The 115,343-nt window shown below is 58.7% G+C and carries 97 protein-coding genes and 1 riboswitch (2 of these 98 cut by a window edge); of the genes, 28 read left to right on the forward strand and 69 right to left on the reverse strand.

The window, feature by feature from the left end:
- From nifE to nifB, 5 genes are all read right to left on the reverse strand, one after another.
- On the reverse strand, window positions 1-116 hold the 5' end (the start) of the coding sequence (gene nifE, locus BMW84_RS17775; protein WP_091070731.1) for a nitrogenase iron-molybdenum cofactor biosynthesis protein NifE. 1,246 nt of this gene lie to the left of the window's left edge; 116 of the gene's 1,362 nt are visible here — the first part of the coding sequence; it begins with the start codon at window positions 114-116; its stop codon lies beyond the left edge, outside the window.
- Window positions 117-317: 201 nt separating this feature from the next.
- Entirely contained in the window at window positions 318-1,877 is a 1,560-nt protein-coding gene (gene nifK / locus BMW84_RS17780) for a nitrogenase molybdenum-iron protein subunit beta (RefSeq protein ID WP_091070733.1), read from the reverse strand.
- Window positions 1,874-3,331, reverse strand: a complete 1,458-nt coding sequence (gene nifD / locus BMW84_RS17785) for a nitrogenase molybdenum-iron protein alpha chain (RefSeq protein WP_091070735.1) — start codon at window positions 3,329-3,331, stop codon at window positions 1,874-1,876. The genes nifK and nifD overlap by 4 nt, the downstream gene beginning before the upstream one ends.
- A 13-nt stretch (window positions 3,332-3,344) precedes the next feature.
- On the reverse strand, window positions 3,345-4,211 hold the full coding sequence (gene nifH, locus BMW84_RS17790; RefSeq protein WP_091070736.1) for a nitrogenase iron protein: 867 nt from the start codon (window positions 4,209-4,211) through the stop codon (window positions 3,345-3,347).
- Window positions 4,212-4,217: 6 nt separating this feature from the next.
- Window positions 4,218-5,588 carry a nitrogenase cofactor biosynthesis protein NifB gene (nifB, locus tag BMW84_RS17795; protein ID WP_091070738.1) on the reverse strand — a complete coding sequence of 457 codons (1,371 nt, stop codon included), beginning with the start codon at window positions 5,586-5,588 and terminating at the stop codon, window positions 4,218-4,220.
- Between the two features lie 546 nt (window positions 5,589-6,134).
- On the opposite strand from nifB, the gene BMW84_RS17800 reads away from it, so the two are divergent.
- The gene (locus BMW84_RS17800) at window positions 6,135-6,962 is read left to right on the forward strand and encodes a TerC family protein (protein ID WP_091070739.1); all 828 of its coding nucleotides are present in this window, start codon (window positions 6,135-6,137) and stop codon (window positions 6,960-6,962) included.
- Between the two features lie 222 nt (window positions 6,963-7,184).
- On the forward strand, window positions 7,185-8,033 hold the full coding sequence (locus BMW84_RS17805) for a manganese catalase (RefSeq protein WP_091070741.1): 849 nt from the start codon (window positions 7,185-7,187) through the stop codon (window positions 8,031-8,033).
- Between the two features lie 77 nt (window positions 8,034-8,110).
- Here BMW84_RS17805 and BMW84_RS17810 read toward each other — a convergent pair whose 3' ends face one another.
- The 4 genes from BMW84_RS17810 to BMW84_RS17825 all read right to left on the reverse strand — a co-directional run bounded on the left by BMW84_RS17810 (window position 8,111) and on the right by BMW84_RS17825 (window position 13,169).
- The gene (locus BMW84_RS17810; RefSeq protein WP_175498878.1) at window positions 8,111-10,483 is read right to left on the reverse strand and encodes a YcdB/YcdC domain-containing protein; all 2,373 of its coding nucleotides are present in this window, start codon (window positions 10,481-10,483) and stop codon (window positions 8,111-8,113) included.
- A gap of 163 nt (window positions 10,484-10,646) precedes the next feature.
- A complete protein-coding gene (locus BMW84_RS17815) occupies window positions 10,647-11,396 on the reverse strand; it encodes an ABC transporter permease (protein WP_091070744.1) in 750 nt (249 codons plus the stop codon).
- Window positions 11,390-12,169 carry an ABC transporter ATP-binding protein gene (locus BMW84_RS17820; protein ID WP_091070746.1) on the reverse strand — a complete coding sequence of 260 codons (780 nt, stop codon included), beginning with the start codon at window positions 12,167-12,169 and terminating at the stop codon, window positions 11,390-11,392. Before BMW84_RS17820 ends, BMW84_RS17815 begins: the two co-directional genes overlap by 7 nt.
- Window positions 12,150-13,169 carry an ABC transporter substrate-binding protein gene (locus BMW84_RS17825; RefSeq protein WP_091070747.1) on the reverse strand — a complete coding sequence of 340 codons (1,020 nt, stop codon included), beginning with the start codon at window positions 13,167-13,169 and terminating at the stop codon, window positions 12,150-12,152. The genes BMW84_RS17820 and BMW84_RS17825 overlap by 20 nt, the downstream gene beginning before the upstream one ends.
- 560 nt (window positions 13,170-13,729) lie before the next feature.
- Here BMW84_RS17825 and BMW84_RS17830 point away from each other — a divergent pair.
- A complete protein-coding gene (locus BMW84_RS17830; RefSeq protein ID WP_091070748.1) occupies window positions 13,730-13,909 on the forward strand; it encodes a hypothetical protein in 180 nt (59 codons plus the stop codon).
- Between the two features lie 100 nt (window positions 13,910-14,009).
- On the opposite strand, the gene BMW84_RS17835 is transcribed toward BMW84_RS17830, so the two are convergent.
- The 3 genes from BMW84_RS17835 to BMW84_RS17845 all read right to left on the reverse strand — a co-directional run bounded on the left by BMW84_RS17835 (window position 14,010) and on the right by BMW84_RS17845 (window position 17,303).
- Window positions 14,010-15,779: a hypothetical protein gene (locus BMW84_RS17835; protein WP_091070750.1), complete on the reverse strand. Its 1,770-nt coding sequence runs from the start codon at window positions 15,777-15,779 to the stop codon at window positions 14,010-14,012.
- An 11-nt stretch (window positions 15,780-15,790) separates the two neighbouring features.
- Complete coding sequence (locus BMW84_RS17840; protein ID WP_091070752.1) at window positions 15,791-16,879, reverse strand: hypothetical protein; 1,089 nt, start codon at window positions 16,877-16,879, stop codon at window positions 15,791-15,793.
- Between the two features lie 199 nt (window positions 16,880-17,078).
- On the reverse strand, window positions 17,079-17,303 hold the full coding sequence (locus tag BMW84_RS17845; protein WP_019908812.1) for a helix-turn-helix domain-containing protein: 225 nt from the start codon (window positions 17,301-17,303) through the stop codon (window positions 17,079-17,081).
- Between the two features lie 279 nt (window positions 17,304-17,582).
- On the opposite strand from BMW84_RS17845, the gene efeO reads away from it, so the two are divergent.
- The 3 genes from efeO to BMW84_RS17860 are packed head-to-tail and all read left to right on the forward strand — an operon-like array spanning window position 17,583 to window position 21,707.
- The gene (gene efeO / locus BMW84_RS17850) at window positions 17,583-18,500 is read left to right on the forward strand and encodes an iron uptake system protein EfeO (protein ID WP_175498880.1); all 918 of its coding nucleotides are present in this window, start codon (window positions 17,583-17,585) and stop codon (window positions 18,498-18,500) included.
- 6 nt (window positions 18,501-18,506) lie between these two features.
- The gene (gene efeB, locus BMW84_RS17855) at window positions 18,507-19,817 is read left to right on the forward strand and encodes an iron uptake transporter deferrochelatase/peroxidase subunit (RefSeq protein ID WP_091070754.1); all 1,311 of its coding nucleotides are present in this window, start codon (window positions 18,507-18,509) and stop codon (window positions 19,815-19,817) included.
- A gap of 54 nt (window positions 19,818-19,871) precedes the next feature.
- A complete protein-coding gene (locus BMW84_RS17860; protein WP_254773035.1) occupies window positions 19,872-21,707 on the forward strand; it encodes an FTR1 family iron permease in 1,836 nt (611 codons plus the stop codon).
- Window positions 21,708-22,022: 315 nt separating this feature from the next.
- On the opposite strand, the gene BMW84_RS17865 is transcribed toward BMW84_RS17860, so the two are convergent.
- A complete protein-coding gene (locus BMW84_RS17865) occupies window positions 22,023-22,496 on the reverse strand; it encodes an HIT family protein (RefSeq protein WP_091070756.1) in 474 nt (157 codons plus the stop codon).
- Window positions 22,497-22,539: 43 nt separating this feature from the next.
- Between BMW84_RS17865 and BMW84_RS17870 the strand changes: the two genes are divergently transcribed.
- The 3 genes from BMW84_RS17870 to nagA are packed head-to-tail and all read left to right on the forward strand — an operon-like array spanning window position 22,540 to window position 25,315.
- On the forward strand, window positions 22,540-23,418 hold the full coding sequence (locus BMW84_RS17870; protein WP_091070758.1) for a MurR/RpiR family transcriptional regulator: 879 nt from the start codon (window positions 22,540-22,542) through the stop codon (window positions 23,416-23,418).
- Window positions 23,418-24,146 carry a glucosamine-6-phosphate deaminase gene (gene nagB / locus BMW84_RS17875; protein WP_091071165.1) on the forward strand — a complete coding sequence of 243 codons (729 nt, stop codon included), beginning with the start codon at window positions 23,418-23,420 and terminating at the stop codon, window positions 24,144-24,146. The genes BMW84_RS17870 and nagB overlap by 1 nt, the downstream gene beginning before the upstream one ends.
- Complete coding sequence (nagA, locus tag BMW84_RS17880) at window positions 24,134-25,315, forward strand: N-acetylglucosamine-6-phosphate deacetylase (protein WP_091070760.1); 1,182 nt, start codon at window positions 24,134-24,136, stop codon at window positions 25,313-25,315. Before nagB ends, nagA begins: the two co-directional genes overlap by 13 nt.
- 111 nt (window positions 25,316-25,426) lie before the next feature.
- On the opposite strand, the gene BMW84_RS17885 is transcribed toward nagA, so the two are convergent.
- Window positions 25,427-26,509 carry a YhcN/YlaJ family sporulation lipoprotein gene (locus BMW84_RS17885; protein WP_139209644.1) on the reverse strand — a complete coding sequence of 361 codons (1,083 nt, stop codon included), beginning with the start codon at window positions 26,507-26,509 and terminating at the stop codon, window positions 25,427-25,429.
- Between the two features lie 209 nt (window positions 26,510-26,718).
- Between BMW84_RS17885 and BMW84_RS17890 the strand changes: the two genes are divergently transcribed.
- Entirely contained in the window at window positions 26,719-27,789 is a 1,071-nt protein-coding gene (locus BMW84_RS17890; RefSeq protein WP_091070763.1) for a glycosyltransferase family 4 protein, read from the forward strand.
- 66 nt (window positions 27,790-27,855) lie between these two features.
- Here the strand turns inward: BMW84_RS17890 and BMW84_RS17895 are convergent, their stop codons facing one another.
- From BMW84_RS17895 to BMW84_RS17945, 11 genes are all read right to left on the reverse strand, one after another.
- Window positions 27,856-28,893, reverse strand: a complete 1,038-nt coding sequence (locus BMW84_RS17895; RefSeq protein WP_091070765.1) for a glycosyltransferase family 4 protein — start codon at window positions 28,891-28,893, stop codon at window positions 27,856-27,858.
- A complete protein-coding gene (locus BMW84_RS17900) occupies window positions 28,890-29,612 on the reverse strand; it encodes a glycosyltransferase family 2 protein (RefSeq protein WP_091070767.1) in 723 nt (240 codons plus the stop codon). Before BMW84_RS17900 ends, BMW84_RS17895 begins: the two co-directional genes overlap by 4 nt.
- 29 nt (window positions 29,613-29,641) lie before the next feature.
- A complete protein-coding gene (locus BMW84_RS17905) occupies window positions 29,642-30,217 on the reverse strand; it encodes a class I SAM-dependent methyltransferase (protein ID WP_091070768.1) in 576 nt (191 codons plus the stop codon).
- A gap of 32 nt (window positions 30,218-30,249) precedes the next feature.
- On the reverse strand, window positions 30,250-30,966 hold the full coding sequence (locus BMW84_RS17910; RefSeq protein WP_091070770.1) for a glycosyltransferase family 2 protein: 717 nt from the start codon (window positions 30,964-30,966) through the stop codon (window positions 30,250-30,252).
- The gene (locus BMW84_RS17915) at window positions 30,963-31,946 is read right to left on the reverse strand and encodes an SDR family oxidoreductase (RefSeq protein ID WP_091070771.1); all 984 of its coding nucleotides are present in this window, start codon (window positions 31,944-31,946) and stop codon (window positions 30,963-30,965) included. The genes BMW84_RS17910 and BMW84_RS17915 overlap by 4 nt, the downstream gene beginning before the upstream one ends.
- Window positions 31,928-32,755 carry a dTDP-4-dehydrorhamnose reductase family protein gene (locus BMW84_RS17920; RefSeq protein ID WP_091070773.1) on the reverse strand — a complete coding sequence of 276 codons (828 nt, stop codon included), beginning with the start codon at window positions 32,753-32,755 and terminating at the stop codon, window positions 31,928-31,930. The genes BMW84_RS17915 and BMW84_RS17920 overlap by 19 nt, the downstream gene beginning before the upstream one ends.
- Window positions 32,752-33,738 (reverse strand): polysaccharide biosynthesis protein, encoded by a 987-nt coding sequence (locus BMW84_RS17925; protein ID WP_091070775.1) that lies wholly within the window; start codon window positions 33,736-33,738, stop codon window positions 32,752-32,754. Before BMW84_RS17925 ends, BMW84_RS17920 begins: the two co-directional genes overlap by 4 nt.
- A complete protein-coding gene (gene wecB, locus BMW84_RS17930; protein WP_091070777.1) occupies window positions 33,728-34,822 on the reverse strand; it encodes a non-hydrolyzing UDP-N-acetylglucosamine 2-epimerase in 1,095 nt (364 codons plus the stop codon). Before wecB ends, BMW84_RS17925 begins: the two co-directional genes overlap by 11 nt.
- 40 nt (window positions 34,823-34,862) lie before the next feature.
- On the reverse strand, window positions 34,863-36,338 hold the full coding sequence (locus tag BMW84_RS17935) for a glycosyltransferase family 4 protein (protein WP_175498882.1): 1,476 nt from the start codon (window positions 36,336-36,338) through the stop codon (window positions 34,863-34,865).
- 153 nt (window positions 36,339-36,491) lie between these two features.
- Window positions 36,492-37,625, reverse strand: coding sequence for a CgeB family protein (locus BMW84_RS17940; protein WP_091070780.1), 1,134 nt, complete (start codon window positions 37,623-37,625; stop codon window positions 36,492-36,494).
- Between the two features lie 32 nt (window positions 37,626-37,657).
- Entirely contained in the window at window positions 37,658-38,746 is a 1,089-nt protein-coding gene (locus BMW84_RS17945; RefSeq protein WP_175498884.1) for a CgeB family protein, read from the reverse strand.
- Window positions 38,747-38,999: 253 nt separating this feature from the next.
- Here BMW84_RS17945 and BMW84_RS17950 point away from each other — a divergent pair, with 253 nt between their 5' ends.
- Window positions 39,000-39,734, forward strand: a complete 735-nt coding sequence (locus BMW84_RS17950) for an AAA family ATPase (RefSeq protein WP_254773046.1) — start codon at window positions 39,000-39,002, stop codon at window positions 39,732-39,734.
- 111 nt (window positions 39,735-39,845) lie between these two features.
- Here the strand turns inward: BMW84_RS17950 and BMW84_RS17955 are convergent, their stop codons facing one another.
- The 16 genes from BMW84_RS17955 to BMW84_RS18030 all read right to left on the reverse strand — a co-directional run bounded on the left by BMW84_RS17955 (window position 39,846) and on the right by BMW84_RS18030 (window position 58,426).
- The gene (locus BMW84_RS17955) at window positions 39,846-40,022 is read right to left on the reverse strand and encodes an aspartyl-phosphate phosphatase Spo0E family protein (RefSeq protein WP_091071169.1); all 177 of its coding nucleotides are present in this window, start codon (window positions 40,020-40,022) and stop codon (window positions 39,846-39,848) included.
- A gap of 87 nt (window positions 40,023-40,109) precedes the next feature.
- Window positions 40,110-41,549 carry a glycan biosynthesis hexose transferase WsfD gene (locus BMW84_RS17960; protein ID WP_091070782.1) on the reverse strand — a complete coding sequence of 480 codons (1,440 nt, stop codon included), beginning with the start codon at window positions 41,547-41,549 and terminating at the stop codon, window positions 40,110-40,112.
- Window positions 41,550-41,557: 8 nt separating this feature from the next.
- Window positions 41,558-43,480 carry an LTA synthase family protein gene (locus BMW84_RS17965; protein WP_368086726.1) on the reverse strand — a complete coding sequence of 641 codons (1,923 nt, stop codon included), beginning with the start codon at window positions 43,478-43,480 and terminating at the stop codon, window positions 41,558-41,560.
- A 215-nt stretch (window positions 43,481-43,695) separates the two neighbouring features.
- Window positions 43,696-44,952: a hypothetical protein gene (locus BMW84_RS17970; RefSeq protein WP_139209646.1), complete on the reverse strand. Its 1,257-nt coding sequence runs from the start codon at window positions 44,950-44,952 to the stop codon at window positions 43,696-43,698.
- Window positions 44,949-45,530, reverse strand: a complete 582-nt coding sequence (locus BMW84_RS17975; protein WP_368086727.1) for an RNA polymerase sigma factor — start codon at window positions 45,528-45,530, stop codon at window positions 44,949-44,951. Before BMW84_RS17975 ends, BMW84_RS17970 begins: the two co-directional genes overlap by 4 nt.
- A gap of 335 nt (window positions 45,531-45,865) precedes the next feature.
- Window positions 45,866-47,203 carry a 5'-deoxyadenosine deaminase gene (locus BMW84_RS17980; RefSeq protein ID WP_091070787.1) on the reverse strand — a complete coding sequence of 446 codons (1,338 nt, stop codon included), beginning with the start codon at window positions 47,201-47,203 and terminating at the stop codon, window positions 45,866-45,868.
- A gap of 129 nt (window positions 47,204-47,332) precedes the next feature.
- Window positions 47,333-47,431: riboswitch (purine riboswitch) on the reverse strand.
- Between the two features lie 109 nt (window positions 47,432-47,540).
- Window positions 47,541-48,053 carry a GNAT family N-acetyltransferase gene (locus BMW84_RS17985; RefSeq protein WP_091070789.1) on the reverse strand — a complete coding sequence of 171 codons (513 nt, stop codon included), beginning with the start codon at window positions 48,051-48,053 and terminating at the stop codon, window positions 47,541-47,543.
- Between the two features lie 176 nt (window positions 48,054-48,229).
- Window positions 48,230-48,628 carry a FliH/SctL family protein gene (locus BMW84_RS17990; protein ID WP_091070790.1) on the reverse strand — a complete coding sequence of 133 codons (399 nt, stop codon included), beginning with the start codon at window positions 48,626-48,628 and terminating at the stop codon, window positions 48,230-48,232.
- Window positions 48,625-48,933 carry a hypothetical protein gene (locus tag BMW84_RS17995; protein ID WP_091070792.1) on the reverse strand — a complete coding sequence of 103 codons (309 nt, stop codon included), beginning with the start codon at window positions 48,931-48,933 and terminating at the stop codon, window positions 48,625-48,627. The genes BMW84_RS17990 and BMW84_RS17995 overlap by 4 nt, the downstream gene beginning before the upstream one ends.
- A complete protein-coding gene (locus BMW84_RS18000; RefSeq protein WP_091070794.1) occupies window positions 48,930-49,262 on the reverse strand; it encodes an alpha-helical endospore appendage domain-containing protein in 333 nt (110 codons plus the stop codon). The genes BMW84_RS17995 and BMW84_RS18000 overlap by 4 nt, the downstream gene beginning before the upstream one ends.
- A 24-nt stretch (window positions 49,263-49,286) precedes the next feature.
- Complete coding sequence (locus tag BMW84_RS18005) at window positions 49,287-49,574, reverse strand: nucleoside-diphosphate sugar epimerase (RefSeq protein ID WP_091071171.1); 288 nt, start codon at window positions 49,572-49,574, stop codon at window positions 49,287-49,289.
- Window positions 49,575-49,684: 110 nt separating this feature from the next.
- Window positions 49,685-50,416, reverse strand: coding sequence for a sugar phosphate nucleotidyltransferase (locus BMW84_RS18010; protein ID WP_091070796.1), 732 nt, complete (start codon window positions 50,414-50,416; stop codon window positions 49,685-49,687).
- Between the two features lie 49 nt (window positions 50,417-50,465).
- A complete protein-coding gene (locus BMW84_RS18015; protein ID WP_091070797.1) occupies window positions 50,466-51,200 on the reverse strand; it encodes a glycosyltransferase family 2 protein in 735 nt (244 codons plus the stop codon).
- Window positions 51,197-52,105, reverse strand: coding sequence for a glycosyltransferase family 2 protein (locus BMW84_RS18020; RefSeq protein ID WP_091070799.1), 909 nt, complete (start codon window positions 52,103-52,105; stop codon window positions 51,197-51,199). Before BMW84_RS18020 ends, BMW84_RS18015 begins: the two co-directional genes overlap by 4 nt.
- A complete protein-coding gene (locus tag BMW84_RS18025; protein WP_091070801.1) occupies window positions 52,102-52,944 on the reverse strand; it encodes a glycosyltransferase family 2 protein in 843 nt (280 codons plus the stop codon). The genes BMW84_RS18020 and BMW84_RS18025 overlap by 4 nt, the downstream gene beginning before the upstream one ends.
- A gap of 190 nt (window positions 52,945-53,134) precedes the next feature.
- Window positions 53,135-58,426, reverse strand: a complete 5,292-nt coding sequence (locus BMW84_RS18030) for a WIAG-tail domain (protein WP_091070802.1) — start codon at window positions 58,424-58,426, stop codon at window positions 53,135-53,137.
- A 224-nt stretch (window positions 58,427-58,650) separates the two neighbouring features.
- On the opposite strand from BMW84_RS18030, the gene BMW84_RS18035 reads away from it, so the two are divergent.
- On the forward strand, window positions 58,651-59,748 hold the full coding sequence (locus BMW84_RS18035) for a YheC/YheD family protein (protein WP_091070804.1): 1,098 nt from the start codon (window positions 58,651-58,653) through the stop codon (window positions 59,746-59,748).
- 96 nt (window positions 59,749-59,844) lie between these two features.
- On the forward strand, window positions 59,845-60,636 hold the full coding sequence (asd, locus tag BMW84_RS18040; protein WP_091070806.1) for an archaetidylserine decarboxylase: 792 nt from the start codon (window positions 59,845-59,847) through the stop codon (window positions 60,634-60,636).
- A 941-nt stretch (window positions 60,637-61,577) separates the two neighbouring features.
- On the opposite strand, the gene gpmA is transcribed toward asd, so the two are convergent.
- The 3 genes from gpmA to BMW84_RS18060 form a co-directional block, all read right to left on the reverse strand.
- On the reverse strand, window positions 61,578-62,327 hold the full coding sequence (gene gpmA, locus BMW84_RS18050) for a 2,3-diphosphoglycerate-dependent phosphoglycerate mutase (protein WP_091070809.1): 750 nt from the start codon (window positions 62,325-62,327) through the stop codon (window positions 61,578-61,580).
- 336 nt (window positions 62,328-62,663) lie between these two features.
- On the reverse strand, window positions 62,664-63,449 hold the full coding sequence (locus BMW84_RS18055) for a helix-turn-helix domain-containing protein (RefSeq protein ID WP_091070811.1): 786 nt from the start codon (window positions 63,447-63,449) through the stop codon (window positions 62,664-62,666).
- A gap of 146 nt (window positions 63,450-63,595) precedes the next feature.
- Entirely contained in the window at window positions 63,596-65,332 is a 1,737-nt protein-coding gene (locus BMW84_RS18060; protein WP_091070812.1) for an aminotransferase-like domain-containing protein, read from the reverse strand.
- A 126-nt stretch (window positions 65,333-65,458) separates the two neighbouring features.
- On the opposite strand from BMW84_RS18060, the gene BMW84_RS18065 reads away from it, so the two are divergent.
- The 4 genes from BMW84_RS18065 (at window position 65,459) to BMW84_RS24940 (ending at window position 68,450) form a co-directional block, all read left to right on the forward strand.
- Window positions 65,459-66,085 carry a pyridoxamine 5'-phosphate oxidase family protein gene (locus BMW84_RS18065; RefSeq protein ID WP_091071172.1) on the forward strand — a complete coding sequence of 209 codons (627 nt, stop codon included), beginning with the start codon at window positions 65,459-65,461 and terminating at the stop codon, window positions 66,083-66,085.
- Window positions 66,086-66,097: 12 nt separating this feature from the next.
- A complete protein-coding gene (locus tag BMW84_RS18070) occupies window positions 66,098-66,634 on the forward strand; it encodes a hypothetical protein (RefSeq protein ID WP_091070814.1) in 537 nt (178 codons plus the stop codon).
- 115 nt (window positions 66,635-66,749) lie between these two features.
- Window positions 66,750-68,051, forward strand: coding sequence for an aminotransferase class I/II-fold pyridoxal phosphate-dependent enzyme (locus BMW84_RS18075; protein ID WP_091071174.1), 1,302 nt, complete (start codon window positions 66,750-66,752; stop codon window positions 68,049-68,051).
- A 288-nt stretch (window positions 68,052-68,339) separates the two neighbouring features.
- Window positions 68,340-68,450 carry a YjcZ family sporulation protein gene (locus BMW84_RS24940; RefSeq protein WP_217646142.1) on the forward strand — a complete coding sequence of 37 codons (111 nt, stop codon included), beginning with the start codon at window positions 68,340-68,342 and terminating at the stop codon, window positions 68,448-68,450.
- A 229-nt stretch (window positions 68,451-68,679) separates the two neighbouring features.
- On the opposite strand, the gene BMW84_RS18080 is transcribed toward BMW84_RS24940, so the two are convergent.
- The 5 genes from BMW84_RS18080 to BMW84_RS18100 form a co-directional block, all read right to left on the reverse strand.
- Window positions 68,680-69,903, reverse strand: a complete 1,224-nt coding sequence (locus tag BMW84_RS18080; RefSeq protein WP_091070816.1) for an ABC transporter permease — start codon at window positions 69,901-69,903, stop codon at window positions 68,680-68,682.
- A gap of 1 nt (window position 69,904) precedes the next feature.
- The gene (locus tag BMW84_RS18085) at window positions 69,905-70,651 is read right to left on the reverse strand and encodes an ABC transporter ATP-binding protein (RefSeq protein WP_091070817.1); all 747 of its coding nucleotides are present in this window, start codon (window positions 70,649-70,651) and stop codon (window positions 69,905-69,907) included.
- Window positions 70,648-72,102: a DEAD/DEAH box helicase gene (locus BMW84_RS18090; protein ID WP_091070821.1), complete on the reverse strand. Its 1,455-nt coding sequence runs from the start codon at window positions 72,100-72,102 to the stop codon at window positions 70,648-70,650. Before BMW84_RS18090 ends, BMW84_RS18085 begins: the two co-directional genes overlap by 4 nt.
- A gap of 109 nt (window positions 72,103-72,211) precedes the next feature.
- A complete protein-coding gene (locus BMW84_RS18095) occupies window positions 72,212-72,988 on the reverse strand; it encodes an SDR family NAD(P)-dependent oxidoreductase (protein ID WP_091070823.1) in 777 nt (258 codons plus the stop codon).
- A gap of 28 nt (window positions 72,989-73,016) precedes the next feature.
- Window positions 73,017-73,472, reverse strand: coding sequence for a chemotaxis protein CheX (locus BMW84_RS18100; protein ID WP_091070824.1), 456 nt, complete (start codon window positions 73,470-73,472; stop codon window positions 73,017-73,019).
- A gap of 294 nt (window positions 73,473-73,766) precedes the next feature.
- Between BMW84_RS18100 and BMW84_RS18105 the strand changes: the two genes are divergently transcribed.
- Window positions 73,767-74,669: a LysR family transcriptional regulator gene (locus BMW84_RS18105; protein WP_091070826.1), complete on the forward strand. Its 903-nt coding sequence runs from the start codon at window positions 73,767-73,769 to the stop codon at window positions 74,667-74,669.
- Window positions 74,670-74,724: 55 nt separating this feature from the next.
- Window positions 74,725-75,537 carry a histidinol-phosphatase gene (locus tag BMW84_RS18110; RefSeq protein ID WP_091070827.1) on the forward strand — a complete coding sequence of 271 codons (813 nt, stop codon included), beginning with the start codon at window positions 74,725-74,727 and terminating at the stop codon, window positions 75,535-75,537.
- 112 nt (window positions 75,538-75,649) lie between these two features.
- Here the strand turns inward: BMW84_RS18110 and BMW84_RS18115 are convergent, their stop codons facing one another.
- From BMW84_RS18115 to BMW84_RS18165, 11 genes are all read right to left on the reverse strand, one after another.
- Window positions 75,650-76,393, reverse strand: a complete 744-nt coding sequence (locus BMW84_RS18115; protein ID WP_091070829.1) for a nitroreductase family protein — start codon at window positions 76,391-76,393, stop codon at window positions 75,650-75,652.
- 154 nt (window positions 76,394-76,547) lie between these two features.
- A complete protein-coding gene (locus tag BMW84_RS18120; protein ID WP_091070831.1) occupies window positions 76,548-77,093 on the reverse strand; it encodes a GNAT family N-acetyltransferase in 546 nt (181 codons plus the stop codon).
- A gap of 46 nt (window positions 77,094-77,139) precedes the next feature.
- On the reverse strand, window positions 77,140-78,072 hold the full coding sequence (locus BMW84_RS18125; protein ID WP_091070832.1) for a metallophosphoesterase: 933 nt from the start codon (window positions 78,070-78,072) through the stop codon (window positions 77,140-77,142).
- Window positions 78,073-78,105: 33 nt separating this feature from the next.
- The gene (locus BMW84_RS25170; protein ID WP_302848105.1) at window positions 78,106-78,801 is read right to left on the reverse strand and encodes an ion channel; all 696 of its coding nucleotides are present in this window, start codon (window positions 78,799-78,801) and stop codon (window positions 78,106-78,108) included.
- A 70-nt stretch (window positions 78,802-78,871) separates the two neighbouring features.
- Window positions 78,872-79,669, reverse strand: a complete 798-nt coding sequence (locus tag BMW84_RS18135) for a DUF3891 family protein (protein WP_175498885.1) — start codon at window positions 79,667-79,669, stop codon at window positions 78,872-78,874.
- Window positions 79,670-79,897: 228 nt separating this feature from the next.
- Window positions 79,898-85,837, reverse strand: coding sequence for a glycosyl hydrolase family 28-related protein (locus BMW84_RS18140; RefSeq protein ID WP_091070835.1), 5,940 nt, complete (start codon window positions 85,835-85,837; stop codon window positions 79,898-79,900).
- A gap of 224 nt (window positions 85,838-86,061) precedes the next feature.
- Window positions 86,062-87,630: an ABC transporter substrate-binding protein gene (locus BMW84_RS18145; RefSeq protein ID WP_091070837.1), complete on the reverse strand. Its 1,569-nt coding sequence runs from the start codon at window positions 87,628-87,630 to the stop codon at window positions 86,062-86,064.
- Window positions 87,631-87,756: 126 nt separating this feature from the next.
- The gene (locus tag BMW84_RS18150) at window positions 87,757-88,641 is read right to left on the reverse strand and encodes a carbohydrate ABC transporter permease (protein WP_091070839.1); all 885 of its coding nucleotides are present in this window, start codon (window positions 88,639-88,641) and stop codon (window positions 87,757-87,759) included.
- A gap of 25 nt (window positions 88,642-88,666) precedes the next feature.
- A complete protein-coding gene (locus BMW84_RS18155; protein ID WP_091070840.1) occupies window positions 88,667-89,644 on the reverse strand; it encodes an ABC transporter permease in 978 nt (325 codons plus the stop codon).
- 211 nt (window positions 89,645-89,855) lie between these two features.
- On the reverse strand, window positions 89,856-91,661 hold the full coding sequence (locus tag BMW84_RS18160; RefSeq protein WP_091070842.1) for a cache domain-containing sensor histidine kinase: 1,806 nt from the start codon (window positions 91,659-91,661) through the stop codon (window positions 89,856-89,858).
- The gene (locus BMW84_RS18165) at window positions 91,654-93,288 is read right to left on the reverse strand and encodes a response regulator (RefSeq protein ID WP_091070844.1); all 1,635 of its coding nucleotides are present in this window, start codon (window positions 93,286-93,288) and stop codon (window positions 91,654-91,656) included. The genes BMW84_RS18160 and BMW84_RS18165 overlap by 8 nt, the downstream gene beginning before the upstream one ends.
- A 223-nt stretch (window positions 93,289-93,511) precedes the next feature.
- Between BMW84_RS18165 and BMW84_RS18170 the strand changes: the two genes are divergently transcribed.
- The 3 genes from BMW84_RS18170 to BMW84_RS18180 all read left to right on the forward strand — a co-directional run bounded on the left by BMW84_RS18170 (window position 93,512) and on the right by BMW84_RS18180 (window position 98,470).
- Window positions 93,512-96,295, forward strand: coding sequence for an alpha-mannosidase (locus BMW84_RS18170; protein ID WP_091070845.1), 2,784 nt, complete (start codon window positions 93,512-93,514; stop codon window positions 96,293-96,295).
- 45 nt (window positions 96,296-96,340) lie between these two features.
- Window positions 96,341-97,564 carry an enolase C-terminal domain-like protein gene (locus BMW84_RS18175; protein ID WP_091070846.1) on the forward strand — a complete coding sequence of 408 codons (1,224 nt, stop codon included), beginning with the start codon at window positions 96,341-96,343 and terminating at the stop codon, window positions 97,562-97,564.
- A 66-nt stretch (window positions 97,565-97,630) separates the two neighbouring features.
- The gene (locus tag BMW84_RS18180; RefSeq protein ID WP_091070847.1) at window positions 97,631-98,470 is read left to right on the forward strand and encodes an NAD-dependent epimerase/dehydratase family protein; all 840 of its coding nucleotides are present in this window, start codon (window positions 97,631-97,633) and stop codon (window positions 98,468-98,470) included.
- 185 nt (window positions 98,471-98,655) lie between these two features.
- On the opposite strand, the gene BMW84_RS18185 is transcribed toward BMW84_RS18180, so the two are convergent.
- The 4 genes from BMW84_RS18185 to BMW84_RS18200 all read right to left on the reverse strand — a co-directional run bounded on the left by BMW84_RS18185 (window position 98,656) and on the right by BMW84_RS18200 (window position 103,568).
- Window positions 98,656-99,978, reverse strand: a complete 1,323-nt coding sequence (locus BMW84_RS18185; RefSeq protein WP_091070848.1) for a family 43 glycosylhydrolase — start codon at window positions 99,976-99,978, stop codon at window positions 98,656-98,658.
- A gap of 230 nt (window positions 99,979-100,208) precedes the next feature.
- Window positions 100,209-100,973, reverse strand: a complete 765-nt coding sequence (gene sdhB, locus BMW84_RS18190; protein ID WP_091070849.1) for a succinate dehydrogenase iron-sulfur subunit — start codon at window positions 100,971-100,973, stop codon at window positions 100,209-100,211.
- 28 nt (window positions 100,974-101,001) lie between these two features.
- A complete protein-coding gene (gene sdhA / locus BMW84_RS18195; protein WP_091070850.1) occupies window positions 101,002-102,741 on the reverse strand; it encodes a succinate dehydrogenase flavoprotein subunit in 1,740 nt (579 codons plus the stop codon).
- Window positions 102,742-102,902: 161 nt separating this feature from the next.
- A complete protein-coding gene (locus BMW84_RS18200) occupies window positions 102,903-103,568 on the reverse strand; it encodes a succinate dehydrogenase cytochrome b558 subunit (RefSeq protein ID WP_091070852.1) in 666 nt (221 codons plus the stop codon).
- A gap of 442 nt (window positions 103,569-104,010) precedes the next feature.
- Between BMW84_RS18200 and BMW84_RS18205 the strand changes: the two genes are divergently transcribed.
- Window positions 104,011-104,904: a LysR family transcriptional regulator gene (locus BMW84_RS18205; RefSeq protein WP_091070854.1), complete on the forward strand. Its 894-nt coding sequence runs from the start codon at window positions 104,011-104,013 to the stop codon at window positions 104,902-104,904.
- A gap of 80 nt (window positions 104,905-104,984) precedes the next feature.
- On the opposite strand, the gene BMW84_RS18210 is transcribed toward BMW84_RS18205, so the two are convergent.
- Window positions 104,985-105,653 (reverse strand): potassium channel family protein, encoded by a 669-nt coding sequence (locus BMW84_RS18210; RefSeq protein WP_091070856.1) that lies wholly within the window; start codon window positions 105,651-105,653, stop codon window positions 104,985-104,987.
- Window positions 105,654-105,666: 13 nt separating this feature from the next.
- Window positions 105,667-107,025, reverse strand: a complete 1,359-nt coding sequence (locus tag BMW84_RS18215) for a TrkH family potassium uptake protein (protein WP_254773037.1) — start codon at window positions 107,023-107,025, stop codon at window positions 105,667-105,669.
- Window positions 107,026-107,204: 179 nt separating this feature from the next.
- Between BMW84_RS18215 and BMW84_RS18220 the strand changes: the two genes are divergently transcribed.
- The 4 genes from BMW84_RS18220 (at window position 107,205) to BMW84_RS18235 (ending at window position 111,713) form a co-directional block, all read left to right on the forward strand.
- Window positions 107,205-107,603 carry a GntR family transcriptional regulator gene (locus BMW84_RS18220; protein ID WP_091070859.1) on the forward strand — a complete coding sequence of 133 codons (399 nt, stop codon included), beginning with the start codon at window positions 107,205-107,207 and terminating at the stop codon, window positions 107,601-107,603.
- Window positions 107,587-108,303: an ATP-binding cassette domain-containing protein gene (locus BMW84_RS18225; RefSeq protein WP_091070861.1), complete on the forward strand. Its 717-nt coding sequence runs from the start codon at window positions 107,587-107,589 to the stop codon at window positions 108,301-108,303. Before BMW84_RS18220 ends, BMW84_RS18225 begins: the two co-directional genes overlap by 17 nt.
- The gene (locus BMW84_RS18230; RefSeq protein ID WP_091070863.1) at window positions 108,300-109,856 is read left to right on the forward strand and encodes a hypothetical protein; all 1,557 of its coding nucleotides are present in this window, start codon (window positions 108,300-108,302) and stop codon (window positions 109,854-109,856) included. The genes BMW84_RS18225 and BMW84_RS18230 overlap by 4 nt, the downstream gene beginning before the upstream one ends.
- A gap of 132 nt (window positions 109,857-109,988) precedes the next feature.
- A complete protein-coding gene (locus tag BMW84_RS18235; protein WP_091070864.1) occupies window positions 109,989-111,713 on the forward strand; it encodes a CPBP family intramembrane glutamic endopeptidase in 1,725 nt (574 codons plus the stop codon).
- 100 nt (window positions 111,714-111,813) lie between these two features.
- Here the strand turns inward: BMW84_RS18235 and uvrC are convergent, their stop codons facing one another.
- Entirely contained in the window at window positions 111,814-113,802 is a 1,989-nt protein-coding gene (uvrC, locus tag BMW84_RS18240) for an excinuclease ABC subunit UvrC (protein WP_091071178.1), read from the reverse strand.
- A gap of 174 nt (window positions 113,803-113,976) precedes the next feature.
- A complete protein-coding gene (trxA, locus tag BMW84_RS18245) occupies window positions 113,977-114,294 on the reverse strand; it encodes a thioredoxin (protein ID WP_091070866.1) in 318 nt (105 codons plus the stop codon).
- 305 nt (window positions 114,295-114,599) lie between these two features.
- Here trxA and BMW84_RS18250 point away from each other — a divergent pair, with 305 nt between their 5' ends.
- The gene (locus tag BMW84_RS18250; RefSeq protein WP_091070868.1) at window positions 114,600-114,755 is read left to right on the forward strand and encodes a YqzM family protein; all 156 of its coding nucleotides are present in this window, start codon (window positions 114,600-114,602) and stop codon (window positions 114,753-114,755) included.
- A gap of 115 nt (window positions 114,756-114,870) precedes the next feature.
- On the opposite strand, the gene dnaI is transcribed toward BMW84_RS18250, so the two are convergent.
- Window positions 114,871-115,343, reverse strand: partial view of a primosomal protein DnaI gene (gene dnaI, locus BMW84_RS18255; RefSeq protein ID WP_091070869.1) — the final stretch only. The gene runs 484 nt beyond the window's last position; 473 of the gene's 957 nt are visible here — the last part of the coding sequence; the start codon falls outside the window, past its right edge; the stop codon is at window positions 114,871-114,873.

A 115,343-nucleotide genomic window follows, 5' to 3' on the forward strand; every position in this document is an offset into this window, starting at 1 on the left:
TCGAAGGAGCAGCCTCCGGCCGCTTCTCCCGGTTTCGGACGGGGACATTGCTTGACCTTGGGCGCGAGGCTCCCGCAAGCTTCGGAATCGAATTCGTCTTTTCGAATAGGGTCCATCGGCTTCTCATCTCCTTCGTCTTTACACATGATTGCAAGAATCCCGGCAGGCCCGCTCCGAAATTCGCAAACTGCGAATATTGAGAAGCTGGACATGCCGGGCAGAGGTTTACTTTTACATTAATTCAAATGAATGTATATCAATTTTAATTTCGTTTTGCGTAAATTTTCAGTAATTTTCATCACTTCAATACCTTACATCTACCGCACCAGATCGTAATTAAAGCCGGAATTGTTGTTGTCGAGCTGCTCCAGCACGGTGTTCACCAGCAGCGATATCAGATTCAATGCGCCTTGATAGCCGAGAATCGGATAGCGGTGCATATGATGGCGGTCAAAAATCGGGAATCCTACGCGGACGAGCGGCACATTCGCATCCTTGGCGGCGAATTTCAAATGCGAGCTTCCGATGGCAAGGTCGACCGGGTCGTTCAACAGCAGGGAACGCATATGCCATAAGTCCTTACCAATGTACAGCTTCGCTTCCGAGCCGTACACGCTTCCGGCCAGCAGCGCTTCCGCTTCTTCCTTGAACTTCAATGTGTTAAATTCCACGTCGCCGTTCGAGCACACGATATGCACCGGCTCCATCCCGACTTCAAGGCAGAAGCCGATGAGTCCGATCAGGAGATCCGGGTCGCCGACCAGCGCGACCCGCTTGCCGTGCAGGTAAGGGTGGCTGTCGGCCAGAGCGTCGATGATGCGGCCCCGTTCTTCCGTGAGCGAAGCCGGAACCGGCAGGCCGGTCAGTTCGCTGATCGTGGCCAACAGCGTATCGGTGCCTTTGATGCCGAGCGGCGTGGACAGGGCCGCGATCTGCTGGTTCCAGGTTCCGCCGATATACTCCTGCGTCTTCTTCAGCGTATATTTCTGCAGCGACAGTGTGCCGAGCGCATTCGCGGCCAGCGGCACGTCAGCCAGCTTTGTTCCGCCGTAATAATATTCGTACTCTCCGGTCGCCGGAGAATCATAGTTGCCGCTGTGGTCCCCGAGAATCGTATATTCGGTATCGAAGGCGTTCAGGATTTTACGGATTTCCGCAAAATTTCCGGTGTACGGTTCAAAGCCGAGCATGATGTTCAGCTTCTCGCCGGAGCCTTCGCCGGTCCCCGGCGTGGCCTTAGTGCCGGACCGATCGTACAGATAGCTGAGGATGCCCTTCAGCATGGCGTCGTAGCCCGTAATATGCGAGCCGACGAAGCTTGGCGTATTGCAATAAGCTACCGGAAAATCCTCGCTGATGACCCCTTTTTGCCGGGCATTGCCGATGAACGCCGACAGGTCGTCGCCGATGACCTCGGCCATGCAGGTCGTACAGATCGTCACCATCTCCGGTTTGTACAGCGCCACGCTGTTCTCCAGACCGTCGATCAGGTTGCTCATCCCGCCAAATACGGCGGCATCCTCGGTCATCGAGGAGGATACGGCCGGCGTCGGTTCCTTGAAATGACGGCTCAAATGGCTGCGGAAATAGGAATTGCAGCCCTGGGAGCCATGCACGAACGGCAGGGTTTTCTCGAAACCCAGGGCGGCCATTACCGAACCGAGCGGTTGGCAGGCTTTATGCGGATTGATAACGACCGCTTCGCGGGCAAAGTTTTTCTCCATATATTCTGCGGACTTGGAATACGCCAGGGCTTCGGCCGTTTCCTGTTCGCTGCAAGGGGCCTCGAATTGCTTTTTGTTCTCCCGCTGCTGCACGAAACGCTCTTCCGCAAACAACGTGTTGTAATCCGGAAGCTCCAGTCTGTCCTTGCTCATAGGCTCGCCTCCTCTTTCCGGGCTTTGGTTTTCCGCGGGATCAGTTCCCAAACCGGGCTGTTTACGGTCATATCCATGTCCTTGGCAAAAATCTTGAACCCGTCGAACCCGTGATACGGTCCGCTGTAATCCCAGGAGTGCATCTGGCGGAACGGCACGCCCATCTTGTGGTACACGTATTTCTCCTTGACGCCCGAGCCGACCAGGTCGATATTCAGCTTTTGCGCCAGTTCCTCCAGCTCGTAAGCCGTCGGATCGTCCATAATGATCGTGCCTTCCTTCATCATCGGGAAGGTCCGTTCATAATCGTCCTTGTGGGCGAACTCGTAGCCGGAAGCCACAATGTCCATGCCCAGATCCTCGTAAGCGCCGATGGTGTGGCGGGAACGCAGGCCGCCGATCATCAGCAGCACTTTTTTGCCTTCCAGGCGCGGTCTGAATTTGTTGATGATGGCATCCATCTGCGGTTTGTATTTGGCGATCATCTTCTCGCAATTGGCCTGGATCGTCTCGTCGAAAAGCGCAGCGATGGCGCGCAGGCTTTCATACGTTTTGCTCGGGCCGAAGAAATTGTATTCCATCCACGGAATTCCGTAAGCCTTCTCCATATGATCGACCATGTAATTCATGGAGCGGTGGCAGTGGATCAGATTCAGCTTTGCTTTGTGGGCGATCTGCAACTCGTTGAGCGTACCGTCGCCGGACCATTGGGCAATGACCCGCAGTCCCATCTCCTCCAGCAGAATGCGTGAAGCCCAGGCATCGCCGCCGATATTGTAATCGCCGATGATGTTGACATCGTAAGGCCCCGTCTCGGCCAGCTCCGCGCGTCCCATCACGAAATCGCGGATCGCGTCATTGGCGATATGGTGGCCCAGCGACTGGCTGACGCCGCGGAAGCCTTCGCAGCGGACGGGCACGATCGGCATATCCAGCTCCTTGGCCATCTTCTTGGAGACGGCCTCGATATCGTCGCCGATCAGACCGACCGGGCATTCGGATTGCACGGAGATCCCTTTTGCCAGCGGGAACATCTCCGTAATTTCGCGCATAATCACTTCAAGCTTCTTGTCGCCGCCGAAAACGATGTCCGTCTCCTGAAAATCGCTTGTAATCTGCATGGCGGTAAAATTGTCGATTCCCAGCGTGCCGTTCGCGTAATTGCGGCGGGTGCCCCAGCTGTATTGCCCGCAGCCGATCGGACCGTGGCTGATATGCACCATGTCCTTGATCGGCCCCCAGACCACGCCCTTGGAGCCGGCATATGAGCAGCCGCGCGGCGTCATAACGCCAGGGCGGGACTTTATATTGGATTTCAGGGAGCAGGTGCCGCAGCTGATCGCATCCTCGGTGTTGATCTGATAATGCTTTTGACGGTCCTTTCGCGCTTTTTGGGGATAGGCTTCCAGAACCTCATCCACCAGCTTCTTGTTCGCTTCGATATCCAGACCCATGGGATAACCCTCCTTATTGGCCGGCGGCTTTCATTTTGGCGATGGCGGCTTCCTCGTCTTCGATGACGCCAAATTCCATCAGCAGTTCTTCCAGTTCCTCCATGGAGATCGGAGTCGGAATGGTCAGCATTTTATTGTTGAGAATTTTTTCGGCGAGCATTTCGTATTCTTTGGCCTGCTGATGTTCCGGATTGTATTGCGCGACGGTCATCCGCCGCAGCTCGGCATGCTGCACAACGTTGTTCCGCGGCACAAAATGAATCATTTGGGTATTCAGGCGACGGGCCAATTCCGTGATTAACTCATCCTCGCGGTCCGTATTCCGGCTGTTGCAGATCAGGCCGCCCAGCCGTACGCCGCCGCTGTTGGCATATTTCAGAATCCCGCGGGCAATGTTGTTGGCGGCGTACATCGCCATCATTTCACCCGAACAGACGATGTAAATCTCTTGCGCTTTGTTCTCGCGGATCGGCATGGCGAACCCGCCGCATACCACGTCGCCGAGTACGTCGTAGGATACAAAGTCAAGATCCTGATAGGCGCCTTCCTGCTCCAGGAAGTTGATCGCGGTGATAATCCCGCGGCCGGCGCAGCCTACGCCCGGCTCCGGACCGCCGCATTCCACGTTGATAATGTCCCCGAAGCCGGTTTGCAGCACGTCATCCAGCTCCAAATCTTCAACCGAGCCGAGCTCCGCCGCCATGTGAAGCACCGTTTGCTGGGCTTTGGTATTCAGGATCAGCCGGGTAGAGTCCGCTTTAGGGTCACAGCCGACGATCATTACGCGTTGGCCGAATTTCGTTGCCAGCTGAGCCAGGGTGTTTTGCGAAGTGGTCGATTTGCCGATACCGCCTTTACCGTAGAAAGCGATTTGTCTCATCATTCATCATCCCTTCGAAATAGTAATATTTTCAAAATAAGAGCTGTACTTGACGCTTTCGAGAATCGCTTCCGTAATATCGCCTTTGCGGACCAGGGGAAGAACCCCCGCCTTGTTCAGTGCGGCCCGCGGGCCTTCGCCGATGCCGGAGCAGAGCAGGATGCGGCAGTCGCCGAGAATCGAGAGAATCTCCTGCAGCGTCGCCGCTTTGTCGCCGTTGCAGTCGGCTTTTCCATGGCAGTAGGCCTGGATTTTACGCACCCCGACAAGCTGAACCTCCCGGCCGTCGGTATCGTAGATCAGAAATTCCGTCGCATGGCCGAAATGCTGGTTCACCTTGTCGCCGCCGCGGGTGGCAACGGCAATCCGGGTTTTCGGCGCTTCGGCGAGCAGAACCTTTTGCTTCATCCGTTTTGCATCCATGCGCTCACGGATTTTGTCATCGAGGCCGCTTTGAAACTGTGCTCTGGCTTCGGCGTTGATCGCCGGATCCGCCTCCATCCTCTCCAGCGGAAAATCCTGATTGCGGTCCTGGCCCAGCAGCCCGATCGCATCCGCACGGCATTGCCGGCAGTGGCGCATGACTTTCATGCCCTCGCGTCCAAGCTGCTCCTGCAGGTTGTGCAGCTCCTTTGGACGGGGCGCCTTTCGCCCGTCCTTCTCGTACTGGCTTCCCGGCGCGATAATCAGCGGCGTTACGTTGTGCAGCGTGGCTCCGAGCTCTTTTACTCTTTGGGACACGGCCTGCAAGTGATGATCGTTGACCCCCGGAATCATAATCGAATTGACCTTGACGAGAATGCCTTCCTTTGCCAGCAACTCCAGACCGAGAAGCTGGCGCCTGATCAGCAGCTCCGCCGCCTCCAGCCCTTCGTAACGGATGCCTTCATCGACTACCCAGGGATAAATCTCCTGTCCGATCTCCGGATCGATCGCATTGATGGTGATCGTAACATGCCGGATGCCCAGCTCCACGATCTCTTCAATATGGCGAAACAGCGTGAGGCCGTTTGTGCTGAGGCACAAAGCGACATCGGGCACATGCTCTTTTACCCTGGCGAACGTATCGAAGGTCTGCTCCGGATTGGCGAGCGGATCACCCGGACCGGCAATGCCGACGACCGACAGCTGCATCAGCTGCCCGGCGACACCCTTCACTTTGCGCTCTGCCTGCTCTGGCGTCAGCACCTCGCTGACCACGCCCGGCCTGCTCTCATTGACGCAGTCAAACTTCCGGTTGCAGTAGTTGCACTGGATGTTGCAGGCAGGAGCGACCGGAATATGCATCCGGGCAAAATAACGGTGGGCTTCCTCGCTGTAGCAAGGGTGGCGGCTGATCTCCGCCTCGATGTCACTGGATATACACGACGGCTGCATCGTTCCCACCTCCTAAACTGGGGTACCTGATAATCGCAGATCGGCAAGTTTGTGTTATATTTTCTTCCACCAACCTCGCTTGACCTCTTGGATTAGTCTCATCATATTTTCAAAACAGGGGAGCGTCAATGAAGCAGAGCCGTATAAATCGCCTAATTCCTTCAAGTTTGCATTTCCGTCAAATCATATGTGACTTTACCTAACTCGTATGTATCATGTTTCCGTTTCCATTTTCATGTTTTCATTGAGATTTATTCTCATGATAGTTGACAACCGCCTGAAAGTCGGCTAAGATACTTACAAGTTCAATGCTTCTAAAAATTGCATATCCCGTAAAGGGGAGTAGCTGTTAAATAAAGTCGTCAATACGAGAATATGAGAATGTTCTCCGGCTTTATTGGCAATTAACCATTGTTAGCGAGACCTTTACCAACCAGATTAGTCCTTTATCCAAAGGCTGATCTGTTTGGTAAAGGTCTTTTTTGTATACTTTTGGCCAAAATAATGGGGGCAGAGGTAAAAAATACTTTTTAGGAGGAAACGGAAATGGATTGGGGATTATTGCTGGAATACGGGTGGGTGCTCGTCGTGCTGGTTGCGCTGGAAGGATTGCTCGCTGCGGACAATGCGCTCGTGCTGGCCATTATGGTCAAGCATCTGCCGGATGAAGAGCGCAAGAAGGCGCTATTCTATGGCCTTGCAGGGGCATTTATTTTCCGCTTTGGGTCGTTGTTCGTGATCTCGTATCTCGTGGACATTTGGCAGGTACAAGCCATCGGCGCCATCTATCTGCTGTTTATTGCCGGGAATCATATCTTCCGCAAGCTGCTGTTTAAGAAGCCCGTCACAGACGAAGCCGCAGAGAGCGGCAGCGCGGAAGCCGTCGAGAAAAAGAAGTCCAGCTTTTGGCTTACCGTGCTTAAAGTCGAGGTGGCAGACATCGCGTTTGCCGTGGATTCGATTCTCGCCGCGGTAGCACTGGCTGTAGCGCTTCCGGCGAGCGGCATCCCGAACATCGGAGGTCTGGACGGCGGACAATTCCTCGTCATCTTTGCCGGCGGCTTCATCGGACTGGTCATTATGCGTTTTGCCGCTTCCTTTTTCGTCAAGCTGCTGCATTCCCGTCCCGGTCTTGAGATCGCAGCCTTCTTTATCGTCGGCTGGGTCGGCGTGAAGCTGGCGGTCATTACCCTGGCACATCCTTCGCTCGGCGTGCTTTCCGAGCATTTCGCCCACAGCACCTGGTGGAAAGCAACGTTCTACATCGTTCTCGTCATTATCGCCGCAACCGGCTGGTTTATGAGCAGCCATAAGACCGAAGCGCATGAGGGAGAGAATCCGGTGCGGGAAGTCGACAAGCAGCTTGGAAAATAACTGCGGAAGTTGACCTTCACAGCGGATGGCCTTTTATGCCAGAACTTTCTCAGAAAAAGCCTGTTCCCGTTTTTTATGGCGGGGCCAGGCTTTTTTGTCTATGATTCCGCTTGGGTGAAAATCGGTTTTTCAGGCCATGTCCGCCTCCGGAGTGATTGACGAAAAAGCCTCAGGGGTAAGACATAGTGGTAAAATAACCCACGATTTGAGGAGGAGACCTGCATGTTCTTTCACATCAAGGAGCTTCAATTTCGTGCAAAGCCGGAAAAACCCGACCCGGTCTACGCGAGAAAACTTCAAGAGGTGCTCGGCGGGCAATTCGGCGAAATGTCGGTTATGATGCAATACCTATTTCAGGGCTTTAACTGCCGTGCAGAGCAAAAATACCGGGATATGCTGCTCGACATCGGAACCGAGGAAATCGGCCATGTCGAAATGCTATGCACCATGATCGCCCAGCTGCTGGACGGTGCTCCCGCAGACCAGGTTGACGAAGCGGCCAAGGATCCGCTGATCGCCTCTGTGCTTGGAGGTATGAATCCGCAGCATGCGATCGTATCGGGTCTTGGCGCTACGCCTTCCGACAGCAATGGCTTTCCTTGGAGCGGCCGCTACATTGCTTCCAGCGGAAATCTGCTTGCCGACTTCCGGGCCAATCTGAACGCGGAATCCCAAGGGCTGGTTCAGGTAGTCCGGCTCTACGAACAAACGACCGATCCGGGAATTCGCGATATGCTGCACTTTATGATCGCCCGCGATATCATGCACCAGAACCAGTGGATGGCGGCCATCGAGGAGATCGAGGCGCTGGACGGCCGGATTGCCCCGGCTTCGTTTCCGCGCGAATTCACGATTCAGGATGCGACGCGCCAATTCCTGAATTTCTCGGCAGGCGAGGAGAGCAGCCTGGGCCGCTGGGCGGACGGACCGCTTCCTGACGGAACCGGGAATTTTGAATACGTGGCACAGCCTCAGGCCATGGGTGGCATTCCGGTGCTGAACCCTCCGGCCGATCACCAGCATTCAACCCCGGGAACGGGGCCGTACGTTGTGAATAAAGGATTGGATTAATCGCTAAGACCGAATATTCCAGGTGAACTAAAAAGCCTGTATCCGTCCCGAAAGGCGGATACAGGCTTTTGCCTGCATTAATAGCGGTTTGGCGTAAACGACTGATCCGTCTTGCCCTGCAGCTGTACCAGCTTCATCAGCACATCGGCGGCGAGGGCTTTCGTTACCATCTGCTGCGGATTGAATTTTCCGTTATCGGCCTGCAGCAGCCCCAGCTTCACCGCCAGCGCCACGGCGCCTTTGTTGCTGATGGAGGCATTGTCGCTGAAGCCCGCGACCACCGGATCATTCGCAAGCAGCGCGGAGATTTTGCTGTATTTCAGGAAAGCGGCAAGCTGAACGGCAAGGCCTTCGCGGGTCAGCTTCTCTTCCGGCTTGACTACCGCGTCTTTCGCGATCCACCCGTATTCAAGCGCAAAGCTGATGACATTGTAATAGGAACTGTCCGGCTTTACCCCGGCAACCGGCTGCTGGTTGGCGGTTCCGACGCTGCCGCCCGAATAATAAGGAGTGGAAGCTTTGACCAGATAAGAATACCAATCGCCCAGCGTAATCTCCTGTTCCGGGTTGATTTTCCCATCCTTATCCGTAGAGAATACACCGTAGTTCAGCAATTCGTTGAACTGCTGCTCCTGCGGATGGCCTTTGATGTCGACGGCAGGAGGCGAGCTATCCGCCGGGTTGGCGTACCCGGTATACAGGGACACCCACTTGCCGGTAGCGGCATCGAGAACCTGCGTCAAAATCGCTTCCTGCCCATCGGACGGATGAGGACTGTACGCCAGCTTGATTTGCGGCTGGACATATTCGCCGGACGTATAGTAGCCCCCCAGCGAAATGTATTCCAGCGTCAATTTGTATTTATCCAGGTAGCTTTGCTTCGCAGCCGCTTCCGAGATCGCCGGAGCCGGTTTGTCTTTCAACGCATCGAGGCTTCCCAGGGAATAATTCGTATACGTCTTCACCCGACCGTAGCTGTCGATAGTCAGCGCGATGCTGCCGTCCAGCACGGGAATTCCCTGATACTGGCGGACAAATTCGTAGCGGTAACCTTGCCCGCCGGACAATACGCTCCATGTCCCCCCGTGCTCTGCCAGCAGCAAGGAATCCGCAGCTTTATTGTACAGCCGGTTGATCAGCGCAATCGCCTTTTGCTTCGCTTCCGCCTGGGTCAGCTTTTTCCCGCCCGCCGGAGCCGGAAGCACAGGTTTATTCTCTGCGGTCATGTACTGTTCCAGCTGAATTTGCTTGATCTCCCCGGTTGAGGCATCGATTTCGGCGTAGGTGCGGCTTGGCGCGCCGCTGACGAAGCTGTCCTCTGCCTGCCAGGCGAGCTGCCAGGTTTTGCTGTCCTGGTCCGGTTGTCCGCCCAGTGTCTGGTTCAGCAGCTTGCGGCCGGCAGGAATCGTAAAGACCTGCTGCAGCTGCTTGGCGGCTTCCTCCGCGGTCAGCTCCTTGCCGGACGCACGCGGCGTAAAGCGCTCCTTCGTCGATGGTACCTTCTCGTACGTCAGAGAAGTCGCTTCGCGTCCTTCGTAATCGATTAGCTTGCCGGTTTGGGCATCCACCAGATACTGCACGCTGGCTTGCGGCTGCCAGCTCAATACCCAGTGGTCAAAGGTGTTATTGTTATAAACCGGGGCATAATACAGGCCGACTTTAAAGCGGTTATTATAGGTTTTCTCTGCCGCTGCAAGCGAAATGGCCGGTTTGGCCGAAGGATACTCCAGTCCGCTGTAACTTTTCGAGAACTGGGACACCTCTCCGTTGCCGTCAAGCGTGATGTACACGGATTCCGTCGCTGCAGGCAGGCCATTCTTGGAGATTTGGAAAATAAAATTATACTGAACCGGACCAAACAGCACGCTCGTTGCCCTCGCATATGTACTGTTCTGCTCTTTCAGTTCGGAGCCTTTTAGCGAAGGAGCGGCCTTGGCGATGAATGCCTTGGCTTTGGCCAGCGCTTCATCGCGCGTCAGCTTAGGCGGATAATAACCTCCCTCCGTGTTCAGCGGAGACGAGAGATACACACTCAGCACATCGCCGCTGATCGCGTCCACCCGGCTGGAAAAGCCGAAGGACGAACTGCCGATCTGAACATTCCACTGGATATCCCAAACCAGCTGGTTGTTGTTCTGCGGATAACTGCCGTCGTTATTGGTGAGCCGGGTGCCCGAAACATTGGCATCCTTAAGCGTAGGAAACAGTGCCTTCAGCGTCGCCACCGCTTGCTCGGACGTAACCTTGGCTTTCGACGCATCGGGCGCTGCCGCCGCTTTGGCGGAAATGCCCTCTCCTGCGGCGATCTGCATTTGCTGTACGGCAACATCCCCCGCTGCGGCAATGCCTCCCGGCAAAGCCAGGGCGAGTCCGACGGTGCCTGTCAAAACGATCTTGGCCGCGCGCCGGCTCAGGAACGGGCCGCGATTGTTTGTGCTGCGTTTGCTCAATTTGTCCATCCTCCCATTTTTTTCTATATGACTCTCTTATTATAGATACACATACTTATTTTTTCCATATTTTATTTACGACAGGAAATTCCGACGAAAAGTGATCCCACGCAAAAAAACCGCCTTTCCCGAAGGAAAGCGCGGTTTCGATCCCATGCAGCGTCTAGCGCCGCCACTTCATAAACTTGTAGTCCAGCAGATCTACGATCAGGAACAACGCAAAGCCGACCAGGCTGAACAGCAGAATGCCGGCGTACATTTCCGGATAATCGAGCCGCAGCCACGCATCCATGATAAAGTAGCCCATCCCGTGCTCCGTCCCGTAAATCTCCGTGAAAAAGAGCACCGATATCGCCGTTCCGAGCGAAATGCGGATCGTGCTGAGAATGACCGACAGGGCGCCGGGCAGCGTAACGTTCCAGAACTTCTGCGCCGTCGTTGCACCGATGCTGCTCAGCACATCATAGGTGCTGCCGGGAATCGCCTTGACCCCGTCGCGCACCGAGATGATGATCTGAAACAGCAGGATCAGCATGATCATCAGCACCTTGGACGTCTCGCCGAGCCCGAAGAACAGCATAACAACCGGGAGCAAGGCGATTTTCGGCACCGGATAGGTCAAGTAAACCACCGGGTCCAGCACCCGGTTCCAGAACGGCGAGCGTCCCATCAGGAGACCGATCAAGAGGCCGATGAACAGCGCGAGCAGCACGCCTTCCAGTACGCGCATCAGGCTATAACCGACGTTCAGTGCCACATCCCGGGCGCCCAGATGGAACATCGCGTCATAAACCGCGCCGGGGCTGGGCAGAATCGGGTGATTCATCAGCAGATAGCCGATATACCAAAGTACATTCATGATCAGAAAAATAAACAATAACCGCAGTACATGCTTCAGCCGCTCGTTCACCATAACTCCTGCATTACCTTTCTGATCGCCTTGGATTGTTCGAAAAATGCTGCGCTCTCCCGCTTCGCCTCATGCGCCATCGCAAAAACGCCGCCATTGTCCAGCAGCACCGGAGCGCTGTCCTTGTCCGCAGGCATAATGACGATTTGCTGGCCCAGCAAAATTGCTTCCTCCACGTCATGGGTAACGAACAGCGCCGTCGCCGGATGCTCGCGCCAGTTGTCGAGGAACAGCCGCTGCAGCGATTCGCGCGTCATCGCGTCGAGCGCGCTGAACGGCTCGTCCAGCAGCAGGAGCGCCGGCTCGATGGCAAAGGCCCGGGCGATCGCCACCCGCTGCTGCTGGCCGCCGCTGAGCGACAGCGGATAACGGTCCGCCAGCCCGGCGATACCCATGGCTTCCAGCCAGCGGACGATCCGCGCTTCGCGCTCCGCCTTGCCGCCGCCCGGCGCGGTAATCTTCATCGCGATGCGGATATTCTCGCGGACGGTCTTCCATGGCAGAAGGCCGTAGTTCTGCGGCACAAGCCCGACCAGCGTGCCTTTGCCGTGCACGGATTCGCCGTTATAGAGCAGTTCGCCCTCATATCCGGGCAGGAGGCCGGCAATCGCCCGCAGCAGCGTCGACTTGCCGCTGCCCGACGGCCCGATGACCGTATAGATGCCGTGCTCCGGCAGCGTCAGGTTCAAGCGGCTGAACACCGGCAGCCCCTTGGCATATTCAGCTTGAAGCCCGTTTATCGTTAATCCCGTTTGACTAATTCTTAAACTGGACATCGGAGATCACTTCTTCGCCCGATATAGTTTTGGTCAAAAGCCCTTTTTCGCGTGCCCAGGCAAATGCCTGCTCGACTTGCGCCACATCCACTTGCGTCGCATGCTCGTAAGCCGGAACCTTGATTTCGTCCTTCATTTCTTCCGGATAGCCGACTTCCTTGACGATGGTGTCGATGTATTCGGATTGGTCATGCGATTTCATGTAATCCACCGCTTCGTCATACGCCGCGTACATGTCGCGGATAGCTTGTCCCTTGGCGTCGATTGCGCTTTGCGGGAACGCCAGCACGAACGGATTGATGCCCGCCGACGTCGTCGAGCTGAGCACGCGCAGTCCGGAAGCCGCGCCCATGGTTACGAAAGGCTCCGGCAGGACGGCCGCATCGGCTTTTTTATTTTTCAAAAGCTCGAGACGGGTCGGGATCTGCGGCACTTCCGTTACGGTGATGTCGTCTTCCGAGAGGCCGGCCTGCTTCAGCAGTGTCGCCATCGTGTACTGGGTCGAAGTGTTTTTGGACAGGATCACGGTTTTGCCCTTCAGATCCTTCACGTCCTGAACCTCGTCATTGCCGGTCAGAAGATCGAATTCGCCGGTGGTCGTGCTGGTGATTTTCACATCTTGTCCAGCCTCGTTGTAGATCGAAATCGCCACAAGGTCGGCGCTGATGCCGTCCACTTTGCCCGCTTGGAAAGCCACGTCGCGGTCTTTGGCGCTTTTGAACGTCTGGATGTCCAAGTTGACGGCATGCTCCTTATCGAAGCCTTGCTCATGGGCAATAATGAACGGGATCGCGTCGATCGAAGGCAGCAGGCCCAGCGACAGCGTTGTGGTCTCTTTCGGCGCATCCGTCGCTGCGGCGTTCGTGCCGGCGGCCGCATTGCCGGAACCGGCGTTATCCGCCGCATTATTGTTGTTGCTTCCGCAGCCGGCCATCGCCAGACCAAAGGTCAGCGCCAGCGTGAGCAGCAGTATCGGATGTTTGCGTGTTGTTTTCTTCATGAATCGGTAAGCCTCCATCTCCTGAGTCGGTATCATTTCTCTGATTGTCCGGACCTTCACGCATGCGCAATATTTCACAATAGACCGGACGACTATCCCCCCGTTTGATGTGAAGCGCAATGAAAGCCTGGGCCACAGATGCCATTTTACACCTATCATCCTATTTTGTATATTTATAAATTGAAATAATAGGGAGAGAGAACAGGCAGGCGTGCTGCAAGGATGGGAGCGGGGAGCGCGGCGGTTGCATCACTGAACGGCGTGGTGGTGTAATTTAACGGCACTTTTGCCGTTATTGGCGGCAAACGCGGCGCGGAGGCAGTCGGCGAATCCCAATCTCCTCTCAAATAGAAGTGTCACAAAACATAACATCATTTGTCCTTGGTACGCGGACACTTCTCTTTTCAATACGCACAAATCCTTAGTTTACCGCAGATTTTACAAAAATAATGTCTTCCGTTGACGGACTTAGGCTTTTCTTTTTCTGAAGATATGCTATAATGAAAGCGTAAACAAAATAAAGAAAAGAAATGCTTCATCTCCAAAGGAGGATGGAATACATGCTTGCAACACTGAAAGAAATCAAACAATGGGTAAGCGACAAATGGCAGCCTAACATGGGCGAAGAGGATTACCGCAAGATGGAATACAGCGTTGAACGCCATCTGCATACGCCGCCGGCACGCAGCCCGCTCACATATGAAGAAGAGGCACGGATCAAGACCGTCATCTACCACTAATCCACAAAGCAAAGACCGCCCGAAACGGACGCAAGCAGCGCTCCGAACGAACGGTCTTTTTATTTTTGCGCAAAAACAAGACTTCTTCCCTCGGTTCGGACTACAGAGTCTCAACTTTACATTCCGTCATCTGCATCGGCTCGTCCAGCGAGACACGCATGACCGGCGCATCATAACCTTGGCCGCGTTTAAAATACAGCCAGTTGCCGGTTACCTGGAACGGGTGAATGGAATGGTATTTCTCCGGGTCTTTAAAGAGCCGCTTCTTTCCATACCAGGCGTAACCGCAATGATCACCCATTTGCACGCGTTCCTTGCTGTCCAATTCCAGCTTGTACAGGGGATACGGATGGTTTTCTTCCGCATAAAACAGGCTGCCGTTATGAAGAATCCCCTTTCCAGTGACTTTGGCTAATGTTTCACATTCCGGAGCAGATGAATTCAAGTCCATTCGGTCCAACGTACATTGATTCCACGATTGCCGCAGCAGCAGAACCTTGCCATCCTCCAAGACCCACTCAATCTCTCCGCCAAACCCGAACCAGCCTAATGGGCCCCCCATGTACCGGGAATATTCCTCGTCATCGGCAAAATCCTCGCATTCTTTGGTGATCTTGCATACCCTGTTGACAGTTTCATCAGAGAGATCATACCGGTAAAGATAATGCGAAGAATTCACGTCATCCGCAGGCTGGGCATCATAGGCCGGAATGAAAAAGACGGAAGTGCCTGTGAACAGCCATTTCGCGGTTTCAACATCCAGTTGCCTCCGATGCAGGCTTTCCTTCTGGCCCAAGCGGACATAACATAGGGCGGTGCTCTCATTGCTGCGAAGGTCGTACACATTTAAAGCACGGGTTTCATCGGTTTCGTAGCAAATCCAATGACCCTTAACCTGAAAATGACGGATCTTACAGGCAAGCAGCTTCTTCTCTTTATGCGTATCCAAATCCAAAGTGAAAAGAGCTTCCGAGCGGGAATCGTAATAAAACAATTGATCTTTGAGAGCTTGAACATCTCTTTTCAGATTGCTGAAATAGACATCGCTTTTGATCAAGACGTCCTTGCCGTGCGCTTTATGGATTTTGCGCAGCCCGTTATTCTCATAAACGAGGTAATGCCCGGTTTCAATATAAGCGTTCACATTTACGAGATCCGCACAGAGCCCGGAAATTTCCGTCTTCTGCTCCCAAAACGCGGCATCCTTCACGCCCTCAGCCTCTCCTCCGGTTTCAATAAAATCCAGTCCCTCTTCCGCCGCATAACGTCTGTATTTCTCGGCAAGGCCTGAAGGCCCCATCGCCTGGGAGCTCAGCGTGATGTATGCCATGATCTGGTCCAATTCATCCCTGCGGATCGAAAAACATGCCAATTCAGCTTCATAATCTGCGATAAATTCAAAGCTGCTTCGTTCAAGAAATTTATACTCCAGTACGAAATGCAGCGCTTGCTTTTGCAGGGCCCTGCTGTCAATCCGCTCTACGCTTTTCAGAGAGAGCCCGCTGGACGGATAAAGAATTCCAAGATACTGCAGCACACTGGAAAAATAAGCTTGCTGGAGCGCACTCGGCTCTTCCGTAGCCGCCGCGACCGACAATAAAATGCCGGCCAGAAGCTCCTTTTGAATAACATCGCATTTTTCCACTGCCGCATGCATGTCCAATCCGTAGCGTTCCCGGCTTTGTTCAGCCAGCAGCGCTTCATGGGCTTCGGCAATCGTAATCATGTCTTCCTGCAAGCCGGCGATTTGCTCCAAATCCGAACTTAATCGCGCTCCCACGCGATCGATGGCTTCTCCCTGCGTCCGGAACTTCTCTTCGAACATTGCTGCTGCTGCTTTCATGCCATCTTTATGTGAATTTGCGGTCATTGGTACTCCCCCTAAAAATCATATTCATCGCCTTGTACGGTCCTGTTGAATTCATGGTGCAAAAACTCCCGTTTGATGCGCTGGATAAAATGATAGTCGCTGATGATCCGGTACAGCGTCACCAGCAGCCCCCCTGCATCCAAAGCTTTAAGATTCTTGGTCACTGCAACGTAAATCACATTGCTTGTCGTGGCCAAAAGATTGGAGTAGCTCAGAATTTTCCGGGTTCGGACTTCGTATAATTCGGCAGACCCGTGTTTTGTCTCATCATAAAGAAATTTGTGGATCAGTGAAATGATTGTATTGATTAGCGTCGACATGACGGCGCCGCGGGTGATGCTGTAAGCATCAATATTGTATTTCTGGATTAAATCCTTAGCCCAATCATTATGTATGCTGCTGATCAACGGGACGGGCAAGCCCTGCTTTGTAAAATAATCCGCCCCGAAATGAATGGCCTGCTTGGCCACAGCGGCGGGCAGGGTATAAGAATTTGCCTGCGCTTGTTCTATCGCGCCCTGGACCGCTCCTGCCGTTCCGCCCGGATAAAAACCGCTGATCTGCATGTGCGCCACGCTGTATGTAGACACAAAATCGCTTTTCGTCAAGGAGTCGGTCAGGATGTTCACAGGTCCAAAAAACCAGCCCAATACCGGATCATGGCCAAGCGTCCGGAACCGGTGAGTCGAACCGCCAATCCCCGTAGAAACCTCTCTGAAATCCGGAGCCCTCTGTACGGCATCGTAAGGAACACTGCCCATCAGAATGTCATGCCAATGTTTGGGAGTTATTTTTTTGATCGGATCTTTCACCACACGGTCACCTTGCTCAGCTTTAACCCGGAACGAATCATTGGTGAACACGTACTGCCGGATGCACTGGAGCGCGGTTGCCAAAAACAAAAAGGATATATCCGTTTTGCCCAGCCTGGTTTTATCGGCAAACGCTTGATCAATCTCCGAAAGAATACTGCCGGCGTTGCCCGCCACATCGGCTACCCGTTTGGATTCGGCGGAAATGGAACCCAGCCGCTGAATGTTATTTTCCACGGACCGGCGGGATTCGCGGGCTCTTTTTCTCAAATCGTCATACTTGTCCATGTAACCTCCACCCTGGTACCCAGCCGGGTATTTGCGGAACATCCGCATCAGGAATATTGTACCATGAGGTTAGGGCATAGAAATAGAATGTACCACCTGCAAGTTTGGTTCTCTGAGGGCACCAGGCCCGCGCAACAAAAAACCTCCTCTCGCCTGGCGGCTCAAGAAGGTTCACCCATGGTCTTTCAAGACACGGCAGCTATATTTTCAGCTCCCCAAGCTTGATCAGCTCGACAACCGCTTGTGAACGGCCTTTAACATTTAATTTCTGCATAACGTTTGAGATGTGGTTTCTGACCGTTTTTTCACTGATGAACAGCAGGCCGGCGATGTCGCGGGTCGTTTTGTCCTGCACAAGTAGCTCAAAAACTTCGCGCTCACGATGCGTCAACAGAAATTTGCTGTGATGTTCGTTCCCCTTCATATGGTGTCACCCCTCCTTGCTCGGGTTTGTTTGGTATAACAAGGTAAAGGGATACAGTCAAATCATACTATGTATAACAGCTGTCATTGGTGCTGTCGCATTCCCAAAATGGGCGATGGCGGAGGGGCGAGCCGGGAGTGGAACAGCTGCCGGGTTACGAAGGCATTATGAGAAAAATCACACTTTTTAATTGACAGCCCACGGCAGGGGCTTTATGATAATCCCATATATTGATAACGATTATCATTTGCACAAATACATACAAAGGAGTGTTGATGCGTGAAATTCAGTTCTGCCCTTCCTGCCGGCATGCTGGCAGCCACCCTGCTGTTTGCCGGCTGTTCCGCCAACAACGGTAATAACACGGAGAATAACACTTCATCAGCAGCGGCTAACAACGGCGGAATCACGGATTCCGGAGTCGCTTCCGTAAATTCCGCCAACGATGCCGGGGGAGCCGGCTCGCCTGCCGCCGATTTCACCTCCGCCGTGGATGCCTACCGGACTTACGTCATCGAGCAGTGCGACCAGTTCGTCAAACAGACGGAAAGCTTTACCTCCGCGGTTAAAGCCGGCAAGATCGATGAAGCTAAAGCGCTGTATGCCCCGGCCCGCATGTTCTATGAACGGATCGAGCCGATTGCCGAAGCGCTGGGCGATCTGGACCCGAACATCGATGCCCGGGAGAATGACGTCGATCCTGCCGATTGGCGCGGCTTCCACAAGCTGGAGCAGGCGTTATGGGAAAAAGGCAGCACCGACGGCACGGCAGAAACGGCCGACCAGCTGCTGAGTGATGCGCAATTGCTGCGGGCCAAAGTGGAGACGGTCGAAATCGACGCCAGCCTGCTCGTGACCGGCGCGGTTGAACTGCTCAACGAGGTCTCCTCGTCGAAGGTTACCGGGGAAGAAGAACGGTATTCCCACACGGATCTGTATGATTTTGTTGCCAACGTGGAAGGCGCGCAAAAGATCTACGAGCTCCTCCAACCGGAGCTTGCCAAAAAAGATCCGCAGCTTGAGCAAACCATCGGCGAACGGTTCGATGCGCTGCTGGCCGAGCTGGCCCCGTTCAAATCCGGAGACGGTTACGTCTCCTACGAGACGCTGAAGGAAGACGAAGTGCGGAAGCTCAGTCAGAATCTCGACGCGCTCGCCGAGCCGCTGTCTAATATGGGAACGATTCTGGGAGTGTGAGCGAAAATGCAAAAACGCAATAAACCATCGGCTTCCCCTGACGCAGCCGGGAAGCCGGAAGAACTGCTCGACCGCAAACTAAGCCGCCGCGATATGCTGCGGCTTACCGGCGTCGGCGGCCTCGGCCTTCTGCTCGGCGGCACCGGCGCGGGCAGCCTGATTGCCGCCCGTGCTCCCAAGCCGGTTGCCCCCGCAGCCTCCGGGGCATCGGTCGACCGCATCCCTTTTTATGGAGCGCATCAGGCGGGCATTATTACGCCCGCGCAAAATTTCATATGCTTTGCCGCGTTTGATTTGACGGCGGCCGGGTTGCCTGCTGTCCAGAAGCTGATGAAGGATTGGACGGCGGCGGCAGCGGTGATGACATCGGGGCAAATGGTAGGAGAAGTCAACGATAATCCTAACCTCCCGCCTTCCGATACGGGCGAAGCCGACGGGCTTACGCCTTCGCGCTGCACCATCACATTCGGCGCCGGTCCCTCTTTCTTTGACAACCGCTTCGGCCTGGCCGCCAAGCGGCCTGCGGCGTTTGCGGATCTGCCTGTTTTTCCCGGCGACAGCCTGAAGCCGGAATGGTGCGGGGGCGACCTGTGCGTGCAGGCCTGCGCCGATGATATGCAGGTGGCGTTCCACGCCATCCGCAACCTGGCGCGGATTGCCCGCGGCACCGCCGTGCTGCGCTGGACGCAGGAAGGCTTTCAGCGCAGCGGCGCCGCCGATCCGAAAGGCGCGACGCCGCGCAATCTGCTCGGCTTCAAGGACGGCACCGGCAATCCCGACGTCAACGATGCCGCGCTGATGCGGGAGGTCGTCTGGTGCGGCGGCGAAAGCCCGGCCTGGATGAACGGCGGCTCGTATATGGCCGTGCGCCGCGTGCGGATGCGCATCGAAGTCTGGGACCGCTCAACGCTGAGCGATCAGGAGGCAACGTTCGGCCGGCACCGGCAAACCGGCGCTCCGCTTGGCGCCAGGGACGAATTCGCCGATCTGGACCTGAAGGCTACGGATGCCGCCGGCAAGCCGCTCATCCCGCCCGACTCCCATTCGGCCCTCGCCCACGGCGACGGCAGCATTCAAATTCTCCGCCGCTCCTATTCGTACTCCAGCGGCATGGACTTGACGACGGGGCAGCTCGATGCGGGGTTGCTGTTTATCAGCTTTCAGAAGGATATAATGAAGCAATTTGTCAGCATCCAGCGGCGGCTCGCCCAGAACGACCGCCTGAATGAGTATACGGTTCATGTCGGCAGCGCCGTGTTTGCGTGTTTTCCCGGCGTCCGCGAGGGCGGATATATCGGCCAGGATCTGCTGGGGTGACCGGAGGAACGTTCCGCCTTATAGGTGGCGACGCTAAATAAGGGGGAATGAGCTTTGAATTCGCTATTACATAAAATGAAAAACGCCGCGGGCGGCGCGATTCTGGCGGGGGCCCTTCTCGCGGGCGCCCTGCTGCTGCCGCTGCCGGTGCATGCGGCAGCGGGAGGTCCGGCGGCGGAAGACAGCCGGCTGGAGAAGCTGCTGCCGCCCGTCGGCAGCGCGCTCGTCGAAGCCGGCCAGGGCCGCTGGGATGCGGCCGCCGCCGATGTGGAGGCGTTTGCGGCGCTGTGGCATGCCGCAAACGCGGAGCCGGACCCGGCGCTGACGGGTCCGGCCGAAGCCGTGGACGCCGCGCTGACGGACGCGGCGTCGGCTCTTGCGGCGGGCGGCGGCGAGCCCGCCCGCACCGCGCTGTCCACGCTGGCCCGCAGCGTGGACGCGTATGTCACCGCCGCCGAAGACGGCAGCGGTGACGGGGGCGCCGCCGGGCGCGAAGCGGCGGCGGGGCTCTTGCCCGCGGCGCAGGAAGCGCGGGACGCGGCGCAGCGCGGCGATTGGCCGGCGGCAGCGGCGGCGTACCAGACCGTCACCGACGGCTGGAAGCCCGCGGAGCGCGGCATCCGAGGCGACAATCCGGCGGTCTACGGCCGGCTGGAGCTGGAGATGAGCCTGCTGCGGATCGCGCTGCAGGCAGAGCCCCTGCGCGAAGCCGACGCGCAGCAGCACGCGCAGGCGCTGTATACGCTGCTGGCGGATTACAGCAGCGGCAAAGCGGCGGCGGCTGAGGATACCGCCGCCGGAGATGGATCGATCGAGGGCCTGATCGGTTACCTCGATCAGGCTTCCGCCGCCGTGGCCGCCGGCGACAGCGCCGGGGCGGCTACGCTGATCGAACAGTTTATCGCCGCCTGGCCGGCGGCCGAAGGCAAAGTGCAGATCGCCGCGCCGAAGGTCTACGCTAGCATCGAAAACGACAGCGCCGCCGTGGCCGGCGATCTGCTCTCCGACCCGCCAAAGCTGGAGCGGGCATCAGGGACCATCGACCGGATGAGAGCGGACCTGACTCCGCTGGCGGGCGAAACGCGTTATCACGCCTGGGATGCGGCAGCCATTCTGCTGCGCGAAGGGCTGGAAGCGCTGCTCGTACTGGCCGCGCTGCTGGCTTACGTGAAACGCGGAGCATCCGCCCAGGCGGGACGCTGGATCTGGGGCGGGGCGGCCGCGGGCCTGGTAACCAGCCTCGGACTTGCAGCGGTTCTGACTTACGCCATCGCCCGGGCGGCCTCCGGAGGCACGCGCGAGCTGATCGAAGGCATAACGGGACTGTTCGCCGTCGCGATGATGTTGACGATCGGGCGGTGGCTGCACGGTAAATCCAGCGCGGAGGCGTGGAACCGGTATGTCGGCCGTCAGGTGGACGGCGCGCTGGCCCGGGGAAATCTGTGGTCGCTTTCGCTCGTTGCCGGACTCGCCGTCCTGCGCGAAGGCGCGGAGACAACGATCTTCTATGCGGGCATGGCCCCGTCCATCGCGCCGGCTCAGCTTCTGCTGGGCATCGGCGCAGCGTTGGCGCTGCTGGCGCTGCTCGGGTACGCGATGATTGCGCTCAGCGCCAGATTGCCGGTCGCCGCCTTTTTCCGTACGGCCACGCTGCTGATTTATTACCTGGTCTTCCGCTTTCTCGGCGAAAGCATCCATGCGCTGCAAGTGGCGGGCCAACTGCCGGCACATACCGAACCGGGGCTGCCGGCTGTCGGTTGGCTTGGACTTTACCCCACCTGGGAGACTGCACTTCCGCAACTAGTGGTACTGCTGTACATCGGATGGGAGATGCTGTGGCGCAGCAAGCCTTCCCGCAATTCTGTCCCGGCTGCAGGGGAACCGCAATGAACAGGCGAAATCACGCAGGGATGGACGGACGGAGACAAGGCCGGGTGGCATGTGAAAAATATGCGGATGTGCGGTAAACGTCGGCTGCGGTTAGCAGCTCTGTGAAAAGAAGCGTTCCACGCTCCAAGGGAAACTGCGGATGCTTGGAAGAGAATTCACTGCGTCGACAGAAGAAACCCAGAGCCCACAAAAAATAGAGGTAAAACTTCCCTCTATTTCTCTCCAGCATCGGCTCCTAGTCAATTAGTGGGATATTGTCCCACTAATTGACCTTAAATTGCTGAAAATCAGCCCGAGACCGAAAATAGTGGGATGTTATCCCATTATTTTCTTCATATGAGCATTTTCGTTTAAGATAGTGGGATGTTTTCCCACTATCTTTTTTATTTTGGGTGAATATTGTGCTTCCAGACCAGGGACAGACTCGTCCGTCATCCAAAGGCGCCGGATAAGCTTTAGCTCACACGCATACCGCGCCCGCTCCTCCGCATCCGAAAGCGCCTGCTCGCTGGCATATAGATGATCGCCCTCATAACACGGAAAAAGATGCAAATGATAATGCCATACGTCCTGCCCGCCGTTTTTTTCATTGTGCTGGCGGCTGGATACCCCGTCGCAGGCATACGCTTCCTTGGGCGCTTTGGCCAATTCAGTCTCCAGCGCATGAATGCGGTTGGATAATTCGACTGTGGCAGGCAAAATCCTGTTGCAACCGGGCAGCTTTTGTTTTATGCTGAGTATGAAAATAATTATCTTTATATCAATGATTATTTTAAAAATAATTAACAAATTCTATCCTTTGAATTTACATTCCGGAAGGAGCGTGCAAGGGATGTCTCCCATTTTGCATGCGCTGGAGCATGAAAAAGTAAAGTTGTCTCAAATGGAACGCAAGTTGGCCGAGCGGATTCTCGCCTCGCCCGCCGAAGTGGTCCATATGGGCATTACGGAGCTGGCGGAGCAATGCGGCATCAGCCCGGCGACCATTACGCGGTTTTGCAAAGTGCTGCATTTTAAAAGCTTTCCCGATTTCAAGGTCAAGCTTGCGGCCGAGCTCGCGTTAAGCGAAGCGGCGCCGCAGGAAGGCGGCTCTTCTTATCAGGATATTGTCGCCGGCAATCCGCTCTCGGTTATCGTAGAAGCGATGCAGGCCAACCATCTGGCCTCGATCCGTGACACGACGTCGCTGCTGGATCTGGAGAAACTGCAGCAGGCTGTCGAGCTGCTCTGCAATGCCCGCCGGGTCGATCTGTACGGGATGGCGACCTCGTCGATTGTTGCGCAGGATTTTTACCAGAAGCTGATCCGGATCGGCGTCAACTGCACCGCTTTTGCCGACTCCCATATGCAGATTACGTCAGCTTCGACGCTGGGGCCTGGCGACTTGGCGTTTGCCGTCTCCTATTCCGGGGAAACGCCGGAGACAATCGATGCGCTGCGCTGTGCCGGGGCCGGCGGAGCGGCCACCATCTCCCTGACCTCCTACGGCAGCAGCACGCTGGCATCGCTGGCCGGAATTGCCTTGTTCTCCTCCTCGCTGGAGCAGGGCATGCGCCGGGGCGACATGGCGTCGCGAATCGCGCAGCTGCATATCGTGGACATTTTGTTTACCGGGATGGTAAGCACCCGTTTCACCGATTTTATTCCGAAGCTGGAAAAATCCTATCTGAACGTTCGTCAATACCGACATTTACGGGGAGGGCAAGTATAATGAATATTTTGAAATTTCACTCCGACGAGGATCTCGCGCAGGCCGGCGCCAATCTGGTCGTCAGTCTGCTCCAGAGCAAGCCGAAGGCGGTGCTCGGGCTCGCCACCGGCAGTTCGCCGGTTGGCGTCTATGAGAAGCTGGTGGAAATGTACCGCAAAGGGCTCGTGAGCTTCAGCAAAGCTTCATCCTTCAATCTGGATGAATATGTCGGCTTGCCGGCGGATCATCCGCAGAGCTACCGCAGCTTCATGAACCAGCATTTGTTCAGCCACATCGATATCGATATGGCGGCTACGCATGTTCCGGACGGCAACGCCGCCGACTTGGCCGCCGAATGTGCCGCTTACGACCAAATGCTGGAGGACCAGGGTCCGGTCGATCTGCAGATTCTTGGCATCGGCAGCAACGGCCATATCGGCTTCAATGAACCCGATGCCAGCCTCAGCGGCGGCACGCATGTCGTCGACCTGCTCCCGGGAACGCGTGAAGCCAACGCCCGCTTTTTCGACAAGCCGGAGGATGTGCCGAACCAGGCGGTAACGATGGGCATCGGCGGCATTCTCAAAGCAAAGCAGATTCTGCTGCTCGTCCGCGGGGAAGCGAAAGCCGAGGCGGTCCGCCAGGCCATTGAAGGGCCGATTACGACCCAGTGCCCGGCTTCCCTGCTGCAAAGCCATCCCAACGTCGTTGTTCTGCTTGACGAAGGAGCCGCAAAATGGCTGAAATAAACCACTCTTCAGGCATGCTGCTGTACGGGAAAGTGCTGACCCCATCCGGGCTGATCGAGCGCGGCGTCGTCGCCGTCCAGGGTGAAACGATCGCTTATGCCGGAGAAGCCGACTGGCTGCCGGAAGCCTTCTGCGCCTGGCCGGAGAGCACGGCTGAACGGGACGGACTGCTGATTCCCGGTTTTGTCGACGTGCATGTGCACGGCGGGGCGGGTTACGACTTTATGTATGCGGACGGGGCGGGAATTGACGCTGTAACACGGTTCCACGCGCTGAACGGCACGACGACGATGCTGGCGACGTCCATGACCGCGGGCAAAGCGGCCATCGAGCAGGTGTTGGCCGAAGTGCATGCTTACCGTGGAGACGATATGCCCTACGCGCAGCTCGCCGGCGTGCATCTGGAAGGTCCGTTTATCAGCCCGAAATGGTCGGGCGCGCAAAATCCTGAGCACATTGCCCTGCCGAATACCGAATGGCTGAAAGAATGGGAAGCCCGCTATCCCGGCATGATCCGTCAGGTGACGCTGGCCCCCGAACGCGAAGGCGCACTCGAAGCGATAACGTGGCTTCGCAAGCATGGCATCACGGCGGCTCTCGGACATACGGACGCTTCTTTCGAGGAAGTCATCGCTGCGGCGGATGCCGGCTTGAATCAGGCGGTGCATATGTTCAATGCCATGACGCCGCTGCATCACCGCAAGCCTGGCACCGCCGGCGCGGTCATGTATGAACCGCGCATCCGCGCCGAAATCATCGCGGACGGCATTCATGTGCATCCGGCGGCCATCGCCATTGTCGCCCGCTTGAAAGGCGACCAGCTGATGCTGATTACCGATGCCATGTCCGCAACCGGCCTGGACGACGGCGAGTACACGATCGGCGATCTGCCGGTGCTGGTTCAAGGCGGCGTCGCTACCTTGAAAGATCAGCCAGGTGCACTTGCCGGCAGCACGCTGACCATGATCCGCGGCTTCCGCTATCTCGTGCAGGAGGTCGGACTGTCGCTTGCCGAAGCCTCGCATGCGGCAAGTTACACGCCGGCGGTATCGCTCGGCCTGGAGCGGACGATCGGTTCGCTGGAAGCCGGCAAACGGGCGGACCTGCTGCTGCTGGACAACGCCCTGCAGATTCAAGGCGTGTGGGTTCGCGGCAGAAATATTCAATAGAAAAGAACGAGTAAAAACGCCGTCCGGATTGTCCGGACGGCGTGTTCTGATTCAAGGGGGATTGGTGTATAGCCGTTCCTCTTCCTTGGCACCCTAAAAAAGGATTCCGCCTTAGTATCCGCTTCGCGTCGGGAAGATTCGCTCCACCATGACGCGGAATTCATGGGCAAAGCCTCTCAGCGGATGGCCTGCGCGAAACTCATCCGCGTAATAGTTTGCCCGTTCCACGAAATCCGGGTTGGCGGATACGTAGACATTTTCAATCCGCGCGTCTGCCCGTTTTACCTCATCGGCGATTTTATCCTTCAACCCTTGGGTAACATCGCTGGTGTTATTCGTTTGCGTTCCGGTTCCGCTATAAGGCGTCACGCTGCGGATCCCCATGCCGGCGCTGGTGCTTGGGCGGGTTCCGGCATAACGGCCGCTCATTCCGCGGTCTCCGCTATAAATGCTGTTTCCCCCATTCCCCGTAAAAGCGCCCGGATTGGTCAACGCGGTTCCGCCTACGGTTCCCGTACCCGTATAGTTTCCGGGAATGCCTGTCATCGAACCCCCGGTTCCGGTCATTCCCGGCGTTCCGGTCACGGAGCCGCGGTCTCCGATCATGCCCGTCGTGCCGTTTTGGCCGGTCGTTCCTGTCATTCCGGTCGTTCCGGTCGTTCCGGTCGTTCCGGTCGTTCCGGTCGTTCCTGTCGTTCCTGTCATTCCGTTCATGCCCGTCATTCCGTTCATGCCTGTCATTCCGTTCATTCCTGTCATTCCGTTCATTCCGGTTCCATTCATGCCAGTCGCACCCTTCAAGCCGGCCGTTTCGCTTGCAACGTTCAGACGCTCCAGTGCAGGGTTCAGGCTGCCTGGATTGCGATCCGTGAAGCTTTGGGCATGAATTCCCCCGCGCGCATCGTCCAGCGTTACGGCAACATAGGCGCTTTTACCGGCTACCATTACATTTGCCGTCCGCACCTCCGGCATCGCCGCTACACGATCCGCAAGCTTTTGGCTCACCTCCATTTTATTGAATGAGGCGTCCCGGTCGACAGCATTTGCATTCAGCCGGGTTCCGTCCATCCCCCGTACCGAATTGGTTTGAACGTTGCCGCTGGCGGAATTATTATTGTTTCCGCAGCCTGTGATGCTCACCATGCCGAGCAGCAATGCGGCGGATACAGACATGCTTATTTTTGATCGAAGCATCGTTGTCCTCCCTCTCTTAAAAAAAGATAAATGTATGGCTTAACGACCTTAGCATAGCCCTCGGCCGGTCAAGCTATCCTGAAAGGATTTGGAACGGATAGGCTCCGGTATTCACGCCTGGCTGCTTCGCGGCGTATTGTATAGAATAGGCCGCCCCTCCGGGCAGAACGACAGTTTTCACCCGGGGTACAGTCAGGAGGACGAAATCCATGAAGGTTTTGTTTACGTTTTATCTACCGAGCGGCGGAGTGGAAACGCTAAACAGATTGCGCTGTGAAAGCCTTGCTCGCAGCGGCATCGAGGCTCATGTTTTGTATACCATGCCGGGCACTTCCAGCCCGAATGCTACCAGCTTCCCGGTCTTTTATGCCCCCGGCAACAGCGATCTGAAGGCTGTGCTAGATTCCCACCGCTACGATGCCATCATTGTGACCTCGGACTATTTCATGCTTGAACGCATTCGCCAGCTCGGGTACGGCGGCGTGCTGTTATACGAATCGCAGGGGCTTGGCACGTATACCGAAGCGGAAAGCACCATAACCGAAGCCATTCCCTATCTGCGGGCATACTGCAATGCGGTGCTGATTCCGCCAACTACCCATTTACTGGAAATGTTTATATCGATCTGCCCCTGGCTGCATCGCTTTGTCATCCCCAATCTTGTCGATGTCCAGACCTTCCAGTTCGTTCCCGGTGAAGCCCCCCATGACCCGGTCATCGCCTGGGTCGGCCGGCTGGAGAGCAACAAGAACTGGAAAGAATATCTGCGGATTGCCCACCGCATCCGGCAGCACCAACCGGCGCTGCATCTCTGGATGTTCCATGATCCGTCGCTAGCCTCGGAGGACCAGAAACGGCAGTTCGAGCAGGAGCTGGATACACTGGGGCTTCGGGACCGTCTCATTGTGTTTACCAACATCCCCAATACGGCCATGCCGCTGTATTATTCCTCCATTGCGCTTTCCGGAGGTTTTCTGCTGTCGACTTCCATTACCGAGGGGTTCGGATATGCGGTGGCGGAAGCCATCTCCTGCACCTGTCCCGTAGTCAGCTCGGATTCGGACGGCGTCCGCTCCTTTATCGTCCATAACATTAGCGGCAAATTTTATCCGCTCGGCGACGTGGACGCGGCAGTGAGGGAAGCGCTGGAGCTGATGGAGAATCAGGAGATGCGTGCATCGATCCGGCATATGGGCAGGCTGCACATGACAGCCCGTTTCGGCTCCGATCAATATGCCGTGTCGTTTCGCGAAATGATGAACTTTTTTTCGATCTTTTAAGCAAAAACCTCCGGGCCCGTGGCCGCGGAGGTTTTTTGAATCATCGAATGCCAAGGGCACCCGTGATTAGGGATGATGCGATTTGATCTCGTACAGATGATTTTTAAAGATTTGCGCGCTCCGCTCCCAGCTAAAGGCGTAGGAATCGTGTTCGCCCTTGTCGGCCAGGCGCTGGCGGAGTTTTTTGTCGCGGATTAGTGTAATAGCGTCGGCAGCCAAACGGTTTTCATGCCGGTAGGACATCAGGCAGTTATGCCCGTGCTTGCAGTATTCCTGATTGCCCCCGGCATACAGCGTGACCAAAGCGGCTCCGCAGCGCATCGCCTCCAGTCCCGGGAGCGAACCGGAATCGAACAGGCTGGAGCTGACAAAAATATCGGTTTCGTTGTAGTAATAACAGAGCTCGACATCATCGGCCGGCGTGCGGATCTGGAATCGGGTGTCATACAGCAGAGCTTGCAGCGCCGGTGAATCGGCAAGCTCCGAAGGAGGAACAATGAGGCGCAGCTGCGCTTCCGGGCAGACTTCCTTAACCCGTACAAGCTGATCCAACAAATAGTCCTGTTCGCGGTGTTCGGAAAAGCCCCCCTCCGGCTTCCGCATCATCGCCGATACGATCAGGCCCGGTCCCCGCTCGCGCAGGCGTTGATTAGTAAAAAGGGTGTCGACGCCGATCGGAACGATCCTGCCTTTAACCCCATGGTTGAGCCGGATCGTATCCTGCTGCCAATGGGACAACACCATCAGCTGGCAGGGAATATTATAGGAAGCGAAGGATGTGCTGTTATCGGGCAAAAACGTCGGCTCGTAGCAGAGCGACAGCCGGACATGCAGCCCCTTGCCCTGGCTGCTGGCCTGCTGCGAAACCGGAACGGTCGTATAGTAATTGGAGACGATCATATCCCCGTAGGGAAAGTCATCCGCGGTAAGGCTCGGGGCTGCGCTGTAAATGATCGGACAGCGAAGCTCGTACTCCACAGCGCTTTCCGGCGGCATCAGCACCGTGACTTCAAAGCCGTTTCCCTCCAGACGGTTCGCAAGCTCCACCAGCATCCGCTGAGCCCCACCTCGGGACAGTGTCAGAATCGGAAACGTAATCTTCATCGCCTGGCCTCCTTTCTCAGCAGCTGGTTCAGCGTCGCGAAATGTGTGGCCTGTACCATGCGGATTTCCATGGCTTGCGCTTCGCCGTGCTGCAAGGAGCCCATTTCCGGATGAATGCGGTAATCCAGCAGCGGTTCGGGAATGTAGGCCCATTCATAATGCGGCAGCACACGCAGCCACAAGTCGTAATCCTGGGTGTACAGCAGGCTTTCATTGAAAATACCGACCCTGCTGAACACGCTCATCTCCATCAGTACGGTGCTGCCGTTGACCGGACAGCCCGTCATCATCGTCTGAATCTGATGGACTTTCCCGGAAAACGGCGTGCTGACCGGATCCGGATACCGCTGGCCCGCCCCGGTAATATAGCAGTATCCGGTATGGCAGAACTTCGTTCCGGTCTGCTCCAGCAGCGCCATTTGCCGGCTGATTTTATCCGGGTAAAAAAGATCGTCGGCGCTGAGCCAGGCAAAATGCGTCCCGCTTGCCGCACGGATGCCGGCATTCAGCGCCGAAGCGGTGCCGCCGTTGGCCTTGCGGATATACACGATCCGATCCCTGTACGGGTCCAGCTTCTCGGTGTAACGCGTTGATCCGTCATCCACGACGACAATCTCGATTTGGGGATAGGTCTGGGACAGCACGCTTTCCACTGCCAAATCCACATAAACGCAGTTATAAAAAGGGATGACCACGCTCACCTTGGCCTTTCGCTTCATGCCGCCGCCTCCTTTCTTCGAGAGTGTTGCTACACGGTCTTGCAGGCAAGCAGCGCATCCACCGGCTCATGCTCTTCACCGAATGCTTTGCGGAAGGCCGGGTTCTCGGCGTGATGGTAACCCTTCAGCACGGTCACTTCGTAGCCCAGCGCCACCAGCTCTTCCGGTTCCCACCCGCTGTTATGCTTTTGGTAATATTCGCCGTTCAGGCCGAAATGGTCCGTGCCTTCCTGCGGGAAGAACCCGCGCGGCGTAAAGACCGCCACGCGGTTGTTCGAGAGCATTTCCGCCTTTTGCAGCAGATCGAGTCCTTCCGGTTTGGAGAAATGTTCGAGCGAGTCGATCAGCGTCACAGCCGAGAAGGTTTTGGGTAAAAACAGCCGGTCGATATGCATGGCATTGGCGTGTACCGGGATGATATGCGGAGCGGTATATTTGCGCTGAAGCAGATACGGACGGTGAACGTCCAGCCCGAGAACGACATCCGCTTCGTATTGTTCCAGCAGGGTGCCGGTACCGCAGCCGACATCCAGGATGCTCGCGCAGAATTTCAAATGCTTAAGCAGCAAGGGCATAAAGTCGTTTACAGCAATTTCGCGGTACATGCATGTCACCTCCCTATTCGCCGATGTCCTTGTCAGCCGCCCATCGCGGCGATCATGGCACGGAGCGCCGCATGATAGCGGGCTTGGGTTACCGCCACCTCGGCCATGATCGTATCGAAATGCTTGATCGTTCCCATGCCTTCATGCCTGCGGTACGCCGTCAGCGACTGATTGAGCATCACCGGCGGGTAGCCGTTCAGGATGGCCCGGAACCACAAATCATAGTCATGCGTGTAGGGCAGCGATTCGTCGAACAGGCCGATGGCACCGAAGATCTCCCGCTTGAACATCACCGTGCAGCCGTTGATCGGATTGCCCTGCAGGAAGCAGCGGAGATAATCCAGATGATTCGAAAAGACGGCAGACGCGTTCATTTCGGTGACCTGGGAGGCGCTATTGATAAAGTTAAAGTTCGTATAGGAGATCATCAGCCGGTGTTCTTCCATAAAGGACACCTGATTGCGGAGCTTGTCAAAATAGAACATGTCATCCGAGCTGAGCCAGGCGACATAATCGCCGGTGGCATGGCGGATGCCGTGATTCAGCGCGGAGGCGGTGCCGCCGTTGCTTTTGCCCAAATAATGAATGCGGCTCATGTAGGGTACGATCCGCTCGGCATGCATATAGGAGCCGTCGTCGACGACGATGATTTCATAGGGCAGCCAAGACTGGGTTAAGGCGCTGTTCAGCGCCTGTTCAATGTAGGGGCAGTTGTAGAACGGGATGATGATCGATACTTTCGGGGTCATGAACTCCTTCCTTTCCTGCCGGCTCTGTAATACTCCATAATATCCGCCAGCGATTGATCCAGTGTCATCCCGGGCCGCCAGCCCAGGGATTCCGCACTTTCTTCTTCAGGCGAACTCTCGGCCGCCTGCGGCGTTTCGGAGCGGGCCGAAGCGCCGGCATCCCCGCCCCAATCCATCTGCACCTCCGTCTGCGCCAGCGCCAGCATCTTCTCGGCGATGCCGCCCAGCTCGCGCATCGTTCCGGAGTCGATGCGGTAGACTCTGCCGGGTTCGCCGGCACACAGGATGCAGTCGTACGCCCTGACCGCGTCGCGCACATCGAGAAAGTCGCGCCGGGCATACCGGGAAGACAGGCTGAAGATCGGCAAGGCGCCCCCGGAGGCCGCAGCGTCTTCGCTGCGCACGATATGCTGCGCCAGCAGCGAGCAGAAGCCGGTAGAAGGTCCGGGGCCAATCAGATTGCACGGCTCGGCGAGCAGCACCGGCTGCTTGAACAGCATGCCCCAGGCCAGCGAGACGAGCGCTTCCAGCGTTTTGCTTAAGGAGTAGGGATGCGGGGGGCCGGCGTCCACGCCGGGCCGGTATTTCAACCGCGAGCCGGCGACCAGAATCCGCCGGGCCGGCGCGCCGCGCAGCGCCTCCAGCAAATACAGCGTCGCCATCACGTTGGCTTCCATGTAGTGCAGCGGATCTTTCCACGACTCCGGAACCGAATTGCGGCCGGCCAGATGCAACACCTCTTGCGGACGGACTTCTTCGACCATCCGCTGCACCGCCGCACGGTCGGACAGATCGCAGGCGTACTCGCGCACGCCTGCGGGGAAAATGCCGCCGTCCGCCGACGGTTCCCGCACGGCGGCGGTCACCTCGGCTCCAAGCCCGTGAAAATAGCGGACCGCATGTCTTCCGGTAAACCCGGCCGCTCCGGTGACCAAAATGCGTCGGACCGCGGATTCATCCTTCAGGATAACTTCATCCATGCCGCCAGCTCCTTCAGCATTTCCGGATATTCCGGAAGCCGGAAGCGGACATCGCTCCGGGTGTTAACCAGCGTCCGGTCCTGAACATGGTCTTCTTCCGGGACGATCTCGACATCCCGTTTATCGAAGGCCTCCTGCATGTGCATGAGCAGCTCGTATTTGCTGAGCGGCCGGTGATGCGCGAGATGAATCAGCCCGGACACCTCCGGCGTAAGCAGCTCATCCACCGCCTTGGCCAGTTGAAGCGTGGTTACCCCGTTCCACATCACCCGGCGGTAACCGGCCACCTGCCCCTTTTGGGCCAGGAACCATTCCATCAGGCCAATGCCGCCGGAGCGGATTTCCGGGCCGATGATCGAGGTGCGGATCGTGAGATGACCCGGCGCGCGGACTTCCCCGAGACTTTTGGTGACGGCATAGACGGAAGTGCCGTCGGGAATGTCCTCCTCCGTGTACGCTCCCCGCGTACCTTCAAACACGCAGTCCGTGCTGATATGAATCAGCCTGGCCCCGCCCGCATCCGCCGCCCGCCGCAGCCGGTGCGGCAGGAAGCCGTTGACATGGTACGCGCCGATCCGGTCCTGCGCGGCGAACTGGTTGAGCACCCCCATCGCGTTGATGATGACATGGGGCGATACCAGCTCCACCAGCTTCTCTACGCCGGCAATATCGTCGGCATCCACGTACAGCCCGCCCAGATCGCGCTTATCCCGGGTTGTGTGGAACACGTGATGTGTGCCCTGGCGGCGAAAATACGCCGCCAGCATGTGACCCGCCATTCCGTTTCCTCCGAGAATCAGCAGCTTCATTGCAGGAACCCTCCCCGAATCAGAATGTTCTTGATTTCTTCCCGGTTCATGAGATGGTTCTCGGAGCTGAAGCTACCTAGAGCCACATGCGGATATACGCTGTAATGCTCCTTCAGCTCCGGCATGTTCAGGGTCGGCAGAATGACCAGGTACTGCTCGTCGTAGACGACGGTGGTCAGACTTTCAAAGTCGCTCATCAAAATTTCATGGATTTTTTCGCCCGGGCGGATGCCGGCCTCGATGATGCTGACATCCTTTTTGCCGGAAGCCTCGATCAGCACCTGCGCCAGATCCAGGATGCGGCAGGTCGGCATCGTCATGACGAAGATTTCCCCGCCGATACTGACCTCCGACGCCTTGAACAGCAATGTGATCGCATCCCGAAGCGTAAAGAAAAAGCGGGTCATGTTCATATCCGTAATCCGCACCTGTCCCTTCTCGCGGATTTGCTTCATGAACAGGTGCACGACGCTGCCGTTGGTCCCAAGCACATTGCCGCCGCGGACGGTGACAAAGCGGGTGCCTGAGCCTACCAGGTTGGCGTAGACGAACAGCTTTTCGCCGATTGCTTTGGTCATGCCGTAGAAGTTGGACGGGTTGGCGGCTTTGTCGGTGGAGATGTAGATCGCTTTTTCGACATGGTTGGCAATGGCGGCTTCGATGACGTTCTGCGTGCCGACGACATTCGTCTTGAGTGCTTCGTACGGCTGGTCTTCGCAGACCGGCACATGCTTCAGCGCGGCCAGGTGGAAGATGTAATCGATGTCGCGGCAAGCCGTAACCAGCGCGTCCTTATCGCGGATATCGCCGATGACAAAGGTCAGGCGCGGGTCTTCGAATTCGCGGCTCATCGCCACCTGGGCGGACTCGCTGCGGGAGAAAACGATGATTTCCTTTGGATTTTGCGGCAGCAGCTGCCGGATAAGCTCATGCCCCCAGGAACCGGTGCCGCCGGTAACCAGAATCCGTTTATTATTGAACATGCAGGTTCCCTCCAAGCAAAAATTTGACTACCTTTTCCGAAACGTCCGGGGCTGAATAGCCTTCCGGCGCTTCCCATTTGCGGCCGAGCGATGTCATCAGTTTCACGCAGCGGGCGATGGCGCTCCGCTCGACGCCGGATACGACGTTGCTGCCGCAATCCACCGTCTCGGGGCGTTCGGTCGTGCGGCGGATCGTGACCGTCGGCACGCCCATCAGGCAGCACTCCTCCTGAACGGTGCCGCTGTCGGTGATCGCGCACCGCGCATGCCGCTCCAGATGGACGAAGTCGAAAAATCCGAAGGGCTCGTGAAACTCGACCAGCGGATGCATCGCCAGCTGCAGCTCCTCGGTCAGCTTGGAGCGGGTGCGGGGATGCATGCTGACGATAAGGCGAAGCCCCGACTGCTCGGCGACCGTATTGAGGCCGGTCATGATTTCGCGCAGCGATTTCGGATCATCGACATTTTCGGCCCGGTGGGCGGTCACGAGGAAATAGCGGCCGGATACGAGGCCGAGCCGGGCCAGCACATCGCTTGCGCCGATCTTCTCCTCGTACCGGTTCATGACCTCGTAGATCGGATTGCCGGTCAGCACGATGCGCCGGCTTGGAAATCCTTCAGCCACCAGATGGCGTTTGCTCTGCTGGGTATAAGGCATGTTGATGGTTGAAACAGCGTCGATGACGCGCCGGTTTTTCTCTTCGGGCACGCTCAGGTCAAAGCAGCGGTTCCCGGCCTCCATATGCACGACGGGAATACCCATCCGCTCGGCGAGGATTGCGCAAAGCGCGCTGTTCGTGTCCCCGAGCAGCAGAATCCGGTCCGGGCGCTCCTGCAGCAGGATCGGCTCCAGGCCGCCGAACATCGCGGCGAGCTGGCCGCCCAGTCCGGCCTGCCGGTCCTGCAGCACATAGTCCGGCTCGCGCAGCCCCAGCTCGGTAAAAAAGATGCCGCTCAGGCTGGCGGTGAAGTTCTGGCCCGTGTGGACGAGAATATGCTTCTCCGCCAGCTGATCCAGCAGCGGAATGATGACGCTGAGACGGATGATTTCGGGCCGTGTCCCCAAAATCGTCATGATCTTCATGGTTTCACACCCCTGATTCTCAAGATGAGGGCGGCGAGGGTTACGCCGCCCGTTTGCGGCGCTTCGCCGCCCGGCCGGTGCGTCGCCGTCCGCCGCGCACCGCCTTGCGCGCGCGCTTCGCAGCGCGCACCCTGCGTCCCGGGCGCTTCCGGCGGCGCGCCCGGATCTTGCCGCGGCGGCGGCCCCGCCGCGGCCCTTTCGCCCGCCCGGCCCGGCGGGCGGGGATGCCCCGCGGCGCGTTGGCCGCCGCGGGCACAGCATCCGCGCCCGCCTCCGGGCCGGGCGCGGGGTCGGCCGCCGCCGGTTCCGGGGCGGCGGCCGGGAGCCGGCTGGCGTAGCGGTAGGTCCACCGCTCCGCCAGCCCATAGAGCCGCAGCTGGTACGCGCCGGGGCCGTACGCGGCCACGATGCGCTCGCGGGCCATTGCGCCAAGAATGGCGGCTCTGCCCTGATCGGCCAGCAGCGCGTTTACGCTCTCCGCGAGCGCGCCGATGTTCTCCGCCGGCACCAGCTGCGCTTCGCAGCCGGCGTTCGTCAGAATCTCCCGCAGTCCGCCGGAATCATACGCCACCACCGGCTTGCCGAAGGCGAAACCTTCCAGCGCCGTCATGCCGAAGCCTTCGCGGATCAGGCTCGGGACGACCAGGAGATCCATCGCGCAATAAGCGGAAGGCAAAAATTCCTCGTAGTCGGCGAAGCGGAAGCGGGACGACAGCCCCTCCAGCTTCACCTTCTTGACGCAGCGTTCGTAATAGCTCTTGTCTCCTGGCGCGCCGATGGCCATAAACCGCGCTTTCGGATGCTCCGCGGATACAAGCACGGCCATCTTAACAAAGTGCTCCAATCCTTTTTCCTTGTTGATAAAGGAGGAGATGTAACCGACCAACGGTTCGCCCGGAGAAATGCCGAGCTCCCGCCTCCGTTCGGCCCGCAGCGTGCTCCAGCCTTCGATCACCAGATCCTGCTCATTCCACGAAGGCGGGAGCAGCGTGACCTTCGCGTCCCGCATCTCCTGCGGGAAGCAGGCGCCGACCGTATGGGAGATCGTCAGGATTTCGTCGCTGTACCGGTCGATCAGCTCCACGCTGAGGAAGGTATATTCGCTCTCGGTGATCGTCTCGGAAATTTTCCAGATGACCGGGATGCCCAGCGACTTGGCGGCGATGGCCGGCAGCGCATGCACGCAGGTACTGCTGATGATGAACGCCGGGCGATTGGCCGCCAGCCAGCCCGTCAGCTCGGCATATTCCCGGCTCTCCTGAAATTTGGCGATATCCGCCGGCAGTCCGGGATACGGGGTGTACATTCCGTAGACCAGAGGGATCGGCAGCAGTTCGACCCGCAGCCCCCATTTGCGGGCCTGCCGGGTCATCTTGCCTTCCTGGGGAGCAACAAGAATGCAGTTGAAGTAAAGCGACAGCTCACGTGTGAAGAAAAGCAGCAGCTTCTCCGCACCGGTAATGCTGTGTGTGTTCGATACATGGGAAAAAAGGATGATCGTCGCTTTCTCGGCCATGGTGTGTTCGGCGCTCCCGGCAACCCCGAGCCGCCATTCACCTCCTAAAAGTATATTGAGGAGGCACAGCCGCCGGCACGACACCTGTCCCCCGGCATCCGTACAATCCCGAGTGACCCGTCCCGTGCCGTCCATGCGCTCCCGCCCGGCGCATCAGCCGTAAATGATGGTCAGCAGCTGATTCAGCCGTTTGGTGTACGTATGCTCCTTGAGCGTCCGTTCAAAGGCGCGAAGCGCCATGTCGCGCCGCTGCTCCTCGTGCGACAGGTAGTAGCGGATTTTATCCATCAGTTCCTGCGGCGAGGTGAACGTGTCGATCTCTTCGCCGACGGTATAGAACGAACCGAGATCATCGCGGGCATCGCTCAGCTGCAGCGTGCCGCTCGCGGCGATTTCAAAGGTCCGCGGATTCGGAGACGCCGCCGGAATGAACAGCGCGTTGTTATTGGCCACCTCGTCGATATGCGAGCGGTGCAGGTTGATGACGATTTTGGAGCCGCTGTATGCCAGCGCCGTCTCTTGCGGGGACATCCATTTGCCGATTTCGATCCGTTCGCCGTACATCGGCGCTTCCGGCAGCCGGTCCCACCAGATGCCGTTAATGACGGTGTTGTAGCTCATCAGCTCCGGCATGATGCCGCGGAAGAAGTGCACGCGGTTCCAGTACGCCGAGCCGATGAAGCTGACCTGGCGATTGATCTGCGGCCGTGTCGTCGTCGGCCGGTAATGCTCGCGGTGGGCGGCAAACGGCAGATAGTGCACCTCCCGGCAGCCGAGCCCGCGGTAAATTTCGACGCAGTTGCGTTCCAGCGTGAATACATAGTCGTAGAACGAGACGATCTTCATCGTGAAGTCGGTGTAATACGGGTCATCCGTCAGCCAGATTGCTGTTTTGATGCCTTGGCCGCGCAGCGCCATGACCTGCTCCAGCGGCATGTCGAGTCCGTCCAGCACCAGCACCAGGTCCGGAGTGTGAACGGCCGCCAGCTCCACCACGTTTTGCCGGACGTCGGTGATCGTCACCTTGGCCGTCAATTGCTGCAAGGCGCTGAAGACGGCATCGTCCAGCGGCGAATACGGGTAGCCCTTGCCCGAGGCTACGTAGAGCACGTTGATATTGCGTACGGGAATGGGGTCTTCCGGCCGGCCGTCCAATATGGCGAGCCGGCCGCGAAGGTACCCTTCGTCATAACCGGATTTGAATCCGTCGAGCCGGCCGCGAAGTTTCTCGTCCTCCGCAGGAAAACGCGTAACGGGCGGCATGGGCATTACAAAATTATTTTCCATGAGTATTTCGCTCCTTCGGTCCGAATAAAGTTTTAGCCGTTCCCGGTGATCACGTCGAGCAGCTGCGGCAGGCGTGCGGTAAAGGTATGATGGCGGAGCGTCGTCTGCAGCCCCTGCAGCGCCAGCTGCCGGCGCTCTTTTTCATGGCTGAGGTAATATTCGATCTTGCGTTTCAGTTCCTCCACGGAGCCGTACGTATCGAGGTCGCGCCCCGCGCGGTAATAATTGCCGAGATCCTCCCGGATGTCCGTCAGCTGCATCGTGCCGCAGGCGCTGATCTCATAGGTTCTGGGATTGATAGAGCGGGAGGGGATCTGGTAAGAATTCCGGTTATCCTGACCGCCCTCCCAGGGCCGGTGGATGTTGATGACCAGTTTGGCTCCGCTGTAGTAGTTGGCCGTTTCCTCCGGCGGCATGAAGCCGCTTTTGATAAACGGGGACAACTGCTCGAAGCGGGTCAATCGTTCCCAGAAGCCTCCGGCAATGACCACCTTTTTCCCTTTGAGAAAAGGCGCCAGTTCATCAAACAGCTGCGTCCGGTTATGGAAGGCGTTGCCGATAAACACGATGTCGTTTTGATGCTCCGGGCCGGTGCGGCGCGGATAAAACATTTCCGGATTGACGCAAAGCGGAAGATAGTGTACGGATTTCGCTCCGAGAAGGTAATAAAACTCCACGCAGCCCAGCTCATGCGTAAACACATGATCGTAATGCCCGCAAATGACCGACGTATCCTCGGTAAAATAGGGGTCATCCGCAAACCAGATGGCGGTGGGAATCCCCATCGCACGGATTTCGTCGATCTGGTCGAGATGGTCTTCGGGGAACACATGCAGCCCGTTCATGACAAGCACCGCATCCGGTTTCTCGCCGGCCGCAAGCTCCAGCATCGAGTTCGGGCTGCCGACCACCACCTCGGTGACCAGCTGCCGCAGCGCCTCGGTAATACCCGTGTCGATCGCCTGGAACCCCTGTGGAACATACATCAGCTTCATCGGGCGGCATTCTCCGGGCGTCGGAGCATTGAGGCGTCGGACCGCTTCGCACAAGCCAAGGCGGTATCCGTCCCGGTATCCGCTTAGATAGTCTTGCGGGCGCTTTTTGCTCTGTTTTACTTTCACGGCTTTCACCCTGCCCTGTCATATTCTCAAGACTGTATAACTATATGCTCCGGCGGCATCCGCCTCATGGACACCTGTCTGTATCCGCGCGAAATTGGCTGATGCCCGCTGTCTTTCGCCTGATTCGCCCGCACCTTTGCACATTTTTTCCACTCACGGTACACTTGTCCTGTATGCTTATCTATTAGAAGGAACCACGCTGGATAGAAGGGAGGAATCGCCTGTGGGACTGACCGGGAATCACCCGTTATACTTGCTTCACGCGGAGCTGCTGCGCCAGCACATTCCGGATTTTCAGGCTTATCCGTTTGCTTTGCCGGCGGTGCGCGGGCTGGAGCGGCTGGAGTTCCGCCGGCCGGTGACCTTCCTGGTCGGGGAGAACGGAACGGGGAAATCGACGCTGCTGGAGGGGATCGCGGCGGCGTGGGGCTTTAATCCGGAGGGCGGAACGCTGAATTTCACCTTCAACACCCGGGCCTCCCATTCCAGCCTGTATCAATATCTGCGGATTGCGCGGGGGGTGCGGCGGCCGAAGGACGGCTTTTTCCTTCGGGCGGAAAGTTATTATAATGTCGCTACCTATATCGACGAGCTGGACGAGCAGCCGGGCTTCTCGCCGCCCGTAAAGAATTCCTACGGCGGACAATCGCTGCACGAGATGTCGCACGGCGAGTCGTTCTTCGCCACCTTTGTCCACCGGTTCGGCGGCAGAGGCCTCTACATTCTGGACGAACCGGAAGCCGCGCTGTCTCCGCTCCGGCAGATGTCGCTGCTGGTGCGGATGCATGAGCTGGTGCAGCAGCAGTCGCAGTTCATCGTCGCCACGCATTCGCCGATCGTCATGTCCTATCCGGGCGCGGATATTTTGCTGCTGGAGGAAGGCGGTCTCCGCCGGGTGGATCTGGAGGAGACGGAACACTACGCCATTACCCGCTCGTTCCTGAACGACAGGGAAGGCATGCTGCGGGAGCTGCTCGGGGAGGACTGATGGATAGGAACGCTGCAAGCCGGAGTTTGTAACGCCTGCCCGCGTCAAAAAGGGGCGCCCCCCGCCGTAATTCGGCTGAGAGGGCGCCCCTTCGTTGTTCCGTAAGATGATCTATGGATGTCGGGCGGAATTCTGCTTATCCACCCGTTCTTTATATTCATTGAGGAGTGCGTCCAGCTTAACGGACTGGTTAAGCACCCGCATATCTTGCATGCCGTATTTCAGCGCGAGCCGGTTCAGCTCCCGCCGGGCTTGCTCGATTTTCTCCCGCTGGTTGTCGTTCTCCATGCCGGCCCCCTTCTGGATCGAGGCTGTTTCCAAGCCATCCCAAACTTCAAAGATATTGTATGTCATTTTCCTGCGGGCGGTCAATCGCTAATCCTTGGAGAAACTTGAAAACCGCTGCCCGAGCATCCGCTGGGCCAAATGGACGACCGCAACGAGCATCGCCACCGCCATCATGTCAAAGCTGACGTTGAAGAGGAATAAATGCTTCCCGATATCCGCCCGGCCGTCGCCGAGAATCGGAATGAGGAACGAGAACAGGCCGATCAGGCCGACCAGCATCAACAGCTCGCAGGCCAGTCTGGCGCGCAGCGTCTTTTCGCGGAAATAATAGAGCAGAATAACGGCATAATAGATCAGGTAAAACCCGGCAAGAAACCCGAGCGTATGCGGAAGATGCTTGTTCTTAAACTCGCTCCACCCGCTGTAGGCATAAGCTACCGCACCGGCGGTATGGCCCGCCGCTTTTTCATAGCTTCCGAGATAATAGGGCCGGATCGACAGGCTGTTCCCCGCCGCGTACTCCATATTGCTTACCAGGCGAGCCGGATGTTTTAAATAGAAGAAAAGAATGTCCTTATGCGATACCCGGTCGTAAAAATCCGCCTTCAGCGTTGGATCATCCTGTTTGATCGCTGTCCCCGCCTGAAAATAATTCGTGCCGGCCAGCACCTCCAGGCGCTCAGGCAGCCCCAGCTCGCGCAAATCGCCGCGCACATCCGGCGACTCGTTCAGCACGCCGTAGAAAACGGTCTGGTACAGGTTGATATGCTTTAGCTCTTTGGGCGCGGCAACGTATATCAGCACGGACATGATCAGCACCGCTGCCGCATAACTCCGGCACCGCTTGATCCAGCCCTGGTCCTTGCGCAGCCCCGCAAGACGCAGAAAGATCAGGGCAAACGCAAGCCCAAGCGGCGCGTTCTGGATTTTGGAGCCGATCAAGAGCAGCACCGCGGTAAAAAAACAGGCCAACATCCCGTTTTTCGGCGCCTCCCGGGCCGCCAGCATCAGGCCGAACGCAAATGTAAGCAGCATCGCGGTCATGGACACCGGTTCTCCGAAGAAGGAATTAAAGTAGGCGACATACCCGATATCGTAAAAAACGAACAATAACGCCGCACCCAGCAGGACCGCCGCCGCCGCCGACAGGGTCCGTCCCGCCCGGACCAGCAGCCAGGTGGCCGCGAGCAGCAGCAGCGCGTACACCGCCGCAAGCAGCCGGATATCGAAATAACTGCCGTGCAGCAGGCCGCCGATCAGCCGCGGAACCAGCACCAGTACAATTTGCGATGAGGGATAAAAGCCGCGGAACAACGGCTCATAGGCGAACCGGCTGTGGCTGAAGGCAAAAAAACGGTCGGCGTAGCTCTCCGCCGCATCATAGTACCCTAACCCGATCGTATTCATCATGCGCAGGAAATCGCCGTTGTCGGCAACCCCGATAAATGGCTTTGTAAACAATAACACCACAATGAGCAGGGCGCCGGCCAGCGCAAACGCCCCTTCGATGCGAAACCGCCTTTTCATGGGTCCTCCTACCGCTGCGGCAGCAGCTTCACGTATTGATCAGACAAACGCTCCAGCTCCAGAATATAGTCATAATCGCTCTCGTACCGGCTGAAATCCTCTACCGGCTGCAGCGTCTTCAGCGACACCGCTTTGCCGTCGGCAAACCCTTTGCCCGGCACAAACATGATGTCGTCGTTAAAGAACGAGCCGGTCGGCAAATAATAGCGCATCCCCTGTACGTTCCGCCCGATATTGAGCAGGTCATGCCCGAACGCCGTGAAGCCTTCCGTCTTCAGCGAGATGCCCAGCAGATTGGCGATCGTCGGCAAAATATCGAGCTGTCCGCCGGTCTGCTCCACCGCCTTACCCTGCGCCATTCCCGGCGTATGCACGATCAGCGGAATATTGAAACGGCTGACCTGCGAGTCATAAGGAATGCCCAGCGCCGCGGTGACCTGTTCCGGATCGACATTTTGCGGCTGCAGCCCGAAATGGTCGCCGTAGAATACGAGCACGGTGTTCTCCCATAAACCGTCCTGCTTCAGGCCTTCCACGAGTTTGCCGATGGCATAGTCGGTGTAGTTGATGGCCGTCAAATAATCGCCGAGCATCGTTCCCTGCAGCTCTTCCGGCACGGCGATCTTCTTGAAGGAATCGGGAATCTGGAACGGATGATGGCTGGATGCGGTGACCAGTTGGGCATAAAACGGCGTGCCTTTGCGCTGAAGCGCCGACAGCTTCTCCAAAGCGGTAATATAAAGCTGTTCATCGGACGCGCCGAAGGCATTGAAATGATCGTTATAAAAATATTTTTTGTCGTAGTAACCGGTGAAGCCGAGCGCCGGATACAGCTGGTTGCGGTTCCAGAAGCCCACGCTGTTTACATGGAACGTATATGCTTCATACCCTTTGTCCCGCAGAAGCCGCGGCAGGCTCGGCAGCTCACGGTCGCCAAAACCGCTGGACATCGGAATTGCCCCGAGCGGATAGATCGACGTATTGCTCATGAACTCGGCATCGGACGTATTGCCCGAACCGATCTGCTGGTAGACCTGCGGAAAATAAAAGCCTTCGTCGGCCAGCTTGTTCAGGTTCGGCGTCAGCTCCTGTCCGGCGAGCGTCTGGTGGATCGGGAAGTTCTGGAAGGCTTCCATTTGGACCACAATTACATTTTTACCCTTTTGGGAAGCGAAGTAATCCGGCTGCGCCGCGCCGCTTTTGCCGCCGTACGGATAGGTTGCCTGCAGCGCGGCAATTTGGGCTATCGTATCGTTGATGTCGCCTTTGAGATGCAGCCCGTTGTCTTCATGGGCCGAGATCGCCGCAGCGACCTGATAATTGATGAAGCCGGCGCTTTCCGCATGAACCAGCTCATTCGTAAGCTCTTTCGTCTCGCGGATGTAATACGCCGACAGCAGCCCGCCCGCAATCACCGCCAGCAGCGCGGCGGCCAACATGGCCCTCCGGCTTCCCGGCCGCGAATCACGCCATTCGTACCCTCCGCCCAAGGACGGATAAACCGTGCGGCGCGAGCGGCGCCATTTGCGGAGGATGGCGAACGCCGCCAGCAGGATAAAATCGGCGAAATACAGATAATCAACGGCCTGAACCGTCGACTCCACGCTGTCCTTCACCTGGAATACCTGATGGAGCTCCTGCAGCGCCACATACGTCGGCACCGAGCCGAAATGGTTGAAATACACGGTGGCGGCAAACAGCACCAGCGACACCAGAACATCAAAAGCGAGGTACGCGCCTCGCCGGAACCGCACCGGCACGACGATAGCCAGAAGTCCCATCACCAGCACCACCGGCGCAAGGTCGGCGGCAATCCAGGCCCAGTCGATCCGGCCGTAAAATAAAATCCGTAAAAGCAGCAGCTTCGCCCAGATCAAACCCGCCACGAGGGCGAAATTGCGCAGCAGATCGCGTTTGTTCATTGTATTCATCTCATACCCTCTTTTAGCTTTGAATGAAATTAATTTGTAAAATCCATTCGTGTTTTCTGTAAAAGTTCAGATTCTTTTAGTATAGCAAACTTTAAAATCAGAAAAAACTGTTCCGGCAATCCTAATGGAAACCCGCTGGAAGTGAGTAGATTGGAGAATGTAAAAAAAAAGGACGCGGCCCGTTCGGGCTGCGTCCTGCACGTGCAAAGCGAAAGCTACGGCTGAACCGGAACAGGGTCAACATACATGTCCGGATCGACGAGCCGCGCAAAGCTGTAAAATTTCCCGTCCAGATTATAGGCGGCCTGAATATCCGGCGCGTCTTCGTTGCTGCGCTCGAAGCTGATGATTCCAGGTGTAGGTTCATTTTTCACCAGGATGTAATCCTTCAGCGAAATGCCGAACAGGTCATCCGCGATTTCCGCCGCCGCGCTTTGCAGCTTGGCGGGATCCATCTTCAGCAGCGCCTTGTCCTGCTCGGCCCGTTTGGCGGGATCATTTGCTTTGACGCCCTGCGAAGCATCCGAAACGGCGATCAGCTTGCCCGACGCATCATCAAAAACTACCGAAGCCAGCGTATACTCCGTCTCCCCGTATTTCAGCACAAGCTGGCCCCGGCCATCACGCGCCGTCTTGCTCGCCCCGATGAGCTGTTTCCCCGCTGCTCCACCCACACGCTCCAGCGCCGTTTGTCCGCGCTGCAGAAGCTCGGGACTGATTTCGGCAGGAGCGATCTCGAAGCCGAGCTGCACGTATTCATTATCAGCGTAAGTCACATATGCATTTTGGGCCGTTACGACATCCTGAACATGCACCTTGCGGTCGGAGGTCCGGCCGTAGCTGGCAGTGCGCCGCATATTTTTCAACGAAAAATCCCCGTGATAGCCGAATTCTTTCAATTTATTACGGGCTGCGCCGACCAAGGGGCTTTCTGCGGCTTTCTGCGCCGGAAGCGCCGCGTCGATGATGAACATGGCGAGTTCGCCCGACTCTTCGCTGATCCAGAATGAAGCAGTATCCTCCGCTTCCTGATAATCCAGCCGGATCATCCCCCCGTATCCCGCCCGATCCAGTTTGCTAAAGGGAAGCTTTTTGCCGATTTGCGCCAGCATCGCCTGTTCCGCCGTCTGCTTCATCATTTCTTCCGTCACTGCACTTTGGACAACAGCCGTCGGCGAAGGTCCGGCATTCCCCTGCACGCCCGCATCCTTGTCTCTCAGCTTCAGAAGTCCGGCCCCGGCGACCAGCAGAATGGCGATGACTGCAACTGCAATCACTCCCATTCGGTGCCGGCGCCGATGGCTGGACGGAACCCGCCCGAAATCGGCCTGCCGCCAGGACGAAACATCCCCTTCGGGCATCGTTTGAATCCGCCTCATCACCTGCTGCGCCTGCTCTGGAGTGAACCCGCTTTGCCTCCGCGGCCCTCTGCGGGCCAGATCATACCATTCCGGCTTACGCTCTTCCATCATTCCAGCCCCCTTAACTCGTTCTGAACTTTACGCCGGGCACGGTGCAGCCGCGATTTGACCGTTCCTGCAGGCAAGCGGGTCAGCTCGGCGATTTCGTTTACCGACAGCTCCGCTTTGAGATCCAGCACCAGCACCTCGCGCAGCTTGAGCGGCAGCTTCATGATCGTATCCCAGATTTCTTCGATTTGCCGGTTGCCCAGATATTCCATTTCCGCCGAAGGGGCCGTTCCCACCGACATCAGCGGCTGTTCCTGCGATCCGTCCCCGGCATGGTGCAGCGACTCGGTCCCGCCCCATAATCCCAGCCTGAAAAATCTCGACTTCCGGTAGGAAAAAACCGTATTCCGCGCAATGGTCAGCAGCCATGCCTTGAAGGTGGACATCCCCCGGTATGTCCCGATCCGGTAATAACATTTGATGAACACTTCCTGCGCTAAATCATCTGCAGTCTCTCCGTTTCCGGTCAAATAATAAATGTAGTTCCATACCTCGTTTCCGTACAGCTCCATAATCCGCCTCAACTGGGCTTCATCCATCGAATGCGCCTGCTTCAGGTCCTCAAGTTCCAATGACTTCACCTCACTATATCCGACCCCGGAACCGTCCAGTTGGTTCCGTTTTTTGTTCATTTCATCTCAGGTGCTGCCGATATTGCCGGTCATTGCAGCGCCGGCCCTCCCTCCCAAAGGATGGGAGGGGAAAATCCTATTCATTATACAAGGGTTTGCAAAAAAGGGAAGTCCCGCAAGCCCTATCCTATAAGGCTTGCGGGACTTCCCAATATTTTTCACGATGTCCGGAGGCCTTTCTGCCAATCCGCACTCACTTTTCCTCCAGTACCTTCAGCTATCCGCGTTCAGTCGCCGAATCCATAACCCGATCTCCTGCGGCACACCCCCTGCCTGCTCCTCCACTACGCCAGCGAGGTTGCCGCCAGCAAACGCTTGATCGAGCGGTCCGCCTCGCGCAGCACGATGTCTTTGTCCATCGTTTTCACGATGCCGCGTTCCACGACAATTTCGCCGTCGACGATCGTCGTCTCCACGTCCGCGCGGGTCGCGGAGTACACGATCCGGGAGATCGGATCGACATCGTAGGACGGGAAAGTGTGGAACTGGTTGAGGTTGAGGATCGCGAGATCGGCTTTTTTGCCGACTTCGATGCTGCCGATCTGATCCTCCATGCCGACCGCCCGGGCGCCGCCGATCGTTGCCATGCGGAAGACGCTCCGCGCATCCATCGTTGTCGGGCCGTGCAGCGGCTTCTGGATTATGGCGGCCAGCCGCATCTCGTTAAACATATCCAGGTTGTTGTTGCACGGCGCGCCGTCCGCGCCGAGGCTGAGATGCACATGCTCATGGAGCATGCCCGGCGTGTCGGCGATTCCCGACGCCAGCTTCAGGTTCGATCCCGGACAATGGCTGACATGCACGCCGCGGTCCCGCAGGATCCGCTTTTCTTCCTCGTCCAGCCAGACGCAGTGGGCCAGAATCAGCCGCTCGTTGGCCAGCCCCAGATGATCCAGGTAGACGACATTGCGCATGCCGGTCATGGCCTGCACGATTTCAATTTCGCCCAAATTTTCGGAAGCATGGGTGTGCACCTTTACCTGATAACGCGCGGACAGATCGCGCACTTCCTTCAGCAGCGGCTCCGTGCAGGAAATGACAAACCGCGGAGAGAATGCGTAGCGGATACGGCCGCCGCCGTAGCCATTCCATTTTTCGAGCAAATCGACGCTCTCCTGCAGCGAATCTGCCGTATTCTCCTGAAGTGCCGCCGGGGCGTCTTCATTCTTCTGATCCATCATCACCTTGCCGGAAAGGGCACGGATGCCGCTGGCCGCAATGGCTTGAAACGCATAATCCGTATGCCGCACCGTCTCCATGTCTACAATTGTGGTCGTGCCGCTGGAGAGCAGCTCGCCGATGCCGAGCAGGGCCGAATAATAGAGCGAATCCTCGTCATGCGCCGCTTCCAGCGGCCAGATCCGCTTGCGCAGCCAATCCATCAGCTCCAGATCATCGGCTTTGCCGCGGAACAGCGTCTGGCACAAATGGATATGCGTTTGCACGAAGCCGGGGATCACCGTCCGTCCCGAGGCATCGATCACTTTTTCGCCCGCCCGGGGCTGTAGTCCGGTTCCGATCTCCGCAATAAGGCTGTCCTTGATGCGGATATCGCCGTGTACGATCTCCTCCGTCTTGTTCATCGTAATCATTTGCGCGTGTTTGATCAGAATGTCCGCCATTCTAAGAACCCCCTTCAGGAAGCGGCCTCCGCCGCCGAATCATTGCGGTTGGAACATGAAAAAGGCCACAAAAACAGGCCCGCGTTCCCGGAAGCTGCAGCCCGCATATGTGCCGGACTCGCTCCCGTGTTCGTCAAAGCCTATCTTCGTAGCCGGAAATTTACGGTTCCCAGTAGAGACCCTTAACCCGATTATTAAGGATATACGAAAAACAGGACTATTCAATTAAGAATAATCCCATCTTACGCTCAAGACATGTTTTATGTCAATATTCTTTACATAACTTCCAATTATCATTCTACAAAACGGGTTTTGAGTTATGTTATCTAACATTAACTTATCTTATGATCTTCTCGAAGACCGGAAAAGGGGTCTCCCGGTGAGGAAAATAAACTTCGCCCCGGGGTTCATACCCCAGCGACGGATATAGCTGAAGCGCCCGCGTATTCTTCGCATACGTATCCAGCCGGATGCTGGCATAGCCGCCCTCCGCTGCATGCCGCTCCGCAAAAGCGATCAGCTGCCGGGCGACGCCCCGGCCCTGCGCCTGCGGATGAACCGCCAGCCGGTGCATGATCAGCTGCGGACCCTGCCGCTCCGACCAGTCGATGGCGTCATATTCCTCGGCTTGATTCTCGTCCAGCACGATGATGCCGCTGACAGCCCCGCCATCGTCCAGTACAAACAACGTTCCTGCGGCAATATCGCCGCCGATGACCTCCGCATTCGGATAATGCTCGTCCCACTGATCGCTGCCGCCTTCGCGCATGACTTGTATGCAGCGGGCGATCAGCTCCATAATCTCCGCGATTTCACTTTCATGCCCTTTGCGAATGATGTGATCTCCCATGTGCAGCACCTCTCCATAGAATCTTTATCTGTAAACCTTCAATCAGGTTTCATGTTAAGGATTCTATCATACTCCGGAGCATTGTGAAATGCATCGGACGGGAAGGCCGCTCCCAAAGCCGCACTCGGCACTAAGCTTGCGCGGCTTTGGGAGACCGTTCCGGACGACGCCGCAGTTTAAGGCATCTCCAGCTTATGCCCGTCCTCGAAACCCTTGGCGAAACCGGCGTCGAACCCCACGTTGTATGCTTCGGTGTAGCCCTGCTGATAGGCGTCGGCCGGGGGCGTTTCCGGGGCGACGCCCAGGTCCGGGGGGAGCGGAACCACCTGGACGCTCGGTGGCGCAACCGGTGCCGGAATAACCTGGACCGGCGGGCGGTGTATGACACGGATCCGGCGCTGCGGGCGCCGGCCGCGTCTTCTTCGTTTGCGCAATACCACTCTGCGGTTTCCTTTGCCGAGGCGCAGCTTGCGCATCCGGCGTCCGGAAATTTTGCGGACCTTCGTTCTTCTGGAGAGCAGCGGCTTGCGTGCGCCGACGCCTTTGGCGCGTACTCTCACCCGTTTATTTTTCATCTCCGATTCCTCCTGTGCTCCCTCTGCCCCGAGGCTTCCGTCCGCAGGTCCCGGTGAAGCCACGGCGCGGCCGGAATACCTTCCTTGGGCTGATGCAGCGAAATGCCGGTGAGCTTCCGGCACATGCTGCTCTGGTACTGACTGAGTATTCTGATGTTATCGCTCAGCTTCCGGGCGGTTTGCTCCGATTGCCCCGTAATTTCGGCGATGCTCTCCAAAATGGCGGCCAGGGCAGCCTGACTGCGGGCAATCGAGCGAATCAGATCCAGCTTGACGGCATGTTCGGAGAGCAGTCCCTCACTCATTTGTCTTCACCGAAATCAAAGCCGCCGGACTCGTTCTCAAACCCTCCGCCTTCCTCCTCGCCGCTGCCGAGCACGGCCTTCAGATTGCTGTAAAGGCCGTTCTCCAGTTTGGTGAGGCCTTCTACCATCTCCACGATGACATCATGAATGGCCATGGATTCCTTGAGCTGGTCTTCATGGGTTTCGAATGCCCGGGCGTGGATATGATGATGCGTCCACTGCTTTACCTTTTCCGCTTCCACCGCCTTGGCTTCCAGAATCATCGCGATGTTCCACTGGATTGCAGCGGACGACTCCAGCATTTGCAGAAAAGCTTTTTCTCTGCTCATCTTCCGCCTCCTGATTGTTCTGGGCTACTCTTCCTCCTGGCCATCCAATTCCTTGATGACCCGTCCGACACCTTCGGCCATCGCTTCCTCCAGATCGGCAATCGCGTTCAGGTAAGCGATGATGTTCTTGTTTACTTGCCCTGCACTTTCAACAAGTCCGGGGAACCCGTCGAAGTTAGGCTCCGTATCCGGCAGGTCGTGCACAATTTGCGACATACGGACGGCTACGTGACGTTCGGCGTCGAGAATCCGCGCCATCTGTTCGTGCGTATGGGCCATGTGCTGCAGGATTTTGGTTATTTTCGTCTGCACCTTCATGTCTCCTTTGCTCAAACGCCCTGCTACAGCATATGCGGCGAAAGCCCGCTCGGTTCCGCCGCCGCCCTGCCTTGTTCGCCCGGATGCAAAAAAAACACGCCGCCCTAAGGCAGCGTGTCTTTTAATTTCTCGCCCGCTTCGCGCAGGGACTGGAAGGTTCCGGCATCGCTCCACCAGTCCGTGAGCACATCGTAGCTCAGCTTGCGCTCTTTGGCGTAGAGATTGTTGACATCCGTAATTTCCAGCTCGCCCCGTCCCGAGCGCGATACATGCCCGATCATCTCGAACACCGCGTCGTCGTACATGTAAATCCCGGTTACGCAGTAATTCGTCTTCGGGTGCTCGGGCTTTTCTTCGATATACGAGATCAAAGAGGGATCCTGCGCATCGAATACCGGAACTCCGTATCTTCGGGCGTCCTCGACCGGCTTCAGCAGCACCTTTGCCGTACCTCGTGGCTGCTTCTTATACTTCTCCACATAAGGGGTCAAATCTTCTGCAAAAAGATTGTCGCCGAGCAGCACGACGAACCGTTCTCCCGGGGAAACAAAGCCCTTGGCCAGCTCCAGCGCTTCCGCAATGCCGCCGGCGTCTTCCTGGATTTTGTAGGTCAGGGAGACGCCGAACTCCGCGCCGCTGCCCAGAAAATCCGTATAATGACCCGCCGACTGCTTGCTGATGACCAGGAGAATATCGGTTATCCCGCTTCGGCGGAGCCGTTCGATGCCGTAGCATACCATAGGATATTTGCCGACCGGAAGCAAATGTTTGTTCATAAGGCGGGTCAGCGGATAGAGCCTTGTGCCTTTTCCGCCTGCCAGTATGACTCCTTTCACTTACTTTCCTCCTTTTTATCTGTGTCCTTAGCCTTTGGGCCAACACATATCAGATGAACTGAACCGGATCGACCTGCCATTTATCAATAAATTTGCGGCGGTTGCGCGATACCAGCGCTTGAAGTTCGGCGGGATACACCGCCTTGAAGCTTGCGCTGCCCTCATGATGCACGAGGCAATCCCCGGCAATGAGCAGGCGGTATCCGAGCAGCCTGGCACGGTAGCAATAATCGTCATCTTCATAATGGCCGGGGGAAAAGCGCTCGTCGAGCAGCCCCACCCGTTCCAGCACTTCGCGTCGGAACAGCAGGCACAGCCCGACCAGGCGCCGGACCTCCTGCCATTTGGCCGGGTCGGGCCGGTTGGCGAGGCGGGCCTCCAGGTGAAACCCAATTAAGTCGCCGTACCGCTGCTCCACCTGCTGTCTTCCGCTGGCATAATTGGTTACCGGGCCGACGATGCCGATATCCTCCGCGCTGTAGAGCGCGGCCCTCAGGTTGGTCAGCCAGCCCTGCGAGACGATGACATCGTTGTTGAGCAGCAGAAGCTCGTCGCCGGCGGCCAGCTTCAGCCCGGCATTGCAGGCTTCGGGGAACCCCCGGTTCTCAGGCAGCGAGACGAAAAAAATCTCCTTCTGCCGGCAATACCGGTCGGTTCCGTCGGTTGACGCATTGTCGACCACGATGATTTCATAAGGCTCCGTCGTATAGTGCCGGATCGCTTCCACGCATGCCTTCAGGAGCGGCAGACCATTGAACGTCGGAATGATGATGCTTGTCGTCATAGGCCATTCCTCCAGGCGGCAAGCTCGCGCCGCCGCTCCAGCAGCGCGATTTCAGGCGTCCAGCCGGCGGCTTCCCGGCGGCGCACCTGCACAACCTCAAGCGCCTCCGCATGATCCCCGGCGATCAGCCGCTCCATCGCGTTGCCGGTCCCGCGGTTTCCCGCACGTTGCCGGTTGCACTTGATGACGTCCACCGTTCCCGCGGTCCGCACATCGAGATTGGCCATGACGGCGATGGCCTGCGCCTTTGGCGGAACCATCAGCTCGCGGCAGCCGATCACCTCCGCGGCACGGCGGGATAACGCATGCGGCACGGCCGTCATCGAGGCGCTGCCAAGATCTTCCCGACCAAGCACTTGGTTCAGATACAGCTTGCAGCGGGTAACCGGATCCGTCTGGTGGAACAGCGGAACCAAAGGGTCCAGATCGTTCAGCGCGACATCCGCGCCGTCCGCGATGGACTGCACGAACACGGCCATCTGCTCGGCGGGCAGCTCCATGTCCCCGTCCAGAAAAAGCAGAATTTCGCCCCGGCTCAGCTTGGCGCCGAGCGCGCGGCCGACGTCGTGGCCGGCCGGCTGCGGGCAGTGCACGATGACCGCCTCGCGGAAGCGCCGGGTCAACTCGTAGCTCCGGTCGGTGCACCCGTTCAGCACGACAATCAGCTCGGCCGGCTGCAGGCGCAGCGCCTGCCTGAGCAGCTTCGGCAGCGTCTCCGCTTCATTCATTGCCGTGACGATGACCGAGAGCGGCTTCGGAAACGGCGGAAGCGGCTGAAGCTTCATGCCAGGCGCCGCTCGCTTCCGGCGTTCCGGCGCTTTCGCCCGTGCCGTACGCCGGCGTTTGGCGGCGCCGGCAGCGGAACGTCTTTTGCCGGAAATCTGTTTTGGGCGTTTTGCCTTCATCTGACCATCCCCCTCTGCCGTCCCCCGTCGCCGAAGCCGGCCCGCGGTCCCCGGCGCTCAAGAATGAGTCCGACGGCGTCCTGATGGTCCCGGAGGATGCTCTCCTGCAGCGGATCCGTGCCGTCCGCTTTGCGGCGGACGGCATTCAGCCGGCCGACGGGAATCTGCCGGACCGCTTTAACCGCGAGGCCGTCCAGGACGGCGCGCGCATGCGCCAGCGGCGGACGGGACAACAGGCCGGCTCCCAGCGCCGCAAGTCCCTTTCGGCTTATAGCATGGGGCACCGCCGTCAGGGAGAATCCCTGCAGATCCGGTCTGCCGAGCAGCAGATTCAGCGCGTGTTTGGCCAGCACGACCGGATGGGGAACCTTGCGGCGGACTGGGCCGGAGTAGCCGTTCAGCACAACATCCGCCCCCCGGGCCGCCGCTGTAACGAAAGGGCGCAGTCCGGTTGCCGGAATGACGAGATCGCCGTCGGTAAACAGGAGAATCTCGCCCCGGGCCGCCTCCGCCCCGACACTTCTTCCCACATCATGTCCGAGCGGTTGCTCAAATACAATCACCTGCGCGCCCATGCTGCGCGCAATCTCCGCCGTGTTGTCCGCGGAGCCGTTGACCACGACGATAACCTCGCAGCGCGGGTGAACCTGCCGGGCTTCGGATATGACGGCAGCGATCGTCCGCGCTTCGTTCATCGCCGGAATAATGACCGACACATACGGCGCGGACGGCCCAGCGGTCGGCTGCGCTGCCGCAGGCCGGGACCGCCGGGAGGAACGCGCCTTCTGAGCCCGCCGCCCCGTGCGGCGGGTAAAGGGTTGTGCATGCTTCAAGCTCATCCACCTTCCTTGCAGGGCATACCCGCCGGGCTGAGGGTTACATCACAGTCTATGTGATCCGCGTCCGCGGGTAACGGCCAATGCCTTGCCCCGGCCGCAGAATTGGACATCAACCCACCCGGGGCAAGAAAGCGCACAAAGGGCGCAGCTCCCGGCTGCGCCCTTTGAATCCATCGATATATTGAAAGGATTAATCGAAAATCCGGTTATCGGCAGCCGGTCTGTGCAGCGGCGCGCCTAACGCGATCCAGGAAAGAACGCCGTAGAAATGCTGCGTCTCCCGCAGGCGCGTGACCTGAATCACCGCATCTGCATTGGCTCTGCTCTTCAAGGAAGCATGAAAGAACGGCTGGTTCGTCATGGCTACAAGCACGTAACCGGAATGGCCGAAGCTCTCATCGAAGGTGATCGTCAGCTCGATGCTTTCCGCATTCCCGTTGAACATAAATGCGGTCATCCCGAACTGCTGCAGCACTTCGCGGTTACCGGGGCTTTGTACCGGGCTGAAGGACAGATGCTCCGGCCCGATGATGCCCGGGCTCAGATGTTCCGCCTCAATCGCGCCATGCGCGAGATGCCGGCCCTCCACGCCGCCTTCCTCCAGGTGGCGGGACTGTACCGCGGCGTCTGCCAGCTTCGCGGCAGTCACAGCGCCGTCCTCCAGGGCGCGCGTACCCACCGCGCCGTCCGTCAACTGTTCCTCCCCGACCGCGTTTGCCGCCAGCTTCTCCCGGGTCAGCGATCCGTCCGGCAGCAGCTCGGCGCTGCGCACCTCATCGGCCAGATGGCCCAGCGTCACCGCGCCGCCGCGCAGATGGCGCTGATCGATTGCGCCGGCCATCAAATGGCCGCCGCTGATGCTTTCCGGCTGCACATGCACCGCGCTGACCGCACCTGGGGCCAGCTTGATTCCCGGTATACTGCCGTCTGCAAGCAGATCGGCGCTCACCGTACCGGCGGCCAGATGCCCCTTGGCGATGCTTCCCGGCGCGATATGCTGGCCGCTTATCGCTTCATCGGTGAGATGTCCGCCATAGATGCTGGCCGGCGCAAGCCCATGGGAACCGACCGCGCCCTCGGCCAGCTTGCCGGAGGTAATGCTGCCGTCCGGCAGCAGATCGGCGATCCGCAGGTCTTCCGCCAGATGGACCGGAGCGATGCTGCCGGGGCGGATATGGCGGCTGCTGACGGCTTCGGCGGCAAGATGTCCGCCGTAGACGCTGCCCGGCGCCAAATGGAATGATCCGACCGAAGCCTGCGCCAGCTTGGTGCCTGTGATGGCGCCGTCCGGCAGCAATTCTCCGGTGCGCACCTCGTCAGCCAGATGGGCCAGCTTTACTTCTCCCTCACCGATATGGCGGCTTTCTACCGCTCTATCCGTCAGGTGAATGCTGTCTACGCTGCCTGTGGCCAGATGCTGACCCGTTACCACCGCTTCGGCAAGTTTGGCTCCTGTAATCGCACCGTCCGGCAGCAACTCTCCGCTGCGTACCTCGTCTGCCAGGTGAGCCAGCTTTACTTCTCCCTGGCCGATATGGCGGCTTTCTACCGCTGCATCGCCCAGATGAATGCTCTCCACGCTGCCTGTGGCCAGATGTTGACCCGTTACCGCCGCTTCGGCAAGTTTGGCGCCTGTAATCGCGCCGTCCGGCAGCCATTCTCCGCTGCGTACCTCGTCTGCCAGGTGAGCCAGCTTTACTTCTCCCTGGCCGATATGGCGGCTTTCTACCGCTGCATCGCCCAGATGAATGCTCTCCACGCTGCCTGTGGCCAGATGTTGACCCGTTACCGCCGCTTCGGCAAGTTTGGCGCCTGTAATCGCGCCGTCCGGCAGCCATTCTCCGCTGCGTACCTCGTCTGCCAGGTGAGCCAGCTTTACTTCTCCCTGGCCGATATGGCGGCCTTCTACCGCTGCATCGCCCAGATGAATGCTCTCCACGCTGCCTGTGGCTAGATGTTGACCCGTTATCGCTGCGTCGGCAAGTTTGGCTCCTGTAATCGCGCCGTCCGGCAGCAACTCTCCGCTGCGCACCTCGTCTGCCAGATGAGCCAGCTTTACTTCTCCCTGGCCGATATGGCGGCCTTCTACCGCTTCATCGATCAGATGAATGCTCTCCACGCTGCCCGTGGCCAGATGTTGACCCGTTATCGCTGCGTCGGCAATTTTGGCGCCTGTAATTGCACCGTCCGGCAGCAACTCTCCGCTGCGTACTTCGTTCGCCAGGTGGGCCAGCTTTATCGCTCCCTGACCGATATGGCGGGTGTGCACCGCTTCATCCGTCAGGTGAATGCTGCGCACGCTGCCTTCGGCGAGATGAAGTTCGCTCACCGTATTGACGGCCAGCTTGGCGCCCGTGATGGCGCCGTCCGGCAGCAGGTTTCCGCTGCGCACTTCGTTCGCCAGGTGGGCCAGCTTTATCGCTCCCTGACCGATATGGCGGGTGTGCACCGCTTCATCCGTCAGATGACTGCTCCGCACGCTGCCTTCGGCGAGATGAAGTTCGCTTACCGCATTGACGGCCAGCTTCGTGCCCGTAACGGAGCCGTCCGGCAGCAGGTCTCCGCTGCGTACTTCGTCCGCCAAGTGGCCCAGCTTTATTGCCCCCTGACCGATATGGCGGGCTTGCACCGCTTCATCCGTCAGATGAATGCGCTGCACGCTGCCTTCGGCGAGATGGAGCGCGCTCACCGAATCGGCGGCCAGATGGGCGCCCGTGATGGCGCCGTCCGGCAGCAGGTCCCCGCTGCGCACTTCGTCCGCCAGATGGGCCAGCTTTACTTCTCCCTGCCCGATATGGCGGGCGTGCACCGCTTCTGCACTCAGATGAATGCCCTTCACGCTGCCTTCGGTGAGATGATGTGCGCCCACTGTATCGGCGGCCAGCTTGGCGCCCGTGATGGCGCCGTCCGGCAGCAGGTCCGTGCTGCGCACTTCGTCGGCCAGATGTGACAGCTTTACCGCCCCTTGACCGATATGGCGGGCCTGCACCGCGATATCGCTCAGATGAACGCCCTCCACGCTGCCTTCGGTGAGGTGATACGCACTTACCGCATCGGCGGCCAGCTTGGCGCCCGTAATGGCGCCGTCCGGCAGCAGGTCCCCGCTGCGCACCTCGTCAGCCAGATGGGCCAGCTTTATCGCTCCCTGACGGACGTGCCGGGTTTCCACCGATTCAGCACTCAGATGAATGCTCCCCACGCTATCCTCGGCGAGATGGCCGGATACGACTGCTCCCTCCGCCAGCTTTGCGGAGGTCACCGCGCCGTTCTGCAGCTGCTGGCCGGTGATGGCGCCGGGCATGATATGCCCCGTGCCGACGGAAAGCGGACGGATATGCCCGCCGCCGACGCTGCCGTGGGCCAGATGGCGGCCGCTCACGGCTTCATCGCTGATCGCCTCGGGAAAAATCGCCTGGTCCGCCAGATGAAACGCCGTTACCGCCGCCGCCGCCAGCTTCGCCGAATCGACGCTGCCGTCCGCCAGCTTCGCGGAAGTCACAGACAGGTCCCCAAGCTTATCGGTCGAAATGCTTTCCGGCGATATCTTCAGCGCGGTGACCGCGTAATCCGCCAAGTGATGCGGCTGGATGGCCCCGTTTGCCAGATGAATCTCTTTGACTGCACCCGCGGCCAGTTTATCGCCGAGCACCGCTCCGGGCTGCAGCGCCGAGGCACCGACGCTGTGTTCGCTTAAGTGCCGGTGTTCAACGGAGCCGCTGGCCAGATGATCGGATGCGACGGCTTCGTTCTGCAGCACGCGGCCGCTGATGCTGCCGTCAGCGAGATGCTGTTCTTCCACCGCACAGTAGGCGATATGTTCGCCGGTGACCGCCTCTTTGGCGATAGCGGGGCCGGTGACGGCGGCTGCCGCCAGCTTGGGTGCGCTCACGCTGCCTTCGGCCAGCTTCGCGCCGGTGACGCTTTGCGGCTGGAGATGCACCGCCGCTACCGATTCGGCCCCGAGCTGCTTGCTGGTGACCGCGCCGCTGGCCAGATGCGCCGTCTGTACCGCTTCGGTCTGAAGATGGATGGCCCCAACGGCCCCCGAGGCCAAATGCGCTGCATCGACGGCTTCGCGCTGCAGATGCGCCGAGGTTACGGCTTGCATGGCGAGCTGCGGTCCGCGAACCGCCGATTTGGCGATATGCCGCGTCGTTACGGCCTCATCGGCGAGCTTTTGCGGCAAAATGCTTTGATCGGCGATTTTGGAGGCGGTGATGGAATGCTCTACCAGATGCGCCGTTCCGACCGCGCCTTCGGCCAGCTTAACAAACGAAATGCTGCGATCCGCCAGATGACGGCTTGTAATTTCGCTTTCGGCAATATGGTCGCCGGTGATGCTCTCGGCACCCAAATGTCGGCCGCGAACCGCGCCGTCCGCAAGCTGCCGGGCATCGACTGCGCCGTCGGCCAGATGGCTGCTTTCAACGGCGCCTTGGCTCAGCTGCTCCCGGCCGATCAGCTGGCTTCCGAGCTGTTCGCGGCCGATGGCTCCGGGAGCCAAATGTTTGGCGGAGATAACCCCCTCGCCGAGATGCTGGCTGCCCACGCTGCCTTCCGCCAATTTCGTGCCGGTGATTTCACCGTCGGCGATCTTATCGCCGGTTACCGAGCTGTCGGCCAGCTTCGAACGGTCGATGCTGCCGTTGGCCAGGTGGCGGCGTTCAATGCCGCCGCTGGCGATTTTTTCGCCCCCGACCGCGCCGTCTTCCAGCAGCTCAGCCGTGATCAGCATCTCGCTCAAATGGCGGGAGGTGATGGTGCGGTCCGCAATCTGCTCGCCGCCGATGATCCGGTCCGCCAGCTTTTCTGGACCGATGCTGCCGTTTTTCAGCTTTTCCCCGCCGATGGAACGGTCCAGCAGCTTGCCGCCGCTGATGCTGCCTTCGGCCAAATGCTCACCGGAGACGGACTCGGGAGCAATTTTAGAGGAGGTGATCGCTTTTTCCGCGATGTTGATACTGTGTACTGCGTAATCCTGCAGCCAAGGCGTTCCGATAATCCCGAACTTCAGCTTGGAGCCGTCGATCGAACGCGGAGCGATTTTGGCCCCCGTAACAGCTCCGTCGGAGAGATCGTCGGTATAAACCGTCTGCATCCGTTCTTTAGCGGTAAGAAAACGAACGGTGGCGATTTCGGCAGCCTCCTCCGTCAACGCCTCTTCCTTGGCTTCTGTTTCCGGTACGGCTACCTGTTCTTCAACTATCGGCAGCAGCTCAGCCGTTTCAACGATATCCGGGGCCTCCACCGATTCCAGCTCTGCAGATGCTCCGCTTACCACCGGGGACTGCACGGGCTCGGCTGTCTCGACGCTGCTGACCAGCAAAGCCGGATTATCCTCGAAAGCTTCCTTGTCTGGGGCCGTTTTTCCTTGGGATCTGGGACTGCCGCCCAGCATGCTCAACTCTTTCATATTGGGATTATCAACGTAATAAAGCGGTTTTTTCGAGCTGCGGTGCTGATTCCTTTTGGAGCCTTTCACAAGCAGTCTCCTCCTTCCATCGAATGTTTCTCCTAGGCATCATATGCAGGGGCATGGGCGGATGACACCGTATTGCTCCGGGGCAGGGAACGGCAAACCGTATTTTTTCCCGAAAAATAGGCCTCTGACGCCGCGCATTCGTCCACCCTGAAAAGCCCGTACAAACATACAATGTGATGGAAGCGGAGACTCATCAGGATTAGACGATGACGGGAGGAACACACATGGGGCAATTGCTCGTGGGAATACTGCTGAATGCCGCGATGCACCGGGGCGTTCCCCGGCTCGACACCGGACAGGAATCGCTTGCCAATTATGAGGAGGCCGCCGCCGCCTATGGACTCGTTCCCTGCTTTCTCCAGTTGTCCGAGATGGATATGGAATCCGGTTTCAGTTACGCTTACATGCGCAGTGCGGAAAAATACCGCAAGGTCGTCGTCCCGACGCCGGCGGTGATCCATAACCGGGCCATTTACGGACCGGAACATCGCGGCGTAGAGCGGCTGGTGGGCAGCGGTCTTCGCGTGTTCAATAGATGCAACCGGTATGGGAAGGACCAGATACACAGACTGCTTACGCAAAACGAAGAGCTCCGGCGCTTTTTGCCGGAGACCAGGACCGGTTACGCCGGCCTGCTGGAGATGATGGAGAGCTGTCCTGATCTCATTCTCAAGCCATGCCGGGGCAGCGTGGGCAAAGGCATCATGCGCCTCCAGCGTGCATCCGGCGGCCGCCGGTTCCGCTGGAGCTTTAAGGAAGCGCGCTCCGGCCGATGGCGGATGGCCGAGATCGATGCCGCCCGGCCGCCGCGGATTCTTCGCCAGCGCCTGGCCGTCGTTCCGTACCTCGTGCAGGAGCGTATTCCGCTGGCCGAGGTGGACGGACGCCCATTCGACCTGCGGGTGACGGTGCAGCGCGGATGGGGAGGGGAATGGCAGGTGACCGGCATGTTCGCCAAAGCGGCGCCGCGGGGCAGCTTCGTGTCGAACATCGGCAGCGGCGGGGAGGCGCTCGGCGCATCCGAAGCGCTGGAGCGGGCCTTCGGCGGCGCGGAAGCGGCACGGCTGCGGATGGCTGCGCAGGCGCTCTGCCTGCAGGTTGCCAAAGAGCTGGAGAAAAGCCTGCCCGGTCTGGCCGACATCGGTCTCGATATCGGGGTAACCGGGGACCGGCAGCTTTATTTCATTGAATGCAACGGCCGCGACCAGCGCTACGGCTTCCGGAAAGCCGGCATGGAAGAGACGTGGAAAGACAGCTACCGCCGGCCGATGGCGTATGCCAGGTACCTGCTAGACCATGCTCCGAAGTCGCAGCTGTATTGATTTGTTTCCTATTCTATGTCAATATAATTCAGAGTGTAAGGCGGCGCCCGGCTGCGGGGCCGCCTTGCGTTCGCTTATGACGGAAGGGAGATAATCATGGTCAAACCTCTGCTGCGGCTGATGACCGAGCTGTCCTCGCACCGCTGGCTTTCCCGGCTCATGGGCGCCTTTTCCCACAGCCGGATCAGCCGTTATTTAATTCCAACATTCATCAAAACTTACCGAATTCCCGCTGCCGAAGCGGAAAAGCATACCGGAGAGTACCGGACCCTTAACGAATTTTTCAGCCGCCGCCTGAAGCCCGGCATGCGCCCGGTAACGGAAGCGGCGGATGCCATTGCGAGTCCGGTGGATGCGGTGATTACGGCAATGGGCGAGATTCACGCCGGAACCCTGCTGAACGTCAAGGGACAGGATTATCCGCTGGATGAACTGCTCAACCATTCGCCGCATATCGAATTGTACAAAAAAGGCTTTTTCTTCGTTCTTTATCTCAGCCCGACCGACTATCACCGTATTCATTCGCCGCTGACCGGCCGCAAACGCGAAAGCGAGCATATCCGCGGACGGGCCTACCCGGTCAACGAATTCGGTATGCGGAACATGACACGCGTGCTGGGCCGCAACGAGCGGCTCATCACCTATATCGCCAGTGCCCATGGCGAAGCCGCCGTCGTCAAGGTCGGCGCCATGAATGTCAGCAGCATCCACTATGCGGACGATTCCGCCGAGCAGTGGCAGATCGGCGATGAGCTCGCCTACTTCGAGTTCGGCTCAACGGTCGTACTGCTGCTGGAGAGCGGCACCTTCGCGCCGCGGCCGGACTTGTCCGCTGGCACGAAGGTCAAGATGGGCGAGTGGCTCGGCACGATGCAGCGTCCGGAGTAGCCGCCATGGGGCGGGTACAGCGGTATTTGGGCTACGGCCGACGCGCCGTTGGCGATTGAGCTGCAGCGGTTGAGCCGTAGGACCCCGCGTCAGTCATTGCGCAGGGTATCTTGCGACATCATGTAGGACTCCGCGCAAGTTATTGCGCTGGATATTGCGCATGACTCCGCGCAGGGCTCCGCACTGGATATTGTGCATACCAAAAAGCAGTCATTCCGCGGGAGAATGGCTGCTTTTTTTTGCTAAACAACAGACCGAACTTCGATTCTTACTGCAGATCCTACAGTTGGTGCAGAGTGCGTCGGCATTCGAGCGTACCGGTTGGTTCGCCTAATCGAGGTTACTTGGAGAATCCAGCCCATGAGACCCATTCACTGCCGCGTCGGACTTGATCCAACATGTAACGGACACCAGAGCCGTTATTTTGCCTAAAACGCCGCTTTTTCGATTCTAACGGACATCAGCGACGTTATTGCCATAGAAATGCGGCTTTTCTCGCCCTGCAAGAGGAAATAAGGGCTCTCAGGTCCGCTAGCGTGGGAAATAAGCAGAAATCCGGCAAATAGCGCCTCTGATGTCCGTTAGCAAGGCAAACATCGGAACCGTACAGTGCATCTGCAACTTTTCCCGGGTGTCCCTCTGGTGCCAGTAAGCAACTACTCGAGCATCAGCAACTTTTTCCGGGGCGTCCGCAACTCTCATGCCGGCAAGCAACAACGAATTAGCTCCCTCGCAGTAAGCCGTATGTAAATGCCGTATGCAATATAACCTTCTGCAGCACTGTCCTATCCCAGCATTCCCGCGCCTTTTTTTCCCAGCCGATCCTTTAGCGGCGTTTCGCTCTTCGGCTTCACTCCGCCTTGTTTGGTCCATACCCGGACTCCGCATGTCGATTGCACACCTATGCCCCTAACGCCAGACCTTACTCCGTGATCCCGACCTTACTCGGTTACCTTGTTCGGGCTCGCGACTTCGCGGGCTTTTTGCTGCACTTCCTCCGGTTCCCCCAGGTAAAAGCGGCTCAGCGGCTTCACGTCGTCATCCAGTTTGTACACGAGCGGCACGCCGGTCGGAATGTTGAGGTCCAGCAGCGCCGTTTCGTCGATGTCCTCCATGTATTTGATCAGCGCCCGCAGCGTGTTGCCGTGAGCGGAGATGAGCACGCGCTCTTTTTTGCGGATCAGCGGGACAATCCGGTTGCCCCAGAAGTCGCCGACCCGGTACACCGTGTCCTGCAGGCTTTCGCCGCGCGGAATGTCGCCGGGACGCACCTCCTGGTAACGCCGGTCATTCCGGGCGTAGCGCGGATCATCCGGCTCCAGCATCGGCGGGCGGACCGACAGGCTGCGGCGCCAGATATGCAGCTGCTCGTCGCCGTATTTGAGCGCGGTCTCGCTTTTGCTGAGACCCTGCAGCGCGCCGTAATGGCGTTCGTTGAGCTTCCACGATTTTTGCACCGGAATCCACAGCAGGTCCATTTCCTCCAGCACGATATTCAGCGTCTTGATCGACCGCTTCAGCACGGAAGCAAAGGCAAGATCGAACGTATATCCTGCATCCCGCAGCAGCTTGCCCGCCGACCGGGCTTCTTGTACGCCTTTTTCCGTCAAATCGGGATCGCTCCAGCCGGTAAACAAATTCTGCTTGTTATATTCGCTTTCGCCATGCCGTATCAGTACAACCTCGTACATATCCTCGCTCCTTTTCGCCTTTGGCTCCAGTATCCCCTTTATGCCGTCAACCTTACTTATGATTCAAAGAAAAAAAACCGGACGCCGGCCCGGTTCTTCGGTGTATTGTGCTGGTCTTGTAGTCAGAACCATGAACTTGCGGTCATTTCGCTGAGCTGCTTCATGCGTCTTAACCGGTTAAGATACATTCGGGTCCCGCTCGCCCGACAGTCGGAATTGCAGATCCGGCGCGTTCTGAGCATACCTGATCGCTCCTTTCGTGGTGTTTGCTTCAATGGTGAACCAGGTTGCAACGTATTTACCCCCGGGCCAAAAAGCTGAAACAAACGCAAGCGGTCAGCGGATCTCCGACGGGCTTTTTCCCGTGTACTGCTTGAACTGGCGGCTGAAGAAAAAGATATCGCGGTACCCCAGCGCATCCGCCACCTCGGTGACGTTCATGCCGGCATAGAGCAGCAGATGCTGCGCCCGCTCGATCCGTGACCGGATGATGTAGGACTGGACCGACGAACCGGTAATTTCCTTGAATTTGATCGAAAAATAACGCGGCGAAAGTCCCGCCCGGGCCGCCAGATCCTCCACCCGGTGCGCCAGCCCCGGATGCTGGCTGACGTAGTTGGCGATCTCGTGGATCACCTCGGCCAGCTGGTTGCTGACGCTGCGCTCCACCGGTTCCATGCGGTCCTCGCGCAGCAGATGGATCATGAGCTGCTTCAGGATGAGGCGGCCCTCTTCCTCGGCGGCAAAGGTCTTCACCAGGAACAGCCGCACGTAACGGGCCAGCATATGCTCGAACTCGACCGTTTCGCCAAGCACGCGGTAAGGCTCGGGAATCTCTGTCACCTCTTCGGCAACGTCAAAATGAATGTATGTAATCACCAGCGGTTTTTGCGGGTTATGCGTCGCGCTTGTATGGTCGCCCGGACGGAATAAGAAGCAGCTGCCCTTGCCGACCTGAAAAGCTTCCCCTCCGCGCACAACCGTGCCTTCGCCGCTCCAGACATAGAATAAATCGTAATTTTGCAGCGGCTTTTCGCGTTTTTGCCACTTCCAGCCGGGCTCGCAAACGATTTTCGCCAGCGAGGGCAGGATGACGAAAGAGGCCGGCGATGCATGAAGCATATTTTTCCCTCCTAAAAGTTTTGTGGAGCTTGAGCTTGCAGTATATGCTTCGCAACAAAACTCGCTTCGGAAGCATTCACTTAGTTTTGTGGAGCTTTGGCTTGCAGTATATGCTTCGCAACAAAACTCGCTTCGGAAGCATTCGCTTAGTTTTGGCTCCCCTCCATCATACCTTGTCCCGGCGCTTTTTGCACATCGTCCCAGGCGAGTGTGAGCCTGCGCACGCCTTCCTCCAGCTTCGCTCCATCGAGATGGGCGAAGGCAAAGCAGGCCGCCGGTTCCCCCGGCGCCAGGCGGTACCGCGCGGCATCGCGGAAGTCCGCGCCGCGCACCAATGCAGCCGCACGGAAGGCGGCGAACTCCGCCTCCGTGCGCTTCCAGCGGGCATAGATATGCAAGCCCGCATCGCCCGGGAGCGGCTCGAAAATCCCGCCGAGCCGCTCCTCCAGCAGCGCGCGCATGGCCCGCGCGCGCTCGCCGTACAGGCGCGTCATGCGCCGCACATGCCGGCGGTATCCGCCGCTGGCCATGAACTGCGCGAGCGCCCGCTGTTCGAGCTGCGCCGCAGGCTGCGGCTCGTAAAGCGCCTTTGCCGCGGCCGCTGCCGCCGCGAGGCCCGGCGGCAGCACGGCATAACCGATGCGCAGCCCGGAGAACATCGTGCTGCTGAACGAGCCGACGTAGATCACGCGGCCCGCCTGGTCCAGAGCCTTGAGCGGCTCAATCGGCCGCCCGCCCCAGCGGAACTCGCTGTCATAATCGTCCTCGATGATGACAGCGTTGCGCTTGCCGGCCCAGGCCAACAGCTTCCGCCGCCGCTCCAGCGGGAGCACGGCGCCGGTGGGAAACTGGCGGGCCGGCGTCACGAACAGCAGCCGGGCCGGCCAGTCCTCCGGCTGCAGCCCGCGCCCGTCCACCCGGCCGGCGATCAGCCGCCCGCCGGTAAGCTCCACGGCCCGGCGGATGCCGTAAAAGCCGGGGTCTTCGACCACGGCGGCTTCGCCCGGCGCCAGGAGCAGCTGGGTCAGCAGCACGATGCCCTGCATCGAGCCGCTGAACAGCACGATCTGCTCCGCTTGGGCGCGGATGCCGCGGGTCGTGCGCAGGTGCCCGGCAATCGCCTGCCGCAGCCGCTCGTCCCCTTGCGGCGGCCCCTGTTCGGCAAGCCGTTTGCCGCCCCGCCCGCCAGCCGCGTTCAGTGCGCTGCGCCATTCGGTATACGGGAAATGTTCCATCGGCATCCCGCCGCCGGCGAAGTCGATCATCCCCTCCGCCATGACGGTTTCCCTTCTTCCCGCCGGCATGCCCGCCCGCGCCGCCAGCAGCCGCTCGCCCCACGGAGCGAGCGAAAAAGCCGGCCCCTCCGTAAAGGCAGCACCCGTCCGGCCTTCTGCATCCGCTACGCTCAGCCCCCCCGACATCGCACGGGGTGTACCGCCCCTGCTTCCCACGGTTTCGGCGTCGTCGCCCTTACGCTCTCCGCCTGCGCCCCTGCCCACGGTTTCGGCGTCGTCGCCCTTATGTACTCCGCCTGCGCCCCTGCTTCCCACGGTTTCAGTGTCGTCCCCCGCGAACTCCTCCGTACCTATACTGCTGCTCTGCCCGCCGCTTCCGCCATCCTCCGGGGCAGACACCCCCTCGGCAACGAACGTTCCCCTGCCGCTTTCGCCGCGGATATAGCCATCCGCCAGCAGCATGTCGTACACCTGCGACGCGGAACCGCGCGAGAGATCGTATATGGCGGCAAGCCGCCGCGTGGACGGCAGCCGGGTACCTCCGGGCAGCAGCCCGTCCAGAATCGCCGTGCGCAGCGCATGATACAGCGCCAAATATTTATAGCGGTATATCGTTAAATACTGGTCATATGGCAGCGTAAAATTCACGGGCTTCCTCCTGTTCCGGCAAAGCGGACTAATAAAATTAATGTAAACTGGTCCTTTTTTAATGTCAATATTCCCGTTAAAGTGTGAACATCGTTACTATTTCAAGCCAAAGAGGATGTGCCGATGATGCGCAGAAAAGAATTTTTAGTGGAAAATGAAGCGGAGGTAGCCGAATTCCTGCACAGCATGAGCTTCGGTTTTCTGGCGACGGTGGACTCGGAAGGCCGGCCACTCGTGACGCCGCTGAATTTCGTATATATGGACGGCTGTTTTTATTTCCACGGCAGCCATGCCGGCGCCAAGATGAACAATCTCCGCGACCAGGAAGCGGTCTGCTTTAGCGTCGCCGATGAATTCGCGATTATCCCTTCCTATTACACCGACCCGAATATGGCCTGCCCGGCCAGCGCCTATTTCAAAAGCGTGACCGCTTCGGGGAAAGCTGAAAAAGTCGAGGACCTCGCCGAAAAAGCCACCGTCATGTCGCGTTTTATGGAGAAGCTGCAGCCGGAGGGAGGATATGATCCCATCGACGCCGAAGATTCCAGATACCGTCCCATGCTCAAAGCGGTGGCCGTCGTCCGCATCGTTCCCGAGCAGCTCACCGCCAAATTCAAATTCGGACAGAATCTGCAGGCCGAGGAACGCGGCCAGGTCATTGAAGGACTTACGGCGCGGGGCGGGGAGCGGGACCCCGAGACGATTGAAATGATGAATAAATATTGCCCGTACCATTCGGGAAAACAAGCCTGAGGAGAGAAGCCCATGGAGCTTCTGTATCATTATTTTGACGCAAGCACCGGTCCATTCCGCAATTTATCCGACTTGACCCCGGAAGAGGCTGCCGAGAAGCAGGAAGCGCTGCGCCGAGAAAGTAAAAGCTTTGCCGGCAAGCGTTCCGCCGACTATTTGCAGATCCGCAGGGAGCTTGAACAAAAAGCGAGAAATGCATTCATCGCCAAAGGCGGCCTCCCGGTCCGCCAGGCTCCGCACTATATGACATTCGGCGAGTGCCCATGGCTGCTGGACTGGTATCCGGAGGGCCGCTCCCTGAGCATTCCGCTGTCACATTTTAAGAAGGAACACGTCAGCTTCACGTACGGCGATCTTTTTCCTACCATGCGGGTAGCGGACGGCAAGCCTTACCGGGGGCAAGTATATACGCTTGAAGAGATCATAAAAGTCGTCGCCGAATACGGCTGGCCGCAGGGGTGGAACGCCTCGGGGGCGCTCGGTCCGGAACGGTATATCGAAGCGCAAATCTGGGACGAAACGCCGCTTTGTCCATACCTGAAAGACTAGCCTGAAAAAGTTGCAAAAACGTCTCATTCTTCAGTGACGGCTTCGAATCACGGTGATATAATGTTAGGCAATGTTAACGCATATATCCCAGAAGAATACCGGAAGGATGAAAGCGATGAACCCACTGGCTGGACAATTGAACGAGAATATCAAGGCGGGCAACCAGCATGTCTACGAAATGCTCTCCGGGCTCGGCAGAGCGATTTATTTTCCTAAAGAGGGGATTTTGAGCCAATCGGCGGAAGCGACGGCTCATGCCAAAAAGTACAATGCCACCATCGGGATTGCCACGGAAAAAGGCGTACCGATGCATCTGGATGTCATTCAGAAGAAGCTTTCGGCATTCAGTCCGAAGGACCTGTACGGCTATGCGCCGCCTGCGGGCAAACCGGAGCTGCGCACCGTCTGGCGCGAGAAGATGCTGCGGGAAAATCCGTCCCTGGAAGGCAAGTCGTTCGGCAATCCGGTGGTTACCAACGCTTTGACCCATGGTCTTAGCATCGTGGCCGACCTGTTCGCCGAAGCGGGCGACGCCGTCATCTATCCGGACAAAAACTGGGAGAACTACGAGCTGACTTTCGGTATCCGCCGTCTGGCCGAGATCGTAAACTATCCGCTCTTCACGGACGAAATGAAATTCAACAGCAAGGGGCTGCTGGAGGCGCTGCTCTCCCAAAAGGACCGCGGCAAAGCCATCGTTGTGCTGAATTTCCCGAATAACCCGACCGGATATACGCCGGGGCTCAAGGAAGGCGAAGAGATCGTCGAAGCGATCAAGACCGCCGCCGAAGCGGGAATCAACGTGGTTGCGGTATGCGACGACGCGTATTTCGGGCTCTTTTTCGAGGATTCCTTGAAGGAATCGCTGTTCGGCCGCCTGGCGAACATTCACCCGCGCGTACTGGCCGTAAAGGTTGACGGCGCTACGAAGGAAGAATTCGTCTGGGGCTTCCGCGTCGGCTTTATCACCTATGCTTCGGAAGACAAGGAACTGCTCGCCGCACTGGAGCAAAAAACGCTCGGGATCATCCGTGCGACGATCTCCAGCGGAGCGCATCCATCGCAGACTTTTGTGCTCGAAGCGCTGAAGTCGCCGGAATTCGCGGATCAGAAGGAAGAGAAGTTCCAGATTATGAAGGGCCGGGCCAACAAGGTCAAAGCGCTGCTCGACAGCGGCAAATACGGCGACGACGTCTGGACTTATTATCCGTTCAACTCCGGGTACTTCATGTGCCTTAAGCTGCACACCGTTGCGGCGGAAGAGCTGCGGCTGCATCTGATCCACAACTACGGCCTGGGCACGATCGCACTCGGAGAAACCGATCTGCGCATCGCGTTCTCCTGCATCGAAGAGGAGCAGCTCGAGGACCTGTTTGATATGGTGTATGCCGGCATTCGCGATTTGGAGAAAAAATAGCGGGTATTCCGCGCTGAAATAAGGCAGCCCCGGGTCCAATAAGGACTTGGGGCTGTTTTGCTTTGCATGCGGCATGCAGTGGACGGTCGTCGGAGCCGGAGAGAACGCCCCCGCCAAGCTTTAACTGAGGCGACATGATCCGACGGCCTCTCTTGACTTTTCGCCTATATCGCCGCAAAAAATCAGTTTTTTGCCCCCGCTTGCGGCAATCGCCCATACACGATCTCCCCCCGGCACATAGTATACGGTGTACTCCAGTACATCAACTCAAGCGAAAGGGGAATGAACATGAGCGAAGAAGCAAGAGGCGGATACGGATACGGTCCCTTCACTAGCACTGGCGCAATCCTGGTTCTCTTTATCCTGCTGGTTATCATCAGCCGTTCCCTCTTTGTTTAATCGGAGGTAACCTCTCCCGGAAGAGAGCAGCTGCTCTCTTCCGCCTTGAACACTTTACGCCTGGGGCTCCAGGCGTAATTGCGTGTTCGAATCCGTCATTCCCTGCCCGGCGGGAACCGGATGGATAGAGCGGCTCTTCCTTTCCACGTAGACTAACAAAAGACGCCCCTGAACGTAGCTGCAGCTTCGTTCAGGGGCGTCTTTGTGCAGTGAGGCAGCTTGCAGTGCGTTACAAATCGTCGTCATCCGCCGGTCCCGCCACCTTGCCGGCCATGCGGTTTTTCATCCAATAAACTGCAAGTATCCCGACCGCCAGAGTTCCCAGCACCTGAAGCGGACGCTGTGGCAGCGCCGCCAGCAGGGGCAGTCCGAGCGCCAGCGCGAGCACCAGATGGATGCGGAACGCAAGCTTCACCGTATTCCGGCCTTTGCTGCCTTCCGGCAGCGGATAGACCGTCAGCCAGAAGGACCCGCTGTGCAGTCTGCGCAGCGTAGAGAGCTGAATCCCGAGAATCAGCAGGAAAAATACATAGATTCCGCTGCCCGCATAACTCTCCCGGTTCCAGCCGACCAAGAACATGCCCAGCACCGCGATCCTCAGCACGATGCCGAAGACATCGCCGCGGGCGAAGCTTTTGGTCAGCAGGAAACGGTAAGCTTCAGTGCGCCGCCAGGGGATACGGTTGCCAAGCCGGGACAGGTAGCGGCGGGCATAGACCCGCTGGCCCCGTCCGGGCACGTCGACGAACCAGCCGAGCACGAGCAGCGCCCGGTCGCCCTGTTCCCGCTCTCTGGCGATCAGCCGTTCCCACGGCACCGTGTGCCGCGCCGGAACAGCCAGGGCAGCGTAATAGGCGACCGCAAGCACGGCAATGAACAGCAGAGCGCGCAGCGGCGGCTGCCAGAACCAAGCGGCAATCATCAGGCCGCAGACGGCCCAGCGCAGCAGAGAATAGGCGGCGGACGCCGGGCGGGAGACCATGGCCAGCTCGCGCCATAAGCCAAAGCTGGCGAGCAGCTTGACCAGCGCCATCAGCAGCAGGGTGGCGAGCAAGGCGCGGTGCGAAGTTTCGGTGCGTATGTACAAAGGCCATAACGTGACCAGCACGAAAGCAAGCCGCAGCAGCTTCCATACATTGCCGCTAATCCATGAAGGGGCGAAATAATGCTTCATCTGGTGCTCCTGCGGCAGCAGGAAAATCGTGTCCGGCGTCTGCAGATACGTGCGGAAGCCGCTGAGCGCCGCGGCCGGGAGCATAAAGACCAGCATGATCCAGCGGATCGGCAGCCCTTCCGGGATATCGCGCAAAAGCGAAGTATACCAGGCCGAGAAGACAACCAGCAGCAGGATCAGCAGCATGGCCAGGCCGCTTTGGATGATGTAGCCCATGTAGGGCATCAGGCCGGCCATAAACCGGCTGCGCCGCTGCCGGCGCAGCTCCTTGAGATCCATATTATTTCCCTCCCTGCACCAGTTCGTAGAAGAGCTGCTCCAGGCCGAGATTGCCGAAGCCGGCAGCGGCGTTCATCTGCGCCACCGTGCCCTCGGCAATCACTTTTCCCTGGTGCAGGACGATAAAGCGGTCGCAGTAGTTCTCGATGGTAGAGAGAATATGGGAGCTCAGCAGGATGGAGGAACCCGAATTCCGCAGCTCCAGCATGAAGTCGAGCAGCGAGCGGATGCCCAGCGGATCGAGGCCGAGGAACGGCTCGTCGATCACATACAGCGCCGGCCGCGCCACGAAGGCGCACATGATCATCACTTTCTGCTTCATGCCTTTGGACAGATGGGTCGACAGAGTATCGATTTTATCTTCCATATTAAAAAGTGCGGCCAGGCGGCGGAAGCGCGACTCGTAATCGGCCGGCTCTATGCCGTATGCCCTGGCGGTAAATTCGACATGCTCGCGGACCGTCATTTCATCGTACAGCAGCGGGGACTCCGGGACGAAGGACAACGCGCCGTGATAACTCTCCGGATCGCTGCCGCGCGTTTTGCCGAGTACCGTAATCTCGCCTTTATGCGGGGACATGAGCCCGAGGATATGCTTCATGGTGGTGCTTTTTCCCGCTCCGTTCAGGCCGATGAGGCCGACCATTTCGCCCGGCTTCACCTGAAGGCCGATGTCATGCAGCACCGGCTTGTTCAGGCTGTACCCGCCGCTCAAACCCGTAATGGACAATACGGGAGCTATGCTCATACACCGTCACCTCTTTGGGTTTTGTTCTTGAGCCATTTCGGCGCGCCCTTGTTCTTGCGCTCCAGCTCGCGCGCCTTGTCGCTGCGCGTTTTACGCGCGGGTGCCGCCCCAGGACGGGCGGACGCCTGCACCGGTGCCGCGCCGGGCTTCCGGCTGCGCGGCGCTTCCCCGCCCGCCGCGGACGTCTCCCGCGGCGGGTTAACGGCGGCGGCGCTGCCTCCCGTCGCCGCCGGGGCCTGCGGCCGCTTGCTTCCGGCCGCAGGATTTGCCCCGCGCGGCGCTGCAGCCTCCCGCGCGGCCGCTTCGCGCGCGGCGTCTTCGTCCAGCACCTTGCCGCCGCGCAGCACCCGCTCCTCGAGCGAGATGCCGAGCTCGCGGGCAAACTTGCGCATGATGAACGTCTGCTGCTCCGTCACGATCGTGACGGACAGCCCGCGGCGCCCCATGCGCCCCGTCCGTCCGGCGCGGTGCACGTAATGCTCCGCGTCAAAGGCCGGATCGAAGCTGACGACGAGCGGCAGATTCTCGATGTCCAAGCCCCGCGCGGCGACGTCGCTTGCCACCAGCACGCGGAACTTGCCTTCCCGGAAGCGCGCAAGCACATGGCTCCGCGTCACCTTGTCGGCGTCTCCATACAGCGCTGCCGCCGTCAGGCCTAAATAGTTCAGCTTCGATTCCACTTCGCCGATTATCTCCGTGTCGTTCACGAACACGATCGCCCGCTGCGGATTGTAGTGCCGCAGAATCCGCCGCAGCATGTCTACCTTGTCCCGCTCCTGGGCGATCACGTAATGATGCTCCAGCCCCGTCGCTGTCATAACGCCGGGATCGATGCCGATCTCGGCCGGATTGTTCATCTCGCGTGCGGCCAGGCTGCGCGTCTCGGGACCCAGGGTCGCCGAGAGCATGACGAGCTGGCGGGTGCGCAGCGCGCTGTCGACGATCTTCGTGACCTCGCCGGCGCCGCCGAGCTGGAACATCTGGTCGGCTTCGTCGAGCACAATCGTGCTTACCTCGTGCATCTTCAGTTTGCGCAGGCCGATCAGCTCGCGTACCCGGCCCGGCGTGCCGACGACAAGCTGCGGATGCTCGCGCAGCTTGTCGATCTGCCGTTTGATCGCCGCGCCGCCGATCAGGCCCATGACGCGGAGTCCGCGATGGGCGCCGTAGCGCTCCGCTTCCCGTACGATTTGCATCGCCAGCTCCTGGGTCGGCGCCAGAATCAGCTTCTGCAGCGTTTTCCGCTCCGGATCGATTCCTTGAAGCAGCGGCAGCAGGTAAGCCAGCGTTTTGCCGGTCCCGGTCTGGGAGGCGGCCAGCACATCCCTGCCGTCCAGCAGCAGCGGGATCGTCTGCTCCTGCACCGGAGATGGGGCGGTAATGCCGAATTCCGACAACCTTGCAACCAGGTCGTCCTGAATGCCGATTGCCGCAAAAGAAGCTTTAGTCATAACAAATATTCATCCTTTTCGCTGGAGTTAATATCTACATTATATGCCAAAAAGGCCTCCCTACCAAATGGAAGCCCCGGACTTGCGTATGCGGTTTAAGTAAAGGGGGTTATTTCCGGTTCATCGCCTTATAGGTCAGCTTGTCCGCAAGCCGCGGAAACAGCCCGTAAAGCCGAATGCCGAAGGCCGCGAGGCGGGGAAGATCCACTTCCTCTTTGCCTTTCTCCATCAGGCGGACGATTTGTGAGGATACATAGTCGGGTGTCATAATCATAGAAGCGACGCTTTGCTCGTATTTGCCGGACGGATCGGCAATCTTGAAGAATTCGGTTGCGATCGGTCCCGGATTCACCGCCGAAACGGTAATTCCGCTGTGCCGCAGTTCCTGGCGGAGCGCATTGGTAAAACCCAGCACCGCATGTTTGGTCGCCGTATACGCCGCCGAACGCGCCGTTCCGATCTTGCCGGCCATCGAAGCCACGTTGACGATCTGTCCGCTTCCGCGCTGCAGCATATGCGGCAGCACCGCTTTGGTACAGCGGACCGTTCCCATGTAATTAACGTCCATCATGTCTTCGAATTCCCGGGTTTGCATCTCGGTGACCGCTTCAAACTTGCCGTAACCGGCATTATTCAGCAGAATATCGATTCTGCCGTAAGTTTCCACAATCTCGCCGAATACGCGCGCCACTTCTTCTTCATCCTGCACGTCGCAGACATGCCAGGCGGCTTGCCCGGGAATACGTGCAGCCGCCTCCTGCAGCTTCGCAGCCGACCGGGCCAGGAGCACCGGTACGGCGCCGCGCTGCCCCAGCATTTGCGCCGTCACGGCGCCGATGCCGCTGGAAGCGCCGGTAATGACAATGATTTTATCTTTTAGCTGCATGTGTCGTTATACGCTCCCAACGGGTAAGCTATTGGACGATGACTTGAATGTCGAGTTCTCCGATGCCTTCCATCAGCAGCGGAATGCTGAGCGCCTTGCGCGGCATTTCGGACATATTCGCCATCTTCATCAATTTAGGCGGAGTAATATCGACGGCGACGCCCTGGTTGGACAGAATGGTGCTGGCATTTCCGCTGATCATATTGCCCAGCTCGGAAATCGCGCTTTGCCCCATCTCGTCCATTTCGGTGATCGTAAATCCGCCCATCATCGCGGAGACAATCCGCAGCGCAACCTGCTCGGCAAGGCCGAAAATGATGTCGCCGCTAAGCTGCCCCGTCATTCCCACCTGAATCCATATATGATTGTCGATCAGTTCGATCTCTTTGACTCCCAGATTGCCGGTTGATGGCGAGACTTGTACTACCTGCTCAATCACAACCCGAGCGGATTCCAGAAACGGATTAATCACTTCTGCTTTCATGAAATTGCGGTCTCCCCCTTTACCAGTCTTTTGACATATTTCAAAAGTCCCAAGCCATAATGGTTAATTATACTTCATATATCGGCATTATTCACCAAAAATTAAGTGCCTTGGGAGCTGTATTCACAAGATCGTGTCTGACCTGACATTGCCCTGCCGCGAGGAATCTCCTATAATTTAAGGAAAATCGTTGTGATTCGTTTGGAAAATGCCGGATGGCATCACGCCGGATGCACTTTCCGCACCGCGTCTCCTGCCGCGGGCCCATTCGTTTAAGCCAAAGGGGGCATGTCCATGAATATCAGCCAGCTCGAGACCTTGATCACCATCTCCAAAACCATGAGCTTCCGCAAAGCGGGCGAATTATTGAATCTGACCCAGCCGGCCGTGTCGGCGCAAATTAAAAGTCTGGAAGAAGAATTCAAAACCCAGCTCGTGGACCGCAACCAGCCGGTAACGCTGACGGACCGGGGACAGGTATTTCTGACCCATGCGGAAAAAATTGTCGGCATCGTCGATGAACTGAAGCAGCGTCTCGCCGATTTGGAGGAGAATCCCCAGGGGCATATTATCCTAGGAACGACTACGTCGATCGCCATACAAATTTTACCGCGGATTTTGTCGTATTTCCAGGACCAATTTCCGCACATTAAAACCTCCATCTCCTCGATGTCCTCTTCGCAGATTTATCAGCAGGTGGAGAACGGCTCCGTCGACGTCGGGATCGGCTACCTGATCGGCCGCAGTCCGGGAATGACAACCTCTGTGCTCTATTACGATACCTTTGAATTGGTCGTCTCCCCGCGCCATCCGCTCGCAAACATGCCGTCCGCCGGCATGGAATCGCTTGGGAAAACGCCGCTTATTCTGCTCTCCCCCGACACCGTGGGCCGCCGTTTTGCCGACGAGGTGATGGCCAGACACGGCATTCAGCCGCAGGTCATCATGGAGCTGACGAGCAGCGAGGAAGTAAAACGGATGGTGGAGCTGGATCTCGGCGCGGCGATCATTTCGCGGCAGTCCGTGACCAACGAAGTGCGAAACGGCACGCTCAAAATCGTTCCGATCGTCGAGCTCGAAACCGCCCATCCCGTCGGCGTCATCACCAAATCCGGCAAGTACGTTACCTCGGCGATGCAGCAGTTCCTGAGCGACCTCAAGGGGATGCCGGAGACCCAGTTCATCGGCTCCGAATGATACTCGTTCCCCAACCGAATTCACTTTACATTTAGGCCTAAGGAGATGTAGACCGATGAAATTTGACCTGCACACCCACCATTTCCGCTGCGGTCATGCCGACGGAAGCATCCGTGATTATATCGAAGCCGGGATCGCCGCCGGCCTGAACGTGATCGGCATCTCCGACCATACGCCGTATTTCGGCGCAGCTTCCGATCAGGCCTTTCCCCATATCGCCATGGCCAAATCCCAGTTTGCGGGATACGTGGACGAAGTGCTCGCTTTGAAAAAAGAATACGCCGGCGTTATCGACGTCCTGCTCGGCATCGAATCGGATTATTTTCCTAAGCATGCCGAGGTGTACCGCAGCACGCTTGCCGCTTACCCGTTCGATTATGTCATCGGCTCCGTGCACAGCGTCGGCGGCGTCAGTATCTTCAACAAAGGCCGCTGGAAAGGACTTGGCCCGAAGGACAAGATTGCGGTAAAAGCGCAGTACTACCGGCTGATCGCCGATTCTGCCCGCAGCGGCATGTTCCAGATTCTCGGGCATATCGATGCCATGAAGGGCAACTATCCGCAGTTCTCCGAGATTCCCGCCGATCAGGAGATCGACGACTGCCTGCGCACCATCGGCGAATGCGGCGTTGCCATCGAAATCAACACCTCGGGCGGAACGAAGCTGAGCGGGGGCTGGTACCCCTCGGATCGTATCCTCGAGCGGGCGCTGCATTACGGCGTTGAAGTGACGTTCGGCTCCGATGCCCACAAGCCTTCGCGGGTAGCCGAAGACCGGCAGGCGGTAGCCGCGCGGCTGAAGGACATCGGCTTTACCGAATGGGTCTACTTCAGGGAACGGCAAAAAGTCACCGTACCGCTCGGGTAACGATGACGTTCTTTAAACCCTATGTATTCTTATAAAAATGCACCGCGCGGCGCGCGGCCGGCACGAAAGTGCCTGGTCGCCGCCGGCGGTGCATTTTTATTGTTCCTCCCGGTTATTCCTCCGGTTCGGAGCCAAAACCCTGCTGCTTCAGCGTAAGCAGCGCATCCCCGTACCGCGGATTCAGCGCGTAAAAGTGGGCAATGACCGCGCTCCAGTCGCGCACCGTCTGTCCCGCCTCGGCGGTGTAGCGGCGGTGTTCCGCATTGTACGCCTCGATGTATCCGCGTTGGTCCCGGTTATAGGTCTCCTCGTGGTAGACCGCCGCCAGGGGCAGCCGCGGCTTCTTCGGCAGCGTTTCATCCGGATATCCGATGCACAGCCCGGCTACCGGGAAGACGTACTCCGGCAACTCCAGCAGCCGGATGACCTCCGCCGTGTTGCGGCGGATGCCGCCGATCGGAATGATGCCGAGGCCCAGCGACTCCGCCGCCATCGCGGCACCGGCCAGGGCGATGCCGGCATCGGCGGCGCCGACGAGCAGTGCATCCACATCCTTGGCCGATTCAAACGGCTGCCCCTCCATCTCGCTTGCCAGCTTCGCCCGGTAAAAGTCCATGCAGAACACCAGGAACACCGGCGCCTCGGCCACATGCCGCTGATTTCCGCTCAAAGCGGCAATCCGCTCCCGGCGCTCCGGGTCCTGCACGGAGATTATCGTTACCTGCTGGCCGTTGACCCAGGACGGCATCGCCTGCGCCGCGGACAAAAGCTGCTCCAGCTTCTCCGGTTCTACCGGGTCCGGGCGATATTTCCGGTAGGAGCGGTGATTCAGGAGCGTATCCAGCATTTCGTTCATTTTCAAATCCCCCATTCTTTGCCTCACAGCTGCGTTTTCCATCTATAGTAACAAAAAAATGGACCCGAAGCATCGGGTCCCAACAGCAATTATATAATCAAAAGGGGGTCATGTACTTAGTGTACCCGGTTACTGTTAGAGTTTGATAACGGCTTTATTTCAATTGTGTAACAGAAGCGAACACCTTTATGACATCCCCGGACGGGCCGGCTTCGGCAATGATATGTTTAAGCGTCATGCCGTTGTTGCGCATGACCCGCTCGGATGCCGGGTTGTCTCCCCGGCATCGCCCTTCGACCGCCGCCAGCCCCAGCTCCGCAAACGCATAGCGGAGCAGCAGGCGTACGGCCTCCGTCGCGATCCCCCGGCCGCGCTTCGCCGGGTGTACCAAATACCCGAGCCGTGCAAGGCGCTCCGCCCGGCTCCAGCGCTGGAGCGATGCCACCCCGATCAGCTCCGTGCCGCCGGGCGCATAAATGCCCAGATGCAGGCCGCCCTCCGCTTCCGGCTGCAGCATGCGCTGCGCCAGCTCCCGCACGGCTGCCGGAGACAGCGTGCCGCCTCGGCGCAGCAGCGCCTGCCGCTGGATGTCCGGCTCGGCCAGCAGCGCGGTTAATGCCGCCGTATCCCGCGCCTGGATCGTCCGCAGCTCGGCGGCTTCGCCTTGAAGCACGATGACTCCGGCTCCAGATGGCTGCATATGGTTCCCCTCTTTTCATGTGTGCTGTTCCAGCTAACGGTTCAAGCTACGTCCGGCGCAGCGTCATCACGGTAAGCTCCGGCCGGCAGAACAGCCGCAGCGGCATAGAGGTTTCGCCGAAGCCGCGGTTCACGTAGACCGGCATTCCTTTCGCCGTATAATAAAGCCCGCTTATGTACTTGTGCGATCCGTACGGCGTAAACAAAGCGCCTTTGAACGGCAGGCGGATCTGCCCGCCGTGGCTGTGGCCCGACAGCTGCAGATGGAACGGGTGCTGCTCCGCGTAGTCGGCATAATCCGGCTCGTGCATCAGAAGCAGCGTGAACAGCCCTTCCGGAACGTTCTTCAGCGCAGTTTCCGGCTCGGGCTTGCCGTGCAGCATATCCTCCAGCCCGGTGATGGCGATGGCCGCTCCGCCCCTTTTAACCAGAACGGACTCGTTGCGCAGGACGCGGAAGCCCGCCGAGGCAAGGAGCCGGGTCAGCAGCTCGGTGTTTTTGTAATCATGGTTGCCGAGAATGGCGTATTTGCCAAGCGGGGCGGTCAACGTAGCGAGCACCGGCACGGCCTCTTCCAGGTCCTCCGCATAGCTGTCCACGATGTCGCCCGTGAAACAGATGAGATCGGGCTCCGCGGCATGAATATGCTTGACCAGCCGCTTCACGTCATGCGCGTCCTTGTTGAAGCCGAGATGCACGTCGCTGAAATGAACCAGCCGGATGCCGGAAAAAGCCGAAGGCAGCTGCGGCAGCGGCAGCTCCAGACGCGTCGTGTCCAGCCAGTTCGGCTCGCCTTGCCAGCCGTAGGCGCCGGTCAGCAGCCCCGCGCTGACCACGGTGCCGGCGCTGCGCAGCAGAAACTGGCGGCGCGTCATCCGTCGGCTGCCCGGCCCTGTGCCCGGCGGCGTATCGTTAACGTCATTACCGGGCGAACCGCCGGCGCCAAAATCGGGAGAAGCCCCGGCTGCTTTTGGATCCATAGGGAGTTTCTCCTTCCTGCATATGGAATGTTTCTATTTCTTTTTCTTAACGGACACCTCTTCTTCCGGCCCGGTCGTCTCGATATCCACCTCTATCGCCGCTTCGATCTCCGCTTCTGTACCGGAGCCGAGAATTTTCCGGAACAGGCCGAGCATGGACAACGCATAAGCGACGGTAATGAAGCTGAAGCCGATCTGCATGACGACGACCAGGCGGGAGGTGCTGTCGACAGGCGCAACATCGCCATAGCCGACCGTTGTGAACGTGGCGACGCTGAAATAGAGGAACGTCACCAGCTGGTTCAGCAGATCGCCGCCAAGCCCCTCCCCCTGAAAAGAGGACTGGCCGAACAGTTTATATATGGATGTATATACGACGGTAAAAAAAATAATGCTGATGATCGTCGCCAGGCTGATGCGGGCCAGCGTCTGGGTCATCCGCACCTCTCTGTTGTTTGACTCCTTGATCTCGTGAAAGATAAGAAAAATATAAAACAGGACGGAGGCAAACACAAAAATCAGAATCAGCCCCCGCAAGCCGCCGCTGCCGGGCACAATATCGCCGAGATCGATCCAGCCGAGCAGATCCTCGGCGGAGATCAAGGCATAGATCAGGACCGGAGCAAGCAGCACCCCTTTGCCCATCCAGCCGATCTTCAACCGCAGCAGCCAATAGGACAGCAGCACGATTACGGCCGCATTCAGCGCCCACATCCACCCGGACATCATCGGTTACACCCCCGGGCGGCGGATCCACCAGGCAATAAGCCGCTATGGCCACTAACCGCCGGACGGCGCATCAGACTTCCTCCGGGCGGGGAATGATCCGGATGCGGCATTCCTCCTCCGGCGTTTCATGAAACGCCCGGGCAATGCCCTTGGCTTGAATCTGCGCCTTCGGCACGCTCCGCTGCTTGAACACCGCCTCCACCGGCTCGGTGAACGGAAAAGGCTCCAGCATTAACGCGGAGGCGTCTTTCCACTCCGCAGTGATGGCGCGGCCGCTCGTAAAGCCGAAATCCTCGCTGCCCGAGAAGCCGTCCTTGAACCAGGGATGCTCCTCCGATTTCGGACTGCCCGGCTCGCTTAGCGCCAGGAACAGCGACAAATCGTCGCAGAACTGCAGCAGCCGCTCGTCGTGATACAGCTCGCCCTCGGCAATCGGGCGGCTATGCTCAAGCTCGCGGCGGATGCGCGCCCGCCGCGCCTCCTCCTCGGCCAGAAACTCCCGCAGCGCCGGCCCGTCCTCCCCGGAGGTCTCGATCAGCCGTTCGTAGTGAAGGCTGCACAGCAACCCGCCGTACGCTGTATCCGCTTCGATCTCGTCCAGCCCGCGGCGGTAGAAGACCAGCTTCGGGACCAGCGGAAAGTCGAGAAAGGTGTACGGCGCGCCCTCCGCGTCGTTCCAGAACGGCGTCTCGTCGAGGTCGATCCAGCCGCGGTCATGGTTGGCTATCGCCCGCAGTACCTCGGCGCGGCGGTCCTGAACCGTTCGGGTCGCTTCCTCCCTGAATTCCGCCGCGAATCTCCCCGCAAGCTCTCCATGCTCGTGCTGCTTCATCATCACCAAGTTTCCGTCATGTTCCCGACAAATCACGGCCATTCCTCCCTGTAACATGCGTAGTCCGATTATTCGCTTCATTGCAGAAATTATATCATATTGCTTCCAACAGGCCGAATCGGCGCAAGCTGTCGCGATAAAAGAATTGTATGAAATGTACCCCGTTTATGGGCCTGCAGAAACACCCTCCGGGGCTGCTTAGTAAAATTGGGGGCCATGACAGCGAAGCGGCCGGGCAATAGCCGCCCGGCCGCTTCGCATTGCTTATTGCCCGTATACGAGCCTGTATACGTTATAGATCAAAACCGCAGCTTCCGCGCGGGTCAGGCTGCGGCCCGGATGGAAGCCCGCCGCATCTCCTTGCAGCAGCTTGGCGCCGGTTAGAGCCCCGATGCCTTCCTTGGCGTAGCCGGCGATGTCGCCTGCGTCCGCGAAGCGTGTCATGCTCTCCGGCTCTACCCGGAGGCGGGGCGCGGCGGGCGTCAGCGCAAGCGCCCGCTGCACCAGCACAGCGGCGTCCTGCCGGCTGATCGCCTGCTCCGGCGCAAAGCGGTCCGCGCCCGTGCCGTCCGCGATGCCTAGCGCGCGGAAGCTGCGGACCGCCGCCGCATAATAAGCGTCCGCCTGCACATCGGCGAACGTTTCGCCCGGCGCGTCGGGAAGCTCCAGCGCCGCCGAGAGCAGCAGCGCGAAATCCGCGCGCGTTATGACAGCCTGCGGGTTAAAGGCTGCCGCCGACTGGCCGCGCGAGATGCCTTTGGCCGTGAGAACGGCGATAGCCCGCTCCGCCCACGGGACCGGCTGCAGATCGCGGTAAGCCGCCGCGACGGAAGTTACCGCATACTGGCTGAAATGCGCCGTGTGAAAGACCACTTGCCCGCTGCCCGGCACATACCGTCCATTGACGACCGGCACGCTGCTGCCTTGGCCGTCGATATAGCGGACGGCCAGCAGTTCGGTGTCCTCCCCGGCAGCGGGAGCGTATGGCAGCGATACCGTGACCGGCGCTCCCTGGCTCCGCCAATCCAGGACATGACCGTCCGCCGTCAGGGACAGATCAACCGCCGGGCGGCTGCCATTTTGCCCCGCCAATGCGCTTCCCCAACCGCCGCGGTCCGCCTCGCGGATCGTCACGGTTACCCTGGGGCCGGCGGCCGCAAGGTCCGCCGCGTCCAGCATGCTGCCCGGAAGCAGCAGCGTGCCCTTGGCGGTGACCAGCTCGATCGCGCGGCCGGGTTCAGAGCCGCCGAGCAGCGCGGCGGGCAGCTCCAGGCTGTAGCCCTCAGCCCCCTCGGACGCCGCCAGCCGTACGGTTACTTTTCGGACGCCGCCGGCCGGCGAAGTTTGGCCGAACGCCTTCTCCAGCAGTTCCGCCGGGAGCGAGGCACCGGCGGTCTTGCCGGTGATGGACGCAGGCGTTACGGCAATGATGGCCGAGCCGTCCGCACCAGCCGAGACTGCCGGCGTCGATGGCGTTCCCGCCGTCGGGATTGGCACCGGACCCGGCGTTTCCGGTTCCTCTGCGCCGCCGCTCAGCGCCGCCAGCCGGTCTTTCAGGCCTTTCTTCACGTTTCCGTCAGGCAGCAGGGCCACGAAATTCGCGGCGGCGTCGATCCGGGTTGCGGTTTTATAGGCTTCCGCCGCCTTCACCGCGGTTTCCGCCGAAGCGGCCAGAGCGGCTGCGAAGGGGGCGTTCAGCAGATACAGATCGCCATACAGCGTGGCGTCCTTGCTGGTGCCGATGCCCTGATTGTATTCGATGAAGCCGGCCCGGCCCGCGCCGTCATTCTCGTTCAATAATAAGGCAAAGCCGATCGGCTCCTCCGGGTTGAACGCGGAATCCGGACCATGCAGCTGCGCAAACGGAATCGCGAGGTCGTAATGCGTTATTTTCTGCGTTTCATCGCGGGTAATATGGGAGGTCACTCCGCTCAAGGCTCCGGTGCCCAGTCCCTCCGGGGCGCGCCAGCGCCAAGCGCTGACCGTGCCTTGGCCGTTCAGGGCAAAGCCAAGCTCGCTGACGTCGGGACTGGCTTTGCCTTTGCCGCGCGACAGATCAATGCCGAGTTGCAGGCTGTCGCCCTGCCAGATGTCGCCGTTGCTCCAGCTCTGCGCCTGCACATCGTCGCGCACGTCCACGGTTACGTACAGATTGTCGTCATCCCAGTGCAGCTTCGCTTCCGCGCTGAGATCGCCGGCACCGCTCCAATTGCCGCCGAGGCTGAAATAATGGTCGGCATCCGCCAGGAGTACGGAGGGAGCATCGCCGCCGGCGCGCGCGGCGAAGGATTGGCCCAGCTTGACTGAAGCGACGTAAGCCGCCCCGTGATCCAGCGTGATTTTGTATTTCAGCGAATCGCCCGTCACATAAGGCAGCGCGATGTCAATGCTGCCGCCGAGCGCTACGCCCGCAAAATTCACCGGCCGCATCAGTTCCCGGTACACGGACGGCTCCAGCAGCTCCAGCGTTCCCTTGAGCGGCTGCGCTTGCCCTACGTTGGTCAGCGTCAGCTTCGCTTTCGGCTGCGCGGCCGTTCCTTCATCGAACGGCGCGGCTTCCAGCCGCAGCAGCACTGGCACCAGATCGGTGCCTGCTACTTTAGACGGCGCCCGGTTATCGATTTGCAGCCCGCCGCTGTACAGATTGTTGGTCAGTGTCAGCGACTCCACCGCCGGGTCGGCATACACATGGGTCGTGCGCGCCTGCTGGAAATAAGAGTCGTACAGGAATATCTCTCCGCCGAGCGCCCCCAGCCCCCTTTCCCCGACCGTGGTAAGGTTGGCCTGCTGAATATGGATGTTCCCTCCGTAAATATCGAAGGAACGGGTCGTATCGCCCCACATGGAGGAATTAAACAGCGTGGCTTTCGAATCGAACGATTCCCCGACCGTCACATAGACTTTATCCTCGGAGCTGAGCGACACCAGCTCGGTGTTCACCAGCACCAGCCCTCCGGGAGCGGCGCTGTCGAGCACCGCGCCTTTTTTGCTGCCGTCCGTGCCGTGGCCGATGACGACGGCCTGCGGTCCCCGGCCGTCCTGCGCCGCGAAATGAATGCCGTATTCCGAGCCGTAAACAAATGTGTTAAACACGGTTTCCTCCGTGACATCGGCAATGCGGAATGCATCCAAATGCTCCTTTTGGTAGTTCCAGACCAGCTGGAATGCCGCGTCCGTGTCGGGATGATTCGGATACGTGCTCCGTCCGTAGTAATGCGGGTTGAACTGCACGTTGCGGATAAATCCGTCCCTGGCTCCGCCGCCGACCGCGATGCCTTCCTTCAGCGGAGATCCGGCTACGTAATCGATGTAGTGGCCGCTCGTATCGAAGCTGGCAAAGTCGATGCCCTGATACGGGTTGACCAGCGTCGTATCGATGGCGTACACGCCCCTGCCCGTGCCCCGGATCGTGTAGGCATACGGCTTAACGGCACTCCAGCTCTGCCGGTCATAATAGACGGACAGCCCGCGTACTCCTGCGGAGGCCTCCAGCGTAATCAGCGCTTCCGCGCCCGCCTCGTTCTCGCCGTAATTCGTGAAGATGACGGTGCCGCCGCCGATCGTATGATGCGGCACATCCCAGGAGCCTCTAAGCTCCACGCCCGGCGGCACATTCAGCCGGCTGTCGATCCGGTAGGTTCCTGCCGGCAGGTACACCGTGCCGCCGCCCGCCGCCCCGGCATCGTCCAGCGCCCGCTGAACGGCCGACGACGCGTCCTGCACGCCGTTCTTGTCCGCGCCGTAAGGATCGGCTGTCACGTCGAACAGCAGGGCCGTCGCCGGCTTGGGCGGAACGGCGGCATCCGTGGCGACGCCCTCCGGCAGCGTCTCCAGCGCGTAAGCCTCCTCCTGGTGGACGTTGACTTCGGCCACCCCGCTTTCGTTAGAAACGTCCAATTGTCCGTTATAGCCGGAGTTGACCGCGTTAACCACGCGCGCGGCGCTGCCTGCCAGGACATGGTTATCCGCCTCGGCGAAACTGGATTGCCCCAGCAGAAGCGATCCCCCGTTGGCCGCAATGGCGTAGCCGCCGGCAGCGGCGTTCCAGCCCGCAAACGAGCTGTTCTCGAAGGAGAGCACGCCGCTGCCGTCGTTGACGACCGCATTTCGCGTGTTTCCGCCTACCGTCACCGTATTGAACTGGGCGATGGAATGGAAGCCCGCCGTCGCCAGAATCGCCACCGGGGATTCGCCCGCACCGGCCGCAAAGGAGCTGTCCGTCACGAGCAGGCCGTAATCGTTGACGCCTTCAATCTTCAGCGCGACGTTGCAGTCATCGATGGCAATGCGGTACAGCTGGGCATTGGCCGCCTCCAGCGAATTCGTCCGCGTCGTAACGCGCAGCCCGGTCTTGAAGCCCGAGATATGCAGATCGGACATGTATTCCCAGTCCGAACGCCCCATGACCACGCCTTCGGCATGTTCGGTCATATAGCCGCGCAGCGCCGCCCGTTCCGGCGCTCCCGCCAGACCCGAAGCCGACCAGACGTCCGGCTTGAGCGTAACCTTCTCCAGACGCCCGATATCGGTGGTGAAATCAAGGAAAATCCCCGTTTTGAGCGCTGTTCCGTATACGTTGTCGACATAATGAAGCTCATTCCAGACCGGCCCGATTTTGATTCCGTTGTACGCGTTGACCAGCGTAACGTTTCGGATCGTGGCGCTGTCCCCGGAGAGCTGCTCGAATGTCCACGGGTAAGGAGCCGGAGCATCCAGGCTCTGCTCCGGGTACCAGACGGAGAGATTCGTGACGCCGCTGACGGGCTCCATACGGATAAAGCTGGTCCCGTTCTCCTCGCCCCGGCCCCCGTACGACGCGAGAAGGGTACCGCGCACGGTATAGTCGCCCGCCGCCGGCTCCGGCCGGTCCCCGCGCAGCGTAACCCCGGTGGGAATCGTTAAGTGGCCGTCGAGACGGTACGTTCCGGCAGGCGCGAACACGACCCCGCCGCCCTGGACGGCGGCAGCGTTCAGCGCGTTCTGGATGGCCTGCGTATCGTCAGCCACGCCGTCCGCTTTGGCGCCGTAATCCGCCACGCTCACGTTCGCGATAACGATCTCGCTGGATGCGTAGACGGTCTCCACCACCCCGGTATGCGAGGGCGCCGTTGCCCGCGGCGTTTTCTTCACCGTGACCTTGGCTACCCGCAGATCGGGATTGTTCTCCGGAGCCCCGCCCCCGCTGATGCCGATCCGGAAGTCGCTGCCGTTCGCGCGGTCGGCGAATTTCGCGTCGCTCAGCTTGAAGACGGTGCTCCGCCAGCTCTTGGAGTCACCGTATGTGAACAGCGGCGCATCCTTGAACGGCGCGGACAGCGAATCGTATTGCAGCACCATGCTGCCGCCGCCTTCGTCATAGTAATCCACGGTTACGTATACATCCTGATCGGCATTGTCATAGAGAAAAGCGTTGTCGACGTTCATGTAGAGGTAAAGCGTCCGGTCGCCTGCCGCAGCTTTGTTCGTGCTCCAGTACCCTCTGCCGTCCTTCGTCCCGGTAAGCAGTCCCGCCTCATTGTCCCCGGCACGGGCGGTAATGCCGAGCGGCTGCAGCGGCTGGCCAAGGACGATGGCCGCTTCGTCCGGCGGCAGCGGCTTCGGCGTTTTCGTTACCGTAACCGCAGCCACTTTCAAATCCCGGTTCGTCCCCGCGCTGGCCCCGCCGCCTTCGATCCCGATGCGGAAATCCCCGCCGTTCGTGCGCCCCGCAAACCAGGCGTCGGTCAGCTCAAAGGTATGCGTCCTCCAGGTTCGCGTGTCGGTATACGTGAAGAGCGGGGCGTCTTTGAAAGCATTCGGCGCGCCCAGCGCATCGTATTGCAGCACCATGGACCCGTTTCCTTCATCGAAATATTCCACCTGCACCTGCACGTCGTAGCCGGAATTTTCATGCAGATATCCGTCGTCCACGTCCATGTAGAAATAGACCGTCTGCGGTCCGTCCTCCGCCTTGTTCGTCTCCCAGTACGTTTTGTCCGCCAGTGTTCCCGTCCGCAGCCCGTCCGGGTTATCGCCCGCGCGGGCTGTAATTCCCGCGGATACCGGAACTTCCCCCAGCGTAATGCTTGCCGCAGCAGCGGCTGATTCAGCGGATGCTTCAGCGGCATGTATCGGAGGTACGTACAGCCCCGCCGCGATCAGCACGGCTGACAGCAGTGCAGCCGCATTCCTGCGCAGTTTTTTCATTCCCCATTGTCGTCCCATTGCTTCTCACCCTCCATAATCAAGAAGTAAATGAAATATCATCCATGTCCATCCCGATAAAAAACGCCCATCGGCGTATTTCGCTTATGGGCGTCTTTATCCAACCGCGCTGTCAGAAGATTGGCTCTCCCAAAAAGGCGCTGAAAGGTCAAACCTGCGGGTTCTTGCTTATTCGGCTTGGAATGTATTCAGATCAACTTCCGTCTTTCAGGTTGCGCGGACCGTTATTTCTGCTGCGCGGCCAGGTAAGCGTCCACTTGTCTTTGCGTTTCGGCAAGCAGCTTGTCGAGGCCGTTTTTCTTCTGCATTTCAATATAGTCGTTGACCGACTTTTCCACGTTCTTGACCACGCCGAACTCGATCGGACGGCTGAATTCGTCGGAAGCCTGGTCGCGCTTCGCGATTTCATTTTTCACGTTGTCTTCGGCGATAAAGAGACCGTCCACCGGCGAATTCACGTTATTCGGCTCGCTGGCGAATTCCGCTTCCTTCTCCCAGAAGCCTGCGGCATAGGTTTGCGTCGGACGCATGAATTGCGGCTTCCAGAACGCCCATTGTCCGCCCCATTCCATGTAGTTGCTGGTCGAAGAATCCATGCCTTCCGGATATACAGCCATATCGCCGTCCAGCTTATAGGTCTTGCCCTCGATGCCGTATTGCAGCAGATCGTAGAGCGTTTGGTCGGTCTCCACCATGTCCAGGAAGCGGAGCACCAGGTCCGGATGCTCGGAGTTGCGGTTGATGGCGAGTACGTTCGCCAGAGCGGTGCGGTTTACGTATTTTTTATCGGGATAGAGCTCGGACATCTCCTGCTTGAAGGACGGATCGACGAAACCCGGATCGGCGTAGGCCCATTCATGCGAAGTGATGGTGAAGAACTTCTTGCCGTTTCTCCACTGCACTTCCTCGCCTTCCTTGTCGATCATCGCATCGCGGTTGATCAGGTTGTCGTCGTACCACACCTTGGACAGCTTTGCCGACTCCAGATAAAACGGCTGCTGCTCGACCGGCTGCACGGTTACCTTCGGATCGTTCAAGTAGAAGCCCAGCCCGTGGAAGTTCAGGTCCACCCATTCGTCGCGGATCATGAAGATGGACAGCGGGGTGGTGCGGGACAGCTTGTCGTTCGGATACGCTTTCTTGAAATCGCGCAGCAGCTTGTCGACATCCTCGATCGTTTTGACCGAGCCCGGCTCAAGGTCGATGCCCGCTTTCTCGGCCAGATCGGAGCGCCAGCCGGCGAACTTGCGTTCATTCATCTTCATCGTCCATGGCAGGCCGACAATCTGGCCGTTTACCGTCGCTGCGGTCAGCGTGCCTTGCTCCTGGTATTTCTTGTAAAGGTTCGGCGCGTATTCCGGCAGCAGATCGTTCAGCGCCATATAGGAGCCTTTTGCCGCCATCTGCTTATAGGAGAGCCAGTCGCCGTCGAAATTCATGTCCCAGCTGTCGCCAGAAGCGGCCATTACGAGCATTTTGTCCTTGAAATCGCCGAACGGAATCGTGTTGATGTCGAACTTGACGTTCAGCCCCTTGCCTTTGACGTATTCGCTGATCTTGGACCATACTTCGTCCGTGGCTGCCTTCTTATCGCCTCCGAAGTAGAATTTGAGCGTCACTTCCGGACCGCTGTCTTTGACGGCGCCGGCATTTTGCCCGCTGGTGTTGCCGGTATTCCCGGCATTGGCCGCGTTACCGGAATCATTGCCTCCGTTGCCCCCGCAGGCCGATAAGCCGAAGCTCAGCAGCAGCGTGGCGGCCAGGAGGAAGCTGCCCGATTTCCTTTTTGACATGTCTAACCTCTCCCCTTAACGATTGATGTATATGCTTGACGGCCGAAGCCGGAAAAGCCTTTAACCCTTTGAACCCGCAATTGGCGCGAAGGCCGGCGTCCTGAATCTCCGTTGCGGCGGATGGGGTCAGCCTTTTACCGCGCCTACGATCAGACCTTTGACGAAATACCGCTGCACGAACGGATACAGGAAAACAATCGGCCCGATCGTGACTACAGTCAGCGCCATCTTCATCGATTCCGACGGGATCTGCGCCGAAATGCGCTGCATGGCGGCCGCGTTGCCGGAGCTCCGCAGGAACTCGACGTTAGAAATCAGCGTGCGCAGCAGCAGCTGCAGCGGCTGAAGCTCCTGCTTGTCGACGAACATCAGCCCGAGGAACCAGTCGTTCCAGTAGCCCAGCGCCATGAACAGTCCGACCGTAGCCAGCACGGGCAGCGAAAGCGGGGCGATCAGCCGGTAAAAGATCCGGAATTCCCCGGCGCCGTCGATTTTGGCCGACTCGTGGATTTCCTCCGGGATGGCATGCATGAAGTTGCGGATCAGGAACAGGTTGAACGCATTGGCGAGCGAAGGCAGAATGAGCGCCCAGATCGTATCTTTCAGCTCCAGATAGCGTACGCAGATGATGTACCACGGGACAAGCCCGCCGTTGAACAGCATGGTGATGATGACGTAGACCGACAGCACGCCGCGCAGCTTGAACGATTTCCGGGACAAGGCATAAGCCCCCATCGCCGTCACGAGCAGCGAGAGCGCCGTCCCTACCGTCGTTACGATCAGGCTGATGCCGTAGGCGTCGACAATCCGGTTGGAACCCAGCAGCAGAATGCGGTACGAATCGAAGGTGACATGCTTGGGCCACAGGGTGTACCCGTAGGCGGCGATATCCTGCTCGGTGCTGAGCGACCCCGAAATGACCATAATGAACGGATACAGGCAGGAGAGGCTGAATAAGCCTACCACGAGCATAATGATCCATTGGCTGAACGAAAATTTTTTGGCTGTCATGCCGAATCAGAACCTCCTTGGCCGATTAGAAAATAGCGGAATCCTTGTCGATTTTGCGGGCGGCGTAATTGCTGGTCAGGACCAGGACGAAAGCGACCGTCGACTGGAGGAAGCCGGCGGCCGAGGCCATGCCGATATCCCCGGTCTTGCGCAGGCTGCGGTACACGAACGTGTCGATGACGTCGGTGGTCGGAAAGAGCAGCGAAGCGTCGCCGACCATCGCGTAGAACATGCCGAAATCCGCATTCATAATCCGGCCTACGGCCAGCAGCGTCAGGATGATGACCGTCGGTTTCAGCATAGGGATGCTGATATGGCGGATTTGCTGCCAGCGGGAGGCGCCGTCGATCGCAGCCGCCTCATAATAGGAATTGTCGATGGAGGTGAGGGCGGCCAGATAGATGATCGTGCCGTAGCCCGTCGCCTTCCAGCGCAGCGCAATGGTCAGAATAATCGGCCACAGGCCGGCGTTGCTGTAGAAATCGACGCTGCCGAAGCCCATCCACTCAATCAGCCGGTTGATGGAGCCGCTCTCGTAATTGAGCAGGTTGTAAGAGAAGACGCCGACGACGATCCATGAGATGAAGAAGGGCAGGAACGTGATGGACTGCGTCACGCGTTTGAAGAAGCGGAAGCGGATTTCGTTCAGCAGCAGCGCGAAGCCCACTTCGAACACCAGACCGACTGTGATGAACAGCACGTTCAGCAGCACGGTATTGCGGATGGCGCGGAACGCCGCATCGGAAGAGAACAGGTAATCGAAGTTGCTCAGCAGCGGGTCCATCCAGGCGCTGCCGAAAATCCCTTTGGTGAAATCGAAATCCTTGAACGCGATGACCAGCCCGGCCATGGGCAGGTAGTTGAACAGCAGCAGCAGGACGGCGAACGGCAGGAACATCAGCAGCAGCGACCGGTTGCGGTACAGGTCCTTCAGCAGCCCGAGCTTCCTGCGCGAAGCGGTTCCGGTACGCCGCTCGCTTGAAGTCGCAGTAATCGTTCTCATAAGCATATACCTTTCTGTAATTGGTGATGTACTTATGATACCGCTTACGCCAAAAGCAAGACCATGAGCCGATCTTGTTGTTTTCCGGTTTAAAATTGGCTTCTCGTGCGACGGCAAGCCGCCAAGGACCAAAAAGCAGATTGGCCATTCTCCGGCAGGAGATCGCACAATCTGCTTTTTCAAAATGGAGAAGCATGCGAAATCCGCCCAGTCACTTCTCTCCCCTGGCCTCGTCCTGAAGCGGGTCCAGCTTCATCACCGGATGCCGCAGGGCGATCCGCGTGCCGGCGCCGGGGTCGGACTCGATCTGCAGGCGGTACGCATCGCCGAAGTACAGCCTTAGCCGCTCGTTGACATTGCGCAGGCCCACGCCTTTGCTGCCGGTGGACTGCGGCGATTCTTCGCAGATATCGCAGTTCAGCTTCTCCAGCGTCTCCGCGGGAATGCCCTTGCCGTTGTCGATGATATCCAGAATCAGATCATCCTTCTCGCGGCGGGCGGTAATCAGAATTTTGCCCTGTTCGAAATTATCTCGGATACTGTGCTGGATCGCGTTTTCGACGAGCGGCTGCAGCAGGAGGCGCAGGAACGGCAGTTGCTGCAGCTCGGGTTCGACCGCATACAGGATGCGAATCGTCCGGCCCATGCGCGCCTGCTCGATCTGCACGTAAGCCTTAAGCTGTTCAAGCTCCCGCCGCAGCGTCGTCACTTCCTTGCCCTGGTTGAGGCTCAGGCGCAGCAAATTGCCGAGCGCGGCCACCATTTCACTGATGTCGCTGCGTCCGTGGGTCTCGGCCTTCCAGCGGATGGACTCCAGGGTGTTGTACAGAAAATGGGGGTTGATCTGGTGGCTGAGCACTTGGAACTCCAGCTCTTTCTTTTTCCATTCCGAGCGCGACGCCTCCTCAATGAGCGTTTCGATCTGCATCGTCAGGCTGATGAAGCCCCGGTACAGCCAGCCCACCTCGTCGTTGCGCTCGGACCAGGCGGAACGGTGATGGAAGTTCCCCCGCTCCGCCTTGCGCATCAGCTGGACCAGCCTGACCACGGGCTGGGTGAAATGCACGGTGAAATAAATAACCACGCCGACGCAGCACAGCAGGTAACCCACGAGAAACCACAGCATGACGCGGTTGATTTCATCGATCGTGCCGGTCAGCTCGCTGAGCGGCGACAGGCTGACCAGATACCACGGACGGCTGTCCAGCTTTAAGCTGGAGGCCAGAAATTTCTGCCCTTCGATGCTGAGGGTCCGGGACTGCCCGGGCTCGCCGCCCGTAAGGCCCGAGAAACGTACGGCCATCTCCTCCCGTCCCGTCCACTCGTTGGCGGCCGAGTCGTAGAGCACGCTGCCGTCTTCGTCGAGGAGAAGTAGCTTTTGCCCTTCGATATTGCCCGACGGGGAAAAATAACGGGCCAGCTGGTCCTCCGAAACGTCGGCGGCAATAATCCCCCTGGGACGCTGGTCGTACAGTCCGGTGAAACGTTTACTGTAAGCCAACAGCGGTTTGGCGTAACGCCCGCGCAGTGGCATCGAGAGGCGCCAGAACGGCCCGACCGTATGCTGCGCCCGGCGGAACCACTCCTCGTCCTGAACGATATGCGGCTCCCCGATCGTATTCATGTAATCGGTGTAACGCTCCGGTTCTATCGGATACAGATGCACCCGGAACGCGTCGATGGAGGCCGTCTGCTGATTCAGCAGCGTCAGCATATTGACGGTAAACGCCTCTTCTTCCTCCCACCCGGACGGCGGCCGCTCCAAAAGGTCCTGGAGCTGCTTGTTGCCGATCAGATCGTTCAGCTGATCGTTGAGCCGGGACAGATACAGCTCGAAGCTTTTGCGCGCCTGGACGAGAAAGCTGAGGGACATGGAAGTATTGGCATTGGAGATTCCTTCGATCGCCTTGACATGGGTGTAGTAGGCAAACCAAAGAAACGGCACGATCAGAATGCATAGAAAAATCAGGATCACCTTGTTGCGGAGCGAGCCGAGCGCGATTCCAGCCTTATTCATCGGCGATTCCCTGCAGCCGGCGGAACTCCTTCGGCGTCCATCCCGTTTGCTTTTTGAACAGCTTGGTGAAATGCACAGGATCCTTGTAGCCGACGAGCGAGGAAATCTGATAGATTTTGTAGCGTACTTCGCCCAGCATCGTTTTGGCGTTCTCCATCCTCACTTCGGTCACGTATTCCAAAAACGTCTGGCGCTTCTCTTTTTTAAACAGCTTGCTCAGCCATACAGGAGTGACATGCACCTCCTGGGCCACGCTTTGCAGGGTCAGATTATCCGCATAATGCCGTAAAATATAACGTTCCGCCTCCTGTATGATTTGCCCCGGCGAAGAAGAGAGCTTCCCGAAATCTCGTGCCATCTCCAGCAGACACGATTCCGCCTGCCCGCGCAGCGATTCCAGCGTGTCGAAGCGCTCCAGCCGGTCCCAGAGCACCATCGGGTTCCGCTGCCAGCTCTGCTCGCTCCAGCCGTATTGAGCCGCCTTCTTGAAAATGCTCAGCAGCCATTCGAAGATGTGCTGCTGGATGTCCTTGATCGAGCCTAACGACCACGATTGGACCAGTTCATAAAAACGGTTCATCGCCGCGCGGATATCTTCTTCGGTTCCGTAACGGATCAGATCCAGCACCTCGTCCGGATTCGTTATCGGCGGATTCTCCGCATCGGCTTCCTGCTCCCAGCCGCGGCTGGTCAGCAGGCGGTCGCCGCCGTAAATCGCCTTCTGCTCCAGAATCTCCTCCGCTTCGGCATAGCGCGCATGCAGCTCGGACAAGCTCCCCGGAACGGCGCAGAGCGCTGCGCTTGCCTTTACCTTGACGAAGGAATGGATCCGCTCGATGCATAAATTGCCCAGCTCCTCCAGACGCGCCCCGCTTTCTTCCCGGCTGCAGCGCAGCACGGCCGCCCAGCGCGACTTGGAGTCCTGGCACAGCAGAAAGGGCTCGGCGTATTCCTCCTCCAGCGTCTGCTTCACGACGTTGCCGATGCCGAACAGAATCAATTCTTTTTCCCGGCGCAGCCCGTCCCGGTTCTCCACCGCCTTCAGATCGTCCGCTTCAAACAGCATGACGACGGCAGGCCCGGCGACCATCCATTCGTCCTTCAATGTCCGCAGCCGGTGCAGGATGCGCGTCTCGCGGTACGGATCGTAATCCTGCTCCAGAATTTCGCGGATCAGCTCGCCGCGGATTTTGGGCAGCGCGCTGTTGATCTGGTCGTTGAGCAGCGCGCGGTTTTTCCGGTCGGTCTTTTCCTGCTCCAGCTGCGAAATCGCCCGTTGCAGCACCTCACCCAGCTCCGCAGTGCTGATCGGCTTCAGGATGTAATCCATCGCGCCGAGCTTCATCGCCTGTCTTACCATATCGAAATCGTCATACCCGCTGATGACGATGGCTTTCCACCCATTCGGCCGCCGTGCTCCAAGCGTTTCGATCAGCTCCAGCCCGGACATCCGTTTCATGCGGATATCGGTCACGATCAGATCGGGCTCTTGCGTCAGCGCCAGCTCCAGCGCCGAATCGCCGTCGTCGGCAATTAAAACGCTTTCAATTCCGAAGTCCCGCCACGGAAACCCCGTCCGCAGCCCCTCCCGGATCTCCAGTTCATCATCCACAACCAGTGCCAGCATTGCGACCACCCCCTGTAAGTAGTTTCGTTGTCTGTAGTCCGTTCCCCGCCGGCCAAAGGCCGGTGTTCTTATTTTAAATCGCATATGGAGAAAGGAACAAGCGGCCCGGGGCAATACGCCAATAATTACCGCAAAAGTTTGCAATCGTCTCCTTGTTCGTCTCCTGCCCCCTTTCTACAATGGGGGGTGTATCTCCGAAATTTCCGAGAAAAGAGGCCCTTCCATGAAAGCCATCAAGCAAACCGTCCATGTCGTTTCGCACACGCATTGGGACAGGGAATGGTATATGCCGTACGAAGCGCATCATATCCGCCTGGCCGATACCGTCAATACGCTGTTGGATACGTTCGACCGCGACCCGGAGTTCCGCAGCTTTTACCTGGACGGGCAAACCATCGTGTTTGAAGATTACCTGCAGGTCCACCCGGAGAAAAGGGAACAGCTCCACAGGCTCTCCCGGGAAGGAAAGCTGGCCGCCGGCCCGTGGTATGTGCTGCAGGATGAATTTCTGACCAGCAGCGAAGCCAACATCCGCAATCTCCAGATCGGGCTGCGGGACGCCAGGGAGATCGGGACGGTCTCCAAATTGGGCTATTTCCCGGATTCCTTCGGCAATATGGGCCAGGCGGCGCAAATCCTGCGCCAGGCCGGCATTGAGACCGCAGTCTTCGGGCGCGGCGTCAAAGCCACGGGCTTCAACAATCAGGTCGGCGAAGCCGGTCATTTGGAATCGCCGTTCTCGGAGCTGATCTGGGAGTCCCCGGACGGCTCCGAAGTGCTGGGCATTCTCTTCGCCAACTGGTACAACAACGGAATGGAGATTCCGGCGGAACGCGAAGCCGCTGCGGCATATTGGCCGCCGCGGCTGGAAGCGGCCGCGCGTTACGCGTCCACGCCGCATCTTCTGCTGCTAAACGGCTGCGACCACCAGCCCGTGCAGCGCGATTTATCCGCCGCGCTGCGCACCGCACGGGAGCTGTACCCCGATATCGAGTTCATCCACTCCGATTACGATACGTACATCCGCAGCGTAAGGGCGGCGCTCCCCGATAAGCTGAGCCGCATCCGCGGCGAGCTCCGCGGACAGCGCACCGACGGCTGGTATTCGCTCGTCAACACCGCTTCGGCGCGCGTATGGATCAAGCAGCTTAACCAGGAGGCCCAGACGCTGCTGGAGAGAACCGCGGAGCCGCTCGCCGCCATCGCGCATCTTCTGGGCTCGCCTTACCCGCATGCCCTGATGCGCTACGCCTGGAAGACGCTTATGCAGAATCATCCCCATGACAGCATTTGCGGCTGCAGCGTGGATGAGGTCTACCGCGAAATGAAGACGCGCTTCGCCAAGAGCATGGAGGTGGGACGCGGCCTGGCGCGGGTCAGCGCCGACGCGATCGCCGCGCGCATCGACACCTCTATCTTCGCGGTGTACGGCGGGCAAGCCGTGCCGTTCGCCGTCTTCAATACAAGCGGCTACGGCACCGCCCGCACCGTGACGCTGGAGATCGAGTGGAGCCGCCGCTATTTCAGGCAAAACGAACAGCCGGCCGAGGTTGCAGAAGAGGTACGCCGCCGCACCCATGCCGCAGGCAAGCTCGTGGACGCCCGCGGCATGGAGATCGCCGCCGAGGTCACCGATCTTGGCGTGCGCTTCGGCTACGACCTGCCGGACGACAAGTTCCGGCAGCCGTATATGGCGCGGGCGCTGCGGCTGACCTTCGAAGCCGCGGCGCTGCCAGGCATCGGCTACCGCTGCTTCGCCTGGATTCCCGCCGGCGAAGCGGAGAGTCCGGCGCGGAATCAGGCCGCAGCCGCGCTTGAAACGGCGGCTGTCACGGCGCGAATCGGCGGCGAACCGGGCGGTTTGGCGGTCGCCCCCGGCACGCTGGAGAACGCGTTCCTGCGGGTCAGCGCCGCAGCGGACGGCAGCCTGACGCTGCTCGATAAAACGACCGGCCAAACGTATTCCGGACTTGGCGTCTACGAGGATACCGGCGACATCGGCAACGAGTACATTTACTTCCAGCCGATTAACGACCAGCCGCTGACCACCGCCGGATCGGCGGCTGCGGTCACGCTTGTCGAGGATACGCCTTGGCGAGCCACGCTGGAGATTAAGCAGCGGTTGTGGATTCCGGAAGCCGCCGACGAGCGGCTGGCGCACGAAGTTAACGCCATGGTACCGTTCAACGAACGGTTGGCCGGCCGCTCCGCCCGCAGCATTCCGCTCGATCTCGTAACGCGGGTCAGCCTGGAACGGGAAGGCAAAGGCGTCAAGGTACACGCCCGCTTCGACAACGCCAGCCGCGACCACCGGCTGCGCGTGTTATTCCCGGCCGGCGTGGACAGCACCGTGCATTACGCCGATTCAGTCTTTGAGGTGGCACAGCGCATGACGACGCCGGCGCCGGAATGGAAAAACCCCAGCTACTGCCACCATATGCAGTCATTTGTGGACGTGCACGGCGACAACCGTGGCCTGGTCGTGGCCGGCAAAGGCCTGAACGAATACGAGATTCTGCAGGATGGCAACGGCACCATCGCCGTTACGCTGCTCCGTGCTGTGAGCGAGCTCGGCGACTGGGGCGTATTCCCGACGCCCGAGGCCCAGTGCCTGGGCCCTTGCGAAGCCGAGTGGATGATTCTCCCGCACGGTGGCGCTTCGGCCCGCTTCGCGGCCTACCGGGAAGCCTATGCGTTCGCGGTGCCGGTCTTAACGGCAGAGACCGGGCTGCACAGCGGCGAGCTTCCTCCCGAAGCGTCCTTCCTCGACTGGTCGGGAGACGGCCTGGCCTTCTCCAGCTTCAAGATTGCCGAAGACAGCGGCGATCCCGTGGCCCGCTGGTACAATTTAGGAGCCGAGGAAACGGCCCTTATCCTTCCGGCGGAGGCCCGGGCTTATGCGACCGGCATCCTTGAAGAACGCACGTCGAAGACGGCGGGTGAGCAGCTTTCAGTCCCGGGCTACGCCATCGTCACTGCCGGCCTGCCCGGCCTGCTCCGCTCCTGAAAGCGGGACGCGAAATCCTATTTTAAACGAGAGCGAGGACGCCCTATGGCTATTATCAAAACCATCCGCTGCCTGCGCACGCGCCATGACGGAAGCTGGACGATCGTTCAGATCGTCACGGACCAGGATGGCCTGTACGGACTCGGCTCCGCCTCCGATTTGTATAATCCCGAAGCCGTCGTGCAGGTCATCGAGCAGCACTTCGCCCCGCTCCTTGCCGGACGGGATGCCTCACAGATCGAGGATATCTGGCAAACGATGCAGCACAGCGCTTACTGGCGCAACGGTTCGATTACGCAGACGGCGATCAGCGGGATCGATATGGCCCTGTGGGACATTCTTGGCAAGGAGGCCGGCCTGCCGGTCCACCGGCTGCTCGGCGGAGCGGTCCGGGCCGCCGTTCCCTGCTACGGGCACGCCGGCGGACGCTCCATTGCCGAATTGAAGGAAGAGGTACACCGTTTCCGGGAGGAGGGCTATTCGGTCATCCGCTGCCAGCTCGGCGGCTACGGCGGCGGTGGGTTCCTGCCGGCCGAAAGGCTCCGGCTGCCCGAAGGCTCCTGGATTAAAGACAACGCCTTCGACGAGCAGGCTTACCTGCACAATATACCAGCCATGTTCGAGCAGCTCCGGGCCGAATTCGGCGGGGAGCTTGGCCTCACGCATGACGTGCATGAGCATCTGTCGCCGATCGCGGCCATCCGGCTTGCCAAATCGCTGGAGCCGTACAACCTGTTCTTCCTGGAAGACGCCCTGCCGCCCGAACAGCTCGGCTGGTACCGTCAGCTCCGCGTCCAATGCGCCACGCCCCAGGCGGTCGGCGAGCTGTTCACGAATCCGCAGGAGTGGCTTCCGCTCGTGCAGGAACGCCTGATCGACTTTCTGCGTATGCGGATCTCGAAGGCGGGCGGCATCAGCGCCTGCCGCAAAACCGCCGCTGTCTGCGAAGCGTTCGGCGTCCGTACGGCCTGGCAGGAAGGCGGAGAGAACGATCCGGTCAACCAGGCCGCTGCGGTGCATCTCGACCTGGCCTTATGGAACTTCGGTATCCAGGAGATCAATCATTTCAGGGAGGAGGAGCTCGAGGCCTTCCCCGGCCATATTCGGCGCTCCGGCGGCTATTTGTATGCACAAGAGAAGCCGGGTCTCGGAATTGAGCTTGACGAGCCGAAGGCACAGCGGCTGATTGGGGAAGGCTGGAAATCCGCAGCCTATTACCGACCATATCCGCTGGACCGCAAGGCGGACGGTACGCTGGTCCGGCCCTGAAGCGGCAAATGCCTTCACGCAGGACAGCAAAGGAGTACCACCCCACTAAGGAGGTTCTATCCCCATATGAAAACGATAGCCGTAACGGGCGGAAGCGGCAAGCTTGGCGCCGCGGTCGTTCATGCGCTCCAGCGCGAAGGGCTCGATGTTCTGTCTCTGGACCGGCGCAGATCGGAGGCTCTTCGCTGCCGCCAGCTTACCGTGGATCTGGAGGATCTCGGCGAGGTCGCCGGCGCGCTGCAGGGTGTGGATGCCGTGGTTCATCTGGCCGCTATCCCGGCTCCGCTGCTGTATCCGCCCGCCCGTATCTTTAGGAATAATGTACTCTCCGGGTACAACGTGCTGGAAGCAGCCGAGCTCCTGGGCATCGGCCGGGTCGTCTTCGGCTCCAGTGAATCGTCCTACGGCTTTGCCTGGGCACCGCAGCCGTTTGAACCGCTGTACGTGCCCGTGGACGAAGGGCATCCGCAATTGCCGCAGGAGTGCTACGGGCTCTCCAAAGTGGTGAACGAAAGCGCGGTCTCGATGGTGAACCGCCGGGGCGCGCTGACGGCGATAGCGCTGCGCTTCTCGACCGTGATGGCTCCGGAGGAATACCGGAGCGCCGATCCGGCTTCGCGGCCCGAGCGTTTCAAAAAAACGCTGTGGAGCTACATCGATATCCGCGACGCCGCGGACGCCTGTCTGGCGGCGCTGAATGTCCGGGGACCCGTACCGGACCATCTCAACATTACGGCCGACGATACGCTTAGCGATTGGCCGACAGCTCGCCTGCTGGACGAATTCTATCCAGGCGTTTCGGACCGGCGCGCACCCTTCGCAGCCCGGGAAGCCGTCGTCAGCAACCGTCTGGCCAAAGAAACCATGGACTGGCGGCCCCGTCATTCCTGGCGGGACGGCCAGTAAACCGCCGCCGGCCTCACGCCTTCCCGAGCCCGGCAGCCTTGTCCGAAATCCGGATGCCATAAATGCCATAAACGACAACCCGCGGAGAGACGCTCGGCCAGAGCGCTTCCTCCGCGGGTTATTTAGTCTTCCTCCAGCCATTGCGGTCGGCGGTTATGTCACTTGCGTCAGCGCCTTGCGTACATTCAATCCGGCAGCAGCCGAACCTCCATGCTGTGGATCGCGATTCCGCCGTGCCCGCCGGTCCAGCTAACGGTATTGCCGCGCCCCGGGTCCAGCGTTACCGTCAAGCCCGTGATTCCGGTAAAACGTTCTTCCCCTCCGGTCGACAGGGCATTGACGAGCGAATAATCCTTGCCGTTCACCTGCAGGCGCAGCTTGGCCAGCCGCTCCGCCGTGGCGTAGCGGACCCGCAGCTCTCCCCGGCCGCCTGCACCGCCGTCCACGCCGTTGAAACGGCAGAACGCTCCCGGCGCTTCCAGCCCGGCTACGGTTCCCGTTCCGTCTGGAAGCATCCGCAGCGCAGCGCCGTTCCCGAGCACACCGTCCGCAGCGGCGTAAACATCCGCCGGAGGAATCGCCTCCGTTGTCCCGCCAACCGCTTTCACGCCTTCCTTGGTCTGCGTCACGGTGAGGATTGCGCCGTCTTCCGCAAAATCAAGCTCATCGATGCATACGCTGCGCAGCGTGCCTTCGCCGGAAACGGCCTGGTTATGGTAGAAGAGATACCATTTTCCCTTGAATTCGGTCACGGAGCCGTGGGTAGTCGAGCAGCCGGTCGGCTCCAGAAAGATGCCGCGGGAGGTCCAGGGGCCGAGAGGGCTGCGGCTGGTGGCGTAACGCATCCGGTTGTTGCCTTCCAGGTTGTCGGCATACGTCAGATAGTAGACGTCGTTTCGTTTAAATACCCACGCTGCTTCGTGAAAATCCTCCAATCCCTCCATCTCCCGCATCGTTCCTTTAACCGACATCATATCCTCGGCGAGTTCGCCCCCCTCGCATCGGCCTCCGCCTCCGTAATACAAGTACGCACGGTTGTCATCGTCCACGAAAACGGCCGGGTCGATCATTGCGAAGCCGCCCAGCCCCCCGATATAGCCCTGATCCTGGAAGCCGCTTGCCGGCTTGCCGCTGGTGGCGACACCGATCTTCCAGGTCGCGTTCCAGTCGGTGCCGCTCGGGTGGGGATAATAAAAATAGTAGGTGCCGTTCCGGTACGCGCAGTCCGGCGCCCACATGAAGCCGCCTTCCGGGCGGCCCCAGGCGACATCGTCCGAGCTCAGAATTTCGCCTTCGTCGCGCCAATTCACCATGTCCGGCGAGGAGAACACATGGTAGCGGTCCATCAGGTCGCACCCTCTGGCCGGATCGGTATCATGGGACGCGTAAATATACACCCTGCCGTCCTCCCAGACATGGGCGGAGGGGTCCGCGGTGTAGATGCTTGTAATGGCCGGATTCAACGACGTTGTCTTCCGGTGTTGATGCGCGTAGCTTGCATTGTTCATGGTAAAGAACCTCCTGCGGCAAAATAGTAGAAAACGCGTGGTCTCCCCTAAGCATAACTGCGCTTGCGGAAGGGCCGCCATGAGGCGATTTTAAATAATGCAGGGGATTGCAAAACATTCCTGAGGAATGAAAAACAGGATTGAAAAAGAGCCGTTCCCGCGCAGGAGATTCCTGCCGGAAACGGCTCGCCGTATGTCATAAGATAAGGGATAAAGGACAAAGCTGCCGGTTAGACTCCCAGCCAGCGCTTGAACATATGCTTCGTCGTCTGCTTGTTGATCTCGGCGATGGAAGTGGTGAGCGGAATGCCTTTAGGGCAAGCGCGCACGCAGTTCTGCGAGTTGCCGCACCCGTCGATGCCGCCGTCCTGCATCAGAGCCTCCAGGCGTTCATCGGCGTTCATCTCGCCGGTCGGATGGGCGTTGAACAGGCGGACCTGCGAGATCGCCGCCGGACCGATGAAATTGGTCTTCTCGTTGACGTTCGGGCAAGCCTCCAGGCAGACGCCGCAGGTCATGCATTTGGACAGCTCGTAGGCCCATTGGCGTTTCTTCTCCGCCATCCGCGGGCCCGGGCCCAGATCGTAGGTGCCGTCAATCGGAATCCAGGCTTTCACCCGCTTCAGCGCATTGAACATCCGGGTGCGGTCGATGACGAGGTCGCGAACGACCGGGAATGTCTTCATCGGCTCCACGCGGATCGGCTGCTCCAGATTGTCGATCAGTGCGGCGCAGGCCTGGCGCGGCTTGCCGTTGATGACCATCGAGCAGGCGCCGCACACCTCCTCCAGACAGTTCGACTCCCAGCAGACCGGAACGGTGGAGTCTCCCTTCGCATTGACCGGATTGCGCTGGATTTCCATCAGCGCGCTGATCACGTTCATGCCCGGGCGATAGGCCAGTTCAAATTCCTCCGTATAGGACGCGCTTTCCGGCGCATCCTGGCGGGTGATCACAAACTTTACATTTTTGGAAGCTGCAGCTGTTTCCGCCATATCGGTTCCCTCCTGATTGGGTTATGGGTCAATCCTTCGAATAGTCGCGGACCCGCGGCGGGATCAGCGATACATCCACGTCTTCATAGGAGATTTGCGGGCCGTCCGCCGTCCATGTCGCTTTCGTCGTCTTCAGGAACTCCTCGTCGTTGCGGTTCGGGAATTCCGGCTTATAGTGCGCGCCCCGGCTTTCGTTACGCAGCAGCGCGCCGAGCGTCATCGCCTCCGCCAGCTCCAGCATGTTTCCAAGCTGACGGGTAAAGGCTACTCCCTGGTTGTTCCAACGCGAGGTATCGCTCATGTTGATGTTGCGGTAGCGCTCCTTGAAATCCTTGATTTTGCCGATCGTTTCCGACAAACGTTTGTTGTCGCGTACGACGGTCATATTTGCGGTCATAATTTCGCCCAGCTCTTTGTGGATCACGTAGGCATTCTCCGTGCCGGACATGTTCAGCAGCGCCTCGTATTTATCGGTCTGCTTCTTATGGAACCGGTCAAAGACCGTGGAGGACACGTCCTGCACCGATTTTTTGAGTCCTTTAATATATTCGACCGCCTTCGGTCCCGCCATCATGCCGCCATAGATCGCGGACACGAGCGAGTTGGCCCCGAGCCGGTTCGCGCCGTGATATTGGTATTCGCATTCGCCGGCGGCGAACAGCCCGGGAATATTGGTCATTTGGTTGTAATCCACCCACAGGCCGCCCATGGAATAATGCACCGCCGGGAAGATTTTCATCGGAATTTTACGCGGGTCGTCGCCCATAAACTTCTCGTAGATTTCGATAATGCCGCCGAGCTTGACGTCAAGCTCCTTCGGATCTTTATGCGAAAGGTCGAGATAAACCATATTCTCGCCGTTGATGCCAAGCCCTTGATCGACGCAGACGTTGAAAATTTCGCGGGTCGCGATGTCGCGCGGAACGAGGTTACCGTAAGAAGGATATTTTTCCTCGAGAAAATACCACGGCTTGCCGTCCTTGTACGTCCAGATGCGTCCGCCTTCGCCGCGCGCCGATTCGCTCATCAGCCGCAGCTTGTCGTCGCCGGGGATCGCCGTCGGGTGGATCTGGATGAACTCGCCGTTGGCGTAATGGACGCCCTGCTGGTAGACGGCGCTGGCCGCCGTGCCGGTGTTGATGACGGAGTTGGTCGTTTTGCCGAAAATAATGCCCGGACCGCCGCTCGCCAGAATGACAGCGTCCGCCGGAAACGTCTCGATCTCCATCGTCTTCAGGTTCTGCGCGCTGATGCCGCGGCACACGCCGTCGTCATCGAGAATGACGGAGAGGAACTCCCAGTTCTCGCTTTTGGTCACGAGCCCTTCGGTCTCCCAGCGGCGGACCTGCTCATCGAGCGCGTACAGCAGCTGCTGTCCGGTCGTCGCCCCGGCAAACGCGGTACGGTGCCGTTTCGTGCCCCCGAACCGCCGGAAGTCAAGCAGCCCCTCGGGGGTACGGTTGAACATGACGCCCATGCGGTCCATCAGATGAATGATGCCGGGCGCCGCCTCGCACATCGCTTTAACGGGAGGCTGGTTCGCCAGAAAGTCGCCGCCGTAGACGGTATCGTCGAAATGCTCCCAGGGGGAGTCGCCTTCGCCTTTCGTGTTCACCGCGCCGTTGATGCCGCCTTGGGCGCAGACGGAGTGAGATCTTTTGACGGGAACAAGAGAGAAGAGATGAACATGCGCGCCGGATTCAGCGGCCTTGATGGTCGCCATCAGGCCGGCCAGGCCGCCGCCCACGATAATGATATCGGATGCCATGAGTGATCACTCCTAAAGTTTTGTTAGGATTGCTTCAGAGAATTACTTCGACAAAACTTGCTTCGAAAGCATAAACCTAGTTTTGTTAGGATTGCTTCAGAGAATTACTTCGACAAAACTCACTTCGAAAGCATAAACCTAGTTTTGTTAGGATTGCTGTCTTATATCAATGCCCGCAGACTCTGCGCGGCGGAAGCCGTCGCCTGGAACTCGTTGTCGCGGAACGTTACGAGCGAAAGCAGGAACATCACGGTTACAATGACGAACAACCCGAGGCACAGCACGGAGGATACCCGCTGCGAACGCGGGCCGACCGTAATTCCCCAGCTGATGAGGAACGACCAGAGGCCGTTGGAGAAGTGGAAACACGCGGCAACGATGCCGATGATGTAGATGGCCAGCAGCAGCGGATTGGTCACGATGTCATGCATTACGCCGCCCAGCTCCTCGTGCTCGACATTGCCGACGGCAACCTGCACGCGCGTCTCGTATAAGTGCCAGACGATAAAGATAAACGTAATGATGCCGCTGATCCGCTGCAGCGTATACCGCCAGTTGCGCTCAAGGTTATAGCGGTTCAGGTTCGGCTTCGACTGGTAGGCGATGTAGAGCCCGAACACCCCGTGATACAGCAGGGGCAGCCAAATCCCGAACAATTCCAGGAAGAAGACGAGCGGCAGGCTGTTCAGCCACAGCACACTGTCGGTGAAACCGGAAGCGCCACCCTCCACTGCCGAGAAGTTCGTCAGCATGTGTTCGATGAAGAAAAAGCCGAGCGGGATAACGCCGAGCAAGGAATGAATCTTTCTGGAATAAAAACCTCTCATGCAAAGTGTCCCCTTTCCGAATAAAACAGCGTTTTCATTAATCTGCATACACCGCCGGGAGGGCGCTTGAAACAGGTATGGGAGGCAGCAAAATGGGGAGCATACCCAGTGTTTGCGCCATTAATCACTCTATTCCCGGCCCATGCTAAACCTTTCACAAATTGTGAATATCTTGTGTCGATTCTCATGTTACTCCTTTTTCGCTTATAAGGGAATTGCAATCTATTTATTAAACGTTATACAATTATTGCATAAGAATTGCTTTAAAATGATAATAATTCTCAATTAAAGGGAAGAAAAGGCCGCTCTGAGCGGTTATTCTGAGGTTTTCGCACGTTTTCTATAATGGCATCAGTAGTGAATTGCTGTGCTGTTTGTCACTTGATGGGGAATAATGGGGAAAGAAGCCTGAACCGATCCGGAATTTCTAGGAGGCCCGCCAATGTATGATGATCTCGATATCTTCGCCGCCGTCGTCGAACACTCCAGCCTCAACCGGGCTTCGCGCCAGCTGAATTTGTCGCAGCCGGCTCTCTCGCGCAAAATCTCCAAGCTGGAGGAGCGCCTGGGCGTCATCCTCTTTAACCGCTACGGCAAACGGCTGGAGCTGACCGAGGTCGGACGGCTCACCTATACGTATGCATTGGAGCAGCGCCAGCAGCGCGCCGCTTTTCTGGAGGCGCTGTCAAAGTTCAAGGAAGGCGGGCCGCAGATCGTCCACCTGGGCGCCAGCCTGACGACCCTGCAGACGACGCTGCCGCCGCTGGTCAACGCTTATATGGCTAAATACCCGGCAGCCGAGCTGAAGCTGGTCACCGGCAAAACGCATGAAATCGTCTCCTCGGTCAGCGAAGGCCGGTCCGACGTCGGCATCATCGCCTCGTCCACGCTGGAGCCGGGCTTGCGCTGCGTGCCGCTGTTTGACGACCAGCTGCGGCTGGTCGTGCCGGAGCAGCATCCGCTGACGCTGCCGGCGAAGCTGACGATGGAGCATCTTGCCCGCCAGCCGATGATTCTTTTCTCCAAGGGCACCTGGTACCGCCGCATGACCGATGAGCTGTTCCAGCGCAACGGCATCGATCCCGATGTGCGCATGGAGATCGACTCGTTCGAGGCGATCGTCCGGCTGCTGCCGACGATCAGGGCCGCGGCGCTGCTGCCGAAATCATACCTGCGCCCCGAGCTGCTGCACGGCAGCGGCCTGGTGTCGCTGCACATCAAGGAGCTGGAGCAGACCCAGCGCACCACCTGCATGATCTATTCGGCGAGCGGGAGTCTGAGCACTGCCGCCCGCAGCCTCGTGCAGGTCACCGAGGAAGTATTCCTTCCGCAATAGAACAAGAGGCGCCGGACGGCGGCCGCCAGGATCGTCCAGAACGTTTCCCCCCTCCTGAAAGCCGCTGGTTCAGGCGGCTCTTAATCCACGTTCACCGCTTTATCTTCAAAGACCTCGATGCTCTCGTTGGAACCGATGACGACCATAATGTCGCCCTTATGCAAATAATCATGCGCCGTCGGGGCGACGATAATGCCGTCCCCGCGGTTCAGCGCCACAATGCTGCAGCCGTATTTGGCCCGCGTATTCAGCTCGGCGAGACTTTTGCCGTCCATGCATTCCGGCACGGTCAGCTCGACGATTTTGTATTCCTTGGAGATCTCGATATAATCCAGCAGATTCGGGTTCACCAGCTGATGGGCCACGCGCACCCCCATATCCCGCTCCGGAAAAATCACCCGGTCGATCCCGAGTTTCTCCAGCGCCCGGCCGTGCAAGATCGAAATCGCTTTGGCAATCACCTGCTTTACGCCGAGTTCTTTAAGCAAAATTGCCGCCAAAATGGAACGCTCCATATTGTCGCCGATGGCCACGATGCCGCAGTCGAAATTGCGCACCCCCAGCGAACGCAAAATCGCCTCATCGGTCGCATCCCCCAGCACCGCATGGGTCAGTTGACCGCTCATTTCCTCCACCCGCTCTTCCAGATGGTCGATGCCCAGCACCTCATACCCCATGGATACCAGCTCCAGCGCCAGACTGGCCCCGAAACGGCCCAGCCCGATCACGACGAACTGCTGTGGTTTCATCCGTATTTCCTCCTCAGCCTATAATCATTTTTCCTTCCGGATATTTGTACAGCGGCTTGCCCTGCTTCGGCCCAAGCGCGTACGCGAGCGTCAGCAGGCCAAGCCGGCCCGCAAACATTGCGAGGCAAATAAGAACTTTTCCGAGATCCGATAATTCCGGCGTCAGGCCCATACTCAAACCGACAGTCGCGAAGGCTGATGTCGTCTCGAATAAAATCATCAGGAACGACCGGTCTTCCAGCGTGGACAGCACCATGGTTATGGACACGATGAACAGCAGCGCGAGCAGCGTTATCGTCAGCGCCTTGAAGATGCGTTCCTGGGCGACCCGGTATCGGAACAGCACGATGTCCTCGCGTCCGCGCAGCATGGCGATGACGGCCCCGACCATCAAAGTGAAGGTCGTAGTTTTAATGCCCCCGCCCGTTGAACCCGGCGAAGCGCCGATGAACATCAGGATAATCATAAACATCTGGGACGCCTGGCGCATTCCGGCAATGTCCACCGTATTCGCGCCCGCCGTGCGCGGAGTGACAGACTGGAATAACGCCGCCCACAGCTTATCGCCTAAATCCAGCGGCCCCAGCGTCTGCTTGTTCGTATACTCAAAGATGAAAAAGACAGCCGCTCCAAGCACAATAAGGACGGACGTCATGGAGAGCACCACTTTGCTGTGCAAAGAAAACCGGCGTTTGCGCGGATACTCCGCCAGCTCGGTCAGAACGAGAAAGCCAAGTCCGCCGGTGACGATCAGCAGCATGACGGTGATATTCACGACCGGATCGCCGGTATACTGCGTCAGGCTGCGGAAATCGCCGAAAATATCGAACCCGGCATTGTTGAACATGGACACGGCGTGAAAAATCCCAAAGTAAAGCGCTTTGGGCAGGGCCATGTCAGCCGCCCAGCGGGCTGTCAGCAGAATGGCACCGACCCCTTCAATGATCAGCGAGTACAGCAGCACCCGGCGGATCAGCCGGACGATGCCCTCCATCGTGCTCTGATTCATTGCTTCCTGCAAAATCAGCCGGTCGCGCAACGAGATTCTTTTTTTAAATACAAGGGCAAACAAGGTTGCCATGGTCATAAATCCGAGACCGCCGATTTGAATGAGAACCAGAATGACCGTTTTGCCGAACAAACTGAAATAAGTACCCGTATCTACGACGACCAGGCCAGTGACGCAGGTTGCCGAGGTGGCCGTAAACAAGGCATCCACAAAGCCGAGGCTTTGTCCCGCAGCACTCGCTACCGGCAACATCAGGAGCAGCGTCCCCGCCAGAATCAGTACGGCAAACCCGAGCACCAGAATTTGCGGCGGAGTCAACCCGAACCCTTTAAATCCGGCTTTATTGGAAAAAGCTTTAGGCAAAACTCTCATCCTCCCGTTACATCTGCACTACAGTTAACCATACCCAGAAACGCGGCGGATGTCCACTTTTTGCATCCTGGGCATAATCCCCTTGAATTGTATGGTGGGTAGTGGTACACTGCCTGTAAAGTGGTGTATGGTGAGTGTCCATACACTCATAACAATGGAAGGAGGATACGATGGAGCATGATGTAGAACTGCTTCCGGAACCGTTCCGGCTTGATCCCTCGCTGCCGATTTATGAACAGCTGGTCGACGCCATCCGCAGACAGATCGTCGCAGGACGGATTCCGCCGGGAACGCGGCTGCCTTCGGTAAGGGATTTGGCTGCGGGCCGGAACATCAATCCGACCACCGCCGCCCGGACCTATCAGGAGCTGGAGCGTCTGGGCCTGATCGTCACCTACCGGGGGCAAGGGACGTTTGTCGCGCAGGACATGAACGTTATTGCAAATGCGAGAAAGGATATGATGCGTAAAGCCATTCGCGACTTCAAAGCGCTGGCGGCTTCGCTTGGCTTGACGGCACAGCAATTGCTGGATTTTGACAAGGAGGATGCAGATGACAACCATTCATGAAACGCCCGCGGCAGCGGTTGAATGCAGCGGAGTATGCTTAAGGATGAAGAAGAAAACGGTCCTGGACAATGTTAGCTTTCAGATTCCTCAAGGCAGCCTGACCGGCCTGCTCGGTCCGAACGGCGCGGGCAAATCTTCGCTGCTGCGCATTATCGCCGGTCTCGCGCCGGCTGATTCGGGAACGGTGCGCCTCTTCGGCAAGCCGGCCGGCGTCGGCCGCCTCGGCGAGCTTTCCCTGCTGCCCGACCGCGGCAGTCTGCCGGGCTGGCTGACCGTACGCCAGTGGCTCGGCTTTGCCCGGGACATCTACCCGGACTGGGAGGAAGCAAAGGCTCAAGAGCTGCAGCGTCAGCTATCCGTCTCCGGCGACGCGCTGATCTCCGCGATGTCCCGGGGCGAGGAAGCCCGCCTCCAGCTCTTGACCTGCCTCGCGCGCAAAGCGCCGCTGGTTCTGCTCGATGAGCCGTTCACCGGCATCGATATGATCTCCAGGGAAGCCATTTCTTCTGTAGTCGTCGGTGAACTGGCCGACGGCGAACGGACGGTGCTCGTCGCGACCCATGATATCCGCGAGATGGAGCTGCTGTTCGACCGGCTGATCCTGCTCGGCGGCGGCATCATCCGCGGCGTCGAAGAGGTAGAGCAGCTGCGGCTTGCGGGCAAATCCGTAGAGTCGCGCTACCGGGAAGTGTTCGCATGAGCGCCTTCCGGGTTTTGGTTCAATTGGAGGCGAGCCGCTATGCCGGCAGCAAACGCGGCTCTGCCGCCCGCTGGCTGGTGCTGCCGCTGGTATTCGCAGCGCTGGTGGCTGCGGGATTCCTGCTGCCGGCGCAGGACGGCGCGCAGCGGGCGCCGTTCCTTGGCGCAATCGCGTTAACCTGGCTGGCCGTGATGGGGCTGGCCGGGGCAGATATGCTGGGTTTCGCCCAGCAGCGCCACCGGGACTGGATGCTCTGCTTGCCTTATTCCCGCACCCGGCTGCTGAAGGCCAAAGCTGCCGCGCTGCTTGCCGCCGGCCTCCGGATCGCCGGCCTTATGCTTGCGGCCGCAGCGGGAAACTACGCGGTCTCCATCGCTTCCGGCCGCTACGAAGCGTTGGCCGGCGGAACGCTCATCTATACCGTAACGGCTTACGCGCTTCTTATCGCAGCCATGCTGCCCCTCGCCGTCACCGCCGGGCTGAGCATCAGCCTATCCCTGCGCGCCCGCAGAGGCGGCCTTATGCTGGCCATATTATTCTCGCTGCTCTGGATGACGCCGCTGGTGCTGGTCACCTTACTGAACGATCCTTCGTGGAATCTGGCTGACTCAGCCTATACATCGCCCACACGGGTTTCTCTTTACGCTGCGGCGTTAATCATGCTCGGTTGGCCGCTATGTTATTTCGTCATGCCGCATATTGCTAAGAAAGGCTACGGGCGGATGGCCGGACCGCAGCCCCTGCAGCTCCGTCTGCCAAAGCGAAGCGCGGCGGAAGCCGGTGAGCGCCGGACAGAGCATCCGCAGCGCGCCGGCGCGCCGTTCCTGTCCCTGTACCGGCTGGATTCCAGTCAAATCCGCCGGATCGAGCAGCTGAAAGCCGTCTTTATGCTAAAGCTTGCGATTCCCGTGGTTACAGCCATCCTGTTCTTCTTGGCCAGCAGCGATTTGCAGGCGGTGCTGTCTGTAGTCAAAGTTCCTTTTATGGTGCCTGTCGTGTTTGGGTCGTTATGGCTGCTATTCCGCAGTGCAGCGGAAAACAAGCAGCTTGCCTGGCGGTTAACCTTTCCCCATAGCCGCTTCAGCCTCTTGCTGTCCCAAAGCGCTTCGGTCTGGACGAAGGTCATGCAAGTCAATCTGGTGCTGTTCGTCTCCATGCTGGCCGGCTCGGGCGCCGGACTCGCTGCAGGGCGATGTACAACGGCGGAAGCAGGTTCAACGGCGCTTTGGCTGATCTACGCCTTTCTGACTGCCGCCATATCGCTTACCGTAACGCTTGGCCTTTTACAGACAATGTACTGCATGTTCCGTTTTAAAGTTCTTTCGATTTTGCTGATTCCGCTGGCGATGTTTGCATCGCTGCAATTACAAGTCGTTACGGACCTCATGTTCCCGGACGTAATAAGCTTGGGCGACGTGCCCGGCTGGCTGCAGCTTGGCGCAATCGCGGTTCTGGGCATCCCCCTCTCTCTGCTCTGCATGTATGCGGGGGCCCGCTGCCTGCATTCCGCTTTGACAGGAGGACGCAAGTCTTCGCTGTTCAAATCCGCATAACCGCCGCCGACGCCTCATAGATTTGGAGACAGGCATCTGTCCGGTATGAGCGATTTCTTTGTAAGGACTCCCGGATTCGGATTATAATAAGCGGGTATCCTTATGTTGCCAATTCATTCTAGGAGGTGTTTCATGAATCCCGTAGGCCAGCCTTTGAAGCAGCGGCCCATCACTGCCGGACTTCTTGTCGCAGGCATCGTTGGTCTTTTACTTTTTGTTTTGCTCCAGGTTGTTCCCCAGTTTACTACCGGCGAAAGCGAGAACAATACCAAAGCGATCAGCAAAACCGAAGCCCGCAGCATTGCGGCATCATTTGCGGAGGAGAAGCTCGGCGTCAAACCCGCCTCCCGGGACAGCTGGACGATCTATTATGAGTCGGATTCTTCCTTTTACGGATACATGTCCCGCGAAAAGCTGCTCGAAGACTACTCCAAAAACAAGGCGAACCGGAAATACCCTTACGATATTTTCCACGCCGTTCTCGAGCGTCCCGGACATTCGGTGCCGGTGCTCGCCGTTGATCTGAACATGTACAATGGCGAGGTAGCGGGCTTTGCCCGGGGGGCCGACGCCAATGCCGCTCCGGGATATGCTTACGGCAAACTTCCCGATTCGCAAACCGGAAGCGCCTACGGCCTGGAGCCGTCGCAGAATGCGGCTTCGGAGCCTGCGCTTTCGCTGGAGCAGATGGAAGCCCTGGCGCAGCCGTGGCTGCAGGAATGGGGCGCCAGCTCGGCGAAGCTGCCGATCGCGGAAGGCTCGGAGGATTACGGGCTGGTCTATACCGACAGCTCGGTCACCATAGGGGAGGCGCAGCTGCATTATTACTTCCGTTTCCAGAATGAAGAGATTTCCTATTTCCGCGCCGGTTACGCCGCGCCTTCCTGGCATGACCATTATGTAAAAGACCAGACCTCGCTCGCGCAGAAGCTGACGTTGTTCGGCTACGGCCTGCCGACGCTGGCGCTGGGCATTCTCGCGTTAATCTACAGCATCCTGCGCAGACAGCATACCTCATTCCTTCGGGGCATCTTCCTGAGCGCGGCCCATTTCATCATCATGATGGTCAGCACCTATAATATGCTTCCGGAAACGGGCGGCGGCGGGGATCTGGAATCACGGATTACCGCGATCGTGCTGTTCATCGTGTACGCGCTGTACAGTCTCCTGATGTCATCGCTCCTGTACTTCTCGCTGGTCGGCGGGAATGGCCTGTGGCGCAAGGAAGAAGGCATGAATCCATGGCCGCGGGCCAAGGAACCGGGGTACGGCAAATATGTGCTCGACAGCATCCGCGCCGGTTATGTCTGGGCTTTCATTCTGCTGGGCGTGCAGACGCTGATGTTCATCCTCCTGTCGCTGACGCTGCATAACTGGTCCACCACCGATGCCAGCCAGTCGCCGTACAATATGAAATACGGCTGGCTGCTGCCAATAATGGCCTGGCTCGCCGGATTATCCGAGGAGGCGGTGTACCGCCTGTTCGGGATCCGCATGCTCAAAAAAATCGTACGCAGCACCTTCCTCGCCTCGCTGATCACGACGCTCATCTGGGCGCTCGGGCATACGCTGTATCCGATCTATCCGATCAGCTCCAGGCCGATCGAGCTGACCGTAATTGGGCTGCTCTTCAGTTATATTTTTCTGCGTTACGGCTTCATCGCCGCCATGTTCAGCCATGTCGTGTTCGACAGCATCCTGATGGGCGCCACGCTGATCTTCATGCAGGATAAGGTCAATGTCGGCGCAGGAATCGTGACGATCATCCTGCCGTTTATCGTCGGCTATATCGTCTACCGCTTCAATCCGCCGCGTAAAACGCAGGAGCCGCTGCCGGCAAACGATGCCATCGGCTAGAACGCAAAGCAGGCCGCCCCTTAAGGGGCGGCCTGCTTTTTTAAAGGAAGGAGAATGGCTCGAAATCAAAACCTCACTTTGCTGTATGGGGGCTCAATGGTTATGATGACGGTTCTTCGTCCCGCAGCGCCTGAAGAATCTCTCTCGCCAGCTTGTCGCCGATCGACAATGGGCGGAAATCCTCGACGCTCGCTTCCTTGATCTTCTTCAGCGAGCCGAAATGCTTCAGCAGCAGCTTGCGCCGCTTCTCCCCGATGCCGGGAATGGAATCCAGCTTTGAGGTCACCATCGACTTTGCCCGCTGTTCGCGGTGGAAGGTGATCGCAAAGCGGTGGACCTCATCCTGAATGCGCTGCAGCAGATAGAACTCCTGGCTGTCGCGCGCCAGCGAGACCGGCTCCGCTTCGTCGCCGACCAGCAGCTGCGCGGTCCGGTGCTTGTCGTCCTTGACGAGACCGCAGACCGGAATGAAGAGTCCCAGCTCGTTCTGCAGCACGTCCACTGCCGAGGAGATTTGCCCTTTGCCGCCGTCGACCACGATCAGATCGGGCATGGGCAAATTCTCCTTCAGCACGCGTTCGTACCGGCGCCGGATGACCTCGCGCATCGTTTCGTAGTCGTCAGGCCCTTGCACCGTGCGAACCTTGTATTTGCGGTACTCCTTGCGATCCGGCTTCCCGTCGGTAAACACCACCATCGCCGAGACCGGATTGGCGCCCTGAATGTTCGAGTTATCGAACGCTTCGATCCGGTGCAGCGATTCCAGGCCCAGGCTTTCGCCCAGGCTGCTGGCGGCGCCGGAGGTCCGCTCCTCATCGCGCTCGATGAGCCGGAATTTCTCGTCCAGCGCGACCCGTCCGTTCTCGCAGGCCATACCGACCATCTGCTTCTTCAGCCCGCGCTTCGGCACCAGCACCTTGACGCCGAGCCATTCCTGCAGCGCGGCGGCGCCGGACAAGGCCTCTGCGGCGTTCGAACCCGCTTCGGCCGCCAAGGTCTCGGACCCCTCTTCCGCCGGGTCCGGGGCCGCTTCCTCCGCGTCAAGCGCTGCGAGCGCGGCAACGTCGAAAGCCGCGCCGGGCGCTCCGCCTGCTTGCGCGGCCGCTGCCTCCGCGTCGCCGTATGGCGCGGCGGCGCCTTCGGCGTCGGCAGCCGGCAGCTCGCCGTCCGGCAGCAGAATCTCCTGCGGCAGCGCCGGATTGTCGCTGTAATACTGCGTCACGTACGAGATGAAATCGCTGTACGCTTCGCCGTAGAACGGGAACACCGAGGAGTGGCGCTGGATCATTTTTCCCTGGCGCATATACAGAATCTGCACGCACATCCAGCCCTTGTCGACGGCATAGCCGAATACGTCGCGGTCCCGCGTGTCCGAAGTCGTGATCTTCTGCTTCTCCATCAGCGCGTCGATATGGATGATCTGGTCGCGCAGCTCCTTCGCCCGCTCGAAGTAGAGCTCCTCCGCGGCTTCCTCCATCTTTTTCTGCAAATCCTTCTTGATCGCTTCATGCCCTCCGCCGAGAAAAGAAGAAATGTTCTGCGTAATCTCGTCGTATTGCTGTTTCTCCACGTCATACACGCAAGGCGCAAGGCATTGGCCCATATGATAATAGAGGCAGACTTCCTTCGGCAGCACGTTGCATTTGCGCAGCGGGTACATGCGGTCGAGCAACTTTTTGGTCTGCTGGGCGGCGTAACCGTTCGGGTACGGGCCGAAATATTTCGCTTTATCTTTAAGCACCCGGCGCGTCACTTCCAGACGCGGATGTTTCTCGTTCGTAATTTTGATATACGGAAACGTCTTGTCGTCCTTCAGCAGCACGTTGTAACGCGGCATATGCTTCTTGATCAGGTTGCACTCCAGAATGAGCGCCTCCATGTTGCTTCCGGTTACGATATATTCGAAATCCGCAATGTTCGCGACGAGCCGCTGCGTCTTGCCGTTATGGCTGCCCGTGAAATACGAGCGCACGCGGTTCTTCAGCACCTTCGCCTTCCCGACGTAAATGATTGTGCCTTCTTCATTTTTCATCAGGTAACAGCCCGGCGAATCGGGCAGAAGCGCGAGCTTGTTGCGGATATTGTCCATGTAATCCACTGTTTTCCCCACCCTTGCTTGGCTAAGAAAAACTCCTGCCGGAGTCTCCTTTTTTGATGGTTGCCCTCATACTCTACATCTTAGTTTAGCACACAAAACGCCTCCGGATAAACCGAAGGCGTTGGGCATGGCAGGGCCGGAGCCCCGTTCAAATTCAACTGGAAATTATTGATGTTTAGCGACGATATTTTTCAGGGAGTCCTTGGAGTTCAGTCCCACCACTTTGTCGACCGGTTGGCCGTCTTTGAAGAAGATCAGGGTAGGAATGCTCATTACGCCGAAGCGGGAAGCCGTTTCCGGATTCTCATCGACGTTCAGTTTGGCGATTTTTACGCCGTCTCCCAGTTCGCTGGACAGTTCTTCGAGGATCGGAGCCAGCATTTTGCAAGGTCCGCACCAAGGTGCCCAGAAGTCAACTACAACAGTCCCTTGACCTTCCACTTCGCTGCCGAAGGATTGGTCAGACACGTTTACGATAGCCATGATAATATTCCTCCTTTAATTTTACGAAGCTGATGTCCGCAGCAGCGGCCGGATGGCGCAGGCGGACACTTCGCCGGATTGGTGGATAAATTGTTCTTGTAAGTAGGATAACCAAATTACCATTTACCGACACATGAACAGTATACCATATCGGGTTCCCTTTGTATAACATTTCATAAAATTAGATTGCATAAAATCTATTTTCTCCGCGATTCCTCTTCTTTACAACTGCTTTCGGGCTTCGTATACTTGAGGAAAGCGCATTAATTGTCAATGACTTCTCTCACACTAAGGAGGAAGAAGCAATGGAGACGAAAGCGCAGGTCCGTGACCCGCGGGAACATATCAACGAAGAACCCCGCAATGATTTAGGCGATCTGATGAACGGTTTTTTCGGGATGGCCGGACTTTTGACCGTCATTTTTTTCGGCATGGTCATTATCAAGTTTTTGGCGGAGTAAAGCAACTCCAAGGTGAAGCTTCCAACCGTTATTCGCGTTCGTCCTCATGTGTCGAGGCAAACAATAAACCGGCTCTCCATCGGGGGAGCCGGTTTATTGTTGCCGCTATTTTGCGTTAATATCCCGCGCCGCGCTGGTTGTCGCCATGCAGCGGAATGACGTCCACGAACGGGGCGATCCGGTTCATTAGCCGCTGCCCTTTGTACACCTCTTCGCCATCCTTGCTCGTGAAGCTGAGATGCTTCTCCAGTCCGTCCAGCGGATAATTGGAGGTATAGAAGGTCGGCTTGCGGTTCATACGGTAATTCAGAATCGCGCCGAGCACATGGTCGCGGGCCCACGGATTGAGATTCTCCGCGCCGATGTCGTCAAAGATCAGCAGATCGCAGCTTTTCAGCGTATCAACCGTCTCCTTCAGCTTCTGGCCGTCGGTCATGATCGACTTCAAATCTTCAATGAAATCAGGCATGTACACAATAACGCCGCTGTACCCTGCTACCGCCAGCTCATGCAGCAGATAGCACATCAGGAACGTTTTGCCGGTCCCGAAGGAGCCATGCAGGTAGATTCCCTTGGAGGTCAGGCCAT

It is taken from the genome of Paenibacillus sp. NFR01 (assembly GCF_900111565.1).
GTDB lineage: Bacteria > Bacillota > Bacilli > Paenibacillales > Paenibacillaceae > Paenibacillus_AQ.

Coding starts and splice junctions, on each gene's coding strand:
- nifK (WP_091070733.1), bottom strand. CDS start 1,877: ATGAGCAAGGACAGACTGGAGCTTCCGGATTACAACACGTTGTTTGCG.
- nifD (WP_091070735.1), bottom strand. CDS start 3,331: ATGGGTCTGGATATCGAAGCGAACAAGAAGCTGGTGGATGAGGTTCTG.
- nifH (WP_091070736.1), bottom strand. CDS start 4,211: ATGAGACAAATCGCTTTCTACGGTAAAGGCGGTATCGGCAAATCGACC.
- nifB (WP_091070738.1), bottom strand. CDS start 5,588: ATGCAGCCGTCGTGTATATCCAGTGACATCGAGGCGGAGATCAGCCGC.
- BMW84_RS17800 (WP_091070739.1), top strand. CDS start 6,135: ATGGATTGGGGATTATTGCTGGAATACGGGTGGGTGCTCGTCGTGCTG.
- BMW84_RS17805 (WP_091070741.1), top strand. CDS start 7,185: ATGTTCTTTCACATCAAGGAGCTTCAATTTCGTGCAAAGCCGGAAAAA.
- BMW84_RS17815 (WP_091070744.1), bottom strand. CDS start 11,396: ATGGTGAACGAGCGGCTGAAGCATGTACTGCGGTTATTGTTTATTTTT.
- BMW84_RS17820 (WP_091070746.1), bottom strand. CDS start 12,169: ATGTCCAGTTTAAGAATTAGTCAAACGGGATTAACGATAAACGGGCTT.
- BMW84_RS17825 (WP_091070747.1), bottom strand. CDS start 13,169: ATGAAGAAAACAACACGCAAACATCCGATACTGCTGCTCACGCTGGCG.
- BMW84_RS17830 (WP_091070748.1), top strand. CDS start 13,730: ATGCTTGCAACACTGAAAGAAATCAAACAATGGGTAAGCGACAAATGG.
- BMW84_RS17835 (WP_091070750.1), bottom strand. CDS start 15,779: ATGACCGCAAATTCACATAAAGATGGCATGAAAGCAGCAGCAGCAATG.
- BMW84_RS17840 (WP_091070752.1), bottom strand. CDS start 16,879: ATGGACAAGTATGACGATTTGAGAAAAAGAGCCCGCGAATCCCGCCGG.
- BMW84_RS17845 (WP_019908812.1), bottom strand. CDS start 17,303: ATGAAGGGGAACGAACATCACAGCAAATTTCTGTTGACGCATCGTGAG.
- efeB (WP_091070754.1), top strand. CDS start 18,507: ATGCAAAAACGCAATAAACCATCGGCTTCCCCTGACGCAGCCGGGAAG.
- BMW84_RS17870 (WP_091070758.1), top strand. CDS start 22,540: ATGTCTCCCATTTTGCATGCGCTGGAGCATGAAAAAGTAAAGTTGTCT.
- nagB (WP_091071165.1), top strand. CDS start 23,418: ATGAATATTTTGAAATTTCACTCCGACGAGGATCTCGCGCAGGCCGGC.
- nagA (WP_091070760.1), top strand. CDS start 24,134: ATGGCTGAAATAAACCACTCTTCAGGCATGCTGCTGTACGGGAAAGTG.
- BMW84_RS17885 (WP_139209644.1), bottom strand. CDS start 26,509: ATGCTTCGATCAAAAATAAGCATGTCTGTATCCGCCGCATTGCTGCTC.
- BMW84_RS17890 (WP_091070763.1), top strand. CDS start 26,719: ATGAAGGTTTTGTTTACGTTTTATCTACCGAGCGGCGGAGTGGAAACG.
- BMW84_RS17895 (WP_091070765.1), bottom strand. CDS start 28,893: ATGAAGATTACGTTTCCGATTCTGACACTGTCCCGAGGTGGGGCTCAG.
- BMW84_RS17900 (WP_091070767.1), bottom strand. CDS start 29,612: ATGAAGCGAAAGGCCAAGGTGAGCGTGGTCATCCCTTTTTATAACTGC.
- BMW84_RS17905 (WP_091070768.1), bottom strand. CDS start 30,217: ATGTACCGCGAAATTGCTGTAAACGACTTTATGCCCTTGCTGCTTAAG.
- BMW84_RS17910 (WP_091070770.1), bottom strand. CDS start 30,966: ATGACCCCGAAAGTATCGATCATCATCCCGTTCTACAACTGCCCCTAC.
- BMW84_RS17915 (WP_091070771.1), bottom strand. CDS start 31,946: ATGGATGAAGTTATCCTGAAGGATGAATCCGCGGTCCGACGCATTTTG.
- BMW84_RS17920 (WP_091070773.1), bottom strand. CDS start 32,755: ATGAAGCTGCTGATTCTCGGAGGAAACGGAATGGCGGGTCACATGCTG.
- BMW84_RS17925 (WP_091070775.1), bottom strand. CDS start 33,738: ATGTTCAATAATAAACGGATTCTGGTTACCGGCGGCACCGGTTCCTGG.
- wecB (WP_091070777.1), bottom strand. CDS start 34,822: ATGAAGATCATGACGATTTTGGGGACACGGCCCGAAATCATCCGTCTC.
- BMW84_RS17935 (WP_175498882.1), bottom strand. CDS start 36,338: ATGGCCGAGAAAGCGACGATCATCCTTTTTTCCCATGTATCGAACACA.
- BMW84_RS17940 (WP_091070780.1), bottom strand. CDS start 37,625: ATGGAAAATAATTTTGTAATGCCCATGCCGCCCGTTACGCGTTTTCCT.
- BMW84_RS17955 (WP_091071169.1), bottom strand. CDS start 40,022: ATGGAGAACGACAACCAGCGGGAGAAAATCGAGCAAGCCCGGCGGGAG.
- BMW84_RS17960 (WP_091070782.1), bottom strand. CDS start 41,549: ATGAAAAGGCGGTTTCGCATCGAAGGGGCGTTTGCGCTGGCCGGCGCC.
- BMW84_RS17965 (WP_368086726.1), bottom strand. CDS start 43,480: ATGAATACAATGAACAAACGCGATCTGCTGCGCAATTTCGCCCTCGTG.
- BMW84_RS17970 (WP_139209646.1), bottom strand. CDS start 44,952: ATGATGGAAGAGCGTAAGCCGGAATGGTATGATCTGGCCCGCAGAGGG.
- BMW84_RS17980 (WP_091070787.1), bottom strand. CDS start 47,203: ATGGCGGACATTCTGATCAAACACGCGCAAATGATTACGATGAACAAG.
- BMW84_RS17985 (WP_091070789.1), bottom strand. CDS start 48,053: ATGGGAGATCACATCATTCGCAAAGGGCATGAAAGTGAAATCGCGGAG.
- BMW84_RS17990 (WP_091070790.1), bottom strand. CDS start 48,628: ATGAAAAATAAACGGGTGAGAGTACGCGCCAAAGGCGTCGGCGCACGC.
- BMW84_RS17995 (WP_091070792.1), bottom strand. CDS start 48,933: ATGAGTGAGGGACTGCTCTCCGAACATGCCGTCAAGCTGGATCTGATT.
- BMW84_RS18000 (WP_091070794.1), bottom strand. CDS start 49,262: ATGAGCAGAGAAAAAGCTTTTCTGCAAATGCTGGAGTCGTCCGCTGCA.
- BMW84_RS18015 (WP_091070797.1), bottom strand. CDS start 51,200: ATGACGACAAGCATCATCATTCCGACGTTCAATGGTCTGCCGCTCCTG.
- BMW84_RS18020 (WP_091070799.1), bottom strand. CDS start 52,105: ATGAAGGCAAAACGCCCAAAACAGATTTCCGGCAAAAGACGTTCCGCT.
- BMW84_RS18025 (WP_091070801.1), bottom strand. CDS start 52,944: ATGAGCTTGAAGCATGCACAACCCTTTACCCGCCGCACGGGGCGGCGG.
- BMW84_RS18035 (WP_091070804.1), top strand. CDS start 58,651: ATGGGGCAATTGCTCGTGGGAATACTGCTGAATGCCGCGATGCACCGG.
- asd (WP_091070806.1), top strand. CDS start 59,845: ATGGTCAAACCTCTGCTGCGGCTGATGACCGAGCTGTCCTCGCACCGC.
- gpmA (WP_091070809.1), bottom strand. CDS start 62,327: ATGTACGAGGTTGTACTGATACGGCATGGCGAAAGCGAATATAACAAG.
- BMW84_RS18055 (WP_091070811.1), bottom strand. CDS start 63,449: ATGCTTCATGCATCGCCGGCCTCTTTCGTCATCCTGCCCTCGCTGGCG.
- BMW84_RS18065 (WP_091071172.1), top strand. CDS start 65,459: ATGCGCAGAAAAGAATTTTTAGTGGAAAATGAAGCGGAGGTAGCCGAA.
- BMW84_RS18070 (WP_091070814.1), top strand. CDS start 66,098: ATGGAGCTTCTGTATCATTATTTTGACGCAAGCACCGGTCCATTCCGC.
- BMW84_RS18075 (WP_091071174.1), top strand. CDS start 66,750: ATGAACCCACTGGCTGGACAATTGAACGAGAATATCAAGGCGGGCAAC.
- BMW84_RS24940 (WP_217646142.1), top strand. CDS start 68,340: ATGAGCGAAGAAGCAAGAGGCGGATACGGATACGGTCCCTTCACTAGC.
- BMW84_RS18080 (WP_091070816.1), bottom strand. CDS start 69,903: ATGGATCTCAAGGAGCTGCGCCGGCAGCGGCGCAGCCGGTTTATGGCC.
- BMW84_RS18085 (WP_091070817.1), bottom strand. CDS start 70,651: ATGAGCATAGCTCCCGTATTGTCCATTACGGGTTTGAGCGGCGGGTAC.
- BMW84_RS18090 (WP_091070821.1), bottom strand. CDS start 72,102: ATGACTAAAGCTTCTTTTGCGGCAATCGGCATTCAGGACGACCTGGTT.
- BMW84_RS18095 (WP_091070823.1), bottom strand. CDS start 72,988: ATGCAGCTAAAAGATAAAATCATTGTCATTACCGGCGCTTCCAGCGGC.
- BMW84_RS18100 (WP_091070824.1), bottom strand. CDS start 73,472: ATGAAAGCAGAAGTGATTAATCCGTTTCTGGAATCCGCTCGGGTTGTG.
- BMW84_RS18105 (WP_091070826.1), top strand. CDS start 73,767: ATGAATATCAGCCAGCTCGAGACCTTGATCACCATCTCCAAAACCATG.
- BMW84_RS18110 (WP_091070827.1), top strand. CDS start 74,725: ATGAAATTTGACCTGCACACCCACCATTTCCGCTGCGGTCATGCCGAC.
- BMW84_RS18115 (WP_091070829.1), bottom strand. CDS start 76,393: ATGAACGAAATGCTGGATACGCTCCTGAATCACCGCTCCTACCGGAAA.
- BMW84_RS18120 (WP_091070831.1), bottom strand. CDS start 77,093: ATGCAGCCATCTGGAGCCGGAGTCATCGTGCTTCAAGGCGAAGCCGCC.
- BMW84_RS18125 (WP_091070832.1), bottom strand. CDS start 78,072: ATGGATCCAAAAGCAGCCGGGGCTTCTCCCGATTTTGGCGCCGGCGGT.
- BMW84_RS25170 (WP_302848105.1), bottom strand. CDS start 78,801: ATGATGTCCGGGTGGATGTGGGCGCTGAATGCGGCCGTAATCGTGCTG.
- BMW84_RS18140 (WP_091070835.1), bottom strand. CDS start 85,837: ATGGGACGACAATGGGGAATGAAAAAACTGCGCAGGAATGCGGCTGCA.
- BMW84_RS18145 (WP_091070837.1), bottom strand. CDS start 87,630: ATGTCAAAAAGGAAATCGGGCAGCTTCCTCCTGGCCGCCACGCTGCTG.
- BMW84_RS18150 (WP_091070839.1), bottom strand. CDS start 88,641: ATGACAGCCAAAAAATTTTCGTTCAGCCAATGGATCATTATGCTCGTG.
- BMW84_RS18155 (WP_091070840.1), bottom strand. CDS start 89,644: ATGAGAACGATTACTGCGACTTCAAGCGAGCGGCGTACCGGAACCGCT.
- BMW84_RS18160 (WP_091070842.1), bottom strand. CDS start 91,661: ATGAATAAGGCTGGAATCGCGCTCGGCTCGCTCCGCAACAAGGTGATC.
- BMW84_RS18165 (WP_091070844.1), bottom strand. CDS start 93,288: ATGCTGGCACTGGTTGTGGATGATGAACTGGAGATCCGGGAGGGGCTG.
- BMW84_RS18170 (WP_091070845.1), top strand. CDS start 93,512: ATGAAAGCCATCAAGCAAACCGTCCATGTCGTTTCGCACACGCATTGG.
- BMW84_RS18175 (WP_091070846.1), top strand. CDS start 96,341: ATGGCTATTATCAAAACCATCCGCTGCCTGCGCACGCGCCATGACGGA.
- BMW84_RS18180 (WP_091070847.1), top strand. CDS start 97,631: ATGAAAACGATAGCCGTAACGGGCGGAAGCGGCAAGCTTGGCGCCGCG.
- BMW84_RS18185 (WP_091070848.1), bottom strand. CDS start 99,978: ATGAACAATGCAAGCTACGCGCATCAACACCGGAAGACAACGTCGTTG.
- sdhB (WP_091070849.1), bottom strand. CDS start 100,973: ATGGCGGAAACAGCTGCAGCTTCCAAAAATGTAAAGTTTGTGATCACC.
- sdhA (WP_091070850.1), bottom strand. CDS start 102,741: ATGGCATCCGATATCATTATCGTGGGCGGCGGCCTGGCCGGCCTGATG.
- BMW84_RS18200 (WP_091070852.1), bottom strand. CDS start 103,568: ATGAGAGGTTTTTATTCCAGAAAGATTCATTCCTTGCTCGGCGTTATC.
- BMW84_RS18205 (WP_091070854.1), top strand. CDS start 104,011: ATGTATGATGATCTCGATATCTTCGCCGCCGTCGTCGAACACTCCAGC.
- BMW84_RS18210 (WP_091070856.1), bottom strand. CDS start 105,653: ATGAAACCACAGCAGTTCGTCGTGATCGGGCTGGGCCGTTTCGGGGCC.
- BMW84_RS18220 (WP_091070859.1), top strand. CDS start 107,205: ATGGAGCATGATGTAGAACTGCTTCCGGAACCGTTCCGGCTTGATCCC.
- BMW84_RS18225 (WP_091070861.1), top strand. CDS start 107,587: ATGACAACCATTCATGAAACGCCCGCGGCAGCGGTTGAATGCAGCGGA.
- BMW84_RS18230 (WP_091070863.1), top strand. CDS start 108,300: ATGAGCGCCTTCCGGGTTTTGGTTCAATTGGAGGCGAGCCGCTATGCC.
- BMW84_RS18235 (WP_091070864.1), top strand. CDS start 109,989: ATGAATCCCGTAGGCCAGCCTTTGAAGCAGCGGCCCATCACTGCCGGA.
- uvrC (WP_091071178.1), bottom strand. CDS start 113,802: ATGGACAATATCCGCAACAAGCTCGCGCTTCTGCCCGATTCGCCGGGC.
- trxA (WP_091070866.1), bottom strand. CDS start 114,294: ATGGCTATCGTAAACGTGTCTGACCAATCCTTCGGCAGCGAAGTGGAA.
- BMW84_RS18250 (WP_091070868.1), top strand. CDS start 114,600: ATGGAGACGAAAGCGCAGGTCCGTGACCCGCGGGAACATATCAACGAA.